100 protein-coding genes (1 of these 100 only partly in view) are annotated in these 115,343 nt (G+C 66.4%); 42 read left to right on the forward strand and 58 right to left on the reverse strand.

Going from position 1 to position 115,343, the window contains the following annotated elements; all coding sequences use genetic code 11:
* The first annotated feature begins 45 nt into the window (after positions 1-45).
* Genes ACIBW7_RS20235 through ACIBW7_RS20250 form a run of 4 tightly spaced genes read left to right on the forward strand, consistent with a single transcriptional unit; the run spans position 46 to position 4,844 of the window.
* Positions 46-810 (forward strand): crotonase/enoyl-CoA hydratase family protein, encoded by a 765-nt coding sequence (locus ACIBW7_RS20235; protein WP_357465951.1) that lies wholly within the window; start codon positions 46-48, stop codon positions 808-810.
* Entirely contained in the window at positions 810-2,006 is a 1,197-nt protein-coding gene (locus ACIBW7_RS20240; protein WP_397048371.1) for a CaiB/BaiF CoA transferase family protein, read from the forward strand. Before ACIBW7_RS20235 ends, ACIBW7_RS20240 begins: the two co-directional genes overlap by 1 nt.
* Positions 2,007-2,016: 10 nt before the next feature.
* Positions 2,017-3,162: a thiolase family protein gene (locus ACIBW7_RS20245; protein WP_397048373.1), complete on the forward strand. Its 1,146-nt coding sequence runs from the start codon at positions 2,017-2,019 to the stop codon at positions 3,160-3,162.
* Positions 3,163-3,185: 23 nt separating this feature from the next.
* The gene (locus ACIBW7_RS20250) at positions 3,186-4,844 is read left to right on the forward strand and encodes a thiolase C-terminal domain-containing protein (RefSeq protein WP_397049051.1); all 1,659 of its coding nucleotides are present in this window, start codon (positions 3,186-3,188) and stop codon (positions 4,842-4,844) included.
* Positions 4,845-4,996: 152 nt separating this feature from the next.
* Here ACIBW7_RS20250 and ACIBW7_RS20255 read toward each other — a convergent pair whose 3' ends face one another.
* From ACIBW7_RS20255 to ACIBW7_RS20275, 5 genes are all read right to left on the reverse strand, one after another.
* Positions 4,997-6,520 carry an acyl-CoA synthetase gene (locus tag ACIBW7_RS20255; protein ID WP_397048375.1) on the reverse strand — a complete coding sequence of 508 codons (1,524 nt, stop codon included), beginning with the start codon at positions 6,518-6,520 and terminating at the stop codon, positions 4,997-4,999.
* A 36-nt stretch (positions 6,521-6,556) separates the two neighbouring features.
* On the reverse strand, positions 6,557-9,256 hold the full coding sequence (locus ACIBW7_RS20260; protein WP_397048377.1) for an ATP-binding cassette domain-containing protein: 2,700 nt from the start codon (positions 9,254-9,256) through the stop codon (positions 6,557-6,559).
* The gene (locus ACIBW7_RS20265) at positions 9,253-9,918 is read right to left on the reverse strand and encodes an ABC transporter ATP-binding protein (protein WP_397048379.1); all 666 of its coding nucleotides are present in this window, start codon (positions 9,916-9,918) and stop codon (positions 9,253-9,255) included. Before ACIBW7_RS20265 ends, ACIBW7_RS20260 begins: the two co-directional genes overlap by 4 nt.
* A 29-nt stretch (positions 9,919-9,947) precedes the next feature.
* Complete coding sequence (locus tag ACIBW7_RS20270; protein WP_397048381.1) at positions 9,948-11,129, reverse strand: ABC transporter substrate-binding protein; 1,182 nt, start codon at positions 11,127-11,129, stop codon at positions 9,948-9,950.
* A gap of 215 nt (positions 11,130-11,344) precedes the next feature.
* Positions 11,345-11,980 carry a TetR/AcrR family transcriptional regulator gene (locus tag ACIBW7_RS20275; RefSeq protein WP_397048383.1) on the reverse strand — a complete coding sequence of 212 codons (636 nt, stop codon included), beginning with the start codon at positions 11,978-11,980 and terminating at the stop codon, positions 11,345-11,347.
* Positions 11,981-12,089: 109 nt separating this feature from the next.
* Here ACIBW7_RS20275 and ACIBW7_RS20280 point away from each other — a divergent pair, with 109 nt between their 5' ends.
* Positions 12,090-12,461, forward strand: coding sequence for a DoxX family protein (locus ACIBW7_RS20280; protein ID WP_397048385.1), 372 nt, complete (start codon positions 12,090-12,092; stop codon positions 12,459-12,461).
* A 31-nt stretch (positions 12,462-12,492) separates the two neighbouring features.
* Here ACIBW7_RS20280 and ACIBW7_RS20285 read toward each other — a convergent pair whose 3' ends face one another.
* Together ACIBW7_RS20285 and ACIBW7_RS20290 are read right to left on the reverse strand one after the other, a co-directional pair.
* Positions 12,493-14,022 (reverse strand): AMP-binding protein, encoded by a 1,530-nt coding sequence (locus ACIBW7_RS20285; protein WP_397048387.1) that lies wholly within the window; start codon positions 14,020-14,022, stop codon positions 12,493-12,495.
* Positions 14,019-15,218 (reverse strand): acyl-CoA dehydrogenase family protein, encoded by a 1,200-nt coding sequence (locus ACIBW7_RS20290; RefSeq protein WP_397048389.1) that lies wholly within the window; start codon positions 15,216-15,218, stop codon positions 14,019-14,021. The genes ACIBW7_RS20285 and ACIBW7_RS20290 overlap by 4 nt, the downstream gene beginning before the upstream one ends.
* 149 nt (positions 15,219-15,367) lie before the next feature.
* Here ACIBW7_RS20290 and ACIBW7_RS20295 point away from each other — a divergent pair, with 149 nt between their 5' ends.
* Positions 15,368-16,156 carry an SDR family NAD(P)-dependent oxidoreductase gene (locus tag ACIBW7_RS20295; RefSeq protein ID WP_397048391.1) on the forward strand — a complete coding sequence of 263 codons (789 nt, stop codon included), beginning with the start codon at positions 15,368-15,370 and terminating at the stop codon, positions 16,154-16,156.
* A 231-nt stretch (positions 16,157-16,387) separates the two neighbouring features.
* The gene (locus tag ACIBW7_RS20300; protein WP_397049053.1) at positions 16,388-17,788 is read left to right on the forward strand and encodes a FadR/GntR family transcriptional regulator; all 1,401 of its coding nucleotides are present in this window, start codon (positions 16,388-16,390) and stop codon (positions 17,786-17,788) included.
* A gap of 96 nt (positions 17,789-17,884) precedes the next feature.
* On the opposite strand, the gene ACIBW7_RS20305 is transcribed toward ACIBW7_RS20300, so the two are convergent.
* From ACIBW7_RS20305 to ACIBW7_RS20335, 7 genes are all read right to left on the reverse strand, one after another.
* Positions 17,885-19,138, reverse strand: coding sequence for a MaoC family dehydratase N-terminal domain-containing protein (locus ACIBW7_RS20305; RefSeq protein ID WP_397048393.1), 1,254 nt, complete (start codon positions 19,136-19,138; stop codon positions 17,885-17,887).
* A gap of 22 nt (positions 19,139-19,160) precedes the next feature.
* Positions 19,161-20,657 carry a class I adenylate-forming enzyme family protein gene (locus ACIBW7_RS20310; protein WP_397048395.1) on the reverse strand — a complete coding sequence of 499 codons (1,497 nt, stop codon included), beginning with the start codon at positions 20,655-20,657 and terminating at the stop codon, positions 19,161-19,163.
* 465 nt (positions 20,658-21,122) lie between these two features.
* On the reverse strand, positions 21,123-22,238 hold the full coding sequence (locus ACIBW7_RS20315) for an acyl-CoA dehydrogenase family protein (protein WP_397048397.1): 1,116 nt from the start codon (positions 22,236-22,238) through the stop codon (positions 21,123-21,125).
* Positions 22,238-22,720: a VOC family protein gene (locus tag ACIBW7_RS20320; protein WP_397048399.1), complete on the reverse strand. Its 483-nt coding sequence runs from the start codon at positions 22,718-22,720 to the stop codon at positions 22,238-22,240. The genes ACIBW7_RS20315 and ACIBW7_RS20320 overlap by 1 nt, the downstream gene beginning before the upstream one ends.
* A 5-nt stretch (positions 22,721-22,725) precedes the next feature.
* Entirely contained in the window at positions 22,726-23,925 is a 1,200-nt protein-coding gene (locus tag ACIBW7_RS20325) for a cytochrome P450 (RefSeq protein WP_397048401.1), read from the reverse strand.
* 419 nt (positions 23,926-24,344) lie between these two features.
* Positions 24,345-25,577 (reverse strand): CaiB/BaiF CoA transferase family protein, encoded by a 1,233-nt coding sequence (locus ACIBW7_RS20330; protein ID WP_397048403.1) that lies wholly within the window; start codon positions 25,575-25,577, stop codon positions 24,345-24,347.
* 77 nt (positions 25,578-25,654) lie between these two features.
* Positions 25,655-26,314 (reverse strand): TetR/AcrR family transcriptional regulator, encoded by a 660-nt coding sequence (locus ACIBW7_RS20335; RefSeq protein WP_397048405.1) that lies wholly within the window; start codon positions 26,312-26,314, stop codon positions 25,655-25,657.
* Positions 26,315-26,398: 84 nt separating this feature from the next.
* Here ACIBW7_RS20335 and ACIBW7_RS20340 point away from each other — a divergent pair, with 84 nt between their 5' ends.
* The 5 genes from ACIBW7_RS20340 to pgi all read left to right on the forward strand — a co-directional run bounded on the left by ACIBW7_RS20340 (position 26,399) and on the right by pgi (position 31,767).
* Positions 26,399-27,418, forward strand: coding sequence for a phosphotransferase family protein (locus ACIBW7_RS20340; protein WP_397048407.1), 1,020 nt, complete (start codon positions 26,399-26,401; stop codon positions 27,416-27,418).
* Between the two features lie 18 nt (positions 27,419-27,436).
* Positions 27,437-28,756, forward strand: coding sequence for an acyl-CoA dehydrogenase family protein (locus ACIBW7_RS20345; protein WP_397048409.1), 1,320 nt, complete (start codon positions 27,437-27,439; stop codon positions 28,754-28,756).
* Positions 28,753-29,499 (forward strand): SDR family NAD(P)-dependent oxidoreductase, encoded by a 747-nt coding sequence (locus ACIBW7_RS20350; protein ID WP_063039187.1) that lies wholly within the window; start codon positions 28,753-28,755, stop codon positions 29,497-29,499. Before ACIBW7_RS20345 ends, ACIBW7_RS20350 begins: the two co-directional genes overlap by 4 nt.
* Before the next feature lie 79 nt (positions 29,500-29,578).
* The gene (locus ACIBW7_RS20355) at positions 29,579-30,178 is read left to right on the forward strand and encodes an isochorismatase family protein (protein ID WP_397048412.1); all 600 of its coding nucleotides are present in this window, start codon (positions 29,579-29,581) and stop codon (positions 30,176-30,178) included.
* On the forward strand, positions 30,175-31,767 hold the full coding sequence (gene pgi / locus ACIBW7_RS20360; protein ID WP_397048414.1) for a glucose-6-phosphate isomerase: 1,593 nt from the start codon (positions 30,175-30,177) through the stop codon (positions 31,765-31,767). The genes ACIBW7_RS20355 and pgi overlap by 4 nt, the downstream gene beginning before the upstream one ends.
* A 9-nt stretch (positions 31,768-31,776) precedes the next feature.
* On the opposite strand, the gene ACIBW7_RS20365 is transcribed toward pgi, so the two are convergent.
* The 4 genes from ACIBW7_RS20365 to ACIBW7_RS20380 form a co-directional block, all read right to left on the reverse strand.
* Positions 31,777-32,802: a phosphotransferase family protein gene (locus ACIBW7_RS20365; RefSeq protein ID WP_397048416.1), complete on the reverse strand. Its 1,026-nt coding sequence runs from the start codon at positions 32,800-32,802 to the stop codon at positions 31,777-31,779.
* 235 nt (positions 32,803-33,037) lie between these two features.
* Positions 33,038-33,835 carry an enoyl-CoA hydratase/isomerase family protein gene (locus tag ACIBW7_RS20370; RefSeq protein WP_397048418.1) on the reverse strand — a complete coding sequence of 266 codons (798 nt, stop codon included), beginning with the start codon at positions 33,833-33,835 and terminating at the stop codon, positions 33,038-33,040.
* Positions 33,832-35,343: a class I adenylate-forming enzyme family protein gene (locus ACIBW7_RS20375; RefSeq protein ID WP_397048420.1), complete on the reverse strand. Its 1,512-nt coding sequence runs from the start codon at positions 35,341-35,343 to the stop codon at positions 33,832-33,834. Before ACIBW7_RS20375 ends, ACIBW7_RS20370 begins: the two co-directional genes overlap by 4 nt.
* A gap of 10 nt (positions 35,344-35,353) precedes the next feature.
* Complete coding sequence (locus ACIBW7_RS20380) at positions 35,354-35,665, reverse strand: hypothetical protein (RefSeq protein ID WP_397048422.1); 312 nt, start codon at positions 35,663-35,665, stop codon at positions 35,354-35,356.
* Between the two features lie 290 nt (positions 35,666-35,955).
* On the opposite strand from ACIBW7_RS20380, the gene ACIBW7_RS20385 reads away from it, so the two are divergent.
* Positions 35,956-36,729: an enoyl-CoA hydratase/isomerase family protein gene (locus ACIBW7_RS20385; RefSeq protein WP_397048424.1), complete on the forward strand. Its 774-nt coding sequence runs from the start codon at positions 35,956-35,958 to the stop codon at positions 36,727-36,729.
* 42 nt (positions 36,730-36,771) lie between these two features.
* Positions 36,772-37,764, forward strand: a complete 993-nt coding sequence (locus tag ACIBW7_RS20390; protein WP_397048425.1) for an LLM class flavin-dependent oxidoreductase — start codon at positions 36,772-36,774, stop codon at positions 37,762-37,764.
* Positions 37,765-37,805: 41 nt separating this feature from the next.
* Here the strand turns inward: ACIBW7_RS20390 and ACIBW7_RS20395 are convergent, their stop codons facing one another.
* Positions 37,806-39,320, reverse strand: a complete 1,515-nt coding sequence (locus ACIBW7_RS20395) for an MFS transporter (protein WP_397048427.1) — start codon at positions 39,318-39,320, stop codon at positions 37,806-37,808.
* A gap of 298 nt (positions 39,321-39,618) precedes the next feature.
* On the opposite strand from ACIBW7_RS20395, the gene ACIBW7_RS20400 reads away from it, so the two are divergent.
* The gene (locus tag ACIBW7_RS20400; RefSeq protein WP_397048429.1) at positions 39,619-41,097 is read left to right on the forward strand and encodes an aldehyde dehydrogenase family protein; all 1,479 of its coding nucleotides are present in this window, start codon (positions 39,619-39,621) and stop codon (positions 41,095-41,097) included.
* A gap of 86 nt (positions 41,098-41,183) precedes the next feature.
* On the forward strand, positions 41,184-42,344 hold the full coding sequence (gene hsaA / locus ACIBW7_RS20405) for a 3-hydroxy-9,10-secoandrosta-1,3,5(10)-triene-9,17-dione monooxygenase oxygenase subunit (RefSeq protein ID WP_397048431.1): 1,161 nt from the start codon (positions 41,184-41,186) through the stop codon (positions 42,342-42,344).
* 19 nt (positions 42,345-42,363) lie between these two features.
* Here the strand turns inward: hsaA (ACIBW7_RS20405) and ACIBW7_RS20410 are convergent, their stop codons facing one another.
* The 6 genes from ACIBW7_RS20410 to ACIBW7_RS20435 form a co-directional block, all read right to left on the reverse strand.
* Positions 42,364-42,903 carry a flavin reductase family protein gene (locus tag ACIBW7_RS20410; RefSeq protein WP_397048433.1) on the reverse strand — a complete coding sequence of 180 codons (540 nt, stop codon included), beginning with the start codon at positions 42,901-42,903 and terminating at the stop codon, positions 42,364-42,366.
* A gap of 129 nt (positions 42,904-43,032) precedes the next feature.
* The gene (locus ACIBW7_RS20415; protein ID WP_397048435.1) at positions 43,033-43,935 is read right to left on the reverse strand and encodes an IclR family transcriptional regulator; all 903 of its coding nucleotides are present in this window, start codon (positions 43,933-43,935) and stop codon (positions 43,033-43,035) included.
* Between the two features lie 79 nt (positions 43,936-44,014).
* Positions 44,015-44,842 (reverse strand): NAD(P)-dependent oxidoreductase, encoded by an 828-nt coding sequence (locus tag ACIBW7_RS20420; protein WP_397048437.1) that lies wholly within the window; start codon positions 44,840-44,842, stop codon positions 44,015-44,017.
* Positions 44,839-46,326, reverse strand: coding sequence for a class I adenylate-forming enzyme family protein (locus ACIBW7_RS20425; RefSeq protein ID WP_397048439.1), 1,488 nt, complete (start codon positions 46,324-46,326; stop codon positions 44,839-44,841). Before ACIBW7_RS20425 ends, ACIBW7_RS20420 begins: the two co-directional genes overlap by 4 nt.
* A 23-nt stretch (positions 46,327-46,349) precedes the next feature.
* Entirely contained in the window at positions 46,350-47,543 is a 1,194-nt protein-coding gene (locus ACIBW7_RS20430; protein WP_397048441.1) for a cytochrome P450, read from the reverse strand.
* Between the two features lie 18 nt (positions 47,544-47,561).
* Complete coding sequence (locus ACIBW7_RS20435) at positions 47,562-48,557, reverse strand: VOC family protein (RefSeq protein WP_397048443.1); 996 nt, start codon at positions 48,555-48,557, stop codon at positions 47,562-47,564.
* Positions 48,558-48,819: 262 nt separating this feature from the next.
* Between ACIBW7_RS20435 and ACIBW7_RS20440 the strand changes: the two genes are divergently transcribed.
* The 3 genes from ACIBW7_RS20440 (at position 48,820) to ACIBW7_RS20450 (ending at position 51,583) form a co-directional block, all read left to right on the forward strand.
* A complete protein-coding gene (locus tag ACIBW7_RS20440; protein ID WP_397048445.1) occupies positions 48,820-50,424 on the forward strand; it encodes an FAD-dependent oxidoreductase in 1,605 nt (534 codons plus the stop codon).
* 9 nt (positions 50,425-50,433) lie between these two features.
* Positions 50,434-50,802 carry a hypothetical protein gene (locus ACIBW7_RS20445; RefSeq protein WP_397048447.1) on the forward strand — a complete coding sequence of 123 codons (369 nt, stop codon included), beginning with the start codon at positions 50,434-50,436 and terminating at the stop codon, positions 50,800-50,802.
* Between the two features lie 61 nt (positions 50,803-50,863).
* Positions 50,864-51,583, forward strand: a complete 720-nt coding sequence (locus ACIBW7_RS20450; protein WP_397048449.1) for an alpha/beta fold hydrolase — start codon at positions 50,864-50,866, stop codon at positions 51,581-51,583.
* Here ACIBW7_RS20450 and ACIBW7_RS20455 read toward each other — a convergent pair.
* From ACIBW7_RS20455 to ACIBW7_RS20515, 13 genes are all read right to left on the reverse strand, one after another.
* The gene (locus ACIBW7_RS20455) at positions 51,560-52,234 is read right to left on the reverse strand and encodes a PhzF family phenazine biosynthesis protein (protein ID WP_397048451.1); all 675 of its coding nucleotides are present in this window, start codon (positions 52,232-52,234) and stop codon (positions 51,560-51,562) included. The two genes, ACIBW7_RS20450 and ACIBW7_RS20455, sit on opposite strands and share 24 nt — an antisense overlap.
* A 110-nt stretch (positions 52,235-52,344) precedes the next feature.
* Positions 52,345-52,653: a hypothetical protein gene (locus ACIBW7_RS20460; RefSeq protein WP_397048453.1), complete on the reverse strand. Its 309-nt coding sequence runs from the start codon at positions 52,651-52,653 to the stop codon at positions 52,345-52,347.
* A 13-nt stretch (positions 52,654-52,666) separates the two neighbouring features.
* On the reverse strand, positions 52,667-54,139 hold the full coding sequence (locus ACIBW7_RS20465) for a class I adenylate-forming enzyme family protein (RefSeq protein ID WP_397048455.1): 1,473 nt from the start codon (positions 54,137-54,139) through the stop codon (positions 52,667-52,669).
* Between the two features lie 216 nt (positions 54,140-54,355).
* The gene (locus ACIBW7_RS20470) at positions 54,356-56,029 is read right to left on the reverse strand and encodes an FAD-binding protein (protein WP_397048457.1); all 1,674 of its coding nucleotides are present in this window, start codon (positions 56,027-56,029) and stop codon (positions 54,356-54,358) included.
* Positions 56,029-58,422, reverse strand: coding sequence for a CaiB/BaiF CoA transferase family protein (locus tag ACIBW7_RS20475; RefSeq protein ID WP_397048458.1), 2,394 nt, complete (start codon positions 58,420-58,422; stop codon positions 56,029-56,031). The genes ACIBW7_RS20470 and ACIBW7_RS20475 overlap by 1 nt, the downstream gene beginning before the upstream one ends.
* A 3-nt stretch (positions 58,423-58,425) precedes the next feature.
* Positions 58,426-59,382 carry an enoyl-CoA hydratase/isomerase family protein gene (locus ACIBW7_RS20480; RefSeq protein ID WP_397048459.1) on the reverse strand — a complete coding sequence of 319 codons (957 nt, stop codon included), beginning with the start codon at positions 59,380-59,382 and terminating at the stop codon, positions 58,426-58,428.
* Positions 59,375-60,529, reverse strand: a complete 1,155-nt coding sequence (locus tag ACIBW7_RS20485) for a M24 family metallopeptidase (RefSeq protein WP_397048461.1) — start codon at positions 60,527-60,529, stop codon at positions 59,375-59,377. Before ACIBW7_RS20485 ends, ACIBW7_RS20480 begins: the two co-directional genes overlap by 8 nt.
* Positions 60,519-61,754: a M24 family metallopeptidase gene (locus ACIBW7_RS20490; protein WP_397048463.1), complete on the reverse strand. Its 1,236-nt coding sequence runs from the start codon at positions 61,752-61,754 to the stop codon at positions 60,519-60,521. The genes ACIBW7_RS20485 and ACIBW7_RS20490 overlap by 11 nt, the downstream gene beginning before the upstream one ends.
* Positions 61,751-62,923 carry an amidohydrolase family protein gene (locus tag ACIBW7_RS20495; protein WP_397048465.1) on the reverse strand — a complete coding sequence of 391 codons (1,173 nt, stop codon included), beginning with the start codon at positions 62,921-62,923 and terminating at the stop codon, positions 61,751-61,753. The genes ACIBW7_RS20490 and ACIBW7_RS20495 overlap by 4 nt, the downstream gene beginning before the upstream one ends.
* A 33-nt stretch (positions 62,924-62,956) precedes the next feature.
* A complete protein-coding gene (locus ACIBW7_RS20500) occupies positions 62,957-64,195 on the reverse strand; it encodes a cytochrome P450 (RefSeq protein WP_397048467.1) in 1,239 nt (412 codons plus the stop codon).
* 9 nt (positions 64,196-64,204) lie between these two features.
* Entirely contained in the window at positions 64,205-64,399 is a 195-nt protein-coding gene (locus ACIBW7_RS20505) for a ferredoxin (RefSeq protein WP_397048468.1), read from the reverse strand.
* The gene (locus tag ACIBW7_RS20510; protein ID WP_397048469.1) at positions 64,396-65,205 is read right to left on the reverse strand and encodes an SDR family NAD(P)-dependent oxidoreductase; all 810 of its coding nucleotides are present in this window, start codon (positions 65,203-65,205) and stop codon (positions 64,396-64,398) included. Before ACIBW7_RS20510 ends, ACIBW7_RS20505 begins: the two co-directional genes overlap by 4 nt.
* A gap of 222 nt (positions 65,206-65,427) precedes the next feature.
* A complete protein-coding gene (locus ACIBW7_RS20515) occupies positions 65,428-65,940 on the reverse strand; it encodes a hypothetical protein (RefSeq protein ID WP_397048471.1) in 513 nt (170 codons plus the stop codon).
* A gap of 321 nt (positions 65,941-66,261) precedes the next feature.
* Here ACIBW7_RS20515 and ACIBW7_RS20520 point away from each other — a divergent pair, with 321 nt between their 5' ends.
* Together ACIBW7_RS20520 and ACIBW7_RS20525 are read left to right on the forward strand one after the other, a co-directional pair.
* Entirely contained in the window at positions 66,262-67,881 is a 1,620-nt protein-coding gene (locus ACIBW7_RS20520) for an MFS transporter (protein WP_397048473.1), read from the forward strand.
* Positions 67,882-68,271: 390 nt separating this feature from the next.
* Positions 68,272-69,867, forward strand: a complete 1,596-nt coding sequence (locus ACIBW7_RS20525; protein ID WP_397048475.1) for a GMC oxidoreductase — start codon at positions 68,272-68,274, stop codon at positions 69,865-69,867.
* A 47-nt stretch (positions 69,868-69,914) separates the two neighbouring features.
* Here ACIBW7_RS20525 and ACIBW7_RS20530 read toward each other — a convergent pair whose 3' ends face one another.
* Complete coding sequence (locus ACIBW7_RS20530; RefSeq protein WP_397048477.1) at positions 69,915-70,520, reverse strand: TetR family transcriptional regulator; 606 nt, start codon at positions 70,518-70,520, stop codon at positions 69,915-69,917.
* A gap of 134 nt (positions 70,521-70,654) precedes the next feature.
* Here ACIBW7_RS20530 and ACIBW7_RS20535 point away from each other — a divergent pair, with 134 nt between their 5' ends.
* Positions 70,655-71,926: an amidohydrolase family protein gene (locus ACIBW7_RS20535; RefSeq protein ID WP_397048479.1), complete on the forward strand. Its 1,272-nt coding sequence runs from the start codon at positions 70,655-70,657 to the stop codon at positions 71,924-71,926.
* A gap of 4 nt (positions 71,927-71,930) precedes the next feature.
* On the opposite strand, the gene ACIBW7_RS20540 is transcribed toward ACIBW7_RS20535, so the two are convergent.
* Positions 71,931-72,680, reverse strand: coding sequence for an enoyl-CoA hydratase-related protein (locus ACIBW7_RS20540; RefSeq protein WP_397048481.1), 750 nt, complete (start codon positions 72,678-72,680; stop codon positions 71,931-71,933).
* Between the two features lie 255 nt (positions 72,681-72,935).
* Between ACIBW7_RS20540 and ACIBW7_RS20545 the strand changes: the two genes are divergently transcribed.
* From ACIBW7_RS20545 to ACIBW7_RS20555, 3 genes are read left to right on the forward strand one after another with little or no spacing between them, the layout of a single operon-like run.
* On the forward strand, positions 72,936-73,358 hold the full coding sequence (locus ACIBW7_RS20545) for a MaoC family dehydratase N-terminal domain-containing protein (RefSeq protein ID WP_397049055.1): 423 nt from the start codon (positions 72,936-72,938) through the stop codon (positions 73,356-73,358).
* The gene (locus tag ACIBW7_RS20550; protein WP_397049057.1) at positions 73,358-73,762 is read left to right on the forward strand and encodes a MaoC/PaaZ C-terminal domain-containing protein; all 405 of its coding nucleotides are present in this window, start codon (positions 73,358-73,360) and stop codon (positions 73,760-73,762) included. Before ACIBW7_RS20545 ends, ACIBW7_RS20550 begins: the two co-directional genes overlap by 1 nt.
* A 48-nt stretch (positions 73,763-73,810) precedes the next feature.
* On the forward strand, positions 73,811-76,258 hold the full coding sequence (locus tag ACIBW7_RS20555; protein ID WP_397048483.1) for a CaiB/BaiF CoA transferase family protein: 2,448 nt from the start codon (positions 73,811-73,813) through the stop codon (positions 76,256-76,258).
* Positions 76,259-76,348: 90 nt separating this feature from the next.
* Here ACIBW7_RS20555 and ACIBW7_RS20560 read toward each other — a convergent pair whose 3' ends face one another.
* The gene (locus tag ACIBW7_RS20560; RefSeq protein ID WP_397048485.1) at positions 76,349-77,035 is read right to left on the reverse strand and encodes a TetR/AcrR family transcriptional regulator; all 687 of its coding nucleotides are present in this window, start codon (positions 77,033-77,035) and stop codon (positions 76,349-76,351) included.
* A gap of 162 nt (positions 77,036-77,197) precedes the next feature.
* On the opposite strand from ACIBW7_RS20560, the gene ACIBW7_RS20565 reads away from it, so the two are divergent.
* Genes ACIBW7_RS20565 through ACIBW7_RS20590 form a run of 6 tightly spaced genes read left to right on the forward strand, consistent with a single transcriptional unit; the run spans position 77,198 to position 82,542 of the window.
* Positions 77,198-78,322, forward strand: coding sequence for an amidohydrolase family protein (locus ACIBW7_RS20565; RefSeq protein ID WP_397048487.1), 1,125 nt, complete (start codon positions 77,198-77,200; stop codon positions 78,320-78,322).
* A 3-nt stretch (positions 78,323-78,325) separates the two neighbouring features.
* On the forward strand, positions 78,326-79,537 hold the full coding sequence (locus ACIBW7_RS20570; protein ID WP_397048489.1) for a thiolase C-terminal domain-containing protein: 1,212 nt from the start codon (positions 78,326-78,328) through the stop codon (positions 79,535-79,537).
* Positions 79,534-79,968, forward strand: a complete 435-nt coding sequence (locus tag ACIBW7_RS20575) for a Zn-ribbon domain-containing OB-fold protein (RefSeq protein WP_397048491.1) — start codon at positions 79,534-79,536, stop codon at positions 79,966-79,968. Before ACIBW7_RS20570 ends, ACIBW7_RS20575 begins: the two co-directional genes overlap by 4 nt.
* Before the next feature lie 3 nt (positions 79,969-79,971).
* Complete coding sequence (locus tag ACIBW7_RS20580; RefSeq protein WP_397048493.1) at positions 79,972-80,187, forward strand: hypothetical protein; 216 nt, start codon at positions 79,972-79,974, stop codon at positions 80,185-80,187.
* 39 nt (positions 80,188-80,226) lie between these two features.
* On the forward strand, positions 80,227-81,051 hold the full coding sequence (locus ACIBW7_RS20585; protein ID WP_397048495.1) for a mycofactocin-coupled SDR family oxidoreductase: 825 nt from the start codon (positions 80,227-80,229) through the stop codon (positions 81,049-81,051).
* A gap of 27 nt (positions 81,052-81,078) precedes the next feature.
* Positions 81,079-82,542 (forward strand): aldehyde dehydrogenase family protein, encoded by a 1,464-nt coding sequence (locus ACIBW7_RS20590; protein WP_397048497.1) that lies wholly within the window; start codon positions 81,079-81,081, stop codon positions 82,540-82,542.
* A 56-nt stretch (positions 82,543-82,598) separates the two neighbouring features.
* On the opposite strand, the gene ACIBW7_RS20595 is transcribed toward ACIBW7_RS20590, so the two are convergent.
* The 3 genes from ACIBW7_RS20595 to ACIBW7_RS20605 are packed head-to-tail and all read right to left on the reverse strand — an operon-like array spanning position 82,599 to position 86,157.
* Positions 82,599-83,321, reverse strand: a complete 723-nt coding sequence (locus ACIBW7_RS20595; RefSeq protein WP_397048499.1) for an ABC transporter ATP-binding protein — start codon at positions 83,319-83,321, stop codon at positions 82,599-82,601.
* Positions 83,318-84,124 carry an ABC transporter ATP-binding protein gene (locus ACIBW7_RS20600; protein ID WP_397048501.1) on the reverse strand — a complete coding sequence of 269 codons (807 nt, stop codon included), beginning with the start codon at positions 84,122-84,124 and terminating at the stop codon, positions 83,318-83,320. Before ACIBW7_RS20600 ends, ACIBW7_RS20595 begins: the two co-directional genes overlap by 4 nt.
* Positions 84,121-86,157, reverse strand: coding sequence for an ABC transporter permease (locus ACIBW7_RS20605; protein ID WP_397048503.1), 2,037 nt, complete (start codon positions 86,155-86,157; stop codon positions 84,121-84,123). The genes ACIBW7_RS20600 and ACIBW7_RS20605 overlap by 4 nt, the downstream gene beginning before the upstream one ends.
* A 190-nt stretch (positions 86,158-86,347) precedes the next feature.
* Between ACIBW7_RS20605 and ACIBW7_RS20610 the strand changes: the two genes are divergently transcribed.
* On the forward strand, positions 86,348-87,601 hold the full coding sequence (locus ACIBW7_RS20610) for an ABC transporter substrate-binding protein (RefSeq protein ID WP_397048505.1): 1,254 nt from the start codon (positions 86,348-86,350) through the stop codon (positions 87,599-87,601).
* Positions 87,602-87,651: 50 nt separating this feature from the next.
* A complete protein-coding gene (locus ACIBW7_RS20615; RefSeq protein WP_397048507.1) occupies positions 87,652-88,350 on the forward strand; it encodes a hypothetical protein in 699 nt (232 codons plus the stop codon).
* Positions 88,351-88,647: 297 nt separating this feature from the next.
* Here the strand turns inward: ACIBW7_RS20615 and ACIBW7_RS20620 are convergent, their stop codons facing one another.
* Entirely contained in the window at positions 88,648-89,604 is a 957-nt protein-coding gene (locus ACIBW7_RS20620) for an enoyl-CoA hydratase-related protein (protein ID WP_397048510.1), read from the reverse strand.
* A 6-nt stretch (positions 89,605-89,610) separates the two neighbouring features.
* Positions 89,611-90,783 (reverse strand): thiolase family protein, encoded by a 1,173-nt coding sequence (locus ACIBW7_RS20625; protein ID WP_397048512.1) that lies wholly within the window; start codon positions 90,781-90,783, stop codon positions 89,611-89,613.
* A gap of 131 nt (positions 90,784-90,914) precedes the next feature.
* Between ACIBW7_RS20625 and ACIBW7_RS20630 the strand changes: the two genes are divergently transcribed.
* From ACIBW7_RS20630 to ACIBW7_RS20640, 3 genes are all read left to right on the forward strand, one after another.
* The gene (locus ACIBW7_RS20630; protein WP_397048514.1) at positions 90,915-92,033 is read left to right on the forward strand and encodes an acyl-CoA dehydrogenase family protein; all 1,119 of its coding nucleotides are present in this window, start codon (positions 90,915-90,917) and stop codon (positions 92,031-92,033) included.
* Between the two features lie 15 nt (positions 92,034-92,048).
* Positions 92,049-92,819 (forward strand): SDR family NAD(P)-dependent oxidoreductase, encoded by a 771-nt coding sequence (locus ACIBW7_RS20635; protein ID WP_397048516.1) that lies wholly within the window; start codon positions 92,049-92,051, stop codon positions 92,817-92,819.
* Positions 92,820-92,888: 69 nt separating this feature from the next.
* Entirely contained in the window at positions 92,889-93,638 is a 750-nt protein-coding gene (locus ACIBW7_RS20640; protein WP_397048518.1) for an SDR family NAD(P)-dependent oxidoreductase, read from the forward strand.
* An 82-nt stretch (positions 93,639-93,720) separates the two neighbouring features.
* On the opposite strand, the gene ACIBW7_RS20645 is transcribed toward ACIBW7_RS20640, so the two are convergent.
* Both ACIBW7_RS20645 and ACIBW7_RS20650 read right to left on the reverse strand, forming a co-directional pair.
* Complete coding sequence (locus ACIBW7_RS20645) at positions 93,721-94,716, reverse strand: alpha/beta hydrolase (RefSeq protein ID WP_397048520.1); 996 nt, start codon at positions 94,714-94,716, stop codon at positions 93,721-93,723.
* 103 nt (positions 94,717-94,819) lie between these two features.
* On the reverse strand, positions 94,820-95,563 hold the full coding sequence (locus ACIBW7_RS20650) for a hypothetical protein (RefSeq protein ID WP_397048522.1): 744 nt from the start codon (positions 95,561-95,563) through the stop codon (positions 94,820-94,822).
* Positions 95,564-95,790: 227 nt separating this feature from the next.
* Here ACIBW7_RS20650 and hsaA (ACIBW7_RS20655) point away from each other — a divergent pair, with 227 nt between their 5' ends.
* Positions 95,791-96,957: a 3-hydroxy-9,10-secoandrosta-1,3,5(10)-triene-9,17-dione monooxygenase oxygenase subunit gene (gene hsaA, locus ACIBW7_RS20655; RefSeq protein ID WP_397048524.1), complete on the forward strand. Its 1,167-nt coding sequence runs from the start codon at positions 95,791-95,793 to the stop codon at positions 96,955-96,957.
* 75 nt (positions 96,958-97,032) lie between these two features.
* Here the strand turns inward: hsaA (ACIBW7_RS20655) and ACIBW7_RS20660 are convergent, their stop codons facing one another.
* The 4 genes from ACIBW7_RS20660 to ACIBW7_RS20675 all read right to left on the reverse strand — a co-directional run bounded on the left by ACIBW7_RS20660 (position 97,033) and on the right by ACIBW7_RS20675 (position 100,880).
* Positions 97,033-97,581 (reverse strand): flavin reductase family protein, encoded by a 549-nt coding sequence (locus tag ACIBW7_RS20660; protein ID WP_397048526.1) that lies wholly within the window; start codon positions 97,579-97,581, stop codon positions 97,033-97,035.
* A 104-nt stretch (positions 97,582-97,685) separates the two neighbouring features.
* Entirely contained in the window at positions 97,686-98,867 is a 1,182-nt protein-coding gene (locus tag ACIBW7_RS20665) for a hydroxylase (RefSeq protein WP_397048528.1), read from the reverse strand.
* Between the two features lie 166 nt (positions 98,868-99,033).
* Complete coding sequence (locus ACIBW7_RS20670) at positions 99,034-99,885, reverse strand: alpha/beta fold hydrolase (protein ID WP_397048530.1); 852 nt, start codon at positions 99,883-99,885, stop codon at positions 99,034-99,036.
* The gene (locus ACIBW7_RS20675) at positions 99,882-100,880 is read right to left on the reverse strand and encodes a VOC family protein (RefSeq protein WP_397048532.1); all 999 of its coding nucleotides are present in this window, start codon (positions 100,878-100,880) and stop codon (positions 99,882-99,884) included. Before ACIBW7_RS20675 ends, ACIBW7_RS20670 begins: the two co-directional genes overlap by 4 nt.
* A 249-nt stretch (positions 100,881-101,129) precedes the next feature.
* Here ACIBW7_RS20675 and ACIBW7_RS20680 point away from each other — a divergent pair, with 249 nt between their 5' ends.
* Together ACIBW7_RS20680 and ACIBW7_RS20685 are read left to right on the forward strand one after the other, a co-directional pair.
* Positions 101,130-102,731, forward strand: a complete 1,602-nt coding sequence (locus ACIBW7_RS20680; protein ID WP_397048534.1) for an FAD-dependent oxidoreductase — start codon at positions 101,130-101,132, stop codon at positions 102,729-102,731.
* Between the two features lie 258 nt (positions 102,732-102,989).
* On the forward strand, positions 102,990-103,883 hold the full coding sequence (locus ACIBW7_RS20685; protein WP_397048536.1) for an IclR family transcriptional regulator: 894 nt from the start codon (positions 102,990-102,992) through the stop codon (positions 103,881-103,883).
* Positions 103,884-103,948: 65 nt separating this feature from the next.
* Here the strand turns inward: ACIBW7_RS20685 and ACIBW7_RS20690 are convergent, their stop codons facing one another.
* The 3 genes from ACIBW7_RS20690 to ACIBW7_RS20700 form a co-directional block, all read right to left on the reverse strand.
* On the reverse strand, positions 103,949-104,455 hold the full coding sequence (locus ACIBW7_RS20690) for a DoxX family protein (protein ID WP_397048538.1): 507 nt from the start codon (positions 104,453-104,455) through the stop codon (positions 103,949-103,951).
* Between the two features lie 32 nt (positions 104,456-104,487).
* Positions 104,488-104,751: a hypothetical protein gene (locus ACIBW7_RS20695; protein WP_397048540.1), complete on the reverse strand. Its 264-nt coding sequence runs from the start codon at positions 104,749-104,751 to the stop codon at positions 104,488-104,490.
* Between the two features lie 146 nt (positions 104,752-104,897).
* On the reverse strand, positions 104,898-108,341 hold the full coding sequence (locus ACIBW7_RS20700; protein ID WP_397048542.1) for a protein kinase: 3,444 nt from the start codon (positions 108,339-108,341) through the stop codon (positions 104,898-104,900).
* A 302-nt stretch (positions 108,342-108,643) separates the two neighbouring features.
* On the opposite strand from ACIBW7_RS20700, the gene mftA reads away from it, so the two are divergent.
* Complete coding sequence (mftA, locus tag ACIBW7_RS20705; RefSeq protein ID WP_397048545.1) at positions 108,644-108,742, forward strand: mycofactocin precursor MftA; 99 nt, start codon at positions 108,644-108,646, stop codon at positions 108,740-108,742.
* Here the strand turns inward: mftA and ACIBW7_RS20710 are convergent.
* From ACIBW7_RS20710 to ACIBW7_RS20720, 3 genes are read right to left on the reverse strand one after another with little or no spacing between them, the layout of a single operon-like run.
* Complete coding sequence (locus ACIBW7_RS20710; RefSeq protein WP_397048547.1) at positions 108,736-110,121, reverse strand: amidohydrolase family protein; 1,386 nt, start codon at positions 110,119-110,121, stop codon at positions 108,736-108,738. The genes mftA and ACIBW7_RS20710 overlap by 7 nt on opposite strands.
* A 15-nt stretch (positions 110,122-110,136) precedes the next feature.
* On the reverse strand, positions 110,137-111,663 hold the full coding sequence (locus ACIBW7_RS20715) for a CoA transferase (RefSeq protein WP_397048549.1): 1,527 nt from the start codon (positions 111,661-111,663) through the stop codon (positions 110,137-110,139).
* 30 nt (positions 111,664-111,693) lie between these two features.
* The gene (locus tag ACIBW7_RS20720; protein WP_397048551.1) at positions 111,694-112,749 is read right to left on the reverse strand and encodes an enoyl-CoA hydratase/isomerase family protein; all 1,056 of its coding nucleotides are present in this window, start codon (positions 112,747-112,749) and stop codon (positions 111,694-111,696) included.
* 138 nt (positions 112,750-112,887) lie between these two features.
* Here ACIBW7_RS20720 and ACIBW7_RS20725 point away from each other — a divergent pair, with 138 nt between their 5' ends.
* Positions 112,888-113,664 (forward strand): enoyl-CoA hydratase, encoded by a 777-nt coding sequence (locus ACIBW7_RS20725; RefSeq protein ID WP_397048553.1) that lies wholly within the window; start codon positions 112,888-112,890, stop codon positions 113,662-113,664.
* 237 nt (positions 113,665-113,901) lie between these two features.
* Positions 113,902-115,343, forward strand: the 5' portion of a protein-coding gene (locus tag ACIBW7_RS20730) for a hypothetical protein (RefSeq protein ID WP_397048555.1). Its footprint extends 250 nt past the window's final position; 1,442 of the gene's 1,692 nt are visible here — the first part of the coding sequence; its start codon is at positions 113,902-113,904; the stop codon falls past the right edge of the window.

Consider the following 115,343-nt stretch of genomic DNA (forward strand, 5'->3'; position numbering starts at 1 on the left):
GGCCCGAGACCGGCGCCGATCGACGGCCAGTGCGAAGGAGAAGATGTGTCGGACGAAGTGCTTGTGGAGCGCCGTGGCGCGGTCCAGGTCATAACGATCAATCGCCCGACGGCGAAGAACGCGCTCAATGCCGGGGTCGCAGCCGGAGTGGCCGCCGCGGTCGACGAGCTCGACCAGTCGGACGAGTTATGGGCAGGCGTGCTCACCGGCGCAGGCGGGACGTTCTCGTCCGGAATGGATTTGAAGGCGTGGCTCCGCGGTGAGAGTCCCGCGATCGAAGGCCGTGGCCTGTGCGGAATCACGATGACGCCGCCACGCAAACCGCTGATCGCCGCGGTCGAAGGTTGGGCCGTCGCCGGTGGCTTCGAACTACTGCTGGCCTGCGATCTCGTGGTCGCGGCCCGCACCGCACGCGTCGGCGTTCCCGAGGTGAAGCGGTCGCTGGTCGCGCGTGGTGGCGCCGCGCTGCTGCTGCCGCGGCGGGTGCCGTACGCGATCGCGTTGGAGTTGCTGTTGACCGGTGATCCGATCGGCGCCGAGCGGGCGGCCGAGGTCGGCCTGGTCAACCGGCTCACCGAGGAGGGCGGCGCGCTCGAGGGCGCCTTGGCGCTCGCCGAAACGATTACGGCGAACGGACCTTTGGCCATCGCGGCGACCAAAGAGATCGCCCGTTCCAGCTCCGACTGGACCCTGGCGGAGGGCTGGGCCAAGCAGGTCGACATCGCGCAGCCGGTGTTCTCCTCCGCCGACGCCGTTGAAGGTGCCACCGCCTTTGCGGAAAAGAGGGCACCGATCTGGAAAGGTCGCTGATGTCCGGCGGTCCGCTGGCGGGCTGCCGGGTGGTCGAGCTCGGCGGTATCGGCCCCGGTCCCTTCGCCGGGATGTTCCTCGCCGATCTCGGGGCCGAGGTGGTCCGGGTGGATCGACCGGAGCGCGCCGATGAGCCGGACGTGAGCGGCCCGACCAATGTGACCGATCGCGGGAAGCGGTCGGTGGTGCTCGATCTCAAGCACCCGTCGGGTCCGGCCGCGCTGCTCGACCTGATCGAACGTGCCGACGTATTGATCGAAGGATTTCGTCCCGGCGTCACCGAGCGTCTCGGTATCGGGCCGCACGAATGCCTGGCTCGCAACCCACGGCTGGTGTACGGCCGGATGACCGGATGGGGCCAGGACGGCCCGCTGGCCGCCGCGGCCGGGCACGATATCGGTTATGTCGCCCTCACGGGGGCGCTGGGTGCGATCGGGTCCGCGGGCGGACCACCGCAGATCCCACTCAATCTGGTCGGCGATTTCGGAGGCGGCGGTTGCTATCTGGTGATCGGGGTGCTGGCCGCCCTGTATGCCGTCGAGCGGACCGGCCGCGGTCAGGTCGTCGACGCGGCCATCGTGGACGGCACCGCGCATCTGCTCGCGAGCACCTTCGCCAAACTCGCGCGTGGCGCGTGGACCGACGAGCGCGGGGTAAATCAACTCGACGGCGGCTGGCCGTTCTATTCCGTCTACGAGACCAAAGACGGTCGGCACATGGCGGTCGGTGCGCTGGAGGCGAAGTTCTATCGGCAGCTGATCGAACTGCTAGACCTCGACATCGACCCGGAACAACAGCACGATCGGTCGACCTGGCCGAAGCTGCGCAATGTGTTGGCCGAACGATTCGCGGAGCGCACGCGCGAGGAATGGGCTCAGTTATTCGAGGGAACCGACGCCTGCGTCGCGCCCGTCCTCGGCCTCACCGAGGCAGCGACCCATCCGCATCTGGCCGCACGCGCAAGTGTGATCACCCGAGACGGTGTGGTCCAACCCGCTGCCGCACCGCGATTCTCGGCCACCCCGGCGCAACCCGGCGCGGCCGCACCGGCCATCGGCGCCGACACCCGCGCGGTGTTCCAGGATTGGGGTATCGGCAGCGGCGACGAACTCGTCCACAGCGGTGCCGCCATGCAGGCGAGCCAAGAGGCAACCAACACCAGACCGGGTCGCCACCGTGCCGACCCGCAGGACTGAGGAGGTCCATATGAGAGACGCCGTCATCGTCGATGCGGTCCGCACCCCGATCGGTAAGCGCAACGGCACGCTCGGGCCGGTGCACGCGGCCGATCTGTCCGCGAAGGTGCTCAATGCGCTGGTGGAGCGCAACGGGATCGATCCCGCCACCGTGGACGATGTGGTCTGGGGCTGTGTCACCCAGATCGGCGACCAATCGAGCAATATCGGCCGGTTCGCGGTACTCGCCGCCGGATGGCCGGAACATGTGCCCGGCGTGACGATCAACCGGGCCTGCGGCTCCAGTCAGCAGGCAATCGACTCCGCGGCGCACGCCGTCATGGCCGGGCAATACGACCTCGTGGTCGCCGGTGGTGTGGAAACGATGACCCGCGTTCCACTCGGGTCGCACCGGACCACGGGGCAGCCGTACGGACCCGCCGTGCTGGCCCGCTACGACAACTTCGACTTCAACCAGGGCATCAGCGCCGAGTTGATGGTCGAACGGTGGGGCTTCACCCGCACCCAGCTCGACGAGTTCGCGGCGAGCTCGCACGCCAAGGCGGCCGCGGCGATCGACGAAGGCGTCTTCGACGACCACATCGTGCCGATCGAGGTCGACGGGACCAAGTTCACCGTGGACGAAGGCCTGCGCCGAGGCACCACAGCAGAGAAGCTGGCCGGGCTGAAGCCGTCGTTCAAGCCCGACGGCGCGATCCACGCGGGCAATTCGTCCCAGATCGCCGATGGTGCGGCCGCGCTGCTCATCACGACCACCGAACGGGCCCGCGAACTCGGACTGACGCCGATCGCGCGCTACCATTCCGGCGCGGTGAGCGGAGCCGACCCGATCCTGATGCTTACCGGGCCGATCCCGGCGACGGAGAAGGTGCTGCACAAGGCCGGACTGTCCATCGACGATATCGGTGCGTTCGAGGTCAACGAGGCGTTCGCGCCGGTACCGCTGGCATGGCTGGCCGAAACCGGTGCCGATGCCGAAAAGCTCAATCCGCTCGGCGGTGCGATCGGTGTCGGCCACCCGCTCGGCGGTTCGGGTGCCATTCTGATGACGCGGCTGCTGGCGCAGCTGCGGCGCGAGAACCTGCAGTACGGACTGCAGACCATGTGCGAGGGCGGCGGCACCGCCAACGCGACCATTATCGAACTGCTGCGCTGAAATTCGAGGAATCCCACATCATGATGCCGTCCGCCCCGGATCGCCCACTCCCGCAACCGACACTCGCGAGCGCCGAGTTCTGGCGATCCGGTGCCGACGGCGTACTCAGGATTTCGCACTGCGCCGACTGCGGGCGGTTCTTCCATCCGCCGATGCCGGTGTGCCCGTCCTGTCGCGGGCGTGCGGTGTCGCTCGCGCCGACTTCGGGTAAGGCCGTGGTCGTCGGGTTCAGTGTGAACCATCAGGCGTGGTTGCCGAAGTTCCCGCCGCCGTACGTAGTAGCGGTGGTCGCGCTCGCAGAGGACGATCGGGCGCGGCTGACCACCAATATCGTCGGGTGCGAGCCGGACGACGTGCACATCGGAATGCGAGTGCGGGTGCGTTTCGAACAGCTCGATGATCTGTACCTTCCCCTGTTCGAGCCGGACCCGGAAACCGAAGCCGCCGAAGGGCCCGGGCCGTTGCCCGAGCCGCGCGAGGTGCGAAATGCGCTGCGCCCCATGGCTTCCCCACGCAAGTACGAGGACAAGGTCGCACTCACCGGGGTCGGACAGTCGCAAGTCGGCCGACGGCTCATGGTCGACCCGATCTCGCTGACCGTCGACGCCTGCTCGGCCGCGGTAGCGGACGCCGGGCTCGACCTGAGCGAGATCGACGGGCTGTCCACCTATCCGGGAGCGGCCGCGGGCGGCATGAGCGAGGGCGGCATCACGGCACTGACCGAGGCGCTGCAGCTGACTCCGACCTGGGTCAACGGTGCGCGCGAGGTGCCGGGGCAGATCGGCTCCATCACCGCCGCCATGCTCGCGGTCGCGGCCGGGCTGTGTCGGCATGTGCTGTGCTTCCGCACGGTCTGGGAGGCGTCGCACAGCGCGCTGCTGCGGTCGGGCGAATGGCATCCGGAAGGTGGCCGCGCGAGCGGAATGATGGAGTTCCGGGCCCCTTTCGGCGCCATGTCGGCCGCGCAGTGGATCGGCTGCAATGCCTCGCACTACATGCACCGGTATGGTGTCGGGCGCGAAGCGCTCGGTGCCATCGCGGTCACCGCACGCGCGGGCGCGGTCCGCAACCCGGAGGCCCTCTACCGCGACCCGCTCACCGTCGACGACTACTTCAACGCCCGCATGGTGACCACCCCCTTCGGGCTCTACGACTGCGATGTGCCGTGCGACGGCGCGATCGCGGTCGTCGTCTCGGCCATCGAGACCGCCGATGACCGCCCACACCCACCGGTGCTGGTCGAGGCCGTCGGCACCGCGATCCTGGAACGGCTCAGCTGGGACCAGGACACCCTGACCCACACCCCGCAGTCCCGCGGCCCGTCGGCCCACCTCTGGACCCGCACCGACCTCACCCCCGCCGACGTAGACCTCGCCCTCCTCTACGACGGTTTCACCTTCAACGCCCTGTCCTGGATCGAGGGTCTCGGCTTCTGCGGCCCCGGCGAGGCAACAGATTTCATCGCAGGCGGCAAAACCATCGCCCTGGACGGCCCCCTCCCCCTCAACCCCCACGGCGGACAACTCTCAGCCGGCCGTCTGCACGGCTACGGCTTCGTCCGCGAGGCCATGCTGCAACTTCGCGGGGACGCCCACGGCCGTCAGGTCGATGATGCGCGAGTTGCGGTGGTAACCGCGGGCGGCGGTGTCCCTTCTGGGGCGATGCTGCTGAAACGGGCATAGTCGACGAATTGGCGGCCGTCAGCACCGTCGTTGGTCACCTCCGCTCGAGCGTCGTTGGTGTCAGAGGTTCACATGCCATCGACCGGCAATGACGGTGCCCGGATCGCCCAACGCGCGTAAGGGTTTCGGGCGATGTACGACCAGCGGCGAGGCTAGGACTTCGCCCCGTTCTCATACGCCTTCATCAGTTCGCGGCGCAGGATTTTGCCGCTGGGCAGGCGGGGGACGGGTTCGAAAGAGACCGATTTCGGGCATTTGTAGTGGCCGAGATGCTCGCGGCAGTAGGCGATCAGGGCTGCGGCGAGGTCCGGGCCCGGGGTGGCTGGGGCGGCGGGTTGGACGACGGCGTGGACACGTTGGCCGAATTCGGGGTCGGGGATGCCGATTACGGCTACGTCGTCGACTGCGGGGTGCAGGGTCAGGGTGTCCTCGATTTCTCGGGGGTAGATGTTGACGCCGCCGGAGAGGATCAGGTCTGTGCGGCGGCCGGATAGGTAGAGGTAGCCCTGCTCGTCTACGTATCCGAGGTCGCCGAGGGTGTTCCAGCCTTTGTCGTTGTATGCGCTCGCCGTCTTGTCCGGGTCGCGGTGGTAGGAGAATTGCCCGGCGTCGCCGAACCAGATCGTTCCGATCTCACCGGGCTTCAGTTCGTTGCCGTCGTCATCGCAGATGTGCGGGATGCCGCGCAGTGGTTTGCCGACCGAACCCTTGTGGGTCAGCCAGGTCGGGGTGTCGATCATGCAGAATCCGGTGCCCTCGGTGCCGCCGTAGAACTCCACCAGCTTCGGACCGAACCAGTCGATCATCTGCTCTTTCACCTCGACCGGGCATTGGGCGGCGGAGTGCACGACGGCGCGCAGACCGGATACGTCGTAGCGCGCACGCACCGCTTCGGGGAGTTTGAGCATGCGCACGAACATGGTCGGTACGAACTGGCCTTGGGTCACGCGATGCCGTTCGATCAACCGCAATGCTTGCTCGGCATCGAATTTCTCCATCACCACGGCTGTTCCGCCATTGCGAATGGTGCCGATGGTCCAGGCGAGCGGCGCGGCGTGATAGAGCGGACCGGGACTGAGATAGACGGTGTCGCGGTCGAAGCCGAAGGCGGCGGCCATCCGGTGATCGATCGGCAGTCCGGCACCGAACGGCAGTCCGGAGATCTCGGGCAGGATCCCCTTGGGGCGACCGGTCGTGCCGGACGAGTAGAACATGTAGTAGCCCTCGGTCTCGTCCTCGATCGGATCGGCGGGACAGCCCGCGATCGCGTCGCCGAGGCTCTGGACCCCGGAAACGTCGCCGGTGACGATCCGCTCGAGGCCGGGCAGGGCACCGCCGATTGCCGCGGCCGAATCCTCCACGGCGGGCGCGGACAGCAGTATGCGGGCTTCGCAGTTCTCGACGATGTAGATCGCCTCGGATTCGGACAGATGCCAATTCACCGGCGTGTAGAACAGGCCCGACCGCTGGGCGGCGAACACGATCGGGAACATGTCGATCGTGTTGTCGAACAGCAACGCGATGTGGTCGCCCGTGCGCAACCCCCGCGCCCGCAGCATCCGCGCCATCTGGTTCGACCTGGCTTCGAGCTCGCGGAAGGTCAATGTGGCACCCGAACCTCCCATGATGATCGCGGGCTTATCCGCCAGATCCGCGGCCAGTGTTGTGAGCTGCATCGCTCGCTCCTGATAGTTCGATTCCGTTGTCCCGGTTCAGCTTTGCGTCACATAATCGTCGCGGTCATCGCCCAGGTAGGCGGCGATCACCGCGCGGTCACCGCGGACCTGCGCCGGGGTTCCGGCCGCGATCACCTCGCCGAAGTTCAGCGCGTAGACCCGGTCGCACAGGCCGAGCACCAGTTCCACATTGTGCTCGACGAGCAGGATCGCCACGCCCCACCGATCGGCGAGGCCGCGCAGCAGTTCGGCCAGCTCGCGCGACTCCGCCTGGTCGAGTCCGGCAGCCGGCTCATCGAGCGCGATGACCGAGGCACCGGTGGCGACCGACCGGGCTATCCCGACGAGTCGCCGGATGCCGTAGGGCAGTTCTGTCGGAGTTTTGTGCAGGTAGGGCTCCAGCCCGAATTCCTCGATCGCCGCGGTGGTGACGGCGGTCAGCGGTGGCGTCCGCGGCCACAGCGCGTCCAGGAGGTAGGCCAGCCCGTCGCGTGGTTCCGCGGCGGCGCGCAGGTTGTCCAATACGGTCAGATCGTCGAAGAGTTCCAGCGACTGGAACGATCGGGTCAGTCCCGCGCGGGCTCGTGCACTCGGTGACGCGCCGGTGATGTCCTTGCCGCCGAGGCGAACCTGTCCGGCACCGGCGCGCACGAATCCGGTTGCGGTGTCGATCAGGGTTGTCTTGCCCGCGCCGTTGGGGCCGATCAGACCGACGATCTCGCCCGGCCCGATCCGCAGGTTCGCACCGGAGAGCGCACGCACACCGCCGAAGGAAACACTCAGGTCGACCAGCTCCAATTCCTGCGGGCGGACCCGCTGAGCCGTGTCATCCTTCGGCACGGCCGGTACTCCATTTGCCGGTGCGGCCCGTTCCCCCGCTGGTCGCACCAGCGCGACAAGATGCCGCGCATGATCCAGGCCCTGACTGGCCAGCCCATCCGGCGCACGAAGCAGCATGACGATGAGCAGTACGCCACCGGCCAGCGGCAGATACGAACCGACGTCCGGGCCCAGCTGATCGAGAAGTTTCGCACCCAGCGCACCGACCTCGAGCAACCCGCCGTAGACCGCACCGGCGATCCAGCCGATCCCGCCGACCACGGCATAGCCGACCATCTTGATCGACTGCAGCGGACCATAATTCGCGAAGACGATGCTGGGATTGCGGAAGGCGAGCAGGCACCCGCCCAGACCTGCGATGACACTCGAGAATGCGAAGGCGGCGAGCTTGGCCTGCACCACATTGATGCCCAGCGACGCGGCGGCGCGTTCATTGGACCGCACCGCAACCAGACGTCGTCCGCCGCGGCCCCGCCGCAGGTTCGCGATCGCCAGCCCGCATGCCACGAAGACCACGAGCACGACAAGGGCGTAGCGGTCGGGATACACGATGGCGCCGAGTTCCAACCCGCCGATTGCCGGTGTGGGAACGACGAATGCGCCGTACGCCGTGCGTGCGGGATTGCTGAACACCAGATTGTCCAGCGCGACTGCCATACCGAGAGTCGCGATGGCGAGGTTCACCCCTCTTGTGCGCAGGCAGACCGCGCCGACCAGCAGGCCCAGCGGCAAGGTCGCCAGTGCTCCGATCACTATGGCGGGCAGGAACGGCACGTCGAAGGACCTGGCCAGCCCGCCGGCGATCCAGGCGCCCCAACCGGCAAAGGCGAACTGTGCCAACGACAATTGGCCGCTGTAGCCGGTCACCACAACCAGCGAAAGCACGATCAACCCGGTGCCGATCGTGGTCGTGACCGCATCGTTCCACTCCGGCGGTACGGATTCGATGAGCGCGACGCCGACCACCAGCCAAATAAGGACGAAATACCAGCGCACCCGCCCGGTGCCCAGCCGCGGCAGCCGTTGCGCGACCTGCGTCCGGATCGTGCGATCGTGGCCGCGTGCCATCAGCACCACGATCATGGCCAGGAACGGTACGGCCTCGGCCCAGCCCGGCGCGTCGACGAAGCGGCCTACCTCGGCCTGGATGATGCCGATCGCCAGACCGCCGACCATGGTCAGTGGGAACGATGCCAGCCGACCGACCACCGCGGCCGCGAGGGCGGGAACCACCAGCAGTGTGAAGCCGGTGACCGACAGATTCGTAATGGGCGCCAACAGGATTCCGGCGAGCCCGGCCAGCGCCGAACCGAGAAACCAGTTGCCCGCCGCTACCAGATTCGGCGACCGGCCCAGCGCCGCCAACGCGCGCGGATTCTCGGTCGCCGCCGCGGTGGCCCGGCCGAACTGGGTGTAGGAGTAGAGCGCGGCCAGCCCAGCGGTGAGCACCAGCACCAGCACCAGAATGAGCAGCCGGTCCCGCCCGACGGTCGCGCCGAGCATCGTGACCGGTCCGTTCGGCAGACCGGGGGCGACCACGATGGAGGGACCGCTGTAGAGCTTGACCATCCCTTCCTGCAGGATCGTCAAGACGGCCAGTGTCGCGATAACTCGGGTCAGTACAGCGCTGCCGCGCATCGGTCGCATGATCAGCAGGTGGATCAGCAGTCCGAGCGCTCCGGAGACCAACACTCCCGCGACCAGTGCGACGAGATATGGAAAACCGTTGCCCTCGTGCAGTTTCCACGCCGCGAAGGTGCCGACCATGCCCACCGCACCATGGGCGAAGTTCACCACTCCGGAACCGCGATGGATGATCACCAGCCCGAGGCCGAAGAGCACATACAGCGCGCCGGCCGCCAGGCCGAGGATCGCGAAGGTGAATACCGTGCTCATGATGCCTCCGCCGCCAGATAGGACGCTTCGATTTCGCCGATTCGCCCGCGCAGCTCGGCGGCCGGGCCTTGCAGCACAACGCGTCCGCGCCGCAGAACGTAGGCGCGGTCGGCGACCGCCAAGGCATTGCGAATCTGCTGCTCCACCAGCAGAACTCCCATGCCGCGGTCCGCCGCGGCGCGCACGGCCCGCAGCAGCCGCCCCACGACGATCGGAGCCAGTCCCAGGGACAGCTCATCCGCCAGCAGCAGTCGGGTGTCCCCGGCCAGTGCCCGAGCCAGCGTGAGCATCTGCTGCTCGCCGCCGGAGAGCAGCCCTACCTTGCGCCGCAGCAGCGGTTCCAATTCGGGAAACAGTGCCAACGGCTCGTCCAGTGACTTGTGCGCCAACCGGAGATTGTCCGCGACCGAGAGCGACATGAAGACCGCGCGGTCTTCGGTGATCAGCCGCAGACCGCCGCGCGCCCGCTGCTCCAGTGAGCCGGCCCAGGGTTTCCCATCGAACCGCACCTGCCCCGCAGTTACCGGGACCTCACCGGCCAGCGCGAGCAGTGTAGTCGTCTTGCCCGCGCCGTTCGCCCCGACCAGCGCCACCACCTCACCGGCGTCGACCCGCAGGTTCATATCGGTGAGCACCGGGAGCTGACCGTAGCCGGCGGACATCCCGCGACATTCCAATAGTTCGGACATGGTCACAGACCCGACATCGTGGTGAATGTCGGCCGGTCGAGCACGGCATTGCCGCCGCGCACGGTCCAGGTCAGATAGTCCCAGTTCACGATCCGCGGATATTGGGCGACCAGGACGGTGCCACCGTAGGCGTGCGTGGCATAGAGCTTGGTGTCCGGCGCGTGCTTCGCCAGGGCGTCGAGCACGGTGGCGCTGGTGATCGCTCCCTGGAGACTCTCCAGAAGCTGTTGCAGGGCGGTCACCGCGGCCCAGCCGGAGATCGCGAACTTGGTCGTGACCGGCACATCGGGCTGATACCTGTGCATTCCGTCGAGGACTTCCTGGACCGCGGGCACCGAGGTGTCGGTGGGCCGGTACTCCTGTCCGACGATGATCATCCCCTCGGCCGCGGCACCCATTGCCGTCAGTGCGGTGGAACCGAATTCTGAGCTGACCGCACCCAATTGGACGTGCCGACCCGACTGATTCAGTGCGCCAACGACTTTCGGGCCTTGATCCGGCGCAGTCACCGGAACGAGACAGTCGATGTCCTGCGACAGCAGTTTCGCCACCGGTGCGGCGAAGTCCGGCTGGGTCTGCCCGACCGAAACCTGCACCATTGCGGCTCCCTTGGTGGCAAGCCCGCGTTCGAGCCATTGGGCGCCCAGAATGGTGTTCGACGTCGCATTGACCACGGCGCCGACCCTCTTGCACCCGGCCTTGCCCAGTTCGATTCCGAGCGTGCCGTAGACGCCCATGATGCCGGAGTCACGGGGGAACGAAACGGCACTCTGTCCGTCGACATCGGCGGTGACAGCGTTGTAGATATAGGGAATCTTCGCCGCTTCGAGCACCGGAATCACCTGCGGCGCAAAGGGTTCGTAATGCGTGAGCACCGCGACGACGCGCTTCGAAGCAGCCTGCCTGGCGCAGTCCGCGGCGGTGTTGGGGTCGAACTTGTCGTTGCAGACCGTGAGATTGATCTTGCGACCCTTGATTCCGCCCGCGTCGTTGATCTGTGCGACATGCGCCTTCATGGCCGCTGCCGCGTCCGGAAGCGACAGCGCCGCCGACTCGACGGTGCCGATGGCCATCACCTGGATGTCGCCGCTGTCCGACCCGCCGGATGTGCATCCCGTCATCGCCAGCGTCAACGCCGCTATCGAAGTCGCGACAGCGATCCAGCTACGTCTTATCTGCGCCATTGCAGTCTCCTCATATTGTTCGATGAGGTACGGAGAGCGCGCACTACCTCGGCATTGCTGCACCACCTGCCGCCACCTAGAACATTAGAGTATCCTGAATTAGCGTATTGCATCGGGGATTGCCGGGATTGGTCAGTTCATCGGACGGCAAGCTCCCAGCATGCGAGAACAGGCCGCTAACGGCGGGTCGCCCATCCGACCGCATGCCGGGTCGGCTATCGAATCCCCCTGGCGTCCACCGGGTTCGACGTGGCAATTCGTTCGACCAGGCGCTGCCAGCCATCAGCTAATTGCTGTCGCGCGTAAGCGGTATCCGCTGCGGTCGTGGTCTGCAGATAGAGCAGGACGGGGGCTTCCAAGGCTGCGGTCAGCTGGATGGCGAGGACGTCGGCATCCGGAGTGTCGACGTGCGCCTGGTTCAGCAGCATGCGGATGTGGAATTGGGAGATGGTGGCCGCGCCGACGGGGATCGGCTGGTTGGCGTCCAGGGAGGCGCGGGCGATCGCGATGTGATCGAACAGGAAGTCCAGGCGAGCTCGGCCGTAGGCGATCAATCGCTGGATCGGGTCGGCGCCGGGGCCCAGTGGCGGCTGGCCCGAAAGTACCGATTGCTGGAAGGCTTTTTCGTCCTCGTCCATCAGGGCGTGGAAAATGCCCGCCCTGGTCCGGAATCGGCGGAACACCGTGCCCTTGCCGAGTCCGGCTCGTTCGGCCAGTCCATCCATCGTGACTTTTTCGACGCCGAGTTCGTCGACCAACTGGCGCGCCACATCCAGCAGATGTCGTCGATTACGTGCGGCATCGCCGCGTTCGTTACGCGGCGGGCCAAGGTGTAGCGCGGTCGGTTCCACGAGTTCCAAGTTACCGCCGGGAATGAAAGCGGGGTAAAGTCCGCTTTTGATTCTATTCGTGTTTGCCCGCTCACCGCCCTCCGGTCGAGCGATTGACTAGGAGTTCTCGATGAACGTCTTCCTCTGGATCCTGCAGGGCCTGTTGGCCGTGGTCTTGGTAGCCGCAGGCGCCGGGAAACTCGCCCAGCCCCGCGAGAAACTCGCCGCCAAAATGTCCTGGGTCGAAAGCTTCACCGATCAGCAGGTGAAGGCGATCGGCGCGGTCGAAGTGGTGGGCGGACTCGGCCTCGTGCTGCCCGCGCTCACCGGAATCGTCCCGGTACTCACCCCGATCGCCGCGGTCGGTGTCGCGATCATCATGATCGGCGCCGCCCTGACGCACGCGCGCCGCAGCGAATGGGCCGAGATCGCGCCCAGCGTGGTGCTGTTCGTACTTGCCGCCGTGATCGCGTGGGGCCGGTTCGGCCCCTACTCGTTGTGACGCCACCAGCTGATCGCCAGCGGATGCGCGGCTAGCGCATCCGCTCGCGCAGTACGAACTTCTGTACCTTGCCCGCGGCCGTTCGGGGCAGTTCGTCGACGATGACGAGCCGCTCGGGTGTCTTCTGCCGGGCCAAACCGGTTCGGGCGAAATGCCTTCCGATTTCGTCGAGATCCAGCGCGCAGTCCGCGCGCAGCACGACGACGGCGCAGACCCGCTCGCCGTAGCGCTCATCCGGTAAGCCCACCGCGGCCGCCTCGGCAACCGCCGGGTGCTGCGCGAGGACGTCCTCGACCTCCTTCGCCGAGATGTTCTCCCCGCCGCGAACGATGATGTCCTTCTTGCGGTCGGTGATAGTCAGATAGCCGTCGGCGTCGAGGCGGCCGATATCGCCGGTGCGGAACCAACCGCCCGAGAGGTACGCTCCGGCATCCTGTCCCGGATCGGTGTAGCCGAGGAACAGCTCGCCGCCACGGGTGACGATCTCACCCTCCGGCACATCCATGCCGTCCTCGTCTACCAGGCGCACCTGGTTGCCATGGGTCACGCGCCCGTCGGTATTGGCCCGCTTGATCAGCGGATCCGACGGTCGCCCCGAACTGATGGTCGGATGCTCACTGGAGCCGTAGGAACGGAATGCGGCGATGCCGGCGCGATCGGCACGAGTGATGAGCGCGGGCGCTACCCCGGCGGCGCCGACGAGGAACTCGCGCAATGTCGCGAGAGATGCGGCGCCGCGGTCACGTTCGTCGAGTAATCCGGCGAGGTATATCGGCGCACCGACACCGGACGTCAGGCCGTATTCGTCGACCAGCGCGGCCGCCCGAGCGGCCTGCCAGGCATCGAGCACAACGGTCTGGTCGCCGTGGATCAGGATGCGCAGTAGCCCGAGCAGTCCGGCGACGTGTCCGGCGGGGAACAACGCCAGATGCCTGGCCGCGTGCCCGCTTTCGCGTAGTGTCAGTTGCGAATCCAGCTCGGCCAGTAGTGACGAATGCGAGTGCTGCACGCCCTTCGGATCGGCCGTCGTCCCCGAGGTGTAGACGAGCAACGCACGATCGGATGGGCGAACCTCGGGGCGCAGGTAGGGGTGGGCGGTGAGATCGCCGAACGGGATCATCCCCTCCGCCGCCTGCTCATCCACCACGACAACACGTAGCCCAGGCAGTTCGCCGAGGCTCGCGATCATTGCCGCATGGTCGCGACCGCGACGGACACCGGGCGCCAGCAGCACGCGCGCGCCGGAACGCCGCAGCATGAAGCCGAGTTCCCTTGGGCCATAACTCAATACGATCGGCAGCAGCACCGCACCGCACAGTGTGACGGCGGTCTGTGCAACCGCGCCCTCGTACCAGTTCGGCAGCTGCACGGCGACGATATCGCCCGGCCCCACCCCGAGCCCCTGCAACGCACCCGCCACCCGCGTCGCGTCGGACACCAACTCACCTAGTGTCGTCGAAACCGTCCGCTCAGCTCCGGCGAAAACCACCGGCACTCCCCCGCGCTCGGCGGCGCCGCGCTCGATCTCCGAAATCAGCGTCCGGATCTCGCCGGTTGTCACCGGGATTCCCGAGGTAGCCCCAGTCCCCGCTCCGCGACCTGCGTCCGCAGGATCTCGTTCGCACCACCGGCGATCGTGTAGGCACGCGAATACAGGTGCGCGTCCTGCCACCAGCCCGCCGCCACCGCATCCGGATCGGCCTCGGTCAGCAGCCCGTCCGTGCCCTGCAGCCGCATCCCGAATTCGACCAGGTCGTAATTGAGTTCGCTGAAGAAGATCTTCCCGATCGGTGCGTCGGCGGGCTGTTCGGTGTGGTGCAGCATCCGGGACTGGGCGAGGCCGACCATTGCCGCGTTGACATAGACCCGCGTCGCGAGCTCGCCGATCGCCTGCCGCGTGGCGGAATCCTCCAGTGCGGGCCTGCCGCCGACCGATGTCGCACCGGCCAGCCGCAGCAGATCGTCGAGCGCGGCGAACAACTCCACCCCGCGCGCGGCCACGCCGGAGCGCTCGTGTCCGAGGCTGCTCATCGCCACCCGCCAGCCGTCGTCCACCCGACCGATCACATTCGCCACCGGAATCCGGACACCGTCGAGGAATACCTCATTGAAGTCGGTGGTTCCGGTGATCTCGCGCAGCGGCCGGATATCGACGCCCGGACTGCGCATATCGAGCGCAAATGCCGTGATGCCCTTGTGTTTCGGCGCATCGCGGTCGGTGCGCGCGAGCAGATATCCCATATCGGCGTGCTGCCCGTTGGTGGTCCATACCTTCTGACCGTCGATGACGAATACCGCGTCATCACCTTCACCCTCGAGCCGCGCCCGCGTCTGCAATGCCGCCAGATCACTGCCCGCGCCCGGCTCACTGAACAGCTGGCACCACACGTCTTCGCAGGTGCGGATGCGGGGCAGGAAGCGCGCCTGCTGCTCGTCGGTGCCGAATTCGATCACCGCGGCCGAGGCGAGCGCGGCCGCACCGATGGGCTGCCAGGTGCGGGCGCGGGTGATCTCTTCGACGACGATGAACGGTTCGAGCGGATGCGCGTCGGGCCGACCACCGTATTCGGCCGGCCAGTTGATGCCGAGGAAGCCCGCGTCGAACAGCTTCGCGGTCCACTCGCGGATCGCGGGCATGAGTTCGGACTCGGGCGCGCGCACACCGGTGTGGGTCTTGATTCCCGGCGCGTGCTCGGCGACGAATGCCCGCACCTTCTTGCGGAACGCTTCGAGTTCCGGCGTGGACTCCAGCTGCATCGCTATCTACTCCTCATCGTCGGGCACCACAACCTCGCGATGGGGCCACTCTAACCCGCTGCTCAACCAAAGAATCACACCATTCTCCGCGACATATCTTGATCGAGCATCAAAAAGAGTATACTCCTTATCAAGTGAAAGGATCCGTGATGAGCACGCCCCCAGAGGACCAGGTCGCGGCGGGCCGCCCGCTCACCGGCCGCCGCGCCGTGGTGACCGGTGCGGCCACCGGAGTAGGCGCTGCGGCCGTTGCCGCCTTCCTGGACGCCGGCGCCAGTGTCGTCGGCCTCTTCCACCACACGCCGCCGCCGGACGAGTTGAAGGGGCGCTGCGACTGGTTGTCCTGCGACGCGCGCGACCGCGCTGCCGTCGCGGCCGCCTTCGAATCGGCGACGGCGATCCTCGGCGGACTCGATATCCTGCTGAGCGCGGCGGGCGTCTGGCAGGCCAGTACCCCGGAGACGCTGACCGACGACGAGTTCGATCACGTCCTCGACGCCAATCTCCGGACCACGATCGTCTCCAACCAGGCGGCGTTCGAGCACATGCGCGACACCGGCGGGCGAATCATCAATCTCGGTTCGGGCGAGGCGATTCGCGGAAATCCGCTCGCGCCGCACTACGCGGCGGCGAAGGCCGGTGTGCAGGCGTGGACCAGGTCCGCGGCCGCGGCGTGGGGAAAGTTCGACGTCACCGTGAACGCACTCGCACCAGCGGTCGAGACCCCCGGCACCGAGCGGTTCCGGGAGCATCTCGGCCCCGCGGGTTCGGCCGCGCTCGCCGAACGCCTTCGGGAGACCATCCCACTGCGCGGCGAACTCGGTGATCCGTACGCCGACCTCGGGCCCGTCATGGTATTCCTGGCCGGACCAGGATCGCGCTATATGACCGGCCAGTTGATCGCGGTCAGCGGTGGATTGCAGATGCTGGGCGCTTGACGCCCGGTGAGCGAGTGACAAACAGTGGCCCTAATCGCGTCACTCACTACTTTCCCCCGCACGTCGCACGCACTTTTGGCCAACCGGCCAGTAGACTGAGGATCCGCAAAGTCCGCATTGAGGAGTTGGCCCATAGTGACTGCCGTCGACGTCGAGCCCGCCGACAGCGAGCAGGACTCCGACCTCACCACCGTCGAGACCGGCGCACCGGTCGGCAAACTCGCGGCCCAGATCGCCCATCGTATCGAGGCGGATGTGATACGCCGCGGTTGGCCGGTCGGTGAGTCCCTCGGATCCGAGGTGGACCTACGCGAACGCTTCGGGGTCAGCCGCGCGGTGCTGCGCGAGGCGGTGCGGCTGGTCGAACATCACCAGGTCGCCAAGATGCGGCGCGGTCCCAACGGCGGCCTGTTCATCTGCGCTCCCGATGCGGGGCCCGCGACGCGAGCCATGGTGATCTACCTCGAGTACGTCGGCACCAGTGTGTCGGATCTGCTCCAGGCCCGGTTACTGCTCGAGCCGATTGCCGCGGGTCTGGCCGCGGAGCGGATCAGCGAGGAGGGTATCGAAACCCTGCGCACGGCCCTCGAATTCGAACTCCGGCATGCCGACGAACCGGGGGTTCAGTCGCAGGATCCGCTGCATCCGATGCTGGGTGAATTATCCGGAAATCCGGTGCTGCACTTGTTCATCGACGTGCTGACCCGCCTCACCGCACGATACGCGAACACCTCGCGCCGACTCTCGAAGACCGAGATTCTCAGCTCCAAGGAGACCTCGCGCATCGCGCATCGGGCCATCATCGATGCCGTCATCGATGGCGACGGCGCGCGGGCGCAGACCGATCTGACCGCACACCTGGAGTCGGTGGCGGCCTGGATCGAAAAGCACCGGGTGCGTCGCGGGCCGCGGGTCGCGGGCAATGTGATCGAGCCCGAAATGGTCGAGGGGCCGCGGGCCAAGCTGGCCGAGGTGGTCGCCGCCAGGATCCACGACGATATCGCCGCGCGCGGCTGGCAGGTCGGCATGGTGCTCGGCTCGGAAACCGATATGCTCGCCCGCTACGGGATCAGCCGAGCGGTGCTGCGCGAGGCCGTCCGCCTGCTCGAATACCATGCGGTCGCCCAGATGCGCCGCGGACCGGGCGGTGGACTGGTCGTCACCGAACCCGAACCGCAGGCCAGTATCGACACGATGGCGCTGTTCCTCGAATACGAAGGCGTCACCGCCGACGATCTGCGGATCGTCCGCAATGCCATCGAACTCGGCATCGTCGCCCGGGTGACCGCCCGCTACGCCGACGGCGACAACGAAGTGGCGCAACGTCTCGCGGCGGCGGTCCGGTGGCCGACCGAGGGTCCGGCCGACGACCCGCGCAAGGCCGACCTCTTCCACACCGAGTTGGCCGATTTGGCAGGCAATCCGGTGCTTTCGCTGTTCCTGTCGATCATCACCGAACTGTTCCGCCGCCACGCGGCCGGACATGATCAGCCGCTGCCCGGCGACACCGCCGCCGAGGAGGTCGAGCACGTGCACCAGCTCATCCTCGACGCGATCGTCCAGGGCGATGCCGGAATCGCCCGGCACCGCATGCGCCGCCACCTCGACGCACTCGCTCCCTGGTGGCACTGAACCTCCAGCCGGACCGAACTCCGCAGCGCCACTGACGTTTCGACGGCCGGGACGCCGACCACCGGCGTTGTCCGCGTCCCGGCCGCCGGGTCCGGCTCAACCGCTGACGCTGAACCGGGCCAGTTCGTGGGCCACCATGCCGTCCAGATCCGGAGCGGGTGGTGCCGGCAGTTCGACGGCGCGATCCCGCGTCGGCAACAGCACGACGGCGGTACCGGGTGTGGTGATCTCACCCCGCTGGTTCTCGCAGCGCACCTCGAGGTGAATCTCGTTGCGCCCGTCCACCTGTCGCTTGTCGACGACCGTGCCGCGCACCCAGGTGGTGTCGCCGATGTAATTGAATTTGCGGTGCTCGCAACGCAGTTTCCACAGCCAGCCGTCGTCGCCGACCCAGTCGGTGAGCAGATGGCACAGCCAGGTCTCACGCATGCCGCCGTAGTCGTAGGAGTTCGGCAGCCCGAGTTCCTGTGCCCGCGCGGGTTCCCAATGCAGACGCTGCACGGTATCCGGGATGTTCAACCCGTTGGCCGGGTACAGGCCGGGAGCCTTACGCCGGATATTCGCGGCGATCTTGAATGCGCCCGGCGGGGTGAGCTGCATACCCCAGCCCAGATGCCAGACGACCACATCGGTGGTGGTCAGCGGCCCCTTCACCTTGGGCTGCACCACCTCGCCGACCGCGACGTCCTCCCAGTAGCGCGGTTCGGCGCCGCGCCTGGTCTCGGCCGCGTACGCCGCGTCGATTTCGGCGAGTTGTGCTGGCGTATAAGGGGTTTGCTCCAGTTTCTCTTTGGCCCGCTTACTCGAGGTGTGCCGCTCGGCATTGATCCAGGTGCCGCGCCGCACAGCGTGCATCTCACCGGATCCGTTGGTGTACAGGTAATCCTGGGTGACGTGCGCGGTGCGGCCGCCGAAGCTGCTGCGCTTGGGCTGGACGCCGACCTGGGTCTGTAGCACCCGGCTGCGGTCCCCGAGGCGCAGTGGCTGCCACCACTCGAATTCCATTACCGCCTGATACGAGCCGAGCCCGGCGAAGGGGTCGCCTTTCAGCAGTGCCTTGGTTTCGGCGTCGGGCTTCGGTGCGGCATCCTCGCCCATCGTGTAGAGGAAGGTCGGCGGCGCGATCAAGGAACCCCAGCGGGTCTGCGCCGCGTAGTCCGGATCGCAGTACAGCGGGTTGTCGTCACCGTAGCCGAATGCAAAGTGGCGCACGCCATCCCAGGTCACCTGGAAGTTGTGCGGCGGATTGCGCTGCGGATTCGGTATGCCGAGACGGCGGCGGGACCGCTCGATCGCCTGGTCGGTCAGCACGCCGAACTGTTCGGCGGGCTTGTCCTCGGTGCTCGTCACAGATCCTCCTCGATCGTTGCGGTCAGGCCGTCGTGCGTTCGGCGAGCCGGGCTCGCACGATGTCCAGTAGCTCCACGCGGCTCACCTTGCTCGACGGTGTGCGCGGCAATGCGTCGAGCACGAGGATGTGCGCGGGCACTTCGTAGGGCATCAGCTGAGTACGGCAGAGGGCGACCAGTTCGGCAACCGCGGGCGGCGTGCGTCCGGGTTCGACTTCGACCGCCGCCACCGGCACCGCACCGAGCCGCGGATCGGGCAGACCGGCGACCGCTGCCTCCCGCACCCCATCGTGCGCTTCGAGCACGCGCTGAACCGTCTCCGGCTGCACCTTGAAGCCGCCGCGGATGATGGCGTCATCGGCACGACCCTCGATCCACAGGAAACCGTCCGCATCGATCCTCGCCAGATCACTGGTGCGCACCCACACGGTGCCGCCCTGCGCGGTCTGCTCGGTGCGGACCTCGAGCCGCCCGGTCTTCCCGGTCGGCAGTTCGGCGCCGTTCTCGTCGGTCACCCGGAGCTCGACGCCGTCCAAGGCGCGCCCGGTACTGCCGATCTTGCGATCCCACCACTGCTCGTGCATCGGCAGCGTCCACCCGGCGACCGCACCGGCGAATTCGGTTGCGCCATAGGTCATCAGGACACGCAGACCATATTTCTGAAAGAACGCGTCGGCGAGTTCGGGCGGGCAGGGCGCGGTGCCGGAGGTGACCACCTGCAGGCTCGCCAACCGCTGCTTGGGCACATCGGCCTCCAGCACGGTGCGCAGGGCTGCGGGCACCAAGCTCACCGCCCGCAGTTCGTGGCGTTCCACCGCGCGCAGCCACGGCTCCAGGGCGAATTTGGGCATCAGGATCATGCGCCGCCCGGTGGCCAGGCAGGCAAGCGCCCGCCACAGTCCGCCGATATGCACCAGCGGCGCTGATACGAGTGCCGCCGACCGCGTCAGCAACCGTCCCGGCTTCGGCGTCTGCCCACCCGAGACAAGGGCGTGGTCGAGCTGTCCGACCCGCAGGTGCACCCGCTTCGGCGGACCGGTCGTGCCGGAGGTGAGCATTTCGACGGCCACGCCCGGATTGGTCGGCGCGTCGGGTGCGGCACTACCACCCGCCGGACGCAGTGCACCGTCGGTACCGAGTTCCACGGCGAGACCGTGCGCGGTCACCGCGGCGAGTACACCCGCACGGGCCAGCGCCTCCGCCCCGGCGATGACGACGGGGAGTTCGCAGCGGGCGATATCGGCCGCGAGTCGGGCTGCGGGCTGCAGCGGACTGAGCATCACCACACAGCGCCCGGACGCGATCACGGCGGCGACCACCGCGACGTGTTCGGGCCGGTTCTCCAACACAACGCCCACGCGGGCGTCGGCGTGCAGACCCGCGGCATCGAGCGCACCGTTCACCACCCGCGCCGTCTCCTGGACCATGCCCCAGGTCCACCAGCGCTCCTCGTGCTCGATGGCCTCGGCATCGGCGGGCGCCTCGGCGAGCAACAGGGACAGTCGGTCGCGAATTCCCATGTGATCAGCCTTTCGGAAGGCCGAGCACCTGCTCGGCGAGAACGTTGGTCATGGTGTTCGACTCCGTGCGATAACGCCGCATCGGGTGCGTTGCTCGGACCACTCCGTGTGCGCGGAGATCGAGTCCACGAGCTCACCGTCGAGATAAGAGTACACTGATTTATTGGATCGAACAGACAACCAGGGAGCCTGATAGATCACATCCGTGATTGTGAACGTGCCGAGGTTCGTTACAGAATTCCCCTGTGCCACATGATTCGGGCACGAATCAGTCAATCGAGACGCCAGATGGGATAGATGGCAAACCAACGCGACACCATCGACGGCTATCGCTCAGCGATCCATTTCAGGGCACCGATATTGATGGGCGGTAGATGACCGTACCGATGCCCACTACGAGAAGACTTGGCGGAGTACGGATTCCGGGCCGGGCGACCACCATTCGAGGTCCCCGGCCCGGTCCGCTCAGATTCCGACGAGGTCGGCGAGCCGCGCCCGATGCGAAGCCGGGCCGCCGAACAGCTGCTCGGACGACTTCGCCCGCTTCAGATACAGGTGCGCGTCATGCTCCCAGGTGTATCCGATGCCGCCGTGAATCTGGATGTTCTCCTTGGCCGCATGGGTGCCGACCTGCGAGCAGTACGCCGCCGCCAATGCCGCCGCCGACGACAGCTCGGTCGAACCGGCGGCTGCCACGGTCGCGGCATGGTAGGCGGCCGAGCGTGCGGCCTCGACCTCGAGCAGCATGTCCGCGCACTTGTGTTTGACGGCCTGGAACGAGCCGATCGGCCGGTCGAACTGAACCCGGATCTTGGCGTATTCGACCGCGGCGTCCAGACATGCCTGTGCCACCCCGACCTGTTCGGCGGCCAGCGCGACGACCGCGAGATCGAGCACGCCCTGTAGGTACCCCGGCGCATCGGCGGGCGGGCTGATCCGTTGCGCCACAGCGTCGTTCAGGTCGATCCTGGCCAGCCGGCGGGTCGGATCGAGTGTCTCCAACCGGGTTCTGGTCACCCCGGCCGCGGTTCCGTCCACGGCGAACAGTGCGAGTCCGGCCTCGCCGCCTGCCACGACGAGCAGCAGATCGGCGAGGTCGCCGTCCACGACGAACATTTTGGCGCCGGACAGGGTCCAGGCCTCACCCGCCCGCGCCGCCACGGTGGTGACGTCCGCGAGCCGCCACGAGCCGCTCTCCTCGGCCAGCGCCAGTGTCGCGGTCAGCGAGCCGTCGGCGAGCGCGGGTAGCCAGCGCGCCTTGGCCGCGTCGTCACCGCAACTGGCGAGCGCCTGACCGGCGAGTGCGACAGTCGCGAAATACGGCGACGGCAGCAGCGCTCGCCCCATCTCCTCGAGCACGATGCCCAGCTCGACCGGCCCCCCGCCGGAACCGCCGTACTCCTCCGGCAGTGCCAGGCCGTGCAGGCCGAGTTGCTCGGCCATCTGCTGCCACACCGCGCGATCGTGGCCCGGTTCGGTTTCCATCCAGTGCCGCACCGCCGCACTCGGCGATTTGTCCGCCAGGAATCGGCGCACGGTAGCGCGGAGTTCTTCCTGCTCCGCCGTGAACGAGAAAGCCATCACTGCAGCTTCGAGCGCAGGTAGACGTCGAAATCCGGCATCCGTGACCGGTCCACGATCTCGAGCCGCACACCCGACGGCGACAGGTGATAGGCGAAGATCGACGGCTCGCCGTCGATCACCGCGCATGCCTCCAGGGCGAAACCCGCCGCGTCCAACCGCTTGGATGTGGTCGCGACGTCATCGCAGAAGTAGCCGAGATGGTGCGTCGCGACGTGCGGCGGCGCCGCCGTCCACGGTGTCCCGGGAATCTCCTGCACCAGTTCGATGTGTGGGGCGTCGAGCGAATACGTGAAGCTCAGCTGCATCACCCGCTCGCCGTCGGCCAGCCGGACCGGCACTTCGGCGGTTTGGGTCGCGGTCCACCGGTAGCCCGCGAGCTCGGTCATCCGCACTTTCCATTCCTCGATGTCGGGCACCACGATCCCGGTGTGATAGAGATCCGCGGCGCGGAGTATTTGTGTCACAGGGGAATTCGTCATGGCGGTCACCACTCCAATCGCAGCGACTGGATGCCGTACATGTTGCCGTGCTGCGACAGCTCCTGTCCGGCCACGATCCGATACTCCGGAATCCGCTTGTGCCACTCCTCGACCGCGACATTCAGCTCCAAGCGCGCCAGATGCGAGCCGAGGCAACGGTGCGGGCCCGAGCCGAAGGCGATGTGGTTGATCGCGGTGCGGTGCAGATCCACTTCCAGCGGATTCTCGAACCGCTCGGGATCGCGATTGGTAACCGCCAGCGGCAGCATCACCATCTCGCCCGCCTTGACCGGGCAGCCGCCGATCTCGGTGTCCTGCATAGCTTTGCGCGCGGGCACCACGAACGAGTAGACCCGCAGGATCTCCTCGACGCTCGTCGCGATCAGCGACGGGTCGGCGATGATCGCTTCGCGCTGTTCCGGATGGGTGGCGAAGTGATAGAGGGCCCAGCCGATGGAGATCGGGACCGTATCGAAACCCGCCTGGAACAGCAGAATGCAGAAGGCGTGCATATCCGCATCGCTGATCGGCTCGCCATCGATCTCGTAATTCATTGCCCGCGAGAGCAGATCGTCGCGCGGGGCCTCGCGCCGCAGTGCGATCTGCTCGTCGAAGTAGTCCGAAACGGCCCGCATCGCGGCGAGTTGTCGGGTCCCCTCCGGATCCTCGTCGTAGGTCAGGTGCAGCATGTCGTGCACCCAGTCCAGGAAGATGGGCAGATCGGCCTCGGGCAGGCCGACCAGCCGCATGAAGATGATGGTCGGGAACCGGCGGGCGAATTCGTCCAGGACATCGGCACTGCCGCTGTCCTTCAGCTGATCGATCAGTTCGATCGCGACCTGACGGATCTCCTCCTCACGGGCAGCGATGGTCTTCGGGGAAAAGTCGTTGCCGAGCAGTCGCCGCCATTTCGTGTGCACGGGCGGATCGAGCATCTCCGGAATCCACAGGAACCGGGGATTCGGCTCGAGCGCGGTCACCGAGGTGTTCGAGAAGGTTCGCCAGTCCTGCAGCGCCTCCTGCACCGCCCGGCCGTCCGTGACGACCCAGTACCCGCGCGCGATGGTGCTGCGGAATCCGGTATGGGTGCGGGCGATTTCATCCCATCGCTGCTGATGACTCAGGACCGGACCGCCGAGCCGATTGTCGAAGTGATACGCGGGAACACCTTCATAGGTGCCCTCGGACTCGAGTGCAGTGCTCATGACTGCGCCTCGCTGTCGCGCAGCTCCGTCATGACCACTGACGTGGCTGTGCCTATTGCTCGCTCGCTCATCGCTGATCCTCTCTGGAAGGCCGCCGCGCCGGGCGCTGTATTCGCGTCTCCGCGGGCCGGTGGGCGTTAGGGCCGCACCCGTGCCGCGTCGCAGCCTCGTAGTACGTCATGCGCATGCCATGACCTGGCATGCCTCGACTCGTCGTGCTGGTCCAATATACCGACCAGCCCTTATTTCGTAACCTCTTTTGCCCTCGCGTTGACGAATTCTTGCTCGTCACCCTCTGGAATAACTCGCAGTTAGCAGCCTATTTGATGGCAGAGACAAGTCGGGGCGCTATCCCATGGGATGGACGTTCGGCTTGAAAGAGGACACTTTCCTTCTTCCTGCCTGCGATGCGGAGGCGATCAGGTGACCGCGCCGTCGATCTTCAGCGCGATCAGTTCCTCTTCGGTGAGACCGATCTCGAGCAGGACCTCGTCGGTGTGTTCGGCGAATTGCGGTGCCCGCGTGAGGGTTACCGGCGTTTCGTCGAACTGGACCGGGTTGGCAACCAGTTCGCGGTCGACGCCGTCGGCATCGACGACCGAGGCGATCAGATCGTTGGCACGTAGCGATGGATCCTGACCGACCTCCCACGCGTTCTGCACCGCCGCCCACTGCCCTTCGCCGCTGCCGAGGATCTCGACCCACTCGGCGAAGGGACGCGCCGCGATGATCTCGGCGACGAGTTCGGCGGCCTGCGCCGCATTGGCCATCAGCTTCTCCGTGTTGTCGAAGCGTTCGTCGGCGGCCAATTCCTCGCGACCGGCCAGCCTGCAGAACTCGGGCCAGTAGCGGCCGGGCTGCAGCATCGACAATTCGAGCCACCGCTGGTCCGAGGTGCGATACGCCCCGATGAGCGGATTCGTGGCCGACCCGTGCCGCGGCGGCGGATTCACCGGCAGCGGACCACCGTTCATCAATGCGAGATTGACCGTGAACTGCGTCGCCCAGGCGCCGACGCCGAGCAGCGAGACGTCCACGACCGACGGCTCACCCGTCATCTTGCGCGAATAGAGCGCGGCCGCGATACCACCGGCAATGGTCATGCCACCGATCGAATCGCCGTAGGCGCCGGCGGGCATCCGGGTCATCCGGTCGGCGCCGGGCGGGGTCACCCCGGCCGCACTGCCGCCGCGCGCCCAGAACGCCGTGCTGTCGTAGCCACCCTTGGTCGCCTCCGCGCCGCGCACACCGAAGCCGCTGCCCCGCACGTAGATGATGTCCGGATTGATCGCGCGCACGTCCTCGAGATCGATCCGCAGTTTCGCTCGCGCCTCCGGCAGGAAGTTCGTGAGGAATACGTCGCTGCTGCGGATCAACTCCTCCAGCACCCGGCGCGCCGACGGTTTCTCCAGTGCGAGACCGACACTGCGTTTGCCTCGGTTCGGCCCCTCCATGATCGGGAAGAACGACGACCCGGCACTGTTCGCCTCGTAACCGAGCACCCGGACCAGTCCGCGCTGGGCATCACCGCGTTCCGCGTGCTCGATCTTGATCACGTCGGCGCCCCAGTCCGCGAGCACAGCACCCGCCGCCGGGACGAAGGTGAACTGCGCGACCTCGAGTACGCGCACGCCCTGCATCGGTTTGTGCATCGAACCAGCTCCTCTAAGCGTCGGTATTTTGAAGAAGAGTATCCGCTATTCAACGGACACCACAAGGTTGTGCCGGGTCAGAGCGCATCGGTCACCCCTGGCTCCGGTGGCACTATCCAGGCCACGAGATGCTCGACATCCGCGGCCGTCGGCACCCGTTCGGTCCACAGGAACTGCTCCATCACGGCGAAGATCGCACACGCGGCGACCATGGCGTCACGGTCCGGATCCAGGCTCCCTCCCGCGCCGAGCGGCACCGCGAGCAGCTCGGCGATCCGACGGCGCAGCTCGACACCACCGAAGGCCGACCGACCGTCGCGGGAGGTATTCCGCAGCACCGCACGGGTCGTCGCGGCCACCTCCGGATCGGCCGCCTGCTTGAAAACCACCTGAATACAGGCCCTGACCTGGTCGACCGGGTCGGTGTGCCGAGCGCACCGGCGACGGATATGGCCGAGCAACCGCCGAGCCCCGTCGTCGGCGATCGCGGCCATGAGATCGTCCTTGCTCCGGAATGCCCGATAGAAGGCGTCATTGGAAACCTTTGCCCGGCGGACGATCTCGACGATTCGCGGATTCCCGTTCGGATCGGAACGCATCAGCTCCATGCCGGCGTCGAGCAGTCGGCGCACTTCATCCCGCGCGATCGCGTACCGATCTCCCGTGCGCCGCCGCACCGCTCGGGCCACCAGAGATTCACCACCGACCGGGTCGTCCTCGACGTGTGGACTCGTCATACAAAAGAGTGTACTGTTCGGATACCGATTCACCAGAATCAATTTCTTGCACGGCGGTATGGCGTTCTGTCGAACGGAGTGGGCATGGCCGAGGGGTCACAGGTGGTAGGACCGAAGGTCGGTATTGCCGATCCCGCCGATATCGCGCGTCGCGCGGCCGCGGCGATCGGCCGTCCACTGCACGACCTGACGCAGCTGACCGGCGGCACCTCCAGCCTCACCTATTCGGCGGTGACCGACGAGCGGGTTCGCGTCGTAGTCAAGGTCGCCCCGCCGGGTCTCGAACCCGTCCGGAACCGGGATGTGCTGCGCCAAGCCCGCGCACTCACCGCAATCGCCGAGGTACCCGATGTGGCCGTGCCGAAGGTGCTCGGTTCCGACGTCGGCGCACCGCCGCAGATCCCGCCGCTGTTCGTCATGTCCTTCGCGGACGGCGAAGGTTACGAACCGCGCCATATCGCGCTCGAACGTCGCCCCGCTCCGAACGAGGTGCGCGCGCGGGCCGCGGCGGCCGCCCGCATGCTGGCGGCCCTGCACACCGTCGGCCCCGCCGAATTGGGCATCGACGAACCAGCGGTCACCCTCGACGCCGAGGTCGAGCGGTGGCAGCGGGCCTTCGCCACCTGTGCACTCGAACCGGACGCGGAGCTCGACGAACTCGAGTGCCGGACACTGCTCACCGCGGCGATTCCGAAGCCGCTGCCGCCCGCGCTCCTGCACGGCGACTGGCGGCTGGGCAATATGCAGTGCGTCGGGACCGAGATCCGGGCGGTGATCGACTGGGAGATCTGGTCGGTCGGTGATCCGCGCCTGGACCTGGCGTGGCTGCGCCTGATGTCCGATCCCGCGCATCCGACGGCCGTCGCGCCCGCGGCCCCGACGCTCGAACCCGGCGAACTGCTCGCCGTATACGAGACGGCGAGCGGCGCACCGGTCGCGGACCTCGGCTGGTTCGACGCCCTGGTCCGCTACAAACAGGCCGCCGCATCCGCGCTGCTGGTCAAGAACGCCGAGCGCCGCGGCCAGGTCACCGAGCGGGTGGAACGGATGCGCCACGGCATCCCGCCGTTGCTCATGGCCGCCCGCACCTACTTCACCCACTGATTCCCTTTCGGAGGACCGATGCTGGATTTCACGATCGAACCCGAGTTCCAGGCCAAGCTGGACTGGGCCGCGGAGTTCGTGCGCAAGGAGGTCGAACCGCTCGACCTGCTGTTCCCGCACGGCGGCGACCCGTACGACACCGGTAACGAAAAGGCCCGCGCGATCCTGCGGCCATTGCAGGAGCAGGTTCGGGCGCAGGGCCTGTGGGCCTGCCACCTCGGCCCCGAACTGGGTGGGCCGGGCTACGGTCAGGTCAAGCTCGCCTACCTCAACGAGATCCTGGGCCGGTCCTATTGGGCGCCAACGGTTTTCGGCACGGCCGCACCGGACACCGGGAATGCGGAGATCCTCGCCATGTTCGGCACCGAGGAGCAGAAGGCCCGCTATCTGCAGCCGCTGCTCGACGGCGAGATCGTCTCCACCTTCTCGATGACCGAACCGCAGGCGGGCGCCGACCCCAAGGAGTTCGTCTGTCGCGCCTGGCGCGACGGGGACGAATGGGTGATCGACGGGGAGAAGTGGTTCTCCTCCAACGCCCGGTACGCGTCATTCCTGATCGTCATGGCCGTCACCGATCCGGACGCGGCGCCGCACGCTCGCATGTCGATGCTGATCGTGCCGGCCGAGACGCCCGGGATCGAGATCAAGCGCAATATCGGCACCATGGATGAACGCGACGCCCTGGACGAGGGTATCCACGGCTACATCCGCTACCACGAAGTCCGCGTTCCGCTCGACGCCATGCTCGGCGCACCCGGCGAGGGTTTCAAGGTCGCGCAGGCCCGCCTCGGCGGTGGCCGCGTCCACCACGCCATGCGCACCGTGGGCAAATGCACCCGCGCCTTCGACATGATGTGCGAGCGCGTGATCTCCCGCCGCACCCAGGGCACCCTGCTCGCCGACAAGCAGGCCGTACAGCAGTTCATCGCCGACTCCTGGATCGAACTGCAGCAATATCGATTGCTGGTGCTGAACACCGCTTGGATCATCGACACCCAGCCGCACGGCGCCGCCCGCACGCAGATCGCGATGTGCAAGGTCGCCATGGCCAAGGTGCTGCACGACATCATCCAGCGCGCGCTGCACCTGCACGGCTCGCTCGGCACCACCAATGAACTGCCGCTGGCGAAGTGGTGGATGGCGGCCCCGAACCTCGCCCTCGCCGATGGCCCGACCGAGGTGCACCGCACCACCGTCGCCAAGCAGATGCTGAAGAAGTACCGGCCCGCCGAGGGACTGTTCCCCAGCGAGCACATTCCGCCGAAGCTCGACGAGGCGCGAAAGCGCTATGCGCACATCATCAATGACGACAGCCTCAGCGGCGGGGTGAACGCATGACGGCGCAGCTTTTCGATCTGACCGGCAAGGTCGCGCTTGTCACCGGCGGCAGCCGGGGCCTCGGCCTGGAAATGGTGCGCGCCTTCGCCGCCGCGGGCGCGGACGTGGTGATCACCAGCCGCAAGCTCGACGCCTGCGAAGTGGCCGCCAAGGAGGTCCGCGAGCTGGGTCGGCGCGCCCTGCCGTTCGCCGCGCATGTCGGCCATTGGGACGACCTCGGCCGGCTGACCGACGCGGCGTACGAAGAGTTCGGCAAGGTCGATATCCTGGTCAACAATGCGGGTATGTCGCCGCTGGCGCCGTCCTCGGAGGAGACCAGTGAAGAGCTGTTCGACAAGGTGATCGGGGTCAATTTCAAGGGCCCGTTCCGGCTCGCGTCGCTGATCGGGCGACGCATGGCCGACGGCGACGGCGGCTCGATCATCAATATCTCCTCCTCGGGAGCACTGCTGCCGCAACCACGATTCGGCCCGTATGCCGGAGCCAAGGCCGCGTTGAATGTGCTGACCACCGTCTTCGCCCAGGAGTACGGCCCGAAGGTGCGGGTCAACACCATCTCGGCGGGGCCGTTCCTCACCGATATCTCCAAGGCCTGGGCGGAGGAGAAGCGACACATCACCCGCAGTGCGCTCGGCAGGCCGGGTAAGCCGGAGGAGATCATCAGTACCGCGCTGTACCTCGCCAGCGACGCCTCCAGCTACACCACCGACGCACTGATCCGGGTGGACGGCGGGTTGTACTGAGGACCGGCCCGATTGCCAGACAGCGCAATTGGGATTCTCAGTGGAGAATAATGTCGATCTCGGACCGAAAGGTGCTCTCATGCCATTGACCGAAATAGATGCGCACACCGCGCTGGTCGTCGTCGACCTGCAGGATGCGGTGGTAGCGCTGCCGACCGCGCAGTCCGCGAAGTCGATTGTCGAGCAGTCGATCCGGCTGGCCGACGCGTTCCGGGAGCGCAACCTCCCGGTCGTGATCGTGACGGCGGCCGGTGTCGCACCCGGCCGCACCGAGGCGAGCCGTGCTCGCGCGGCGGGCGGACAGACCAGCTCGGCGGCCGCGAGTTCGGCGGCCGAGGCTGTCGCGCTGCTGGCCGAGTTGGGGCCGCGGCCGGGCGACCACACCGTGGTCAAACGAGTCTGGGGCGCGTTCCACGATCCCGCGCTCGCGGCGTGGCTGCGCGAGCGCGAGGTCACCCAGGTCGTCGTGACCGGGATCGCCACCAGTATGGGCGTCGAATCGACCGCGCGTGGCGCGCACGAATACGGTTTCAACGTCACCATTGCCACCGATGCCGTGACCGATCTGGATCAGGAAGATCACGACTACGTACTGCGCAAGGTGTTTCCCAAGATCGCGGAAACCGGTACCACCGACGAGATACTCGCCCTACTCGACAGGTCGACGATCAACGCATGAACCTCGCCGAGACCGCGGCCTGGACCAAACTCCGGACCCATCAGCACGACCTGCGCGACACCCGGCTGCGCGATTTGTTCGAGAAGCAACCGGGTCGCGGACCGGCGATGACCTTCGAACACGGCGGCCTGGTACTGGACTACTCCAAGAACCTGCTCACCGCCGAAACCCTCGACCTGCTCGTCGAATTGGCCGATGAGCGCGAACTCGGGACCGGTATCCGCGCCATGTTCACCGGCGAACCGATCAACACCACCGAACTGCGTCCCGCACTGCACACCGCGCTGCGCGCACCCGCGGCGCGCAGCATCGAAGTCGGCGGGCGGAATGTGGTCACCGACGTGCGGACCGTGCTGGACCGGATGAGCGAATTCGCCGAACGGGTGCGTTCCGGACAGTGGCGCGGCGCGACCGGTGCGCCGATCCGGGCGGTGGTCAATATCGGCATCGGCGGGTCCGACCTCGGGCCCGCCATGGCATATCAGGCGCTACGCGAATTCGCCTCGGAGACATTGGATGTCCGGTTCGTCGCCAATATCGACGGCCACGACATCACCCGTACCCTGCACCACCTCGACCCGGCAACCACGCTGTTCGTGGTGTCGTCGAAGACCTTCACCACGATCGAAACCCTGACCAACGCCCGCACCGCCCGCGAATGGCTACTGGCCGGGCTCGACGACCCGGCCGCCATCGCCCGGCATTTCGTCGCGGTATCGACCAATGCCCGCGAGGTTGCCGCGTTCGGTATCGACCCGGCCAATATGTTCGAGTTCTGGGACTGGGTCGGCGGCCGGTATTCGCTGCATTCGGCGATCGGTCTATCGCTCATGCTCGCCATCGGTCCCGACCATTTCCGCGCCATGCTCGCCGGAGCGCATTCGATCGACGAGCACTTCCGTACCGCCCCACCGCGACAGAACATTCCGATACTGCTGGGGCTCATCGGGATCTGGTACCGCAACTTCTGGCAGGCGCATACCCACGCCGTTCTCCCCTACGACCAGCGGCTGTCCCGACTACCGGCCTACCTGCAACAGCTCGATATGGAAAGCAACGGCAAATCCGTCGACCGCCAGGGCCATCCGATCGGCTACGACACCGCACCTATTGTGTGGGGCGAACCGGGCACCAACGGCCAACACGCCTTCTATCAACTCCTGCACCAGGGCACGACGACCGTGCCCGCGGACTTCATCGGAGTGCTGCGCCCGCGGCATGATCTGATCGAGCATCACGACCTGCTCATGGCCAACCTGTTCGCCCAAACCGAGGCCCTGGCCTTCGGCAGCGCCGATGACACCGATCCACTGCGGGGCCATCGCGACTTTCCGGGAAACCGGCCGAGCAACACACTGTTGCTCCGCCACCTCACCCCGTACACGCTCGGCCAACTCATCGCCGTCTACGAGCACAAGATCTTCACCCAGGGCTGGATCTGGGGCATAAATTCCTTCGACCAATGGGGCGTCGAACTCGGAAAGGTTCTCGCCACAAAGATTTACGCCGAAGTCACCACCGATCAGCCGAGTGCACACGACAGTTCGACAACGGCTCTGGTCAATCGGTACCGGCAAGCCCGCGGCTGAGCCTCGGTATCAGCCCAGCAGCTCCATCGCCTCGTCGAGCAGCACCGGCAGTGCGGGCAGCATGCGTTGATGCATGTCGTTCCACTGGCCGGACTTGCGCCCGCGTTTGATCAGCAAGGCGGTCGCGGCGGATTCCTTGTATTTGGTCAGCGCCTCGAACCACGGCAGGTCCCGCAGTGCGGCGCCGCGCGCCTCCTGGTAGGCGTCGACCAGTTCCGCTTTGCCCGGCATGCCGGTCGGCTCATCGGATACCGACGCCGGATGCGCGGCCTCGTCGGTGAAGAAGGTCAGCCAGCTCACGTCGATCCGGGGGTCACCGAGAGACCAGATTTCCCAGTCGATGATCGAGGTGATGTGGTCCGCCTCGCACAATGTGTTGCCGAGTCGGTAGTCACCGTGGGTGAAGACCGGTGTCATGGCGGCGGGCACGGTGGCGTGCAGACGGTCCGCGACCGCTTCGTAGCCGGTGCGCAGATCGTCCGATACGGTGGCGAAAGCCCTTGTCCAGCGGTCGATCTCGTCGCCGAGGGAAACCACCGGCTCGGTCGCGAGCGCGGTGTGCAATGGGTTCACCCGATGCAGATCGGCGAGCATGCCGGCCGCGTCGAAGGCGCGGGTCCGCACCTGGTCGGCCGGCACCGTGCCGCGCGGCACGAGCACCGGTTCGACGCAGGTGCCGGGTATCAGGTCCATGGCGACGAACGGCGGGACCGTCGGCGGTGCGCCCGCGTCGTGGAACAGGACCTTCGGCACCCGCACCCCGGGTCGATCTGCCAGTGCTTCCATGATTCGGGCCTGGCGCAGCACATCTCGGTTGCGGACCGGCGCCAGACCGGGCGGTGCGACCTTCAGCACGACGCGCTCGTATCCGGTTGGGGCATCCGACAATTCGGCCACGTAGGTCAGGCTCGACGTCCCGCCGGTGAGTGGCTCGACACCCACAACCGTGGCGCCGGGCGTCCAGTTGCGCACCGCGACCGCGGTGCGCGCGGTCAGCTCCCGCACCAACTCCGAACTATTCGCGGCAATGCTCATGCTCACTCACCCTTGTCATTTCGTCGGTACGATCGGCGGACCATAGGTGCCGGTTCGTGTTTCAGCACCACTGTTCGCGATGTCGATGCGCCTCCATGCAACGCTCTGGGCGAGAAAGCGTTTCGCGCACGCTACCGCGATCGGATTGCCGGACCCTCGGAACGGATGCGTGCAGCGACACGATCGGCCGATCGTTTCCGCACTGCTCACTCCGGAACCGGAGCAAGCGATGTCCTCACGACTCACGCACCCGATCGTTCTGTACGCGCAACGCCTCGGCGGTCTGCGCGCGCTGCTCTCCGGTGAAGAATCCATGGTGCCGTTCGCTTTCCACCGCGACGTAGTCCGCCAGCTCGGTGCGTTCGGCCAATAGGAAATTCGCCTTGAGGGTCCGCAGCGCGGCGGGCCTACGCGCGGCGAGTTCACGCACCAAATCGGCAACCTGGTGGTCGAATTCGTCGTCGGGAAACACCCGGGAGACAAATCCCATGGCACGGACCTCGTCCCCGGTCAGTTTGCGCGGCAGGAAGCACAGGTCCCGCGCCAACGCCGCACCGAGTGCTCGCGTCAATGTCCACGGCAGCCCGAGTTCACCGGATACACCGGCCTGCAGGAACGCCGTCGAGAACCGGGCACCGGCCGCGGCGACGCGCAGGTCGCAGGCCGCGGCCCAGGCGAATCCCGGGCCGGCGCACGCTCCGTTCACTGCGGCGAGGGTCAACTGCGGCATCTCGTGCAGCAGGGTCGCCGACTGATACACCTCGAGCGGCGGCAGCACTGCGGACGCGCCCGCCCCGGCGCGGTTCAGATCCGCACCAGGGCAGAACGTCGAGCCGTTTCCGGTCAGCACCACCACGGCGAGCGCTTCGTCGTGACTCAATTCGGTCAGCACGGAATGCATCTCGACCAGAAGCTCCGGAATCACCGTGTTGCGCGCGTCCGGCCGATCGAAGCGTACCCATGCGACGGGCCCTTCGATCGTGACGTCGAGGGTGCTCAGGCCCGACACCGGTCCCGGTTGGTTGGTGCTCACCCTGCGGTCGGCTGACGATCGGCCGTCAACGCCGCGACGATATCCCGGCGCACCAGCTTGCCGGTCGCGGTGCGCGGCAGTTCCGGCCAGTACGTGATGCGATCGGGAGTCTTGGAGCCGCGCAACGTTTTTCGCACCGCCGCGCGCAGCTGCTCGGCATCGACATCGATACCGCTGCGGGGCACGACGACGGCCTCGATCCGCTGGCCCCACTCCTCGTCGACCACACCGACCACGACCGCGTCGAGCACATCCGGATGCCGCAGCAGGACGTCCTCGATCTCGGCGGGCGCGATGTTCTCCGCGCCGCGGATGATGGTGTCGTCGACCCGGCCCTCGATGTAGAGGTAGCCGTCGGCATCCAGGCGGCCGTGGTCACGGGTGTGGAAGAAGCCCTGTTCGTCGACCGAGGCACCGTGACCGGCGTATTCGCCGGAGACCTGCTCGCCACGCACCCAGATCTGGCCCGGCTCCCCCGCCGCGGCGAGCGCGCCGGATTCGGCGCGAACCTCGAGCTCGATACCTGGTACCGGCCGACCGGCCGAGCCGATGCGAGCACGCACTGCCGGATCATCGCTGGCAACGGCCGCGCGATGCTCCTCGGGCCCCAGCACCGAGATCGTGGACGAGGTCTCCGTCAGCCCGTAGGCATTGACGAAATCGACATGCGGCCACTCGCGTAGCGCGGTCTCGATCACCCGCACCGGCATCTTGGCGCCGCCGTAGGCGAGCCCGCGCAACGAGGGCACCGAACGGTCGAGCCCGTCGCCGTCCATGATCCGGGCGAGCATGGTCGGAACGACCATCGCATTGGTTATCCGCTGCTCACGCACGAGTTCGAGCCACTGCTGTGGCGTGAACTGTTCGAGAGTGAGCACCCGACGCCCGGCATACAGGTTCGTCAAAACGTTGGACACAGCCGCGATGTGGTACGGCGGCACGCTCATCAGCGCGGCCTCGTCGGCATCCGCACCCGCGAATTCCACCGTGCCGAGCACATACGACACCAAGTTGTGGTGCCGCAGGACCACACCCTTCGGCGCGGATGTCGTGCCGCTGGTGTAGATCAACACCGCGGGTGTCTCGGGCGCGGCTGGAACCTCGTCACCATCGTCGGCACCGGCATCCGCCGCGGTAGCCAACCACTCTTGCGGACTCCGCACCGACAGCCCCGCCCGGCGCAATGCCTCGGCCTGTTCGGGATCGGCGATACCGAGTGCGCGTGGATGATTCGCCAATAGCGCGTCCAGTTGTTCCGCGCCGAGGCGGTAGTTCACCGGCACCAACGGCACACCCGCCTGGGCCGCCGCGAACAGCGCGACCGGGAAGGCCGGACCGTTGACGGCGAGGTACACGATCGCGTCGGCACCGGCCGCACGGACCACCCGCGCACCGCCGGCGGCCAGTTCGCGCAACCGCACCGGCGTCAGACCATCGGCCGTCCGCCCGACCACGATTCGGTCGCCGAAACCGTCGGCGGCCATATCCAACAGCATCGCTACGTTCATCGATGCGCTCTCAGTCCGAGGCCGGCAGCGGCTTGGCGTTCTTGAGCGGCAGCGCCACACCGTTCACCGCCAGCGTGCCCTGACCCGCCTTGGTGCAGAGCAGTTCCACACCGAGTTCCTCGTCGGCGTAGCGCTTGCCGAGCTGCGAACCACCGAGCAGTTCGGGATCAGCGGTGCCGGCGGGAACGCCGCCGGGGCCCTTCGGATCGACCATCGCCGCCCCGCCACAGGTGATCTCCAGATCGGCCTGCGGAGCGCGCACGACAATGACCGTCGTCGTGTCGACCGTGCTGGCGAGCGTCTGCCCCACGCGTGGCTTCATCGCAACTTCCTCCGTGGATCTCGTCGTGCCATCTCGCCCCGACCGCCGTCGTCACGAAAACATCCGGACGACCGAGACCAGAGAAGAGTATACGACTTATCTAGAATCTGCAGCAGCCAAAGGGTCGAGCCGCGCGGCACTATTGCTTGTCTACCACATATTAAGCGGTTCGAATCAGACCACGACCAGCACGGAGTCGAATGTCGCCGGTAGAACAATTTGTTACACTCTAATCCGGCCGCTCTTCGGAGGGCCGCATTCAGCCGACCCACGAACATCGGAGTTTCCGGATGGAGCTGAAAACCGTCCTGTTCGACGTGACCGACCACGTCGCGACGATCACCCTGAACCGACCGGAAGCCATGAACAGCTTCAACCAGGAGATGCTCGAGGACTTCGATCGCATCTGGCAGCGAGTGAAGTTCGATGACGATATCCGTGTCGTGGTGCTGCGCGGTGCGGGCGACCGCGCATTCTGCACCGGCATGGACGTCAAACAGGGCATCGACCGCCATGCCAATGTCTGGTCGCAGACCGATCCCGGTGAGAAGTTGTCGCCGAAGCTCAACCAGGTGTGGAAACCGCTGGTCTGCGCGGTGCACGGAATGGCGGCCGGGGGCGCGTTCTACTGGCTCAACGAGGCCGACATCATCATCTGCGCAGAGGACGCGAGCTTCTTCGACCCGCATGTCAGCTATGGGCTGACGGCGGCGCTGGAACCGATCGGGCTCGCGCGCCGCATTCCGCTGGGTGAGACATTGCGCATCGCGCTGCTCGGCCTGGACGAGCGCCTGTCCCCCGAGCGCGCCATGCAGATCGGCCTGGTCAGCGAGATACTGCCGCGCGATCAGCTCTGGGATCGCGCCGACGAGATCGCCCGCATCATCGCCGCCAAACCACCGGCCGCGATCCAGGGCACCGTCCGGGCGATCTGGGAGTCGCTCGATTCCACCCGCACCCAGGCACTGCGCACCGGTCTGTCCTACACCCAGATCGGCAACCCCATCGGCAAGGCCGAAATCGACCGCGCCGCGGTGCCCCGCAGCAAATGGACGCTGCGCTGACGCGCATCCACCACCGATCAGACTGTCCAAGAGGAGAATTCGATGAAGTTCGGTATGCCGTGGCCTGGCCGCGACGTCGGGCGGGAAGCCGAGCAGGCCGGTGTGGAAGCCTTCTGCACCGGTGACTTCGTCGACCACGACGCCTACCTCACCGTGGCCGAGATCGTCGCCGATACCGAACGCGCGCTGGTCGGTCCGGCCATCGCCTACGCCTTCGCCCGCACTCCGTACGCGCACGCCACCGCCATGCGGCAGCTGCACGCGCAAGCACCGGGCCGACTGTTCCTCGGCCTCGGCACCGCCGCCTTCCGGATCAACCGCGACTGGTTCGGCGTCCCCGCCGATCGCCCGGTCGACCGGATCGCCGAGACCATCGATGTGGTGCGCGCGTGGCTGCATGCGGAAAACGGCGAGAAGATCCAGTACTCCGGTGAGTTCTATTCGATAGACGCCGATGTCCGGGCCCCGGTGCTCGGCCGCCTCGATATCCCGGTACTGCTCGCGGGATTCAACAGCCGGATGGCCGCCACCGCGGGCCGGGTCGGCGACGGTGTGATCGGTCACGGCCTGTTCACCCGCACCTGGTGGAACGACATCGTGCGCCCGGCGGTCGAACGCGGGGCGGCCGGTAGCGGTCGGCGCCCACTCGAACACGGCTGGATCATCACCGCCATCGATGACAACGCACCCGAACGCGCCATCGCCGACGCCCGCCGCATGATCGCCTTCTACCTGACCGTCAAGACCTACGACCCCTACGTGGCCCATCACGGTTGGGAAAGCCCTGTCGCACAACTGCGCTCGGCATTCCGGGCGGGCGATACCGACGGTATGGCCAAGGCGGTCACCGACGAGATGCTCGCCGAGATCGCGCTCTGCGGGACCACCGCCGATGCCCGTGCGGCCCTCACGCGCCGCGCCGACGCCCTGCCCCGCGATGTCGGCTACTTCGCCCCGCCCTCGTATCTGGTGAGTCCCAAACGTCGTGCCGCGTATGCCCATTCCAGCCTCGCCCTGATCGGCACCACGCCCTGAGAAAAGGCGGCCGCGTTTGCACGCGGCCGCCCTCGACTCGATCAGTGCGTCAATACCGGAGCCTCGACATCCTGCGCGACAGGTGCCGGCAGCTGCTCGATCCTGCGGGGCAGCAGCACGGCGAACAGCGCGCCGATGGCGCAGGCCACCGCGCCGATCAGGAACGCGACCTGGAATCCCTTATCGGTGTAGAGCACCGCGCCATGAGTCATTTCGAGCGGGATCGGTGCGACATAGGAGTTGTTCAGCACGGTGAACGCGAGCACCGGCAAGACCGCCGCGACGACACTCTGCAAGGCATTCGCGATACTCGCCGTGCTGGCTTGCAACTGCGGCGGAACCGCCTCGATCAACAGATTCGGAACCGATGCGTAACCCAGCCCCATACCGGTGCCCGCCATACCCGCGAACACGAGCAGCAGCGCCTTGTCGTCATGCTTTGCCGCGATGAGCACGAAGGCGAGCGCGAAGAGCAGCAGGCCGACGATCATCAGCAACCGCGGCCGGACACTGCGGCTGACCAGAATGCCGACGACCACACCGCCGACGACGACCATGCCGCCGATCGGCGCCTGGAAGATCGCGAATCCCTTTGCGCTGACACCGAATCCGTAGCCCAGTCCGACGGCGGCGGGCGTCATCACCATCATCGGCAGCAGAATGGTGATGAGCGCACTGCAGCCGTAGCACATGCTGGAGCCGACGGAGATCAGCAGTACCGGCCGTCGGCGCAGCACATCCAGATCGAGCAGTGGGTCGCGCACGATTCCGGCCGTTACCAACCAGGCCACCACCAACACAGCGCCGCCGACGAGGTAGGCGAGCGTCGAACCGGTCGTCCAGCCCCAGGTGGGACCGAAGCTGACCGCGACGAGTATGCCCGCGATGCCGAAACCGAGCAGCAGCGCACCGGCGAAGTCGATCCGCGACCGCACCCGCACGGTGGATTCGCCGGTAGTAAGCGCGATCATGGTGCCGAACACCGCGAGCCCGATCACGAACAACCAGAAGATGCTGCGGAAACCGTAGTCGTCCAGCAGCCAGCCGGTGATGAACGGCGCCGGTATCGCGATGAGGCCCAGACCACTGGTGGTAACGCTGACCGCGAGCGCGACCGTCTTCTTCGGGAACACGTCCCGGATCAGCGAGTAGGCCAGGAAGACACACGGCGTGAGCACCCCCATCAACGCCCGGCCGGTGATCAGCACCGCGTAGCTGGTCGCGACCGCGGAGACGAGCGCGCCGAGCACCGAGACAGCGACACAGGCCAGCAATATCTTCCGCTTGCCGTACATATCGGCCAGCTTGCCGAGCAGCGGACCCGTCACGGCCCCGACCAACAGGAATGCCGTCAGCAGCCAAGCACCCTGAGTCGTCTGGAAATGCACGGAGATTTCCGGCGCCGCCATCGCGACCATCATGTAGCTGAGGGTGAGTATCTCGAGCGTCAGCACGATCGAGGCGAGGGAGAGCACCAGCCGCGGCGTCCATGTCTGTGCGGCATCCGGTGTCCGTACGACATCGGGCGATTCGTCGAATTGCATTGCAGGGCTCATCGAACGAGTCCTTTCGGGGGCTGCCACGGAGCTCTCGTTTCCGACTCGCACCGAGCAATCGAGCCGTGGCTTTGGTTTGGTGATCGCATTCGCCCTGCTCGGAGTGGGGCGAAGACGTAAGCGACAGCACACCCCTGTGTGGCGGGTCACACAATCGCACTTTCCACTCAGCGGCAATTGGACAAACGACTCAGCCAGTTCGGCTATTCAGTACACTTTTAAGGCGTGGTGTGCGGGCAGCGCCGCAGGTGAGCCAGCCCGGCAGACCCACGCAGATCCGGCAATCAGGAGACCGAACATGACCACGGCGTACTCGTTCTCGACGCAGCTCTATATCGACGGGCACCGCACCGACGGCGAATCGGACGAGCTCATCAGTGTGCGCAATCCCGCGACGGAGGAGACGATCGCCTACGTCCCGCAGGCCTCGATCCCGGACGTGCGGCGCGCGATCACGGCCGCGCGCAAGGCATTCGACGAGGGCCCCTGGCCGCGGATGAAGCTCGCCGAGCGGGCCGCGGTGCTGCTGCGCATGGCCGAGGAAATGGAGCGCCGTCTGCCCGAGCTCGTCGCCGTCAATATGGCCGAGGCGGGTTCGGTCCGCTCGTTGGCCGAGACCCTGCAGACCCGGGTACCGGTGGCCCATCTACGCGATATGGCCGAGCGCGTTATGCCGGCCTTCGTGTGGGAACGCCCGATGGAACCCACGATCGCCGCGGGAATCGGCATCTCCCAGGGACAGATCCGGCGCGAGGGCTTCGGGGTCTGCGCGCTGATCGCGGCCTATAACTTCCCGTTCTTCCTCAGCATGATGAAGGTGATCCCCGCACTGGCCGCGGGGTGCACCGCCGTGCTGAAGCCCGCGCCGACCACCCCGCTGGAATCCTTGTTGATCGGTGACTTCGCCGACGCCGCCGGTCTGCCGCCGGGCGTGCTGAATATCGTGACCGGCGATATCGACGCGGGCCAGGAGCTGACCACCAATCCCATGGTGGACCTGGTCAGCTTCACCGGATCGGACACCGTCGGACGAATGGTCTACGCCCAGGCCGCGAGCTCGATCAAGAAGGTCGTGCTCGAACTCGGCGGCAAGTCCGCGAATATCGTCCGCGCCGATGCCGACCTCGACGGGGCGGTCCGGTCCGCACTCATGGGCATCACGGCACACGCCGGCCAGGGCTGCTCGATCCTGACCCGCACGATCGTGCACGAATCCGTCCACGACGAACTGGTCGCGCGGCTGCGCGTCGCCCTCGCCGGTGTCCGGGTCGGCGATCCGGCACATGAATCCACCACGATGGGTCCGTTGATCACCGCGGCGCAGCGGGAGAAGGTCGAGAAGCTGATCCGCGTCGGCGAGGAGGAGGGCGCGCGCATCGTCAGCGGTGGCGGGCGCCCGGCCGGCCTGGACAAGGGCTACTTCGTGGAGCCGACCCTCTTCGTGGATGTCGACAATTCGATGACGATCGCGCAGACGGAGTTCTTCGGACCGGTCGGCGTCGTCATCCCGTTCCGCACCGACGACGAGGCGGTCCGCATCGCAAACGACAGCCCCTACGGGTTGGCCGGCGCCGTCTGGAGTGCCGACACCAAGGCCGCCTACGAGATCGCGACCCGGGTGCGCGCGGGCGGCATAGCGATCAACGGCGGCAGTGCGGGTGTCAACCCACGCACGCCGTTCGGCGGATACAAGCAGAGCGGAATCGGCCGGGAGTGGGGCGAATTCGGCCTCGACGAATTCCTGCAGACCAAGGCCATCAGCTGGGCCGCCCGCTGATCGACCGGGCCTCGATTGTCTGCGTGCCTGTTACGCTCCGCCGTGAAGTCACTGGTGTAGGGGGCGAGGACACGAAAGAACCCGGCATGAAAGCAGACGTAGCCGCAGCGGTCAGCGAATTGTTGCCGACGCTGGCCGAACGGGCGGCCCTGGTCGACGAGACCGGTGAGATACCGGTGGAGACGATGACCGATTTGATCGGTGCGGGCATCTTCCGGCTGCTGCGACCGAAATCCCAGGGCGGGCTGGAGGCCGATCCGCTGGACTTCTACGATGCGGTCCGCGCGGTCGCCACCGCCTGCGGCTCGACCGGATGGGTGACGTCGGTCCTCGGCCTAGCCCCTTGGCATGTGGCACTTTTCGACGAGCGCGCGCAACGTGATGTGTGGTCGGCGGATCCGGACGCATTGATCTGTTCGTCCTACGCACCGGTCGGGAGATTCGTTCCGGTCGCCGGAGGTTACGAAGTCTCGGGCCATTGGCGATTCGCCAGCGGATGCGCGCATTCGTCGTGGGCGCTGCTCGGCGGCACCATCGTGGCCGAGAACGGCCAGCCGGTGGATATGGTCAGCGGGCTGGTGCCCTGCGCCGACTATCGGATATCGAAGGTGTGGGATGCGGCCGGACTGCGCGGCGCGGGCAGTGATGATCTCTACGCCGAGCGGATTTTCGTCCCGGAGCACCGCGTAACGCGGTTCTACGACATCGCACTGCTACAGAGCCCCGGGCATAAGGCGAATCCCGGCCCGCTCTACCGGATGCCGTACGGCACCATGTACACCTACGCGAACAGCTCGCCCATGGTCGGCATGGCACAGGGCTGCCTCGACGTCTTTCTTTCACGGATGCGAGACAGTAACCGGCTCAGTTTCGGTGGCGGCAGTATCACCGCGGACCAGCCGACCGCGGCGGCGCGCGCCAGCGCGGAAATCGACGCGGCCACCCTGCAGATGAGCCGGAGCCTTCGCGATTTGTACGAGTGCGTTTGTGGGCAACAGGAGATCCCGCTCGAACTGCGGTTGCGAGCCCGTCGTGATCAAGCGTTGGGTGCCGAGCGCGCGTTGACGTCGATCGATCTGGTGTTCGCGGCCACCGGCGGGATGCTGCTGCGCCGTCGCAATCCGATCGAGCGGGCCTGGCGCGACGCACATATCGCGGGCATTCACGCATCCAACGATGTCGGCACGGCGCTGACGCTGTACGGGCGCGGCACGTTCGGATTGCCGGTCGACGACATGTTGGTCTGAGCCCGGATCCGGACCAGGGTCACCACCAGCCGACGAGACGATCCATCAGCAGCGTCGCACTCGCGAGATAGTCCCCGTATCCGCCGCGGAAGAAGAGCAGCGGTGTCCGCACCGACTCGATGTTCAGATCGCTGACCCGGCCGACGACCAAATAGTGGTCACCGATCTCGACGACCTGTACGAGCGCGCAGTCGACCCATGCCACGATGCCGTCCAGCACCGGATTACCGAGCGGTGAGGGTGCCCAGGCCACCCCCTCGAACCGGTCCGCGCCCCGAGCCGACAACCGGCGTGAGGTCGGTTCCTGGTTGCCGGCGAGCGCGTTGGCGCAGAATCGGCCCGTCTTCTGGATCATCGACAGCGTCGACGAGGTCCGGTTCACCAGGAAGGACACCAATGGTGGCTCGAGCGAAACCGAGGTGAAGGTGCCGACGATCAACCCGTGTGGACGCCCATCGGATGCCGTGGTGGTAATCGCGACAACACTCGTCGGAAAATGACCGAGCACATCGCGGAAACGCCTGGCGCCCATCGACACCGGATCCGGAAGCGGACTCATATGGGTCCTCACCTCTCTTGCGGAAGAGATCGAGCCGACGGCCGACTGAACGCAAGTTTGGTCAGGAAACCGGGTGGACCTGTGGTTCTTTCCGCTCAGCGGAAAGCCGCCCGGATGCGTGCGAGTAGCTCAGAACCACTCGCCGCGCTCGCCCAGAGCGACGATTCGTCCTACGGTCTCGGTGAGTGCCGGAGTCTGCGGTTCATCCGGCACGACGACGGTTTCGAATCGCGCCGAATGTTTGCGCGCGGTGTCACCCATCAGCTTTTCCGATATCGCATGCGCGGTATTGGCGACCAGGGGCGCCAGCCGCTCGAGCGGTGCTCGCACGTCGCCGACGAGTGAGATCCCGCCGACCGGTCCCTTGGGACCGCGGACCGCCGCACCGACGCAGGCGATGTGCTGGAAGCATTCGCCGCGTTCGAACGCCAGACCGCGGCGCGCACGAATGCGAATCAACTCCTGATGCAGAACCTCGAGATCGCCGATACTGTGCGCGGTCCGCTTGCCCAGTACATCGCGGTACAGATCGTCGATCTGCTCCGGCGACAGCCACGCCAGCATGCTCTTTCCGACGGCCGTGCAGTGCGCCGGGACCCGGCCACCGACGACCGAGGGCACCTGGACCGCGGCCTTTCCGCCGAACTTGTCCAGGTAGTACGCCTCGGCGCCGTCCAGCACGGCCAGGTGCACCACCATCTCCGTGCGCACCGACAGATTGTGCAAGAGCGGGAACGCCGCTGTCCGCAACGCACCGTGCCCTTCTTCCCGGCCGCCGAATCCGAGCGCCCGTTGACCGAGGCCGTAGTCACGACCGTTGCGCTCGAGCCAACGCAGCCGAACCAGCTGTTCCAGGATGCGATGGGTCGTCGAGCGCGGCAGATTGGTGCGTCCGGCGACATCCTCGAGCGAGAGCCGGATCTGCGGGCCACCGAACGAATCCATGATCAGTGTCATCCGCTCCACCATCGACGGTGGCGCCTCGTGCCGATCGGAGGTGGCGACCGCATTGTCATTCACCACTGAGGCCATTGGCCAGCCTCCTTCTTGGAGCTTGAACCTCAGCGCGAGTGTAGCGAAAGAGGGCCCCTCTAAGGTGGCGATATCGGAATTAAGTTTCCTCTTTAGGGGCAGTATCGCCGATATCGATCGGACCACCGCAGGCCGCGCCGAGCAGGCCCGAGAAATCGATACCTGAATCGGTCAATGCGGCTCGGCAGGCGGCGACGTCCTTGTGCAAAAAGGGTGCGACCGCGGCGGCGAAGGATTCGGATCCGCCGCGGTCGGCGATATAACGCCCGGCCGTCGTACCGCCGCTGCTGATCGCGAGCGCCTCGAGCATTACACCTTCGTCTATGCCCACCCCACGGCCCAATGTCAGCCCTTGCAGGGTGAGCTGTGAGACCGCGGCGAACAACAGGTTGTTGATCAACTTCACCCGCAGCGCCGAACCCCGGCCACCGGTTTCGATGACGGTTCCGGCATAGCAACCGACGACCTGACGCGCGATCGCGACGTGATCGGGCGCGCCACCGAGAAAGACCACCAACTCCCCGGCGCGCACCGCCTCCGGTGTCCCGCTGAATGTCGCGTCCACAACCGCAGCCCGTCCGGTCGGCGCGAACCGGTCCAGACTGCACAGCACCTCCGGCGTCCCGGTGGTGTGCGACAGCAGGACCGTGCCCTCGGCCATCGCTGCGACGACTTCGGGCAGCAGGTTGGATATCTGGTCGTCGCCGAACAGGCAGCTGACGACGACATCCGCGGCCGCGATATCTCGGATTCGATCGACGGGCTCCGCGCCGAAGGCCGCCAGCCGGTCCCGTACTTCCGGCCGCCGCGCGTACAGCCGGACCCGATGCCCCGCCGCCAGTAATCGCTCCACCATCGCCGCACCGATGCGTCCTGCGCCGATGAATCCGATCGTCGGTGCCATCATGATCGGTTCCGTCGCTCCCGCACGATATCGAGCAGTTCCATCCGGCTCACCTTGCTCGATGGCGTGCGCGGCAGCTGGTCCAGGACCACGACGTGCACCGGTACCTCGTACGGCAGCAGATGTGCACGACAGAGCGCGACGAGTTCGTCGCTGTCGGGAGGTATCAGTCCCGGTTCGATTTCGATCGCGGCCACCGGCACATGCCCGAGCCGAGTGTCGGGCAGTCCGGCCACCGCGGCCTCGCGCACCGCCACATGCGACTCCAGCACCCGTTTGACGGTCTCCGGCTGGACCTTGAAACCACCGCGGATGATTGCGTCGTCGGCACGTCCGTCGATCCAGAGGAAGCCGTCGACATCGATCCGCGCCAGATCGCTGGTCTGGACCCACTCCCCGGCGCCTTCCGCGGTCTGCGCGGTGCGGACCTCGAGCCGCCCGGTCGTCCAGCCGCCGAGCTCGACGCCGTCCTCGCCGGTCACCCGCAACTCGACGCCGGGGAAGGCGCGACCGGCGCTGCCTGCCTTCAGGTCCCACCACTGTTCGTGTAGCGCCAGCGTCCAGCCGGCCACCGCGCCCGCGAATTCGGTCGCCCCATAGGTCATGAGCACCGGGATGCCATATGTGCGAAAGAAGGAGTCCGCCAATTCTTTCGGGCAAGGTGCCGTCCCGGAGGTGACGACCTGCAGGCTCGCCAGTCGCTCCCGCGACACTCCGGAATCGAGTACAGCCCGCAGCGCCGCGGGCACCAGGCTCACGGCCCGCAACCGATGCCGCTCCACGGCGCTTACCCATGGTTCCAGGACGAACTTGGGCATGAGAATCATCCGCCGACCCATAGCGAGGCAGGCCAGTGCCCGCCACAGGCCGCCGATATGCACGAGCGGCGCGTTCACCAGCACCGCGGACCGGGACAGCAACCGGTCTCCCCGCGCCGTCTGCCCACCGGAAGTCAGTGCCTGATCCAACTGTTCGGTGCGCAGATGCACCCGCTTGGGCACACCGGTCGTCCCCGAGGTCAGCATTTCCACGACGGTTCCCGGATTGGTCACGGCGCAGGCACGGACCTGGCCGCCCACTCGCCGCACCGGGCCGTCGTCCCGCAGTTCCAGGGCGATACCGGCCGCGGTGGCGGCATCGAGCACGCCGTCACGGGCGAGCAGTTCGGATCCGCACACGACCGCGGGCAGATCACAGGCGATGATGTCGGCGGCCAGCCGCGGTGCCGGCTGCAGCGGAGCGAGCAGCACGACGCATCGACCGGACGCGATCAGCGCGGCGACCACCGCGACATGTTCGGGCCGGTTTTCCAGGACCACACCGACTCGCGATCCCACACCTAGACCGGCCGATTCCAGCGCATCCACGACCGAGCGCGCGGTCGCCTGGATCCGCCCCCAGGTCCACCAGATCTCCTCGTGCTCGATCGCTTCGGCGTCAGCCGGAGCCTCGGCGAGCAGCCGCGTCAGCTGGTCGCGAATTCCCACGTGGTAATGCCTTTCGATTGTGTTCACCAGTCGAGGCGCAGCGACATCAGGCCGTACATGTTTCCGGTCTGCTCGAGTTGCTGTCCGGGCGCGAGCCGATAGTCCGGAATCCGCTTGTGCCACTCCTGCATCGCGACATTCAGCTCCAGTCGCGCCAGGTGCGAACCCAAGCACCGGTGCGGACCCGAACCGAAGGCGATGTGGTTGTTCGTGGCGCGCTGCAGATCCACCTCGAGCGGATTGTCGAACCGCTCGGCGTCCCGGTTGCTCACCGCGAGCGGCAGCATCACCATCTCGCCGGATTTCACCGGACAGCCGCCGATCTCGGTGTCCCGCATCGCCTTTCGCGCCGGGATGACGAACGAATAGACGCGCAGCACTTCCTCGACGCCATTGGCGATCAGCGACGGGTCGGCGACGATGGCCGCGCGATCTTCATGGTGCGCGGCGAAGTGGTACATGGCCCAGCCGATGGCGATGGGGACGGTGTCGAAGCCGGCCTGGAACATCAGGATGCAGAACGCGTGCATATCGGCGTCGCTGATGGGCTCGCCATCGATTTGCCAGCTCATCAGACGGGAAAGCAGATCGTCGCGCGGGGCGTCACGGCGCAGCGCGATCTGCTCTTCGAAATAGGCCGATGCGGCGGCCATCGCGGCCATCTGCCGACGGTGGTCGGGGTCCTCGGCATGCGGCAGATGCAGCAGTTCGTGCACCCATTCCAGGAATTGCTCCAGATCCTGCTCGGGCAGGCCCATCAGCCGCATGAAGATCAGGGTCGGGAACCGGCGCGCGAATTCGTCGAGGACGTCGGCACCGCCCTTGGGCTGCAGTCGGTCGATCATGTCCGCCGCGATCTTCCGGATCTCCGGCTCACGGGCACCGACCGACTTGGGCCCGAATTCGGTGCCCAACAGCCGACGCCACTTGGTGTGCAGCGGCGGATCCAGCATCTCCGGAATCCACAGGAACTTCGGATTCGGCTCGAGGACCGTCACCGAGGTGCTGGAGAACGTCCGCCAGTCCTGCAGCGCCTCCTGGATCGCCCGGCCATCGGTGATGACCCAATGTCCCTGTGCGACGGTGCTTCTGAAGGCGGAGTGGGTGCCGGCGAGCTGGTCCCACTGCTCATGATGGCTCAGCAGCGGGCCGGATAGTCGATTGTCGTAGTAGTAGGCGGGCACACCCTCATGGGTGCCGCGGGGCTCGAGTGTCATGGGAGTTCCTCTCGCTGGTCACAACCTGGCCGACGGTGTGGTCGACAGGAACGCGCCGCCCGGACCGACATCGAGGGCCTCGCCGTACCACGTCTGCCCCCACTGCAATTCGGGGATCTTCCACTCGAGCGCCTGCCAGTCGGGATCGAAGATGAGGTATCCGCCGGAATACAGCTCGACCCGGTGACCGGAGCCGGGATCGTGGATGTACAGGTACATCGCCTGACCGATACCGTGCTTGCCCGGACCGTGCCCGAAGTCGATCTCGAGATCACGAATCTCGTCGACCGCCCGCAGAATGTCGTGGAAGTTCTCGATATTGAACGCCACGTGGTGGAACGCCCCGTTTTTCTCCTCCCCGTTGACACCGATCGCGATATCGTGCACCTGGGGCGTCACCGACAGCCACGAGGCGAGGATGGTTTCCGGGAACTGCGGGATCATCGCGAACTCCCGGCGCTTGAACCCCAACGCATTCCGCAACCAGCCCTCGGCCTGGTTCACCGTAGTCGGACTGCACTGCACGTTCAGATGGTCCAGCCGCCGGACGCCGAAGCCGCGGCGGCGTGAAGAGTTGCTGAGCAGTTTGGAGCGCAATTCCGGTGGCGCGAGCGGCTTTTCGATGTCGTAGTACAGCTCGAAGGGATGTTCGCTGCCCGGCACGAGGAAGCGGATCGCGGTGCCGCGCCCGAGTTCGTGATCGACGGGCAGCTCGACCGCCTCGATCTCGGCCTCGGTCAGCTGCTTGTGGAACAGTTCGACATCCTGCGGCCGTTTCACCCGGAAGCTGTAGCTGTTCACCCGCGCCTCGTCCTGCTGGGTGAGCACCAGCGAGTGGTGCACCAGCTCCTGATACCCGCGCAGATAGGCCACGCCATCGGATTCGGCGACCACCTCCATGCCCAGCAGGTCCTGGAAGAACCAGATCGAACGCCGCAGATCCGGCGTCCCCAGGTTCAGGCCACCGGCGTGGGCAATCTGCGGGCCGGGATCGTAGTCGTGCGAACCAGCCATGCGAGCTCTCCTTCGAGTCGGAATGTCCTGCTGGCTCGCAAGTTTGAGCAGGAACCGGGCAGCCGATGCCGGACTTTCCGGACACTGAGATGCGCCGGCTTCCGACGAGCCGCCACGGACGGCTCCTCCACCGCGACCGGTGCGATCCCGCTCAGCGGAAACCCGCACCCGGCCCGGCATCGTCGGTCGCACACTCGACGGACATCGGACCCCCCGTGACCCAGATCACTCCGCTGCCGCACGGCGAAATAAGGAGACAGCAATGCCCGCTGACGAGGAAACTTACGACGTCGTGGTAGTCGGTTCCGGCGGCGGTGGCCTGATCGGCGCCTATGCGGCCGCTGCCCGAGGGCTGCGCACGCTGGTACTGGAGAAGACCGCGCTGATCGGTGGCACGACGTCGTATTCCGGTGCGGGACTGTGGTTTCCGGGCAGCGCCCCGATCGCGCGCGCGGGCATCGAGGATGATCCCGAGGCCGCCCGCACCTACCTGCGCGACGTTGTCGCCGACAACTCGCGCGAGCCGCTGCAGGATGCCTACCTGCGGACCGCGCCCAAGCTGATCGACGACCTCGAGCAGAACCCGCTGTTCGGGTCCTTCGCCTACCAGCCAGTGCCCGAATACTTCTACGGGCGTCCCGGATCTACCGCCACCGGGCGGACCGTGTTCCCGCAGGAGATCTCGGTCGCCGAACTCGGGGAACTCGCCCCGCTCATCCGCCGCTCGGTCCCCGAAGAACGCTGGGGCATCGACGAAGGACCGGTGCTCGTCGGCGGCCGCGCGCTGATCGGCCGGGCGCTGAAGGCATTCCTGGCAACGGGCAACGGCTTCTACCTGCTCGAGACCGCCCTCACCGACCTGCTGGTCGAGGACGGCCGGGTCACCGGTGTGCTGGCGGTCAGCGGCGGCGAGCGCCGCACATTCCGCGCGACCCGCGGCGTGATCCTGGCCGCGGGCGGATTCGAACACAACCGGGAGATGCGCGAGCAGTATTCACCCGTGCCGCTCACCGGCGAATGGTCCCACGGTGCGCCGGAGAACACCGGTGACGCGATTCTGGCCGGCCGCGCGATCGGCGCGGCCACCGACCTGCTCGACGAGGCCTGGTACGTCCCGGGGGTAGTTCAGCCCGATGGCCGGCCCGTCTTCCATACCGGCACCCGCGGCGGGATCTGGGTCAATGCCGAGGGCGAGCGCTTCATGAACGAGACGCAGCCCTACGACCGCGCCGGGCACGAAATGGCCCGGCTGCAACGCGATTCCGGCATTACGCACAGCACCGCGTATTGGGTATTCGACCACCGGCAACTCGAACGCGACGGCTTCGGCGGCGACCCTGCGCAGCCGGTGCGTCCGGAGTGGTTCGCGTCCGGCGCCCTGCGCCGCGCCGACACCCTCGAAGAATTGGCCGAATTGATCGGCGTGCCGCCGGAGAAACTGCGCAAGTCGATCGAGGAGTACAACGGCTATTCGAAGTCCGGTGTCGACGAGCGTTTCCACCGCGGCGAGGCGCCGTGGGACCAGATGTTCCAGTACATCGTCGGTTACCCCGCCGATCCCGGGCAGAACTATCTCGTGCCGCTGGCGACCGACCTCCCCAACCCGCTGCTCATCCCCGTCGACACCCCGCCCTACTACGCGGCCACCGTCGTACTGTCCGATATCGGAACCAAGGGCGGTCTGGTGACCGACGAGCACGCCCGCGTACTCCGCTCGGACGCAACGCCGATCGAAGGTCTCTACGCGACCGGCAACACCATGGCGGCTATGTCCGGCGGCGCGTACCCCGGCGCCGGAACACCGATCGGTTCGAGCCTCGTCTTCGCCTATCTCGCCGCACTCGACCTCGCCGGACCAACCGCTTAGGAGTCGGCCATGACCCGAGTAACCGAATCGACCCTGTCGGGAAGGTCGTTCCTGCCTGCCGCACTCGAGATCGCACTGCGTTGCCCAGCCCGATCCGACTACATCGAACTGCGCTTCACGACCTCGGCAGGCCCCTGGCAGTGGTGCTTCCCCGAGCCGCAGCACCGATACGCCGACCCGAGCGCCGCCAGCTCGATCGCGCTGGCATTCGGGCGGTACGGCGCACAGGCTCATCTGATTCGAGCAGGTGGACTCGGCCCCGCCCTGCCGAGCTCGGCGGCCCTGCCACTGATCCTCGCCGACGCCCGAATCCTGGTCGAGCGCAGACTGATCACCCCCGGCTTATCCCCGGCCTCCGCCAAAGGCCCTGCCGCATAATGAAATACCGTCGTTGCCCGTGTTCTCGTCACGGGCAACGCACCGGGTCTCTGGAGAGAAAATGGCTACATTCGTCCTGGTCCACGGTGGCGGGCACGGAGGCTGGTGTTATCAACGGGTGGCACGGCTGCTCTCGCATGCGGGGCACAACGTGTACGCACCGACACTGTCCGGCCTGGCCGAGCGATCACACCTACCGCTGGGCGATATCGGGCTGAACACCCACGTGCAGGACGTAGCGTCGCTATTGCACTACGAAGACCTCCATGACGTGATCCTGGTCGGGCACAGCTACGGCGGCATGGTGATCACCGGCACCGCAGATCGCGCCACCGACCGCATCCGCTCCCTGGTCTATCTGGACGCGGCCAACCCGGCCAACGGTCAGTCACTGGTCGACGTGGCCGGTCCGATCATCGAGGCGACCCGTCCACTCGGCACCGTCCTCGACGGCGTCGAGTTGGTGCTCTTACCGACCAAGGACGCCCCGCTGTTCTACGGAGTCACCGATCCCGCGGACATGGAGTGGATGCAGACCCGGTTGACCGCCCACCCGTGGCGGTGTTTCGAAGAGAAACTCGACCTGCACAACGAGGAGGCCCTATGGGCACTCCCGCAGTACCACATCATCTGCACCTCGACCCTGGCCACACGCGACCCGGGACTCATCCAGCAGGCACGCGCCGCAGGTTGTCTGTGGGACATCGACACCGGGCACGATCTGATGATCACCGAACCGCAAGCGGTGACCGACGCACTACTCGAGATCGCCGCCACCTGAGCCGCTGTGAGCCGCAATCCGCCGCACGCGTCCACCGATCTCGATCGAGCCGTCGGGCTTCGGACACGTCAGAATCTGCGAACCCCGACCTTGTGTGATGGTGAGACCGCGGCTGAGAGTTGACGTCAGGAGCAGCGCCGCGGCACCCGTCGCCTCGTCCTCGTCGATGCCGTCGCCGCGGCCGGGGAAGGCTCGAGCCCGGACCTGGCCGGTGGGCTCGTCCTGCCAGGCCCACGCGTAGATCCATTCACCGGGTGGGGGTACCTCGAGCTCGTTTACCTCCTCGGCCGAGCCGTACTGCTTCAAGGTACGAGGCGGCACCCACTCTGCACGGGCTGTGATCCAGGTGAACTCGCCGTCGCGGCGCACGGTGACAATCCCTGCGGTAGTTTCGAGTTCCGATGTATCCAGCAGCCACGCCGCACCGACGCAGGGATGCCCGGCGAATGGCAGCCGCACCGATGGTGTCCAAATATCGATTGCGGCGCGAACCGGATCGTCGACAAACACTGTCTCGCTGAACCCGAGGTCGCGTGCGATGGCGAGTCGCTCGGCGTCGGAGGCGACATTCAGACCGTGCACGACGCCGAGTTCGTTGCCGAAATCGCCTGCTGGTCCACAGAACACACTGAGTACATCATGATCGATCACAGACACAGTCAACCGTAATCACAGCAACGGCAATCTCGCTCCCGTGGGTGATCGTCGAGAACCTGGACGCGGATTGATCCGGCTCGTTCAGTACTACGCGGTGCTGACGGTCAGTCGGATGCGGGAAGCGGCCTGGCTTCCTTGAGCACCAACACCTCGCCATCGATGGCGGGGACACCGGGACCGGGCTTGGTGCACAGCAATTCGACTGTTGCATCGGCGTTGGTGTATCGCTTGCCAATGGCGGTGCCTCCGTTGGGGGTGGCCGAGGCGGTGCCGGTCTTTTCCGCGGCGGACAGGACTGCGGGGACGCCGCCGATGGTGAGTTCGATTGGGCCACCGGGGACCTTGACGACGATCAGTTCTGTCGAGTCGACTGCGCTGAAGACGCGGGTGCCGGGTTTCAAGGTCAGGGGCATGGGGTCTACCTCTCTAAAGGGCGCTCAGGTCTTCGAGGACGAGTCTGCGGAGGAGTTTTCCGGTGTCGGTGTGCGGCAAGGAGTTTCGGAAGACGATTGTTTCCGGGGTTTTGGAGCCGCGTAGGCGGGATCGGACGAGCGTGCGTAGTTCTTCGTCGGTTGCGACGGCGCCTGCTCGGAGGACTACTGCGGCGGCGAGGGTTTGCCCCCATTCGTCGCTCGGGGGGCCGACTACGCAGGCCTGGGCGACTGCTGGGTGGGACAGGAGGACTTCTTCGATCTCTGCGGGGGCTATGTTTTCGCCGCCTCGGATGATTGTGTCGTCGGCTCTGCCCTCGATGTATAGGTAGCCGTCGGGGTCCACGTGGCCTTTGTCGCGCGTGCAGAACCAGCCTTCGGCGTCCAGCAGGCTGCCGGTGGCGTATTCGCCGGAGATTTGTTCGCCGCGTAGGAAGATGACGCCCGTTTTGCCCGGTGGGAGTGCGCGGCCGTCGTCGTCGCGGATCTCGATCTCGATCGTGGGCAGCACTTGTCCGGCTGAGGATAAGCGGGATCGGATCAGCGGGTCCTCGGAAAGTAGTGCGGCTCGGTGGTCTTCGGGGCCGAGGATGGCGATTGTCGATGCGGTTTCGGTCAGACCGTAGGCGTTGACGAATCCGACGCCGGGGAATCGCGTAAGTGCCTCGCGCAGTATGCGTTCGGATACTTTGGCGCCGCCGTACGACAGGAAGCGCAGCGTCGGGAGGTTCGCGCCGTCGGGTGCTACCGCGTCCACGATGCGCGCCAGCATTGTCGGGACCACCATCGCATTGGTTACGGCTTCGGTGCGGACCGTTTCGAGCCATACCGATGGTTCGAAGGCGCGCAGGTACACCAGGCGACGGCCCGCGAACATGTTCGACAGCATGTTGGCGATGCCGGCGACGTGGTAGGGCGGCACCGAAACCAGTACCGCCTCTTCAGGACCGGCGCTGCCGAATTCGACGGTGCTCAGCAAGTAGGCCATGAGGTGGCGGTGCCGCAGTAGCGCCGACTTCGGGGCGGCCGTCGTGCCGCTGGTGTACAGCACGACCGCCACCGCGTCGTCGTCGAACCGCGGATCCAGGGGCGGCACGTCGGTGGGCAGACCGGCCAGCCAGTCGTCGAAGACGAGTGCACCTGCTGTCACTCGGGGCGCGGTCGCCGCGTCCGCCAGCACGAGTGCCTCGGGCTGGCGTTCGATCAAACTGTTCAGTCGAGTGTCGTCCAACCGGTAGTTCACCGGCACGAACGGAACCCCCGCGCACGCCGCGGCCAATAGAGCCACCGGCAGCAGCGGATGGTTCTCCCCCGCGTACACAAGTGCGGGAGAATCGCGCAGCGTCGCTGCTCCGCCCTTCGCCAGGGCACCGAGTTCGGCCCCGGTCACTCGCCGGTCGGCGTCGCCCAACAGATTACGGTCGGTGAAGCCCGACTCGATCATCTCGAGCATCGCTGAGAGATGCATGTCTTCACCAACTTCCGGAAGGCATGGCGGTGCTGGATCGGGACGGGACGAGCCGGATGCCTCGTTCAGCGAAGCCGAGTACGAAACCCGTCCTTCCGGCATGTTTTCGGCCCGCATCCACAGTCCTGCGATGCCCCGACGGCTTCGACGGATTTCCGCTGAGAGCCTGCCGGAATGACGAGGTTCGGTGCCGCACAGGCATTTCCGGACCAGGCACTAGGCCACCCCGGGGTCCGACGAAGCGTGATTCGCTGCGACATAACCGAATACCGCCGAGGCAGCGATACTCGCCCCCGCTCCGAGGTACTTGCGTCCCATCACGGAGGCAGTGCAATTGCCCGTCGCATACAGACCGCTGATCGGCTCCCCATCGGCGTTCAACACCCGGGAGAACTCGTCACAGAGCAATCCGCCACTGGTACCGATGTCTCCGGGGTACAGCGCGGCCGCGTAGAACGGCCCCTTTTCGATCGGCCCCAGGCTGGGGTTCGGCTGGTGGGTGCGGTCACCATAGAACCGCTCGTGGTCGCCCTCGCCGCGATGGAAGTCCTCATCGACGCCGGTTTCGGCGAATCCGTTGAACCGAGCCACCGTATCCCGCAACACGTCGGCGGGGATATCGCATTGGCGCGCAAGGTCTTCCAGAGTGTCAGCGCGCTTCAGCGTACCGCCGGTGATCAACTGCCGAGGTGTCAAGCCCGCGGGTGCCATACCGAAGGGATAGCGCGACCGGTGAAGCGAATCGAGGATGAGCCAGGACGGAATCGCCGCGCCGTTCTCGCGGTGCCGCGCGTACATCTGCTGTCCGGCTTCCTGATACGAGCACGCCTCGTTGAAGTAGCGGAGGCCCTTGGCATCGACGATGAGCGAGCCTGGCTTGCAGCGCTCGGACAGGCACATGCCGGGGGTGCCGTCGGGCATGATCCACGAGGGCATCCACCACGCCTCGTCCAGCATGTCGGTCGCGGCACCGAGGCCCGCCGCGATCCGGATGGCCTCCCCGGTGTCCCCCGGGTTGGACGAGGTCCAGTCGGCACCCACAGGCAGCCCGTCCGAATGCTCCTTGCGCATCGCCTCGTTGCGAGCGAAACCGCCTGCGGCGAGCAGGATTCCGTCCCGCACCCGCACACGCACGGCGCGGCCGTCACGATGGATGACGGCACCGACGACCCGGCCGTCCTCGACGACGAGATCGGTAAGCGCGGACTCGGTCCAGATCGGGACCTCGCGGCGCAGGAGCGCGTCGACCAACCGGGCGATCAATGCCGCGCCATTGGCCGCCAGCTTCTGTCCGCGAATGCGCCCGCCGACGGTGCGCCGCCCGACCCTGGCCATGGTGGCCATGCCGATTCGCGTGCGCATCAACGACATCGGCGCCGCCTCCACGGTGTAGATCACCATGCCGCCCGCGAAGCCGGGCCGGATCCGGTCGCACCAGGCACCGAGTTTCTTCTTGTCGAAGATCTCCGGTTCGATGGATCGCCCCCGCGCAGATCCGCCTTCAGTGCCCCGGACGCCGGCGTAGTAGTCGCTGTATCCCTCGCACCGCCGAAACTTCAGGCCCTCGGATTCGAGGAAACCGACCATATCGATTCCGGAATTGATGTAGGTCAGTCGACGGGCCGGAGACGATGCCGGGCCGGCATCACCGACGACGGAGTCGAAATAGGCCAGGGCGGTGTCGAGCGAATCGGGCACATCCTCGCGCTGCATGAGCGGATTGTTGGGCAGCCACATCACGCCACCCGACATACAGGTCGATCCGCCGAGCAGGTCGGACTTCTCCACGACGAGAACATCTTTGCCGAGCGCACGGGCACGCAGTGCGCCCACCACCCCGGCACCGCTGCCGACGACCAGGAAGTCGGTCGTATGGTCCCAGTCGTTCATCACTTTCCCTTGCCCATTGCGGGCGCCTGCCCGATGACACCGTCGTTTTCCAGTACGGCGATCTCGGATGCACTGAGACCGAGTCCCGCCAACACTTCCTGGTTGTGCTCCCCCAATAACGGCGCGTGACGCGTATGCCACCGTTCGGGGCCGTCCGACAGCGTGAACGGCACCGTGCTGTGCCGGACCGTCGGGTTCACCGGATGTTCGACGTACTCGTAGAAGCCGCGCGACTCGAGCTGCGGCAGTTCGGCGACGCGATGCGGCTGCATGACTTTGCCCACCGGAACTCCGGCGTCCCAAAGGATTTGGACGATCTCCCCCGCGCTGCGCTGCCCACACCACGCGGCGAGATTCTTGTCGATGAGGTCGTGCTGCTCGCGCCGCCCGCTGGCGGTGGACAGTTCCGGCTCCATCGCCCAGTCCGGCCGACCGATCGCATCACGTAGACCCGACCATTGCTCATCGGTGGCCACCGCGACCGCGACCCAGGAGTCGTTGCCGCCGTATTCGTCGATATCGGCGGTCCGGTAGAGGTTTTGCGGCGCCGCCTCCGGTCCCCGATTACCGTCGCGCACAAGAAGTTGCCCGTATGCGGAGTGCTCGATCACCTGTTCGGCGGCCACGTTCATTGCGGCGTCCACCATCGCCGCCTCGACGAGCATGCCCGCGCCGGTCCGCCGCCGGTGTTCGAGCGCGAGCAGCAGCGCGTTGAGAGCGTGCAGACCAGCATTCGGATCGCCGATCGAGAACGGCTCGACCGGGTTCTGATCGGGATGGCCGGTCAACCAGGTGAGTCCGGACGCATCCTCGATGATGTAGGCGAAGGCCGGGTTGTCCCGCCACGGTCCGTCGAGGCCGAATCCCGGCATCCGGACCATGATCGCGTCGGGGCGCAGGCTGCGCACCTTCTCGTAGTCGAGCCCGATCTGCTCGAGCACCCGTGGGGTGTAGTTCTCGACGATCACGTCGCAGCTCTGGATCAGCCGGTGCAGCACCTCGAGCCCGCGCTCGCTTCGGAAGTCCAGCGTCACGCTCTTCTTATTGGTGTTCAGGCTCGAGAATATGGGCGAGCGTTCCCACCATTGTTCCTCGCTGAGCGGGACACCGGCGATGAGCCGGGTTCCGTCGGGCCGGGTGGTCGACTCGACGTGGATCACTTCGGCACCGAGCATGGCGAGCAAGTGTGTGCAGGACGGCCCGGCCCAGAACGCGGTCATATCCAGCACGCGAAGTCCGTTGAAGGACAACCCTTTCGCGGTGTCCCGTCGAGCGGCCGGGGGTGTGGCGCGATATCGTTGCCCGTGCTCGTCCAGGCGCGGGGCGGGCCGAGGCGCCGGCGGTGGCTCGGATCCCAAGCGGAACGGCGGGGCGGGTTGGGTGTAGCCGTCGCGGGGGTTGGCCACGAATGATCCGCACGCCCGGTAATGCTCCATCTCGGCGATGTTCTCGCCATTGGCGACCAGGGAATTGGGAATTCTGAAAGCCGTTGCCAGCTCCCGGATTTCCGCCACCGTGTGCTCGGCGAACCACGGGGCGATCTCACTCGCCAGATCGCCCGCCCGCCCGCTGATCGAGAACGGCGCGCTCTCATCGATCCACTCCGGATGCCCGACCATCGCGCACAGGTCGAACCACTGCTGCGCGGTCCCGCACCCGACGGCCACCATTCCGTCCTCGGCGCTGGCCACCCCGGGCACCATGAGCCCTCGACCCGGCCGCATCAGCCGACCGAGCGCCTCGAAGAAGGTGACGGAATAGTAAGTGAGACTGAGAATTTGACTCTCGAGTACGGACAGATCGACCAGCTCGCCCGCGCCGGTGTCGAGGGTCCGCAGCCGCGATGCCAGGGTGCCGGCCGCGGCATATGCCCCGGCAACCCACTCGCCTATCCGGCCGCCGACATAGACCGGAGCGCGGTCTGGCGCACCGCGACCGAGCCCGATGATCCCGCCCGACCACGCCTGCAGCGTGAACTCGGTCGCCGGTCGGTCCCGCCAGGGACCGTGCAGACCGAATGGGGTGATCGAGGTGACCGTCAGATGGGGATGCCGGTCATGTATGGCTTCCGGAGTGTACGACGGATGCTCCGCGACACTCGATCCGCGACTCCAGACCACCGCGTCCGCCCCCGCCAACAGTCGGTCCACGAAGTCGATCTCATCCGGATCGGCGACGACACTGTGCTTCGAGCACGCGAGGAAACCGAACAGCGCACCGTCGGCGCCGGCCGGGATTTCGGTGTGCGACGCCGACCAGCTGCGCAGCCGATCACCTTCCGGCGCTTCGACTTTGACGACCTCAGCACCGGCATCGGCCAGCAGCTTCGTACAGTAGGCTCCCGCGATCCCACTGGAGAAATCGACGACCACATAACCATCGAGCGGTTCCACGAGCTAGTCCTTCCGCTCCCGAGCGCGCTTGCTCAGCCGCCATTCCGGCGGGAATTTGCTGTCGTTGTCCTTGACCGCGTTATTGATTCCGCGATTCATGGCCTGGTCGAACATCATGTCGTCGGTGTCGGGCGCCGCGAAGCCGCCGACCGTTTCGAAAAGTCCGCTGATCATGCTGCCCAGGTATTCGCCCTGGTACTGCTTCATGAACTCGAAGAAGGACTTCTGCATGAACACGGTGTCCGTCGGGCGGTTGCTGGCACAGGCCTGTGCGTATTTGTCCACTTCCGCTTCCAGCTGGTCCCTCGGGACGACGCTGTTGAGGAAGTTGCACTGGTACATTTCGGCGGCGGTGAACGCCCGCCCGGTGAAAACCATCTCCTGGAATTTGCGCAGGCCCATGGTCTGCGCCCACCACCACATGCGCGGCGCCCACCCGACGTAGCGGAAGGCCGGATGCCCGAACAGCGCGTCGTCGGAGGAGATCACCAGATCGGCGTCGGCGGCCTGATAGAAGTGCCACCCGTAGCAGTAGCCCTTCACCTCCAGGATGCTGATCTTCTTGAAATCCTGGAGGCTGCGAATTCCGGAGTGGGAGTTGGCATACCACGAACTGAGTGTCGCGCCGTGCCGGAACGAGCCCTGGGGCGGATAGGTGACTTCGTCGGCGCCGATGCGGAATTCGGCGAGCTTCGGCCCCTGATCGGGGCTGGTGTGCGCCGCCATGAATTCCGGCAGGTCGGCACCGGTGCCGAGATCATCACCCTCGCCACGGATTACGAGCACCTTGACGTCGTCGTCGACACTGGCGCGGTGCAGCAGGTCGGCATAGCGTACCCGGGCGGCGATGGTCGGCGCGTTGAGGTGGTCGGGCCGGTTGAACGTGATCGTGGCGATCTTGGTCTTGGGATCCTTCTCGTAGAGGATGATTTCCTCGGCCGAAGGCGCGGACTCACTCATTCGATGCTCCGATCACGATGCCCGCGTTGCTGTTCCACGACGGGGCGGACGTCAGCACCTCGGGTGCGTCGGCGGTGATGAGCACCATCTCCCGTCCGAAGACAGCGCCGATGCCCTGCTCCCACACGTAGCCGGTGACGGCCAGCACCATCCCGGGCTCCAGGTGCTCCGCGGCGGCGGTCGCTGGAAGTTGTTGCGACACAACGGGCGCATCGAACCCCAGCCCCAGCGCATGGGCCACCGGCAGCGGCGGCAACGGTTCACCGGCAGCCTCGTAAGCGCTGAGGAACTCCGAGGCGAGCCGACCCGGTCGACAGGCGGCGAGCAGGCGAGACCACAGCTGATCCCACCGCTCGTAGAGGGCACTTGTGCCGTCCTTCGGCGCCCAGGTCGGCCAGGTCCGCCCGATCTGGGCGATGTAGCCGTTGCCGATGACTCCCGCGGAGAAGGCCACCAGGTCACCGGCCTGCGCGCGCCGGTCACCGGACGCGCGCCGCCATGGGTGGTCCGGTGCGGTCACCCACGCGGCGTCCTGGGTGGCCGGGGTGCTCATGCCCCCGGCCGCCATTGCCTGCAACATCACTCCCGTCAGGGTCTTCTCGGTGGCCCCCGGCCGCAGTTCGGCCACCGCCGCCGCCAGGCCCGCTTCCGCGATGCGGATCGAATCCCGAAGCACCACAATTTCTTCGGGAGTCTTGATCCGCCGGGCGGCACGCATGGCCTGTTCGCCGTCGACCAGGTCCGCCTGTGGAAATGCCATCGGCAGGAACTGAGAGAACAGCGGAGACAGGGCATCGGTACCCACCCGCCTGGCGGTGGCGGCACCGCCGATCTGGCGCAGCACCCCCACGAGGTTGAGCGGATTCCACATGATCCCGTACAGGTTTTCGTGCGGAATGTCCTCGGGAACGCCTTCGTCCCAGGTGCTCAACAGATGAATGTCGCCGGTTTCACGGACGAGGACGCATCCGGGACCGAACGGCCTGGTCCCCGCGGTCCACAGCTGCGGTGTACCCGTGACATAGCGAATATTGGCCTGTCTGCCCAGTACGAGCAGGTCGAGGTCGTGGGCTTCCATCTGGGCCAGTACGCGCTCCCGTCGCCCGAGACGGAGTGCGCGTTCGTCGGCCAGGATTTCAGTTGCCATAGGGCGCGTAGGTGTAGTCGGTCAACGGAATGAAGCCTTCCTCGGTGATCACGATGATCTCCTCGCTGCGGTAGCCCCCGGTGCCGTCCTCCCACACCACCGGTTCCAGCACCAGTACCGTGCCCGGTGCGAGGACGAAGTTCTTGTCGAAGTCGTCGCCCAGATCCGTGCCGATCATGGGCATCTCGGCGGGGCCGACGCCGATGCCGTGCCCCAGATAGAAGTGGGGCAGCCAGGGCTTTTCGCCGCCGTTGGCGTCGATGGCCGCCCTGGCCAGTTCATTCAGCGAGGCTCCGGCGCGGGTCACCGCGAGCACCGCGTCCAGGATCTCCCGCCATCTGGTGAATTGCGCCTGCTGCCTCGGGGTGGGGTCCTGGCCGACCACCCAGGTCCGGCCGAAGTCGGAGCAGTACCCGCCGTAGCTGATGCTCACGTCGGTCCACAGGACATCGCCGCGCGCCAGCTCCCGTTCGGTCGTCAGCAAGGGCAGCGCAAGATCGTCGTGTACCGTCCAGACGCCTTCTGCCTTGCTTTCCGGCATGACCTGCCAGATGGGGTCGAGAATATTGGCGGTGGCGCCGAGTTCGAACGCCCGCCGCACGAAGGCCGCCGACAGATCGATCTGCCGGATTCCGGGTGCCAGCGCCGCGTGGACATCGACCATGGCGGTGTCGGTTATCCGGCACGCCGTGCGGATGCAGGCCAGCTCGTCCTGGGTCTTGACCAATTTGGCCGCGCTGAGCACCAGGGCGGCGTCGGTGGGCGACCCGGACGGGAACAATTTCTGCTCCGCGCGTCGCATCGCACCCGTGGACTGGTCCACGGCCACCCTCGCCCCGCTCGGGATGAGATCGGCCAGGATCCGCGCGAAATCCGTTACGCCTTCGTCGAATTCGAGATAGACGGGTCCGTGGACGTAGTCCGCAGGCAACTCCGTTTCGGTGGCCGCGCCCTCACGGAAGGGCATGAACAAATGCGGCCACTGGTCCGCTGCCAGGACCACCGCGACCGGGCACTCGATATGCGACAGACCAGCGTCGCCGAGCGGCCAGCTCGCTCCGGTCGCATACATGACGGATTGATCTTCGAGCAGTACCAGCGCATCCACGCCCTGCTCCGCCATCGCCGCCCGCAACCGGGCTCCGGTTTCGCGCCGCATCCTGGCGCGATCCGGTTCGTCCGGAATTCGGATCGACGTCCCTACCACTGTCGGAGAATTAGTCATTCGATACCCAGGAATTTCTTGATATTGCCGCTGACGATTTGGGCTGCCTTTTCCGGTCCGACGGCGTCGACGACCAGCTGCAGCGACTTCTCCGAATAGCCGAAAGTGCTTTCGTTGTGCGGGTAGTCGGTGGACCACATCACGTTGTCCACGCCGATCTGGTCGATCAGCTGCAAGCCGAGCTGATCCACCATGAACGCGGCACTCATATGCTTTTTCCAGTAGTAGCGCACGTCGTGCTGCAGTTTCGGCTCGCACATGTGCTGGTAGGACGCGTACAGATGCTCGCCGTCCTGCAGTGCCGACGGAACCCAGGCGATCCCGCCCTCGAACCAGCCGATCTTGAGTTTCGGATGCCGGTCGAGAATGCCGGAGAAGATGTACCTGCCGAACATTTCCCGGAACGAGTCGACATTGACCATCATCCCGACCACGATGGTGTTGAACTCGCAGGGGGCCTTGAGCCCGGTCTCCCCGATGTGATGGGAAATGGGCACGCCCGAGGCTTCGATCTCGTCCCACACCGGGTCCATCGCCGTACTCGCGTAGTCGATCTGGTTGCCGTCGGCGTCCGTACCCGGGTTGAGTGGCAGCAGGAAAGTCTTGAGCCCCAACGACTTCAGCTCTTCCAGGGTCCGGCGCGTACCCTCCGGATCCCACCAGTTGATCAAACCCGCGGCGTAGAAACGACCCTTGGAACGCTCCTGCAGGCCCGCCATGTACTGGTTGTAGATCCGGAACAGGCGCTCGCGCATTTCCTTGTCGGAATGGAAGAACAGCGCCAGGACGGCGTTGGGAAACGCCAACTCCTTGTAGACGCCGTCTTCGGCCAGCTGCTCGATACGCGCCTCGAGGTTGCCGCTTGCCGCGCCGACGAGGTCGTCGTACTGCATCAGGACGGCACTGAATTCGGGCGGCAGGAACGAATGTCCGACTGCGCCGACCTGATAGGCACCTTCCTCATACCAGATCCGCGGCGCCTGAGCCTTCAGCTCCTCGGGAAGATACTGGAAGAAAATATCGTCCGAGAGCGAGATGTGATTATCGGCCGAGAACACCTCCGTCCCCGGGGGCAGACCCACCTCACCGGTGGCGTTACCGTGCCTGTTCTTCGGCGCGCCGTAGCCCTCGGGTGGGTATAACGAGACGTTCTTCGTCGGGCTTGACATCACTTGCCTCCATGCATTTCTTGTCGGAATTCGTCACCACTCGACCGGCAGCTCGTAGACCCCAAAGGCCAGCCGGTCGTGTTTGAAGTCGATCTGGTCGATGGTCGTCGCCAGCCGCAGCGTCGGAATACGCCGGAACAGTGTCTGGAAGACGATCTGCAGCTCCGCACGGGCGAGCTGCTGGCCGACGCATTGATGCCGCCCGTGTCCGAATGCCATGTTCTGGTTGGCATTCGGACGGTCGGCATCCAGCCGGTCCGGCTCGGGAAAGGTATTCGGATCCCAGTTCGCCGGGGCCAGGTCGATGATGATGCCCTCGTCGGCGCGGATCACCTCGCCACCGATCTCGATGTCCTCCATGGCAACTCGCCGCTGCCCGGTATGGATGATGCTGAGATACCGCAGCAGCTCCTCGATGGCGTTGGCCAGCACCTTCGGATCGTCGGTGTCGCGGACGACCGCCAGCTGTTCCGGATGCTCCAGCAGGGCGAGCACACCGAGACCGATCATGTTCGAGGTGGTCTCGTGCCCCGCGACCAGCAGGCCGACGCCCTGCATCGCGGCCTCCCATTTATCGATCTCCCCGGCCTTGACCCGTTCCGCCAGATCCGATACCGCGTCCTCGGCGGGATTCTCGGCCTTGGCCTCCGTCAGCTCCGCCAGATAGTTGAGCAAGCCGAGGACGTTATGCTGCGACTCCTCCGCGGTGGTGTATCGACCCAGTCCGACATCGCTGTGGCGCTGGAAGAATTCGTGGTCGGCGTAGGGGACGCCCAACAGCTCACTGATGACCAGCGACGGCATCGGCAGGGCCAGCGCCGCGACGATATCGGCCGGCTGCGGACCCGCGAGAATGGCGTCGATGTGCTCGTCGGTGATCTTCTGGATCACCGGCCGCAATGCCTCGACGCGCTTGAGCGCGAACGGTTTCGTCAGCATTCGCCGGTAGCGGGCGTGCTCCTCCAGGTCCCGGTTGAATACCGACGCCGGGCGCGAGTCCGACATCGCCTTCATGCCCTCGTTCCAGTGCGGAAATCCGGGGCGGCGGTCGTCGACGCTGACCCGCGGGTCGTAGAACAGCGACCGCGCTTCGGTGTATCCGGTGACTACCCACGGCTCGCTGCCATCCCAAATCCGCACTCGGCTGAGCGGTTTCGCGGCGGCCATGTCGAGCAGCCGGGGCGGCGGCGCGAACGGACAGCGCATCGAGCGCTCCATCGGATACTGGGGCACGGCGGCGTCGGTCGCGGTTCCGATCGATGTTTCGGACATGGGTCTCCGTCATTCCTCGATATGGATGGCGAGTGCGGGGCAGGCCGCAGCGGCCTGATGGACGGCGTCGGCCTGGTCTGGCGCTGGATGTTCGTTCAGCAGTACGACGACGCCGTCCTCGTCGCGTTGGTCGAATACGTCGCCGGCGTACAGCGCGCACTGACCGTTTGCGAGGCATTTGTCTTGTTCGACAATCACTTTCATCGGAGCTCCTTGACCTGGCTCTTCATGCCCGCGACGGTGCCACCGTCGACCGGCAGGATCGTGCCCGTCACATACGCCGACCGATCGCTGCCGAAGTACAGCGCGGCCTCGGCGACATCGCGAGCTTCGCCGTCTCGCCGCAGCGGTTTGCTGTTCCGCATGATCTCGCGGGCCGCGCCGACAAACCGTTCGGCGTCCTCCGCACCCATATTCGCGACGGCCGAGGCGAGCAGGGAGGTCGGAATGTTTCCGGGTGCGATGCAGTTGATCCGGATATCGAAGGCGGCGAATTCCATCGCGGCCGATTTGGTGAAATGTATTACCGCCGCTTTGGATGCGCGGTACGACATCACGCTCGCACCGGCCTGAATCCCGCCGATCGAGGAGAGATTGATGATCGAGCCGCCGCCGTTGGCAACCATATGGCGTGCCGCTTCCCGCGTTCCCGCCATCACACCGAGCAGGTTGACACCGAGCACCTGATGGAAATCGGCGAGGTCGTCGTCGAGGAATCCGGCATGCATCGCACCGGAAATGCCCGCGTTGTTGACCATGATGTCGAGTCCGCCGAATCGCTCGACGGCGGTGGCCACCAGCTGGGTTACCTGCTCGGGATCCGCGACATCGGTCTTACTGAAGATGACCTCCGCGCCGAGGCGTTCGGCCAGCTGTTCACCCCGATCGGGGTCCCGGTCGGCGATGACGACTCGGGCGCCTTCGGCCGCGAACAGCTCGACAATGGCCTCACCGATTCCAGCCGCGCCGCCGGTAACGATGGCGACTTTGCCGGCTAATTCATTCACCACAGCGTGTATGCCTTTCATCGACGGCCGAATGAGCATCGGCGACCCGCTGTCGCCCGACACTCGGCGTGTGATACGAAAAATCTTGGACAACAACGGATCCCATGCAGACTGGCCGATTTTCACCAGGCGCTGCGCTCAGGGCCGATGCTATTGACCGCACGAATTTCGCGGGTCGCTGTCTCACTCAGTAGAAAGCCGAGTTACCGACCCGTAGCGCGGCGATCAGCAGCTGGCCGGAGCGCCGCCCTGCAACTTCAGCAGACCGCAGTAGGTCGCCGCGGCGACCTTCCACTTCCCGTCGACGCTGATGGCCTTGCCCGCCTGATTCGGCAGGGCCGGGTTGCCGTTGATCAGGACGGTGTAGGTGACCGAGGCATGCGTGCTGTCGTCGAGCTTCACATCGGACACCGTCCCAGTGGAACCGGCCGCCATCGGACTGTTCGCCTGCGCCGCGAGCGTCGGGGCGAACGTCGAACCGTTCTCCACGAGACCGGCTTTCGTGTCGGCGGGAGTCTTGCCGTCGAAGAATGCGACGAAGGCAGCGGTGATTTCCTTGACCGCCGGGTCGTTCGAATCGGCCTGCGCGGAAGTGACCGCCGCGGCGGAGGCGTGGGTCGCCGTCGTGGTGCTGTTGGACGAGTCATCGCTCGAACTGGAACAGCCGATGACGGTTGCCGACAGCATTGCCATGGCCCCGGCGGCGGCGAGTACTCGGCGAACGATCAGATGATTCATTGTGGGTGTCCTTGTAGGGGATGTGTTGGGAGACACATGAAAGCCCCCGTCCGCCCATCGCATATCCGTTGTTCCGCTCAGCGGGCAAACGGTGCTCGTAGCTGATCGACGCGGCACCGCAGACCGCGACGACCACTACCACCGAGCGCAGCGGCATGCCCCGGACTCGACCGCATCACCGAAGGTCGCTGCACGGATACGCACGAATTTCCGGTGAGTAGGACGAACGCGCGCACGACGGATGCGACCTCATATCGTCCGCCGCCAAGAGTCACCGCTGTACGACTCCCACTCATCGTTTTTCTCCCCCTGGAGCGCATTATGTCCGCTACCACCACTCCTCCACCGGATGAAGTCGACCTCGCCGTCGACACCGGTCGGCTCGAGAACGCCTCGCGACTTCGCATCTACGCGGTACTCGCGCTCATCGTGCTGATGACCGAGGTCGTCCCCGTGCAGTACACGATGATCACCCCGGCACTGCACGATATGAGCGCCACCTTCCCCGACGTCGGCGCCAACATCAACTGGATTGTCATCCTGATCGGCCTCGTCGGCGCCTCCGCGACACCGCTGCTCGGCAAGATGAGCGACATCTGGGGCAAGAAGCTGCTGTTCGTGGCATGCGGCGTGCTGTTCGTGGTCGGCTCGTTGATCGACGCGGTCACCAGCAACTGGACGTTGTTCCTGATCGGACGCGGTCTGCAGGCGTTCGCCGTCGCCAGTCAGTTCATTGCCTTCGGCCTGATCCGGGATCTGATGCCGCGGCGGTTCGTGGCGACCGCGCTCGGCTTCGTCGGCGCCGGGATCGGTATCGCCGCTGCGATAGCGCCGGTGCTCGGCGGTGTGCTCCTCGACCATTTCTCCTGGCGGTCGTTGTTCTGGAGTCTGGGCGGTTTCACCGCCCTGATGACGCTGCTCGTCGTACTCATGGTTCCGGAATCGAAGCTGCGGGTTCGCGATCGGATCGATCCCTTCGGCGCGGTGCTGCTGTCGGTCGGTACGCTGCTGGTTCTGCTCTACCTGGACAACGGCCAGAGCTGGGGCTGGGGCCGCGCGACCAGCATCGCCTGGCTGATCGGCGGACTGGTGCTGCTGGCCCTGTTCTTCGTGGTGGAAACACGCGTGAGCCGGCCGATGGTCGACCTCCGGCTGCTGTTGAACCCCAAGGTCAGCATGGTGCTGCTGATGTCGTTCTTCGGTGTCGGCATTATCGCGATACAGCCATTGACGCTGGCGTACATGACCCAGACCCCGAATGCCGACGGGCTGCGCGACCAGGTCGCTCAGGGTGTCGTGGCCAAAGCCCATGAGATGACCGGAGCCACGCTGCCGGTCGACATGGTGAAGGTGGTCCTCGATCCCAGCTACAGCTACGGCAACGGTTTCACCATGTTGCAGTACGCGCTGCATGTCGGACTCTGGGCCGGGCTCGTCGCCGTCATCGCCGGCCCCCTCGGCGGTTGGCTGGCGCATCGATACGGCGCCCGCATACCGGCGATCGCCGGCTTCGCCGTCAACGCGGTCGCCGGTATGGGCTACATCCTGGTCGACTACAGCTGGGCCACCTACTCGGTGTTCTACGCGCTGTCCGGGATCGGGTTCGGCTTCTTCTACGCCGCCGTGGCCAATCTCGTCGTCGACGCGGTACCGCAGGAACAGCAAGGAATCAGTACCGGCATGCTCGGTGTCACCATCAACCTCGGCACGGCGATCTCCCTCGCCGTGGTCACTGCCTTGCTCAACAACAACCCGATCAAGGCGAACATCGACGTCATGGGCAACCACGCCGTCCAGCCGATACCGCAGGTATTCGCCGACAGCGGCTACACCCAGACTTTCTGGTTCGCACTGGGCACCGCTGTGATCGCACTGGTCCTGGCGGTGATCCTGCGGCACGGTCGCGCAGCGGCGCGCGGCGGCGCCGACCACGCGGAGTAACCCACTCCCGCAACACAATCCCCCGCCGACGGCCGTCACCCATCGTGCCCACGTCTTGTCGGCGGGCCTGACCTCCCGCGGATGTCGTCAACCCCCTGCACCCACCGACATCCGCGGGAGGTCTCCCGAAACCCCCGCGCGAGAAATCCACTGCCGCCGGGCCGGTATTCCTCCTCTCAACGTCCCGCAGGATTCGCCGCGGGAGCTCCCCCGACACCCGCGCGCGAAATCCCCTGCCGCGGGCCGGTATTCCTCCTCTCGACATCCCGCGGGATTCGCCGCGGGAGCTCCCCCGACACCCGCGCGCGAAATCCCCTGCCGCGGGCCGGTATTCCTTGCTCTCAACATCCCCGCGGGATTTGATCCCCGCGGTCAGGAGGTCGACCAAACATGTCCGCATTCACGCGCCGGTCGTTTCTCGGTGGCGCCGCCGGTGCCGCAGTCGCATTGGCGGGTACGGGAATCGCCGCCGGTAGCAGCGGTATCGCGACAAATATGAGGAGTGTCCCGCTCATCCGCGAAGACCATCGGGTCATCGTGATCGGGACGGGATTCGGCGGCGGCGTCACCGCGCTGCGCCTAGCCCAGGCCGGAGTCCCGGTCTTGATGCTGGAGCGCGGATTACGCTGGCCGACAGGTCCGAACGCGGAGACGTTCCCGCATGCCACCTCTCCGGACAAGCGCATTCTCTGGTACGAGTCCGCGCCGGAGCTGTTCGGTAAGCCGGTGGCGTTCGAGCCATACGCCGGGCTACTCGAGACGGTGTCGGGCGAGAATATGACCGCGCTGTGCGCGGCCGGTGTCGGCGGCGGATCGCTTGTGTACCAAGGCATGTCGCTGCAGCCGTCGCAGGCCGCATTCGCAACGCAGTTCCCGGACGGCCTGGATTGGCCGACGATGAACCGGATCCACTATCCGCGCGTCGCGCAGATGTTGCAGCTCGCGGTCGCCCCGGACGAGCTGATCGCCAGTCCGAACTATCAGGCCGTCCGCGTCTTCGAACAGCATGTACGCAAGGCCGGTTTGCCGGTGTCGAAGATTCCGATGCCGATCGACTGGAATTACGCGCTCGCCGAACTCCGTGGCGAGATGAAGCCCTCCTATACCAACGGCGACGGTGCGCTCGGCGTGAACAACGGCGGAAAACACTCCGTCGACGTCACCTATATCGCCGCGGCGGAGGCGACCGGCAAGGTGCAGGTCGAAATACTCCACCACGTCACTGAGGTCGAACGGGCCAAGGACGGACGGTGGACCGTCTACGTCGACCGGACCGACTCCTCCGGCACGGTGCTGGAGAACAAGATCCTCACCGCGGGCACGCTGGTCATGGCCGCCGGAAGCCTCAACACCACCAAACTGCTGGTGCGAGCCAAGGCGAAGGGAAGTATCCCGGATCTGCCGGACGGACTCGGCAGCGGTTGGGGCACAAATGCCGACCGCATCTACACCTGGACCTGCCTGGACAGCGATCTCGGCTACCCACAGGGCGGACCTGTCGTCTACGGCAGCCTGAACTGGGACGATCCATCGAAAGCGGCCACGGTCATCCAGGCATCGATCCCGCCGGCGGGCATAGATGCACGAACCACCATGCTGGTCGGCTACGGCGTCAGCAACGCCCGCGGACGCTTCGTTTACGACTCGGGCAAGGACGAGGCCGTGCTGCGCTGGCCCAAGGACGGGGACGCGGTGATCCAGAACGGCGCGATCGGTCCGCTGGTGCAGAAGATCGCCGGTGCGGCAAGCGTTCTCGTCGATACGAACCTTGCGGTCCCGTCCACCTGGCACCCGCTCGGTGGTGCGAATATGGGCCCGGTCTGCGATCTGGAAGGCCGCGTGCACGGGCAGCGCGGGCTCTATGTTCTCGACGGTGCGCTGATCCCGGGCAACAGCGCGGCCTGCAACCCATCGATGACCATCGCCGCCGTCGCCGAGCGCGCCCTCGACCATCTAGTGGCACAAGACGTCGGTTCGATCATCTGAGCACCCGTCGGCGGGGTCGCCGCATAGCGGGCGACCCCGCCGATCTGTTAGTGGGCGCGCCCGTTCCGAGCCGACGAGAGCGCGTCGAATCCTTCATCGAGCAACTCCGCCAGATCGAGTTCGCCATTGGATGCCGACCAGCGCTCGACGGCGATATTCAGGCAACTCGTCGCGGCGGCGACCTTGATCTCCACTGAGATGGGAACCGGTTCCGACACACCTGCCCGCTCGGCCAGCGCCGCGGTCAGGGCCGGTCGCCAACTGTGCTGTTTCTCCAGTTGCCGCCCGGACAACTCCGGGGTGTCGAAGATGAGTCGCGTCATGGCGAGCGCGGCGACCGGGTCCTGCAGATAGAACTCGATGACCCCGCCCAATGCCCGGCGCAGCGCCGTCCAGTCGTCCTCTTCGGCGGGCCGGGCACGTAGCGCGTCCGCGAACTGGTCGGCGTGGGCGTCGAACGCGCTCAGCACCGCTTCCTCCTTGCTGCCGAAGTAGCGCAGGAGCGTGCTGCGGGAAACCCCGGCAGCCGCGGCCATGTCGTCCACGGTGACGTTGTGGAACCCCCGCTCTCGGGTCAGCTCGTAGGCGACCTGTGCGAGGTCGGCTCGCACTGCGGCGCGGGCGATCATTCTCGTGCGCTTGGTTCCGCTCATGGGCATGACGCTACCCTTTGCGATTTCGTGACATATCTGAACTTTGCGAGCTAGTCTGACACTCAGTCTCACTAATGAGGCCAAGTCTCTACTCGCGCCGGTGCGCGGAACTGTCAAGAAAGCAAGGTGTCAACGTGTCGGATTTCTTCGTCGTATCGGGCGATACGCACATCATCGAGCCGGTCGACCTGTACAAAACCCGGCTGCCCAAACATCTTCGGGACCGCGCCCTCTGGGAGGAGGAGTTCACCCTCGACGAGCCGATCGTGGCGGGCGGGCACACCGAGTTCAAGAAGCTGCACACGGTCGGGTTCGACGGTTGGACCATCTCCAAGTACCGGCAGCTCGGCGGACGGACACCGGACGGCGAGCCGGAGAACATCATCCGGGATATGGATCTCGATGGCGTCGACGCCTCGGTGATGTTCCCGAACCTGTCGCTGTTCGTCCTGTTCACCGACGACCACGAGCTGTCGATGGCGCACGCACGCGCGTGGAACGACTATGTCGTCGAACGGTATCTCCCGTACAAGGATCGGATGCGCCCCACGGCGGCGATCCCGCTCACCGACATCCCGGACGCGGTCGCCGAGATCGAGCGATGTGCGCGCATGGGGTTGGGCGCACTCCTGCTGCCGGAGATCCCGCCGCTGCCCTACTGGTCGCGGGAGTACGACCCCGTGTGGGCGGCCGCTCAGGCGCACGGGTTGCCGGTGTTCTTCCACGTCGCCACCGGCGGGGTGATGGTCAAGGAGTCGGTGTCCGAAACGGCGACGACCGTCAAGGGTCTGATGACGGCCATGAATATGGGCAAGGGACAGCTGACCGACGATATGGTCGCGGGCCGGACCATGGGCGGCGGGAACACCGCATCGGCCAGCCCGCAGGCGATCATCGCCTCCCTCATCGGTGGCGGTGTCTGTGAACGATTCCCCGACCTGCACTTCAACCTCACCGAGTTCGGCGCGGGCTGGCTGGTCTCGTTCATGGGCATGATGGACAAATCCTGGCGGACCGGCATCGGCCAGGACGCCGATTGGTGGCTCGGATTCTGGGACGACACTCGCCCGCCGACCGACCAGCCGACCATGGGAAGGCTGTTCGCCATCAACGGGAAATGGCCCTACCCCCTCTCGCCCAGCGAATACCTCCAGCGTCAGATCCATGTGCAGTTCGCCGACGACCCGGTGGCGGTCAAGGCCCGCCACATCACCGGAATGTCGACCGTCATCTGGGGCAACGACTACCCACACGCGGAAGGCACCTTCCGCAGCAGCAAGGAGTGCATCGACTTCAACTTCGACGGGGTTCCCGATGACGAGCGGGCGGTCATCCTGGGCGGCACCCTGGCCGATGTCGTGGGCTTCGACAAGAGCGTGAAGAAGGCCCCGGTCAACGTCGCCTGACTGGTCAGCGCCCCCGCCACTGCGGTGGGCGCTTTTCCAGGAATGCGGCGACACCTTCTTTCATATCTTCGCTGCGCATTACCCGTACTACGGCTTCGGCGGTGGCGTCCCAACCGTCGGCATCGGACGCGTCGTGCTGAGACGCGATCGCCGCCAGTGTCGCCCCGACCGCCACGGGTGACGAGGCGCAAATGTCATCGGCGAGTTCCAGTGCCGCATCGAGTGCGTGGCCCGCCTCTGTAACGCGGTTCACCAGTCCGAGCCGGTGAGCGCGTTCGGCGTCGAATACAGCGCCGGTGATCAATAGCTCCTTGGCGATGTGCAGCGGCAGGGCGCGCAGTGTGCGGAAGAGCGCGCCCGAGGAGGCCACCACACCGCGCCGGGTCTCCGGAAGTGCGAAACGGGCTGTGCGCGAAGCGACTACGAGATCGCAGGCGAGGACGATCTCGAGACCACCGCCGTAGGCCGGTCCCTCGACCGCCGCGATCAGCGGCTTCCCCCGGCGACGGCGAATGATGCCGTACTCCCCGCCCCGCTCGGTGCCGCCGCCCGCACCGTCCCTGAGATCGGTGCCCGCCGAGAACACCGATGTGGTTCCGGTCAGTACGGCGACCCAGAGCGTCGGATCGTCCTCGAGCAGGTTCAGCGCGGCGTCGATGCCCTCGGCGACCGCTCGATCGATGGCATTGCGTTTCTCCTCGCGGTCGATCCGAACCACGAGGACCCGGTCCCGTCGCTCCTGATGGACAGTCATCGCATCGACCCGACCGCCGGGATCGCTGCGGCCGATCCAGTCGCGCCTTTCATACCGAGATCCTCTCGCCAGACCGATAATAAGGACACTTTTAGCTCCATATTGCCAGTATTTCTCACGAATTTGGTTGACACTGCTTGTAATTAGTACACGCTATTCGCTATCTTTGCCGAAGTCGGTGGCATGACCGGGCGCGCTCGATCACCCGGGTGCCGCGATGACCGAGTGACCGACCGAGGAGCAGCCGTGGCGATCATGCCGATCGAGTGGGGCAAGGTGCGCGAGTACGCCACCGCGACCGCGGCTACCCGCCCGGCATATCTGGACAACGCCACGGCCCCGATACCGCCGACGTTCCTGGCGACGGTCGTGTATTGGGACCACATCGGGACGAGCTTGCAGGCGCCCGAGGTCGCTGCCGCGTGCACCACCGTCGGCGTCGCCGCCGAGCGGCGAAATCTGTTGTCGCTGGAGCAGGAGTACATCTTCCACGGACCGGTGCCGCGGGCGGGCGAGACCCTGGACACCTCCGAGCGGTTACACGATGTCCGGGTCGAACAGACACGCAATGGGCCGATGGTCGTGGTCCGTTTCGTGGTGTCCTTTCGCGACGACGGCGGCACGCTGAGAGCCGAATGCCGGTATACCTCGGCATATTTGCGCAAGGAGCGGTCGTGATGGACCTGATTCCCGGCACGCGGCTGCCGGAGCGCACCTTCGGCCCGGTGACGATGACCGACATCGTCCGCTATCAAGGCGCGAGTGGCGATATGAATCCCATGCACCACGACGACGAACTGGCGCGCTCGGTGGGGTATCCGGCCGCCTTCAGCGTAGGAATGCTCGGCGCCGGGTGGCTTGCCACGTACTGCACCGAGCACTTCGGCGAGGAGACGGTCCGCCGGTTCCGCACCCGCTTCACCAAGGTGGTCTACCGGGGTGATCGTCTGGTCGCCTCGGGCGAAATCGTCCGAGTGTTCGGGCACGACAACGAGACGCGCGTGGAGTTGTCGATCCAGTTGCGGAAATCCGATGGAGCGCTGGTGGTGCACGGATCCGCCGAGTTCGCCGTCGACCGCTGAATGTCGCCCATGGCGAAAATCCCTGTGTCTCTTGGATTGTGAGGACCAATGACAAGCGCTATCCCTGCCGAAGGCCCACTCGCCGGACTCGTCGTCGTCGACCTCTCGACGACGCTGCCGGGTGCGCAGGCCACGCAGTTTCTCGCCGATGCGGGAGCCGACGTCATTCTGGTGGAGCCGGTCGGCGGCAGTCCGCTGCGCCGGGATCCGGGCTGGCCGGGCCTGCTGCGCGGAAAGCGCGGTGTCACACTCGATCTCGGTAGTGAGGCGGGCCGCAGCACACTCAGCGGGCTGTTGTGCAAGGCCGATGTGCTGGTCAGCACCATGCGACCGGCGGCGGCAGAACGGTTGGGTTTGACGCCCGAGCATTTGGCCGAGCGGTATCCGCGGCTGGTCGCGGCGATGATCACCGGCTGGGGTTCGCGCGGACCGTGGTCGCACTACAAGGGCTATGAGGGCCTGATCATGGCCAAGACCGGTGTCTTCCACTCCAAACGCCAGCTCACCATGGGCCCGGATCCGGCGTTCGTCTCGGCGCCGTACGCCTCGTTCGGTGCGGCCCAGGCGGCGGTCCACGGCATTCTCGCGGCCCTGATCGAGCGCGATCAGAGCGGACTCGGCCAGGTCGTGGAGTCGAATCTGGTGACGGGCGTGGGGGCGCACGATCCGTACAACTGGTTCTTCGAAATGATCCTGCACCGCTACCCGGATGCCTTCGAACCGCTCGTCGCCGCGTTCGACGAGCAGGGACGTCCGCAATCCCGGCTGATGTATGCGCTGCTTGTTGCGGCAACGAAGGACGGCACCTGGCTGCAGTTCGCGCAGACATCGCCGCGGCTCACGCAGGCGTTCCTGGAAGAGCTCGGCCTGTGGGCCGAGCTGGCCGACCCCAAATGGGAAGGTTTTCCGACCATGCCCGATCCGGACCTGCGGTTCGAGTGGTGGAACAAAATGCTGTCGAAGGTCGAGGAACGCACCCTGGACGAGTGGCGGCAGGTATTCGAGACGACCTTGGATGTCTTCGGGGAGCAGTTCCGCACACCCGACGAAGCACTCGACCATGACCAGCTGGTGCACGAGGGCCGCGTGGTCACTGTCGCGGATCCGCATCTCGGCCCGGTCCGGCAGCCGTCCTCGCTGGTCCATGCGAACGGTCGCGCGCTCACCGATATCCGACGCGCCCCCCAACTCGGTGAGTACGACCAGGAGATCCAGCAGTTCGCCCAAGAGGGTGCGCAAGCGAGGATCGCGCTTGGCGCGCACGTGGCCCGACGGTATCCGCTCGAGGGCGTGACCGTGCTGGAGCTGGGCTCGATGTACGCCGGACCGTACGGCGCGACGCTGCTCACCGACCTCGGCGCGCGCGTGATCAAAATCGAGCCGCTCGACGGCGATCTGATCCGCTGGCTGATGGCCTTTCCCGAGGCCGGAGGCGCGAAGGTCTTGCAGGGGAAGGAAAGCATCGCCATCGATCTCGGTACCGAAGCGGGGCGGGAGGTGGTGCGGGATTTGGTCCGCGGATGCGATGCGGTACTGCAGACCTACCGCGCCGGGGTCGCCACCCGGATGGGCGTCGACGAGGCGTCGCTGAAGTCGATCAACCCGGATCTGGTCTATGTGCACGCTCCCGGCTACGGGATCGACGGCCCATACGCTCCCCGACCGGCCTACGCGCCGTCGATCGGTGCGGCGTCCGGAATTTCGAGAACCGACGCACCACTGGCGGGCCAATGTCCCGAGGATCGCGTGGACTTGCTCCGCAGTGCCCGTGAGTTGTACTCGGCCGGTTCGGTTCCCGCGGTCCAATGCGATGGAATCGCCGCCCTCGGGGTGGCGTCGGCCCTGCTGCTCGGCCTCTGCGCGAAGCGGCGCGGGATCGCGATGACCGAGCTGGTCACTACCATGCTCGCCACCAGCACACACGCGCTGATCGCCCGCAATACGAGCTACGCCGGACGGCCCGCCATATCGACCGTCGACGCGGAGTTCCGCGGCCTCGGCCCGCTCTATCGGATGTACGCCGCAGCCGACGGCTGGGTATTCCTCGCCGCTCCGGCGGAGCACGAGTGGGAGCCACTGGTCGAGGCGCTCGGCCACGGCAAACTCGCCGACGAACGGTTCGCGACGCCGCAGGCGCGTAGCGCCAACAGTGAGACGCTGGCGGCGGCACTCACCGAAATATTCGGGGAGCGAACCAAAAACGAGTGGGAAACCCATCTCACGGCGCGCGACGTCGGCTGCGTCGCAGTCGCCCAAGAGTCGGCCGAGTGGCAGATGCAGACCGACGAGTTCTACGAAGCGGGCTACGCCGTGGACGCGGTCAGCCCGATATTCGACGAACATCGACGGCTGGCACCGCTCAACCGGTTCTCGCGGTCGTCGGTCAAGGCCGACGCGGGCTGCACCGTCGGCGAGCACACCGATGCGCTACTGCGCGAGATCGGGTACGACGACGTGCGCATCGCTGACCTGCGCGACAGACAGATCGTGGGCTGAAAACGCTCCGACCGCGCCTCGACAGCGCTCGGCTCCGCCGTGCGCGCAGCCCGCTGTCCTGATGGTGCACTCGCCGATGCCCGCTCACGACTATCCGCTCGACACCCGTGCCTCCGACTCCATGAGTGCACGGGTCGACGGTGAGAGCGGCGCGGTCAGCATCCCGACCCAGCCGTCGACGTAATTGTTGAGCTGCGCCTCACTGATCCGTTGTCGGCTGCGCGCGTGCTCGCCGAGCAGGTTGAGCACGCTGTTGTAGAGCTGCACTCGTCGACCGCGCTGTGCTCGAGCGGGCATGCCGCCGAGTGCGGCGGGTACCAATTCCGCGAGCACGTCGACCGTGGTGTCCTTGATGTGCCCCGGCCAGTATTCGGCGTGCGCGCGGGGATTCTCGCTCAGCCTGGCCAGGAACGGCACGAACATCTCACCGGCTCGGATGCTCTCGACCAGCGGGCGGACGATCACCCAAACCGCTGCCCGGGGATCGTCGGATGATCCGTCGGCACGTGCCTGCTCCACCAATGCGGCCCGGCGCGCGTCGATGGTCTGGTATCGGAAAGTGATCAGCGCCTGGACCAGTCCGGCCTTCGAGCCGAAGTGGTACGTGATGACCGACGAATTCGACTGACCGGCTTCGAGCTGGATCTCGCGCAGGGTCACCCCCTCCACCCCACGCACGGCGAAGAGCCGCTCGGCCGTCGTCATCAGCAATTCGCGAGTCGCCTCGCCTGTGGTGTGCCGTCGCCTGCGGCCAGCGGTCTCAGCGCCTGTGGACATGGGTCCCCATTCTCGTCGGGTTGCCGGCCGATGCCCATGTTCGCCGATGCCCCGCTCACCCCGCAAACCAATATCTAATGACAAACCATTAGAAATTGACGTAGCATCCGATTCGAGACCTACCTGCCGCGGTGCTCGCGGCCCGAGCTTCAGAGGATCCTCATGCCGAAGATCTGGACCAATTCCGGCGACTCCCACTTCCTCGAACCGACCGATCTCTGGGAATCGCGACTGCCCGAACGGCTCGCGGAACTGACGCCGAAGTCCGAGAAGGACCCCGACGGCGAGTACGAGACGGTGCACGTGGACGGTCAGTCGTTCCGACGCAAACTGCCGAGCTCGGTGGCCGTGGAATTCCTCGAGGCGAGTCGCAAGGCGCAGGGCATCCGCGATGCGCGAGCACGTCTGCGGGATCTGGACCAGGAGGGCGTCTGGGGTGAGGTGATCTTTCCTTCGCTGGGGATGTGGGCCTCGACCTTCCGGACTCCCGAACTGCTCCGCGCTTGCATGCGGGCCAGCAACGAATGGGCGCTCGAGGAAATCGCCGCGGTATCGGACCGCTACGTGGTGACCGCCCAGGTGTCGACGCTGGTGGTCGAGGACGCGATCGCCGAACTGGAATGGGCGGCCGAGCAAGGCTTTCGAGCGGTATTCCTGCCCACCACCCCGCATGCCAGCGCACCCGACTGGCACCGATCGGATTGGGAACCGTTCTGGGATGCGGCCGAACGCGCGCGCATGGTGCTGGCCTTCCACGTCGGTACAGATCCGGTGGATATGACCAGCAGCGGTGCCGGTGTGGTCTACCGCGGTCCCGGCGGGGCGGTTTTGAACTACGCCGAATCGACCTTCTCCGGTCAGCGGGCCGCCATGAAAATGGTCGCGTCCGGCGCGCTGGATCGGCATCCTGATCTGAAGGTGCTGATCTCCGAGGGCGGCGCCACCTGGATCCCGTTCCTGGGCGATCGCATGGTCGAGGGCTACCGGCAGCATCACATGGCGGTGCGTCCGAAGCTCGCACGCGATCCGAAGCAGACCTTGATGACGCAGGTCTACGCCTCGTTCCAGCACGATGAGACCGCGGTCGCCACATACGAGGCGATGGGCTACCGGAACGTGATGTTCGGTTCGGACTACCCGCATATGGAAGGCACCTTCGGCCACACCCAGGACACGCTGAAGTCCCTGTTCGACGGTGTCTCGGACGAGGTCCGGCTGCGGATAACGCAGGGCGCGTTCTTCGAGCTGTTCCCACATGTTCCGCCGATCCCCGCCGACGAGGTCTGAACCATGGCCGGCGATACAGGATTGCGTGACGTCGCGATCGTCGGTGTGGGCGCCACGCCCTACTACCGGCGGGGTGAATCCGCGGGCAAGAGCATCGTTCAGCTCGCCGGGCAAGCCATTCTCGCCGCTTGTGCGGATGCCGGGCTGTCGGTGCGGGATATCGATGGTTTCGCGTACTACTCGGGCGCGGGCGCCGGATACGGCGACAAGATGGAGTCCGTCGACTTCATGGAGACCCTCGGCATTCCCGAGATCCGTTTCTCGGCGTCGCTGACATCCGGTGGCGGCGGGTCTGCCGGGGCGATCGGCCTGGCCAGGGCGGCCATCGTGGCCGGTGACGCTTCGGTCGTCGTCACCGTCATGGCGTTGCAGCAGCAGAAACAACGCCTCGGCACCGTGATGGCGGCCAAGCCGGTCAGCCCGGTCGGGTCGTTTCTGCAGCCTGCCGGGCTGGCGGGGCCGGGCCACCTGATATCGGTGCTGGCGCGGCGTCATATGCATCAATACGGCACCACCAGGGACGCGTTCGCCGAAATCGCGATGTCGACCAGGCAGAACGCGCTGAATCGCCCCAAGGCGATGAAGCGAACGCCGCTGACCAAGGAGCAATACTTCAGCGGTCGCATGATCGCCGAACCGCTGTGCGTATACGACTTCTGCCTGGAGACCGAGGGCGCGGTCGCGGTGATCACGACCTCGATCGATCGCGCTCGCGATCTGCGGCAGCCGCCGGTGCCCGTGGTAGCCGTCGCGCACGGCGGCACCCGGGATTGGGGCCGCGCGTTCTCGTGGTTCGGCATGCCGGAGGAAAGCTTCGCCTCGTCCGGACATAAACCGATCGCCGGGCGGCTCTACAAGCAGGCGGGGATCACAGCGCAGGACATCGATGTGGCACTCATCTACGACCACTTCACCCCGATGGTGCTGATGCAGTTGGAGGACTACGGCTTCTGCGAGAAGGGCCAGGGCGGCCCCTTCATCGAGAGCGGCGCGATTCGGTACACCCCACGCAGGAAACCGGGAACCATCCCGGTGAACCCGCACGGCGGACAGCTCTCCGAGGCGTACATCATCGGCATGACCCAGATCGTCGAGGGCGTCGAGCAACTGCGCGGCACCGCGATCAACCAGGTGACCGACGCCGAATTCGCGCTCTGCACCGGCGGACCCGCCAGCCTGCCGGTCAGCGGTCTGATCTTGGGGCAGGACCGATGAGCGCGGCGCGCCTGGCCACGGCGCTGCCGTCCGACCTCGTCAAGATCACGACCGACGCCGTGACCGAGCCGTTCTGGCAGGCGGCGAAGCGACGGCGGCTGGTCGCACCGCAATGCGCCGACTGCGCGACATTTCGGCTACCACCGACGCCGTTCTGCCCGGAATGCCGATCCACCGCCATGGATTGGCCCGAATTATCCGGCCGCGCAATCGTTTACAGCTTCGCCGTGGTGCACGGCTTTCCCGGGTTGCCGGAAGTGACGCTGGTCCCGGCCGTCGTTGAGTTGCCCGATGCCCCCGGTGCCCGCCTGGTCACGAATGTCATCGATATCGAACCCGACCAGGTGCGCATAGGCATGGAGCTCATCGTCGACTTCCATCCGATCACCGATGGCTGGCTCCTGCCGGTGTTCCGGAAAGCCGAGGAGTGAGTGATGGACCACGAATACGAAAGCGCGCTCGAGGAGAAACCCCTCGAATTCCTGACCAGCATCGCGAACAGCGGCGGGTCCTGCGACGGCCAGGCGATCGTCCCCGACGGCGAGCACTACCGATGCTGGTGTTCCTGCGGCGAATGGACGATCCAGGCGCCGACCCAGCGGGAAGGCCTGCGTCTCGCCCGGGCGCACACCGGCAGCACGCCGATCTGATCGGCGGCACTCATGGACAGCCAGAAATATGGAGGTGCAATGGCATCGGACAACAAGGTCGCATTCATCACCGGTGTCGCCCGCGGGCAGGGACGCGCGCACGCGTTGAAGCTCGCGTCCAAAGGCATGAACATCATCGGTCTCGATATCTGCGATGACATCGCGTCGATGGACTACCCGAACGCCACGGCGGATGATCTGCGGGCGACCGTCAAGGCCGTAGAGGAGCTGGGCGGCACGATCGTCGCCGAACCAGGTGATGTGCGCAGTTCCGCCGACTTGCGGCGGGTCCTCGATCTGGGCCTGGAGCGTTTCGGTCGCGTCGATGTGCTGCTCGCGAACGCCGGTATCGTCCGCCTGTCCGATGGCGCCGACCGCGAACGCATCTGGACCGACATCATCGATGTGAACCTGACGGGCGTGTGGCGCACCATCGAGGTGGTGCTACCGGCGATCCGGGCCGGCGGTCGCGGCGGATCCATCGTGATCACGAGTTCTTCGGCCGGGATCAAAGGGGTCGCGAGCGATAAGGCCGGGGCCCAGGCCTATACCGCGGCCAAGCGAGGCCTGGTCGGTCTCATGCAGGTACTCGCCAACCAGTACGCCGCCGAAATGATCCGGGTCAACACCATCCACCCGACCGGGGTGGTATCGGGCATGACGCAGAACCCGGTCATGGCCGCGATGCACGCGCAGGCGGCCAACGGCGACAAGAACACGATCAGCCAGATGCAGAACGCGCTGCCGATCGACATCCTGCAGGCCGAGGACATCGCCAATGCCGTCGCATGGCTGGTGTCCGACGAGGCGGCCTACCTGACCGGAGTCCAGCTACCGCTCGACGCCGGATTCACCATTCGCTGAATTTCACCACCCATCACGGAGGTATGAATGCCCACGATCGCTCCCCGAGTTCAACTTCGCTACGGGGATACGGTCCTCGACGCCGGGTCCGGCGGCGTTTTCGAACATCGCAATCCCTATACCGGCGAGGTGCAGGCGCGAATTCCCTTGGCCGGTGCCGCCGAAATCGACGCGGCTGTCGAATTGGCTGCCGCACAGGCGGATTCGTGGCGGCGCTGGACGCCCGAAGCACGGCGTGATGTGCTGACGCGTTTCGCCGAGCTGTTGATCGAACACCGTCAGGATTTCGTCGATCTGCAAGCGCTCGACGGCGGCACGCCACTGCACTTCGGGCGGCGGATCATCGACAACTCGGTCAGTTGGGCGCGCTATTACGCCGGATGGTGTGACAAGTTGTCCGGCGAACTGATCTCGACACTCGACACTCGCGAGTACTTCTCCTATACGGCGCCCGAGCCATACGGCGTCGTCGGCATCATCGTCACCTGGAACGGACCGGTCATCTCCCTCGGCATGAAGGTCGTACCGGCGCTGGCAGCCGGAAACTGCGTCGTGGTGAAACCCTCGGAGTTCACCCCCTTCTCCCCTGATCTGTTCGCGCAACTGCTACGGGAAGCCGGTGTGCCGCAAGGAGTTTGCACCATCCTCACCGGTGGTCCGGAGGCCGGAGCCGCCCTGGTTCGGCATCCGAAGGTGGCGAAGGTGAGTTTCACCGGCGGGCCCGTCGCGGCGCGCCAGATCATGCACACGTGTGCCGACCAGCTCAAACCCGCCGTGCTGGAGTTGGGCGGTAAGACCGCGAGCCTCGTCTTCCCGGACGCCGGAGACCTGGAAGCCGTAGCCAATCGCGCTGTGCGCGACTGCATCGGGGTGCTGGCCGGGCAAGGCTGTGCCGTGCCGAGTCGTCTGATCGTGCACGAGGACATCTATGACGAGATGGTCGAACGGGTAACCGCCATCGCGGCCACCTACAAGATGGGCGACCCGTTCGATCCGGAGGTCAAGGTCGGACCGCTCATCAATGCCGCCGCCGTCGAGCGGGTCTGCGGCATGCTGGACCGCGTCCGGCGGGATGACGCGGGCCGAATCGTGCTGGGTGGCAACAAGGCAGGCGGCGATCTCGCGGATAGGAACTTCGTGGAGCCGACGATCATCGTCGATGTCGATCCCGACCACGAGATCGCGCAGACGGAGATCTTCGGGCCGGTGCTGCTGATCTTCGAATTCTCGACCGATGACGAGGCGGTCGCGTTGGCCAACAGCACGCCCTACGGGCTCGGCGCGAATATCCAGTCGACGAATCTCACCCGGGTGCATCGACTCGCCGAGCGACTGAACGCGGGCGGCGTCTACGTCAACGGCGCTCGCCAGAATCTCCCGCATACGCCGTTCGGCGGCGTCGGGATCAGTGGTTACGGCAGGGAAGGCGGGCGGGCCGGGATCGACGAATTCCTGCGCTACAAGACGGTTTCCATCATCGAGCCGGAGTGATCCGAAAAGGGGCCGGGCACTGTGAACTGCGCCTCGGCCCCTTTTCTGAACACACCTCAAGCCGCAGTGGCGTCACCCAGATAGCCGCGCAGCAGTTCGTCACCGGCCTGGTCGGCGGCACCCGACCAGGCGATCCGCCCGCGCTGCAGGATGAGGCAGTGGTCGGCGAAAGCCAGTGCGCGACTGGCGAACTGCTCGATCATGATCACTGCGACACCGGCCGCCCTGGCCCGCTGCAGGCTCTCGAAGACCACATCGACCATCTTCGGCGCCAGGCCGAGCGACATCTCGTCGGCGATCACCAACCGCGGTTCGACCATCAGCGCCCTGGCCAGCGACAGCATCTGCTGTTCGCCACCGGACAGAGTGCCCGCGGCCTGGCGCTGCCGTTGCTGTAGCACGGGAAAGATCTCGAAGGCATGGTCGATGGCCGCGGCCCTGCGCTGCCGGTCGGCCGCGGTGGCCATGCGCAGATTCTCCAGCACGGTCAGGGTCGGGAATACGCCCCGGCCTTCGGGTAGATGCACGAGGCCCGCGCGCCGGATCCGGTCCGGCGTGGCGCCGGTGATGTCACGGCCGTCGAGTTCGACGGTTCCATCCACCGGTGTGACGAGCCCGGACAGAGTCCTGGCCAGGGTGCTTTTTCCGGAACCGTTCGGCCCGAGGACGGCGAGCGCGCTGTTCGGGTGCACGTCGAAGGTCACGCCCTGTAGTGCCTGCGCGGCGCCGTAGCGGACGTTCAGGTCGCGGACGGCGAGCAGGGAAGACGTGGTGGTCATGCCGAGGTCCTTTCCTCGTCGGGGCCCGCGCCCAGGTACGCGGCGCGCACGGCCGGATCCGCGCGGACCTCGGCCGGGGTTCCTTCGCTGATCTTGACGCCGAAGTCGAGCACATGGACGACATCGCTGAGCCCGAGCACCAGATCGACATCGTGCTCGACCAGCAGCAGCGATACGCCGTGGTCGGCCACGACACGGGTGAATGTGCCCGCGAGCTCATCGGTTTCGCGTGCGTCCAGCCCCGACGACGGCTCGTCGAGCAGTAGCACATTCGGATCGACGGCCAGTGCCCTGGCGATCTCGACGAGCCGGCTGGTGCCCAGCGGCAGCCCGGCCACCGGCAGATCGGCGTGCCCGGTCAGTTGCAGTGCGGCGAGGATCTCGTCGACCCGCCGGTCCTCGTCGGCGGAGGCGCGGCGGAAGCCGCCCGCCGTCACGAGGTCGGTCCACATCCGGCTGCGGGCGTGCCGGAGCCGGTAGCCGAGCACCACGTGTTCGCGGACGGTGAGTCCGGGGAACAGCTCCGGATGCTGGAAGGTGCGGGCGAGGCCGCGCCGGGCCCGCGACTGCGCACTCGCCTTGGTGACATCGTGACCGTCCATCAGGACGGCGCCGGAGCTCGGTTTCAGCAGTCCGGACAGCACCGCGAACAAGGTGCTCTTACCCGCGCCGTTGGGACCGACGAGACCGACGATGGAAGCGGGTGGGACCTGGAGGTCGACGTCGTTGAGGGCGACGAGCCCGCCGAAGCGGACGGTCACGCCCTTGGCCTCGATCCGCGGTGGGGTTGGGTCGGTGCTCATGCCAGGTCTCCCGGGGTCAGCTGTGGTTCCTCGACGCGCTCACGGGATTGCTCCGCAGCCGGTGTTGTCTCGGAACCCGTTGTTGCCTTTGATATTTCGGGTCTTTCGACGGCGGGCCGTCGGCGCTGCCACCAACGAATGACATCGTCGAGTTGCCGCGCGTGCATGGCGACGATCCCGTCCGGATTGCGGGCGAGCATGATCGCGCCGAAACCGAACATGATGACCGGGATCTCGGCCCAGCTGGTCGGCAGGTAGGTCTGGAACACGCTGGGCAGCACGGCGAAAGCGACACCCGCGACCAGCGCGCCCATGATCGATCGTGAGCCCAGGGTGACCAGAACGGCCAGCCAGACCAGACCGGTGAACGCATTGAACGAATCGGGCAGCGCCGATTGGTAATTCAGCGCGAGGAATCCACCGCCGACCGCCGCGACGAATGTGGCGAGAGCGGATACCAGCACTTTGATCGGAAGAATGCTCAGGCCGAGCGTGCGCGAGCCGGGTTCACTCCACCGGACCGCGGTCACCGCGAGTCCCGCGGTCGAACGCCGCAGATTGACCACGAGCAGACCGAGCCCGACGAACACCACCAGGGCGAGCAGAGCGAATGTCGCGTTGTCCGTGGCCCATTCGGGGCGCGGCATATAAATGCCCTGACCGGAGTTGTAGAACCGGTCTCGCATGAAGATCAGGTTCTGGGCGAGCAGGCCGAAGGTCAGGGTGACCAGGGCGACGTACAGGTTGCCGAGACGGATCGTGAGCAAGCCGAGGATCACACCGATCGGCACGATGCACAGCGCGCTGACCAGGACCGCCACCAGTGGAGACCACCCGGAGTTCGTGGTCAGATCGGCCGCGAAGATCGCGCCCAACCCCGCGAAGGTGATCTGACACAGCCAGATCATGCCGCCCTCACCGGTGACCAGTGTGAAGGACAGCAGCGCGATCGCGAGCGCGATACCCGCACCGACGAGACCGGCCCAGAAGTCCTCGAGGACCAGGGGCAGTACCGCGACGATGACCAACGTGACCACGGCTGCGACCAGTGCGGCTGTCGGTCGGGTCCGCCCGGTGCGTGATCCGCCCGAGCTACCAGGCGCTCCGGCATTGGCCGTGCGGATCGCGCGATCGAGCGCGCCGCCCGCCGTGGTATCGCCCGCCTGGCCACGCACCGCGTAGTACAGCAGGAAGACCAGCATGAACATGAACGGGATGCTGGGCACGATCTGCGCCGAGAACGGGCTCTGCGGGTCGAGGTAACGCTGGATGACATTGGTGACCACACCCATGGCGAGCGCGACCGAGACGGCCATCGGCAGGCTGCGCAGCCGCGCCGCGACCACCGCCGCGAAGGCGGCCGACATCAAGGAGGTCATGCCCTCGACCGTCAGTCCCGAGGTCGGGGCGACGAGCACACCCGCGAGTCCGGCCAACAGTGCACTGAATGCCCACACGCCGAGCGACACCCGGGTCGGGCTGACGCCGGACATGGCGGTCAGCGCTTCGGAGTCGACCAAAGCCCGAACCCGCAGGCCGATATCGGTATACCGGAGCAGCCCGGTGCCGACTAGCAGAACCACCGCCAGGCCCGTATAGGTGATCACCTGGTTCATATCGACGACCGCCCCGAATACGTGGAATATCCGCAGCGGTTGGGGAGCGAGGCCGGGTGCCGTGGTGTTCACCAGGTGTCCCAGCACCAGGTTGACCAGCGGTGGCAATGCGACCGACAGGCCGATCGTCGCGACGATCTTGACCAGCGGCGAGCGCAGTCGCAGGTAGCGGAAAAGCAGCACGTACAGCGCGATGCCGAGAGCCGGGCCGAACAGCCCGATCGCGACGACGGCCGCGAGCGGCATCGACCACCCGTGTTCGACGTGCAGGAAGAAGTAGAAGCGGGCGACGGCGAAGGCCATGGCACCGAAGGCGAAGTTGAAAACGCCCGAGGAAACGTAGGTGACGACCAGCGATGCCGCGGCGATTGCGTAAATCGCTCCGAGGGCTAGGCCGGCGAGAACGTAGGAGAGCAACGGTGGGGCCCCTAAACAGTTCGACGCTCTGGAGGTATGGGTAAGAGTGCGCTAATAGAGGGTCAGCGTCAAGGATTTTGTCCGGATTCTTCGTGAAAACCGGATACAAAGGGTACTGAATATGCTCCACTGTAGCCCTCAGAGCCGTTCCGGCACCGTAGCTGGATCGGCGATAGCCAGAGGAGTGCAGATGCGCAGAGTCGGTGCGATCGCAGCATGGGTGTGCGCCGCAATGTTTCTTGTTCCTGCGTGCGGCAGCGGCGGCTCCGGCGGCCCGGGCAATACGAGTGGGCCGGTCAAGGTGGGCGTGCTGACCTCGCTCAGCGGTGCCGCGACCGCCAACTACGCAGGTACCGAACCCGGAGTGAAGGCCCGCTTCGCCGCATACCAGGCGGCGAACGGGAAGTGCGCGGCGCGCGGCTTCGACGTCGTCGTGGGCGATGACCAGTCCACACCGCAGGGCGCGTTGACCGCGGCGCAGAAGTTGGTGCAGCAGGATCACGTCTACGCGGTGCTGCCGGTGAGCACCTACTTCTACGGCGCGGGGCAGTACGCGGGCACCCAGGCGAGCAAGACGCCGTTCCTCGGCGCCGGCTTCGACGGCGGCGAGCAGTGGTTCAACCCGAAGTACGACAACCTCTTCGCCGCGACGGGCGGTACCGACTACAACAAGACCGCGACGACCCTGGGTGACTACTGGAAGAAGATCGGCGGAACCAAGGCCGCCGTGCTCTCCTACAACACCCCGAGTGCCACGAAGTCGGCGGAAGGCGCGGCACTGTCGGCCGAACACGCCGGGCTGGCGCGCGGGTATGTCAACATCCGCATTCCGTTCGGGACCACCGATGTCGGTCCCTATGTCCTCGGTATCAAGGAATCCGGTGCCGATGTGCTGTACGCGCCGGTCATTCCGGATACCGGATTCGCGCTCATGACCGGACTGCGACAGGCCGGGGTCGAGATGAAGTCCGTGCTGCTGGCCACCGGCTACGGGGCGGATCTGCTGAAGTCGCCGCCGGCGATCGCGGCGGGCCAGGGCGTCGGCTTCATGACGTCCTTCGCACCGACGGAGATGAATACCGAAGCGACTCGGGCATTTTCGGCGGCGCTCGAGCAGTACGCGGGCTCGGAGACCGGTATCCCATCCTTCTCGATGGCGGTGGGCTGGGTCAGCGCCGACCTGCTGATCGAGGGGCTGGAGAAGGCCGGCTGCAACGCCAGCCAGGAGCAGTTGATGTCCGCGCTGCGTACCGATAAGACCTGGACCGCCGGTGGATTGTTCCCGAAGCCTGCCGATTTCGAGAACCGGGGCTCCTACTCGGTCGGCTCCCCCGGCAACTGCACCTTCATCTCGATCCTGCGCGGCGACAAGTTCGTGCCGGACACGAATGGCGCTCCGGCCTGCGGCCAGCAGATTCCGGATCTGAAGGTCGTGCCGAAGTAGACGTCCCTCCACATCGAAGTCCGAGGGATCCGAAAGAAAGAGAACACAGGATGAGGAAGATCGCAGCCGCCGGTGTGTTACTGGCATCCGCGCTCGCTGTAACCGCACAGGCCGGGGTCGCCGCACCACAGGCCGGCGACGGTGGCGTCAACTACACGACGAACGTCACCGATAAATCGACGATCATCAGCACCGATGCCGGTTCGATGGCCGTGGAAGACGGGGTGTTCAAGATCAAGGCAGCCAATGGGGTCACCCTCGCCGGTGCCGAATTGGCTTTCCGGGTGGACGATTTCGTCTTCCCGATCGCTGCGGAGATCACCGATCGCACCGCCACACTGACCCCGCAGTTCGATCGTGAACACGCGGTGTACAAGCCGGTCGCCCTACCCTTCGAGGACCAGGCCCCCTGGAAGACCCCCTACGACCGGGAACAGGCCGCGTTCGGCCGGATGATCAGCACCATCACGGCGGGTTCGACGGTCGGCACCATGGTCGGCGGCATCGCCGGCGGGGCCATCGGCTGTGTGCTCGGCGGCATCGCCGGCGCCACCGTCGCCTCGGCGACGATCGTCGGTTTGTTCGGCGCGTTCATTCCCGCCGCGGCCATCGGCTGTATCGGCGGGATCGTGGCCATCGGTGCGCTGGGCACCCTGGCCGGACAGCTCCTGGTGACCGCGCCGGTCGCGATCATGGCGGCAATCCAGTACTTCACCACGATCAACTCGCCGATGCCCGCACCGAAGTAACCGAACCGCCGAAGACCTGACAGGGACGCCCGCATCGCTACGGCGAGCACTCTGGCCGCCACAACCAGAGTGCTCGCCTGATCGATGACGCCGATCAGTGCGATCGGCGTAGCCAAAAGCCCCGTACCGCGCCACCAAGCGAGGTACGGGGCTCTTGAAGCGAATCGGCCTGTGTCAGCGGCGCTCGGTCACTCGAGAGGGTTTCGACAACCAGCTGTTGTTCGTCCCAGGAGTACCACCACCCCCGAACGATGCACTGGCGGGGCGCGAACCTTCACAGGGTCGGTTGTCGCACAGTTACTTTCGGTTGGTCCGAGCCGCGAATCGGCGCGCCACGTCCACCACATCCGAGCGCCAGCGCAACTTCGCCCGCGCCTCGAGCGCTAGGGCGTGGGCCAGGCTGGTGCCTTCACCGTCGGCAAGCAGTTCGAGTGTCCCCGCGACGGCATCCGGGTGGGCGAGGCAGATCAGATCCGCGAGCTCCCGGGCTCGGTCGAGCAGCCGATCGTGTGGGACGACCTCGTTCACCAGCCCCGCCGCCAGCGCCCGTGCCGCATCGACCCGCTCCCCCGTCAGCATCATCTGACGCGCCAGCCGCACACCCACCGCGCGGGGCAACAGTGCGCTCATTCCCCACCCCGGCGGCAATCCGATCGCGGCGTGCGTGTCGGCGAAACTCGCATGTTCCGAGGCGATGAGGAACGAACACGACAGCGCCAATTCCAGTGCGCCGGTGTAGCACAACCCGTTGATCACCCCGAGTACCGGCGTGCGGGCCGCCCGCACGACCGCCGCCGGATCGGTGCGCGCCCCGCGCGGTGATCCGGCACCGTTGCCCAGCGCCTCTTTCAGGTCTATGCCCGCCGAGAATGCCGGATCGGTACCCGTGAGCACGACCAACCGGGTCGCCACATCGGCATCGGCGGCGCGCATCGCCGCAATCAACCCCCGGCGCATCGTGATCGTCATGGCGTTGCGCACCCGCGGCCGGTCCAGGGTCAGCCACAGCACGCCGTCCACCCAGCGGCAGTCCAGCCCCTCTGTACTCAACGCCTCGGCATCCAACCCACCGGCATCCAACCCGCCAGCATCCAACCCACCGGCATCCAACCCACCGGCATCCAACCCACCGGCATCCAACCCACCGGCATCCGACCGACCAGCATCCAGCGCATCGACGCCCGGCCCTGCGGCATTCAGCCCCTGAGCGCCCGGCCCCGCAGCGCCCAGTCCTTCGTCCGGCCTCTCGATCACGACCGCTCAGACCGTCAGGACCAGTGCTGACCCCATGCCGCCGCCCGCACACATAGCCGCGACCGCCGTACCGCCGCCGCGACGGCGCAATTCATGGGCCAGGGTCACCACCATTCGAGTGCCGGTGGTCGCGATCGGATGGCCGAGGCTGCAACCGCTGCCGAACGGATTGACCCGCTCGGGATCCAAACCCAACCCCCTGACGGCGGCCACGGTAACCGATGCGAAGGCCTCGTTGATCTCGAACAGATCCACATCGCCGATGCCGATCCCCGCCCGGTCCAGCGCCTTTTGGATCGCCTCGATCGGCGCGAGGCCGGTGCGCACCGGATCGACGCCGACGCTCGCCCACGACCGCACCGTGGCCAGCGGTGCGAGCCCGTGTTCGGCGGCCAGTTCGGAACTGGCGACGACCACCGCGGCCGCACCGTCGTTCAATCCGCTGGAGTTACCGGCGGTGATCGAGAAACCCTCGATCTCCGGATGCAGCGGCTTCAGCGCAGCGAGTTTCGCCATGCTGGAGCCGCGGCGCGGATGTTCGTCGACGTCGAAAACCGAGACCCCGCCGTCCCGATCGGTGACTTTGACCGGGACGATCTCCTCGAGGAACCGGCCGGCGTCGATCGCCGCGATGGCCCGCTCGTGCGAACCGAGGGCCCAGGCGTCCATCTCCGCCCGGGACACCCCGGCCAGCCGTGCCGTATTCCAACCGACGAGCATCGCCATATCGTTGCTCGGCGCCTCGAGGGTCGACACGTGTGACGGCGAGCTCCATGGGTCTTGCCAGTCGTCGGTACCGGGAATCCGCCGCCGCGAAACGGGAGCGGTCGAGAACGACTGGGTCCCACCGGCGATCACCGCACGATCCATCCCGGCCAGCACGCTCCCGGCCGCGGTCGCGATACTGGCCAATCCGGAGGCGCAGTGCCGGTTGTGCGCCAAGCCGGGAACGTGCGTGAGCCCGGCCTCGATCGCGGCATACCTGGCGATATCGCCGCCACCGGCCACCGATTCGCCGAGCACGACGTCATCGATCAGCTCCGGCGGCACGCCGCTGCGCTGCGCCGCCTCCCGGACAACGACGGTGGCCAGATCGAAGGCGCTGGTGTCGCGCAGGGTGCCCTTGCGGGCGGTGCCGATGGCGGTACGGCAGGCGGAGAGCAAAACGGCGTCAGTCATATAATTCGTTGTACTCTATTACCGCGCTGCCTGAAAGATGCGAGGCGAAAAGCGTGGTGAATCTCGACTCGAGATGTAAAAAAGGATACCTTCGCAATGACGTTTATGTCTTCGGCATCGGGTGGTGACTGATGAACTTCGAGCTCAGCGACGAGCAGACGATGTTGTGCGCTGCCTCGCGCGACCTACTGTCGGACCGGGCGCCGATCGAGGCGTTACGGACCTGGATGGAGCGCGACGAGGACGTCGACCCGCAGCTGTGGCGGCTCACCGCCGAGCTCGGCTGGCCCGGCCTGGCGATACCCGAGGAGTACGGCGGTGCGGGCCAGGGCCTGGTCGAGCTGACACTGGTCGCGGAGGAGATCGGGCGCGGGCTCGGGCGCGGCCCGTTCATCTCGACCGCGGTCGTCGGGGCCGCGATCGCTGCCGCTGGTTCGCCCGCACTGCGGGCCGAGGTGCTGCCCGCGCTCGCCGAGGGATCCGGTTGGGCCACTTGGGCTTTCGCGGAACCGCGGGCACCGTGGACCCTGGACGGGGTGCACGCCGAGGCCCGGGGCGACGGGGACGGGTTCATCCTCGATGGGGTCAAGACCGCGGTACAGGATGCGGGCGGCGCCCGCTGGCTGCTGGTCACCGCGCGGCACGAAGGCGTTCCGACATCATTTCTCGTCGACCGGGACAGCGCCGGGGTCACCGTGCGGCGTCAGCAGGTCCTGGATCTGACACGCGCGTTCTACGAGGTCCGGCTCGAGCAAGTGCGCGTCCCGGCCGATCGCCGCCTCGAGGTCGGGCCCGCCGAGGTGCAATGGCTGCTCGACTACGCCTCGGTACTGCGATGTGCCGATGCCCTCGGGGTCATGGCGCGAATGCTGGAACTCACCGTCGAATACACCGGGGCCCGCGTGCAGTTCGGGCGGCCGATCGGCACCTTCCAAGCCGTCAAGCACGCGTGCGCCGATATGGCGATGTTCGTGCACGGCGCCCGCGCGGCGACCTACTACGCGGCGATGGCCGCCGATGCCGACGACGCCACGCGCGCCGCATGCGTGGCCGCCTCCCATACCTCTTCCGCCGCCGGGGAGGTCACGGCCCGCGCCCTGCAATTACACGGTGGCATCGGCTTCACCTGGGAGCACGACCTGCATCTCTACCTGCGCCGAGCCGAGACCGATGCCGTCCTCTACGGCGGCGTCGCCGTCCATCGGGATCGGCTGTGCACGCTGCTGCAACAGTCCCCCGCATCCGTCTGAACGAGAAGGAATTCCATGGAAATCAAGGGTAAGAAGGCCGTCGTATTCGGCGGCGCCTCCGGCATGGGCCGGGCCAGCGCCGAACTGCTGGCGGCGCGCGGCGCCGATGTGGCGGTGCTCGACCGTCCCGGTTCGGCGGGCGCCGAGGTCGCCGCCGCACTCGGCGCCAGCTTCCATCCCGTCGACATCACCGACTTCGCGGCGACCGAGCAGGCACTCGCCGACGCCGTGGATTCCCTTGGCGGACTGCATGTCTCGATCACCACCGCGGGCGGCGGCAAGGCCAAGCGCACGCTCGGCAAGGACGGTCCGCACGACCTCGAGACCTTCCGTCAGGTGCTCGACCTCAATGCCGTCGCGACCTTCAATATCAGCAGGCTCGCCGCGGCGCATATGAGCCGCAACGAACCCGAGGATCCCGAGGACACCGGCGAACGCGGCGTCATCATCAACACCTCCTCGATCGCGGCCTTCGAAGGCCAGATCGGTCAGGTCGCCTACACCGCCGCCAAGGCCGCCATCGCGGGTATGTGCCTGACCATGGCTCGTGATCTCGGCTCCCTCGGCATTCGCGTGCTCGCCATCGCCCCCAGCCTGTTCGACACCGGCATAACGGTCAAAATCCCGGACGAGACGCGGGCGCAACTGGTCAAGGACGCCGCCTTCCCCAAACGGCTCGGCCGTCCGGAGGAGTACGCCAAACTCGCCCTCGCCATCATCGACAACCCCATGCTGAACGGCCAATGCCTGCGCTTGGACGCGGGCCAGCGCTTCGCCCCGAGGTGATCGCGGTTCCGAACGCGAAAGTTCAAGTCGGGCATCGCATTACGGTGCCCTGTTCGAAGGAGGGACGCGATGTCCGAACATGAGGGCAAGATCGCGGTCATCACCGGAGGTGGCCGCGGCTTCGGTAAGGCATTCGGCACCGCATTGTCGGAGCTGGGCGTGCACGTCGTGCTCGCCGACATCGACGGTGAGGTCGCCGCATCGGCCGCCGCCGAACTGACCGCGCGTGGCCGCGATGCGACGGGCGTGGCCTGCGATGTCGCCGACGAAGACGGCGTCGCCGCGATGATCGACGCGGTCACCGAACGCCACGGCGGTATCGACATCCTGGTCAACAATGCTGGTCTGCATGCCGCCTACAACCGACCGTTCACCGAACTCGGCCTGGCCAAGGTCCGGCGGGTATTCGACGTCAACGTCATGGGCGTGGTCAACTGCACGCTCGCGGCGCACAAGGCCATGACCGGACGCGAGGGCGCATCGATCGTCAATATCTCGTCGTCGGCGGCCTACGCCAACCGAACCGTCTACGGTGTCTCCAAACTCGCCGTGCGCGGCCTGACCATGTCCTTCGCCCGCGAATTCGCCCCCGACGGCATCCGCGTCAACGCGATCGCACCGGGCCTGATCTTCACCGAGACCATTCGCGCCGAACTCGCACGCGAGGAGGCCGAGCGCGTCATGGGTCAGCAGATTCTCCAGCGCGAGGGCGAGGAGCGCGACATCGTCGAGGCACTGCTCTACCTGGTCTCGTCGAAGGCATCCTTCGTCACCGGCGAAACACTCCGTGTGACAGGCGGTTTCGCACTCTCGGTCTAACATTGCGGCGAATTACGCTGCGCAACAACAACTCAGGCCGGGTATCGCAATGGAAATTGCGATACCCGGCCTCAGTCTCGGATCAGCGCCCGGCGCCCGCCCAATGCTCGTCGACGAATCGGCGGATTTCCCCGGCCCTTTCCCGGTCCTCCGGTGCGGTCCCGAGGAACATGCCGTGACCCGCGGCTTCGAAGATATGCAGATCCGCTGTGACACCGGCCGCACGCAGCTTCCGGTGCAGGCGCACGGTGTCCGACAGCAATACATCCCGGGTGCCGCTCAGCAGCAGGGTCGGCGGAAAGCCCTTCGTGAAATCCCCGAACAGTGGCGACAGATACGGGTCGCGCAGATCGTGCCCCGCCGCGTACAGCAGGATGGCGGGCATCGCGCTCCCGGTCTGCACATTGTCGAGACCCCGATTGGTCTGCCAGGTGTCACCCGCCTCGGTGAGATCGACGGCGGGCGTACCCGATACCGCCGCCGCGGGCAATGGGAGACCTTCGTCGCGGGCCCGCAGGATCAGCGCGACAGCCAGATTCGCCCCGGCCGAGGTGCCACCGACGACGATCTCCTGCGGACGATATTCCTTCAGCAGGGCGCGGTAGGCGGCCAGACAGTCGTCGAGCGCGGCCGGAAACGGGTGGTCGGGCGGCATCCGATAGTCGACCGACCAGGTGCGAGCGCCTACCGAGGCGGCCGCGCCGATACCCATCGCGCGGCAGATCTCGCCGCCGCACAGGATCCATGACCCGCCATGGAGATCCAGATACACACGGCGGTCTTCGTCGGAGACACCCTCGGGGGTGATTACATAGACCTTGGCGCCCTCAGCGTCGAACTCCGCTACCGAGGGACGGGGCGCATCTGTGGCTCCGGCCCGCATCGCCATCATCTCGAGCACTTCGGCGTCGGTCGATGCGATCATGTCCCGCCAGCCCTGGAGGTCATCGGGTGCCGGATATTCCGGCACCGGCCCGAGCATGCCTCGCGCCAATATCGCCTGCGCCTGCTCACTCACCGACGTCGGCACCGGAATATCCCGTGCCGGTATGTGCAGGGACGGCCGCGATTCACTCACCTGTATTCCTTCGAGTCGTCATCGGTCCAGATGAACTGTGCATACCCGTTGAAGGACTGCCGGTTTCGTGCAACCCGCACGAAACCGGCAGCCTCCCACACAGCTATGCGGTCGCGGGCTCAGCCTCGACGACGTCCTTTTCGGCGAGTTCGGCTTCCTCGCCCTTGATCGCCTTCAGCAGTACCAGCGGCGTGGCGACCTTCCAGACGAGGTAGGCGATCGACGGAATGCCCTGGGCCAGAATCCCATTCCACGCGAACGGGCCGGTCTTGGTCAGGAAGACGAAGGCACCCGAAATGAGCAGCACACCCAGGACCATGCTGAGGTGCGCGTACCAGCGCGGGAAGATCGGCTTGGCGCGCTGGTCGAGATAGGAAGCGAACCCGATCGACCACACCTGCAGGACGAAAATACAGGCGTTGCCCACATACATCAGCCAGAAGATGTCGGTCATCGCGGACAGCACATCGGGGGAATGGCTTTCCGGCCGATATGCGGCGGCGGCCAGAATCGCCAGGGGGTAGAAGAACCCGGTCGGCGCGACGATGCCCGTGGTCATCTGGACCATCGACAGCCAGCCCCAGCCGCCTTCGACCCGCTTCATCTGCATGCTGGTCACGACGACGTACGGATATTCGAATGGCACGGTCAACACCATGATGGCCACACAGAGCAGAATCCCGTGCTGATGATCGATCAGGAATTTGACAACGTCATCGTCGGTCCGCGTCGGACTCATCGGCGAGAGCAAACCGCCGATCCCGAAACCGATCAGCATCAGTACGAGAACCAGGAATCCGCTCCACGCCGACCAGCGCTGTAATCTGAAATAGACTGATTTTTTCAACGGATCTCCTTCGATCTCTGCACTCATCACGATCAATTCCGTCCCGAGGACGAAAGCTCCCCCAGTGTGATGACCCGCACATTCGACTGGCGGCGAACTTCCGCAGAGCGGGACGGCCGATCCGCCGCCCCGGCGCCCACGGCAGGTAATCCCGTTCAGCGGCAGCCGCAGGCGAACCGGTCGGGTTCCGGCTGGAGTACGCGGTGCTCGAGGCGCAGGATTACCGCATGGACAACGATGTAGCCGAGGCGGTGCGCGGGCTGCTGCCGGAACTGGCCGAACGCGCGGCGCAGGTCGACGTGACCGGCGAAATACCGGAACAGACGATGACCGACCTGATCGCCGCCGGCGTCTTTCGGCTGCTGCAACCGAAATGGAGCGGCGGCCTGGAGGCCGAGCCGAATCAGTTCTACGACGTGGTCCGGATGATCGCGGGCACCTGCGGCTCCACCGGTTGGGTGGCCTCGGTGCTCGGGGTAGTTCCATGGCATGTGGCACTTTTCGACGAGCGCGCACAACGCGAGGTGTGGTCCGAAAATCCGAATGCGCTGATCTGTCCGTCCTATGCGCCGGTCGGCCGGTTGACGCCGGTCGAAGGGGGCTACGAGCTCAGCGGACGTTGGCGCTTCGCATCCGGCTGCGCACACGCGTCATGGGCGGTGCTCGGCGGCACCGTTTACGCCGAGAACGGTGATCCGGTGGATATCGTGTCCGCGCTGGTACCACGCGCGGATTACCGCATCGATAAGGTGTGGGACGCCGTGGGCCTGCGCGGCACCGGCAGCCATGACCTGCACGTCGATCGCATCTTCGTCCCGGAATACCGAACGACGCGCAATTACGACGTCACCCACCGGCGCGGTCCGGGCCAGAAACTGAATACCGGCCCGCTGTATCGCATGCCGTTCGGCACGATGTACAGCTATTCGGTCACCGCGCCGATGATCGGTTTGGCGGAGGGCTGCCTGGAGAAATTTCTCACGCGCATGCGCAATCTCAACCGACCGAGTTTCGGCGGTGGCAGCCTCAGCACAGACCGGTCCGTGCAGATCGCCGTCGCGCGCGCCGAATCCGACGTCGACGCCGCCGTCCTGCAGCTGCACCGGAACCTACAAGACCTGTACGAACGTGCGCGCCGCCGCGAGGACATCCCGATGGAGCTGCGGCTGCGCGGCCGCCGGGATCAGGTGTGCGGCACCGAGCGCGCGATCACCGCGATCGATCTGGTTTTCCAGGCCGCGGGCGGCATGTCACGACGCCGTGGCAATCCGATCGAACGAGCCTGGCGGGACGCGCATACGGGCAGTATCCATGCCGGTAACGATGTCGAATCGTCGCTGGCGCTGTGCGGGCGTGGCTCGTTCGGGTTGTACGTCGACGACATGCTGGTCTGAACAGACGACGACCCCAATGGCCTGCCCTGCCATTGGGGTCGTCGAATTGCGCACTGTTACACCGGATTCAGGTGACTACCAGCCGACCAGCTGGTCCAATACCAGCGACGCGCTGGCGAGGTAGTCGCCGTACCCACCGCGGAAGAACAGCAGCGGAGTACGCACCGACTCCACCCGCAGTTCGTGCACCTGCCCGACGACCAGAACGTGGTCACCGATCTCGACGATCTGGGCAACGGTGCAGTCCACCCACGCGACAACACCGTCCAATACCGGATTGCCCAATGCGGACGACTGCCACGTCACACCCTCGAACCGGTCGCCACCCCTGGACGCCATTCGCCGCGACACGTGTTCCTGGTTGCCCGCTAGCGCATTTGCGCAGAACCGCCCGGTCTCGCGGATGCGTTGCAAGGTGGTCGACGATGTGTCCACCAGGAACGACACCAGGGGCGGGTCGAGCGAGACGGAGGTGAACGTCCCCACGATGAACCCGTGCGGGCGCTGATCATCGTCGAGGGTTGTGATCGCGACCACGCTCGTGGGGAAATGGCCGAGCACATTCCGGAAGTGGCGCGTATTGATCGCCACCACCGTCTCCTGCGTTGATCGGATCTCGCTCATGCCTGCGCCTCGCTGACGCTCGGCTCCGGCACGAGCGAGCGCTCGGCTGTATTGATGGTTCGCTCGCTACGCCCGCTCATATCCGTCCTCCCTATCCGCTCGTGTCAGACCATCACGACCATCGACGGCGGCAGCTCGAGCCCCATCTTGACCAGTGCGTTCGCGTGATAGGCGGTACCGGGAACGTGGACCATGTGCTGCAGTGCCATATGCGCGTCACGCCAGTACCGCTGGATCGGGTTACTCCGCCGACCGGCGTTTCCACCGGAGCGGGCGAAGATCTCGTCCAATGCCGAAACCGCCCGCCAGGCACAGCGGACCTGATTGCGCCGGATATCCAACCGGTCCTCCAGCGTGATCGGCTGCCCGGACTCCAGCTGGTCATACAGCCGACTGACGCCGTTGATCAGCTGAATCCGCGAAGCCTCGATCTCCGAAGCCGCCTCACCCGCGGCGTAGAGCGTGTACGGATCGTCGCGTACCTGGACACCGGTCACCGCGACGCGCTCGCGCTGCTGGTCCAGATGCACACGCAGTCCGCCCTCGCAGATCCCGATGACCGCGGAGGTCAACCCGAGCGGGAACATGGTCGTGAAGGGCAGCTTGTACACCGCGTCGGTAAGGCCGCGCTTTTCTGCCGCCGCACCCTGCATGATCTCGTCCTGGACGATGACGCGATAGTCGGGCAGGAACGCCCCCTCGATCACCACGTCCTTACTGCCGGTACCCGACAGGCCGACCACGTCCCAGGAATCGTCGATGATCTTGTAGTCCGCACGCGGGACGACCACATGCAGCACGGTCGGCGGCCCGGCGGGCTTGCCGGTGCCGTCTCCGAGCAGGGCGCCGAGGAAGACCCACTCGCAGTGGTCGGTGCCAGAGGAGAACGGCCATCGCCCACTGAGCCGGTAACCGCCTTCCACCGGATCGGCGACGCCCATCGGCATATAGGGCGAGGCGATCCAGGTGTCCGGGTTTTCGCCCCAAACCTCTTGCGGCAGACGGGGATCCATCTGCGCCATCTCCCACGGATGAACGCCGACGACGCCGCACACCCAGCCCGCGGCGGGGTCGTTCTGCGCGACCGCCATCACCGCTTCGGCGAAATCACGCGGGTGCGCTTCGTAACCACCGAACTCCTTGGGCTGCAGCAGCCGCATCACCCCTGCCGACCGCAGCAGTTCGGCGGTCTTATCGCTCAGCTTGCCGAGCTTCTCGTTCTCCTCGGCGAGTGCGGCCAGTTCCGGCCCCATCTCTTCGACACGTTGAACTACTTCGTGTGCCACGACGCACACCTCCTACTTACTGGGAAACTACAGGTGCCGCCGCGACGGCCACCGAAAGTGCCGATCTGGCGAGGGGATTGGCTCATTGTCATTCCTTGGTCCATTTGGTCACCACGCACTTTCCGCTCACCGGAAAGACGCATGGTGCGCCGGGTGAAGCGGACTATCAGGCGGATGAGGCAGCCGTTTTGCGGGTGAGGAATTCGATCGCCACGCGCTCGAAATCGGACTTCCGCTCGATCTGCACCCAGTGCCCGCAGCGGGCGAAGGTGTGCAGTTCGACATCGGGCAGCCAGCGGTTCGCGAAGTGCGCCTGGTCGTAGGGCAGCATTCGGTCATCGCGGCCCCACAGCATCAGCGTCGGAGTCGTGATGGTGGCGGCCTTGGTCCACAGCGGCGTATACGTCTGACGCAGCTGTGGATTGAACATCGAACCGAAGATCGCCTTCATCCGGTCGATCACACCCTCGGCAGTGGCATTGCGCATGCGTTCGTCGACCAGTTCGTCCGTGATCAGCGCGGGGTTGAACACCATCGCCTTGATCCAGGCGATCATCCGGTCGCGGGTGGGATCGCCGAGGAATTCGAACAGTCGCTGAAACCCCTCGCTGGGGTCGGCCTGGAAGATGCCGACCGAAAGTCCGCCGGAGCCCATGATGGCCATCCGGCGCACCCGTTCGGGATGCAGCGCGGCCAGTTCCGCCACTACCGCTCCGCCCATGGAGTTGCCGATGAACACCGCGGAATCGATGCCGAGGTGATCCATCAGCCGCGCGATCCGCTTCGCGGCGACCACCGGGTAGATCTGGTCGAGTTCGGGAAGCGCGCTACCGCCGAAGCCCGGCAGATCGGGTGCGATCACCCGGAACTGCTCGCCGAAAACCGGCAGATTGTGCTGAAAGTTCGACCAGGCACTGACACCGGGCCCCGAACCGTGCAACAGGATCAGCGGCTCACCCTCGCCCACCTCGTGGTAGTTGAAGGTGAGCCCATCGACGTCAGCGGTCCGCTGCGTCATTTCAGGCCCGCGGACGGCGAGGTCGTGAGGAATCCGGCGCCCGGGCCGACGTCGAGGACGTCGCCGTACCAGGTCTGGCCGTACATCAGCTCGGGCACCTTCCACTCGAGCGCCTGCCAGTCCGGATCCATGATCAGGTACCCGCCGGAGTAGAGCTCGACGCGGTGGCCGGAGCCGGGATCGTGGATGTAGAGGTACATCGCCTGACCGATGCCGTGCTTGCCCGGACCGTGCCCGAAGTCGATCTCGAGATCACGAATCTCGTCCGCGGCCCGCAGAATGTCGTGGTAGTTCTCGATATTGAAGGCGATGTGGTGGAACCGCGCCTTCGCGTCCTCCGCGTTCACACCGATCGCGATGTCGTGCACCTGCGGTGTCACCGACAGCCAGGACGCCATGATGGTCTCCGGGAACTGCGGAATCATCGCGAATTCGCGGCGCTTGAAGCCCAGTGCTTCGCGCAGCCACTGCTCGGACTGGTTCACCGTACTCGCGCTGGTCTGCACGTTCAGATGATCGAGGCGACGCACGCCGAAACCGCGACGGCGCGAGCTGTTGCTCGGCAGCTTCGAGCGCAATTCCTCCGGTGCGAGCGGCTTTTCGATGTCGTAGTAGAGCTCGAACGGATGCTCACTGCCCGGCACCAGGAAGCGGATCGCGGTGCCGCGGCCGAGTTCGTGCCCGGCGGGCAGTTCGATCGACTCGATCTCCTGCTGCTCGAGCTGCTTGTGGAAGAGCTCGACGTCCTGCGGGCGCTGGACCCGGAAACTGTAGGTGTTCACCGTGGCCTCGTCCTGCTGGGTCAGCACGAGCGAGTGGTGGGTGAGCTCCTGGTAGCCGCGCAGATAGGCCACGCCGTCGGTCTGTGCGACGACCTCCATGCCGAGCAGGTCGCGGAAGAACCCCAGCGAACGCTCCAGGTCCGTCGTGCCGAGATTGATGCCACCGGCATGGGCGATCTGCGGGCCGGGATCGTAGTCGTGGGAAAGAGTCATGCGAGCTCTCCTTGAAATCGATTGACGGCCAGGAACGCTAATTCGTGTGGCACCCGCCACTAGGAGAATTTCCGCCCACCGGAAGCGGCGCACTCACGTCGGCCGGACCGGGCGCTGATTCCGCACAGCGGAAACCGATTCCGGCCAGATAGCCGCAGCCACCACACTCGGGAGGTCTACGCCCCGGGTGACCCAGGTCACTGACAGGCGATGACAGGAGATACGCGGTCTGGAAGCAAGGAGACAGTTATGCCCGCTGACGAGGAAACCTACGACGTCGTGGTCGTCGGGTCCGGAGGAGGGCTGGTCGGCGCCTACGCCGCCGCATCTCGCGGCCTGCGCACGCTCGTCATCGAGAAGACCGATCGCTTCGGCGGCACGACCGCCTATTCCGGTGCGGGACTGTGGTTTCCGGGCAGCACCCCGTTGCGGCGCGCGGGCGTCGAGAACGATGTCGAAACGGTGCGCGGATACCTCCGGGAGATCGTCGACGATCCCTCGCGCGAAGCCCGGCAGGACGCCTACCTGCACACCGGGCCGATACTGATCGACGAACTCGAGCAGAACCCGCAGTTCGGGTCCTTCTTCTACCAGCCCGTACCCGACTACTTCGCGGAGAAGCCGGGCGCGACGGCCGCGGGCAATACCATCTTCCCGGCCGAGATCGAGGCCGCCGAACTCGGTGATCTCGCCCCGCTGATCCGCGACCAGCTGCCCATCGAGATCTGGGGCGGAGAGCCGGCACCCGTGCTCACCGGCGGCCGCGCCCTCATAGCGCGAACGCTGAAGGCGTTCCTGGAGACCGGGAACGGCTTCTACAAGCTCGAGACCGCGCTCGAGAGCCTGATCGTCGAGGGCGACCGAGTGGTCGGCGTGGAGGCGGTCAGCAAGGGCGAGCGGGTCCGGATTCGCGCTACCCGCGGCGTCATCCTCGCCGCCGGCGGATTCGAGCGCAATCGCGAGCTGCGCGAGAAGCACAAGGTCGCCCCGTACCACGGTGACTGGTCCGATGGCGCTCCCGGGAACACCGGCGACGCGCTGCAGGCTGCCGTCGCGATCGGAGCGGCCACCGAGTTGCTGGACCAAGCGTGGTACATCCCCGGTCTCGTGCAACCCGGCGGACGACCGGTCTTCCACACCGGTAGCCGCAGCGGCATCTGGGTCAACAGCGCGGGCGAGCGCTTCATGAACGAACTGCTGCCCTACGACCGGGCCGGGCGCGAGATGCTGCGTCTGCACAAGGAGACCGGCGTCGCGCACACTCCGTGCCACTGGATCTTCGATCAGCGCCATATCGACCGGGACAGCTTCGGTGGCGACCCGGCCGTGCCGCCCCGCCCGGAGTGGTTCGAATCGGGTGCGCTGCGCAAGGCCGACACCATCGAGGAGTTGGCCGATCTCATCGCCGTGCCCGCCGAGAACCTGCGTAAGTCGATCGAGGAGTTCAACTCCTATGCCGACAAGGGGGTCGACGAGAAGTTCCACCGTGGTGAGACCGCCTGGGACCAGATGACCCAGTACGTCGTCGGATTCCCCGCCGGACCCGTGATGAATTACGTGAAGCCACTCGACAACGGCTATCCGAACCCCCTGGTCGCACCGATCGACAAGCCGCCCTACTACACCGCCACCATCGCGCTTGCCGACATCGGCACGAAGGGCGGCCTCAAGACCGATGAGCACGCCCGCGTACTGCGCGCGGACGGCGAGCCGATCGCTGGCCTGTACGCCAGCGGTAACACGATGGCCGCCATGTCCGGCCGGGTGTACCCGGGCGCGGGGACACCGGTCGGCTCCTCCCTGGTCTTCTCGTATCTCGCAGCGCTCGACCTCGCGGGCGCCGCCGTGTGACAGGCGGCTCGATGACCGAGATTGCTTGAGCACGAGCAATATTCAGTAGCCTGAGGCTCGGCCGGGAGCGAACGACTTCCGGCCGATCCCAGGAGCACCCGGCGGCAAGCAACAGCCGGGATACAGATCAGTATCCTCTTTCCCCACAAATTCTCTGTACCGATCTGTACAAATTTCGGCGATTTCCGCCAATCGGGGGTATTCGCATGGTTACACTGGCCGCTGAAGTTCGAGTCTCCGAAGTAAGGAGGCGCTGAAATGACCTCAATGTTGAGGATCAGTGAAGCTGCCGACGCCGCAGAACAGTCTGCGTTATCCCCCTCGCTGGTAGAACGCATGACGTTGATCATGGAATCGTTCGGGGGCGCACAGACGCGCCTCACGCTCGAGGAGGTCAGCGGCCGGACCAACATACCCCGGTCCTCGACCCATCGCATTCTGAAACATCTCGTTCAGCTGCGCTGGCTGGAGCGCGACGGCAGGGAGTACGGCCTCGGATCCCTGGCATTGGGTCTAGGCGGGCGAGAAGACGGCCACAACGCATTGCGCGCCGCGGCGTTCCCACTACTGCACGCGCTGGCGGTGCGCACCGAGATGGTCGTACACCTGGCCGTATTGGACGGCACCGAGGTCTACTACCTGGATAAATTCGGCGGCCGGGCCGCGGTGGAAATTCCGTCGCGGGTCGGTGGCCGCGCCCCCGCCCACTGCACGGCCATCGGCAAAAGCATGCTCGCCTGGTTGTCACCCGAGCGGGTCGACAAACAGTTCAAGGGCGCGATCCAGAAGCGAACCACCCGAAGCATCAGCGATATCGGGATACTGCACCAGGAGTTGAGCCGAATCCGGGCGCGCAACGGCCTCGCCTTCGAGCGCGGCGAATGTTATTCGCATATCGCCTGTGTCGGTGCGGCGGTGCGCGGGCCGGACGGGCCGATCGGCGCGATATCCATCGTCTGTGACGCCCAGGCCGCACTCGAACGACTGGCGCCGCTGGTCGCCAATACCGCGCACGCGATATCGGAGAAACTGTTCGGCGTCACGCCGCAACCGGACCGTCCGCGCCACGTACCGGCCGCACCACGGATCGCCCTGCCCAGCGAAGCGCTCGGCGAGTTGGTCGCCATGGGCGAGCGGGGCGCGTGGTTCTGAGATGACGAACGGCCCCGCACCACCATCGGTGCGGGGCCGTCGAATTCCCTTTATTCTGTCTGCGCTTATTCTGTCGGCGCTTGCGGCCGCCAGCTCACGGCAAGCAAAACCGCCGCGCCGCCGACTCCACCGATCACCGCGATGGCCAGTCCGAGACCACCGGCGAGCGTCGCATCGATGCCGAGCGCACGATCCAGCGACGCCTTGCCCGGCCCGATGGCCGCGATACTGGCGGCCACCACGGCCAGCATCAGCACATATTCGTAGCCGTCCTTGAATACGAAGAAGCCGTTCTTCCGATGCGCGATGACGGCGGCCACCGCCATGCTGCCGACGATGAACGCCGCCGCGGGCGCGGTGAGCAGTCCGGCCGCGAAGGCGATTCCGGCCGCCAACTCCCCCGCACCGCTCAATGTCGCATGGACCCGGGGCGGCCGCAGCCCCATCGAGGCGAACCACCCTGCCGTACCGGCCACACCACCCGGGCCGAACAGGTGATTATAGCCGTGCGCGGCCATGGTCAGGCCGACCACCAGCCGGAGCGCCAGGATCGCGGCATCGATCATTGTCATGCGAAAAGAGACTCCTCATTGTCGAGATCCGGCTACGACGTCCACAGCCGCGCACAGGGCAGCGGAAGCAGCCCCTCGTAAAGCTTCGTATCGATGTCGACGTCGACGCCCAACCCCCGCACGGCAGCCGCGAAACACTCGGCGGCCGCCCGGGCCGCGCGATACTGCAGCGTGGGGTGCCCACGGAAACGTACTCGGATACGGCAATCGTCACAGCGCGGGCGGGACCGCCGCAGCGATATCGGCTGCCCGTCGGGCTGGCGCTCGAACACCGTCGATGTGTCGTATCGGGCCATTGTCATTTCCTCGTCGTGCGACTATCGGCGTGCCTCATCCCGCATGTAGGCGGATGGAGGTGCAGACAAATTCAGTGCACTCAATATAGACTCACCGACCGGGCCCGAATAGGCGAGTGTGACCCACGCCACAAATGCTTCGAGGACTATCGCCGGCTGGTACCGGCGGGCAGTAACTGCGTCAGAAATGACAGCGGCGTCCGGCGCAGCGCCGGATCGGTACCGATGAGCGCGACGACGGCGGGCTCGATGGCAGCCCCGGCATCGGCCGCCAACCGCGGCAGGCCGAGTTCGGCGCACTGCGCCAATACCGGGTCCAGCACAGCGATGGCCTCTTCCAAGCGGTCCGCGGTTGCCAGGCAGCACGCCGATAGCAGTCGCGCCTCCAGTAGCGCCCGCGGGCGGCGCTGGCGCTCGAGGCTGCGCACCAGCCGCTCGGCCGATACGGTGGCGGTCTCAGCGGCCCCGGCCGAGCGGTCCGCCAAGAGCAGCCGTATTGCCGAATCCCACTGGATTTCCGAGGTGAGGATGGTGATCCCGTCGCCTTCGGCGCGGTAGGGCTCGAGACGCTCCAGTGCCGCGGCCTCGTCCGCGGCGATAGGCAGGCCGAGGCGTATGCGCTCGTTGACGATGCGGGCCGCCAACCGGGGCAGCGCGAGGTTGCGGGCCATCTTCGCGCCCTCGGCAAGTCGCTCACGCGCCGCCCCGAGATCGCCCCGCAGCGCCGCGATCCGCGCGCCGATTCCATAAGTCGCCGATACGAATTCGACCGCTCCGCCCTCGGGCCCCGCCTTGACGCTCTCGTCGAGCAGCGCCTCCGCTTCGTCGAGTTCGCCCCGCCAATAACACAGCGCACCGAGCAGTGCGCCCGTCAAATGCGTGATGTAGGAATGGCGGCCGGTTTCCAGTGCCAGCGACCGCGCGGTTTCCATATGGGTCTGCGCCGCCGCGATATCGAGTTGCTCGAAGGCCGCCACACCGGTCAAGCCGTAGCTGTGCAGTAAGCCGGTCGGCCCCTTGACCCGGGCCCGATGCGGCGCAACCCACCGCTGCCACCGGTACACCTCGTCGAAGTCGAACCGATAGAGCGCGGCCGCCGATCCGACACCCGCCGCGATGGTCGCGATGAACGGGCTGACCTCCGACTCGATCCGATGCGCGACGTACTCCGGCAATTCCGCGAATCGGTCGGCGGTGAGTCGGCACGCGGCCCGCGCCAGCGCGGCCTCGAGATGCAGCTCCGCGGTGTCGCCCGCATCCGGCTGATCGGCGCCGAGCACCGCGTCGACCCGATCCAGGGCCGCCTCGGCGGCCACCGGCCGCTGCAGCGATATATTGCCCCAAGCCACGAACAGTTGCAGGCGCGCACTCGATACCGCGACCGCGGTCGGCAGTTTGGCGACCAGCCCGAGCAGTGTGGCCGTCCGGGCACTCTCCAGCAGTTCCGTCGCGCGTTCCTCGATCAGGCGCCGCGCACCCGCCGAATCACGGGCGGCCAGTCCGTGATCCACCGCTTCGTTCAACATCGCGTGGTCGGCGAACCAGTCGGCCGCGATGCGGTGCAGCCGGATGCAGCTGTCGGGATCCTGTTCGGCCAGCCTGCGGCGCAGGAAGTCGCCGAACATGCGGTGATAGCGAAACCACTCGAAGTCGTCACCGGCATTGTCCCGCAAGTCGACGTTGCGCAGGAACAGATCTCGGGCCTTGACCTGCTGCAACAGCCGCGGGGCCGCCGGACCGGACAGCGCTTCGGCCAGTCCGGCGCAGATCTTCTCGGTGATCGAGGTCGCCAGCAGAAAGTCCAGCAGGTCCGGATCGAGAGTGTCGAGCACATTTTCGACGAGGTACTCGCCGATCGCCTCGTGTCGGCCCGACAGTTGATCGATGAACTCGGCAGGGTCACTGCTGTCGCGCAGCGACAGTGAAGCGAGTTGCAGTGCCGCGATCCAGCCCTCGGTCGAGTCGAGCAGTTCGGCGACCTGCGATCGGCCCAGCGTCAGGCGATTGACGTCGAGCAGGAACGCCGTCGATTCGGCATCATCGAATCGCAAGTCGTCGGAATCTATTTCGACCAGTTCGTCGCCGACGCGCATCCGGCTGAGCGGCAATCCCGCACGCGTTCGGCCGGTGACGATCACCCGCAGGTGATGACATCCGTTGTCCAGCAGGAATTCCATGGCGGCGCGGGTACCGGCATCGGTGACGAGGTGCCAGTCATCGATGACGACGGCGAGCGGCGAACCGCTGTCGTGTACTTCATCGATGAGCGATGCCAGCACGTAGCGAGTGGCATCGTTGGAGCGCTCCTCCAGCATCGTCACGAGCCCGCCGGCCAGATCCTGGCGAGCCCGGCGAATCGCCTCGACCAGGTGGGCGAGGAACCAGACGACATTGTTGTCGTCGTGGTCGATGGTCAACCACGCCACCGACATCCCCTGTGCGGTAAGCACATCGCGCCACTGCGCGGCCAGTGTGCTCTTGCCGAACCCCGGCGGCGCGTGGATGAGTAGCAGTCGGCGATTGCCGCCCTCCTGCAGTTTGCGCAGCAGACGCGGCCGGTCGACCAGGGGGCGAGCCGAGGTCGGCGGACGATATTTGGTCGACGCGACCGGTGGTGGCACGGTGGTCCGCGCACCGGTCCCGCGCTGTGCGGGCACCATTATCGGCCCGGACCGCGGTTCGTGCGCGTCTGCGGGCACCGCCATGGCGTCCACGTCGAGCCCGCAATTCCGTTGGACATCGCGCAGCAGATATCCGAATTCGACTGCCGTACGCGGTCTTCGGTCCGGATCGGTGGCCATCGCGGCTTCGATCGCGGCGCGGAGTCCGGCGGGGACGTCGACTTCACCCAGGTCGGGGCCGGGTGTCGAGGTGACTCGAACGAAATGCGCGAGCACGGCCTCACCGGTCTGGCGTTCGACGGCCGCGTGCCCGGTCAGCAGGCAGAACATGGTGGCGCCGAGGCCGTAAACGTCCGAAACCGCGGTCGGCGGCGCACCCCGCAGCACCTCGGGCGCGATGAATGCCGGTGTGCCGGTGATGCGTCCGGCGGAGGTCTCGAATCCCCCGCCGATATGCGCGATGCCGAAGTCGGCCAGCTGCGGCTCCCCGTAATCGGTCACCAGGATGTTCGCCGGCTTCACATCCCGGTGCAGTGTGCCCGTCGTATGCGCCGCTGCGAGCGCCCCGGCGATCTTCACCCCGATCGACAGCAACTCCTGCCACGGAAGCGGCCCCGTAGAGCGCAATCGCGCATCCAGCGACCCGCGCGAATGGAAGGGCATGACGATGAACGGACGACCGTCGGCGGTGACATCGGCCTGATGCACCGCAACGATATTGGGGTGACCCGAGAGTCGGCCGAGCGCGTGCTGCTCCCGGACGAAGCGCTCGCGTTCGGCGCCGCTGATCTCCGAGGTCAGCACCTTGACCGCGACGGTGCGATCGAGCGAGGGCTCCAAGCACCGATAGACGACCCCGAAACCCCCGCGGCCGATCTCCTCGGCATCCTCGAATCCGGCGGCGGCCAGTTCCGCGGCGATCCCGAACCGGATATCGCGCTGGGTGCGTTCGTTCTCGTAGTCGGGCATGGCGAATCGGCTAATCGACCGGCGTCGATCCGCGCGAACCCCCGAAGCCGCAATGTCCGAACATACGATCACCTCTCGAGGCAAAACCACCGACCCCGACCTGCCGATCATAGTCGGGAAAGCCGAGCTCCGGCGGGTTGCCGAGGCAGTGCCGGGATTCCGGAAAGCTGTTGCGGACGCGATGACCGGGCGTACTCGAGATCGTTCCGCTCACCGGGATCGAACAGACATCTCTACCGGCCGCTCGCTATCGTCAGACATTCGTCATCAACTGACGAAATTGATCGGCGGAGGAGTACCCGATGAGCCAGGAACAGACCACCGCGCACGAGTCCGACCTGGTAATCGATGAGGTGCTTGTGGAAGAGGTCTCGATCGACGGTATGTGCGGCGTCTACTGACCCGAATACACCAGGTCACCGGCCACGATGGTCGCCGCGACGATCTCGGCATCGAGGTGCTGGGCGGCCTCGTCCGGCGATACCGACAGCAGTGTCAGGTCGGCGACCGTGCCCGGTGTGATCCGGCGCGGCATCGACGGGCTGTCGGGTGCGCCGAAGAACAGTGACAGCGCTTTCGGGACCGACACCGCTTCCGCGGCATGGAATTCCGGCGGCCGATGTACCGCGGCACGCACTACCGACCACGGATCCGGTGCACCGAATGGTGCATCGGACCCGGCTGCGACGCCAACCCCGGCATCGAGGAGTGAACGCAGCCGCCACAGATCGGGCAGATCCTCCGCGGGCACCTCATCGCGGTACTGCTCGGCTCGTTCGACCACGAAATGCGGTTGGGTGACGACCGAAACCCGCTGTCCGCGCAGCCAATCCAGCGATTCGCGTGGGATCACCGCACCGTGTTCGATCCGATCCCCCGCCCGCACACCGGCCAGGTCCAGCGCGGCCATGGTCAAGATGAACTGCACCCGCGTGACGCAGTGCACCGCGACGGCCCGGCCTGCCGCATGAATCGCGCGCAGCCGGTCGGCGAATTCGTCGAAGGGGGGTAGGTCGAAATCGTCGAGCACGATCTTGGTGGGACCCAACGTGAATCGGGTGCCACCGGGCTCCCACACTGCGGGAGGAGCCATGCAGTGCACCCGCTGGACGATCCGTCCGGTTTCGACCGTCTCGGCCAGTTGGTCGATATCGGTCTGTGCGAGTCCCGGGGTCGCGTCGGTGAATCCGGTGATGCCCATTGTCGCCGCGGCGGCGCTCACAGCGGCCAGATCTGTTGTCCGCGAGTCGATTCGCTCCCCCAGCCAGGAGTCGAGTCGGCGCAGCCGCCCGGTCGGCCGCCCGGTCTCGTCGCGTTCCACACCCGGCGTGTCATTGCTGTCCAGGCCGACCAGCTCGCATGCCATCGAGTTGAGCTGCCACAGCACCCCCGTGCGGTGCTGTACGCGGACGGGACGGTGCGGGAGCATCCGGTCCAGCACCGCGCGATCGAGGGGTCCGGCTACCGACTCGTGGTATCCGGTGCCGCGAATCCACTTGCCAGGAAGCAGCTTTCGATCCGCCTCCCGCAGTCGCGCCGCCAACTCGGTTGCGGTGCGCACCTGCGGCGGGCCCAGTGGAACAGATTCGTAGGTCGCCGCGAGTGAACGCAGGTGGATGTGGTGGTCGTGCAGCCCAGGCAGCAACCAGCCACCGCCCGCGTAGATCTCGTCCTCACCCGGCAGTCGAACCAGCCCGGTCGCGCATTCGGTGATGACACCGCCGTGGGCGCGCACGTCCATCCGGCCCGAACCGAATACCTCGGCGTCACGAATCAACATGGTGCACAACCCGTTTCATGCTCTGCCGCCGAGTTGCGGCACCCGCGGGCGCAGCACCCGTTGCGAACGACCGTAGTGCGGGCATTCGACAACCCAATCCGCACCATCGGCACGCACTCGATGCGGTCCATGAGTGAGCGCGGGGGCGGCGGCAAACGCGGCGGCGGCGGCCCGCATGGACAGGTCGATCAGCTGTCCCCCGCCACCCAGGACGGCGCAGCACACCGCAAGGGCGGCACAGATTCCGGTGAGCGGATCGGCGATGGCGTCACCGCAGAACACCGGCTCGCCCGCGTCCCAGCCGACCAGGCCGCCCGCCACCGCCGCATCGTCGCCGAATGCCACGCGCATCGGCTCGGCGCGACCATATCCGGTCAGGCTCAGCCAGACCTGTCCGTCACGATGCACGCGTTCCCCGGGAGCCAGCCCCAGTTGGGCCAGCGCCCGCGGCCGGGATGCCTCGATCACCACGTCCGCGGTGGACACCAACTCGCGCAACGTTTCCTGCCCTGCGGGCGTATGGAAGTCGACGGTGATCTGTTCGTGCCCGCCGTGGAGCCAGTCGAAGAAGCGCGGATCACCGCGGCGTGCGCCATCCGGTCGTCGCGTGCTCTCCACCTTGACCACCCGCGCCCCTGCGCGCCCGAGCAGGTGGGCACACAGCGGTCCCGCCCACATCGAGGACAGGTCGACGACCACCGCCCCGTCCAGCCGTGCTCCGACGACCGGTTCGGCGATCCGACTTGTCTGCCACGGGCATTGGGGATCCGGTGTCGCGGACTCTGCCGCTGATGGTCTGGCCACAGGGCGTGCTGCATTGTTGGGCAACTCAGTGGCAGGGTGCGCCGCGGGAGGCAGCGACGTGGAAGAGTCCGCAGCAGCAGGCACCGCAGCGGCAGGGGGCTCGTCGACATGCAGCGCAGCGGCGGGAGGCGCGGCTGCGGGCGCGGCGGCAGGGGGCGCGGCAGCGGACAGCGCGTCATCGGGGCGCGGGTCGGCAGGCAGCGCGGCGGCAGCGTACGCGGCGGACGGTAGCGCGGCGGCGGGTACGCCGAGTAGCTGTGCTCGGTCGGCAAAGTCGGTCGCGGTCCAATCACGGGCGGCCGCGGTGAGCGTCTCCCACGGATCGTCGGCCACCGAATCCATCCCCAGGATCGCGGGTACCGAGTCGATATCGTCTTGGCGGCTCAAGGTGATCGCGCACCAGCCGTCCGAGGTGCGCAGCAATCGACCGGCTCCACCCGCTGTCTGCCGACCGCCGCGTCGTAGGTTCAGCAATCCGGCTCGACCGGCCAGTAGCAGCCCCGGATCAGCACGGACCTCGGAGCCGATCTGCACGGTGATTTGCGCTAGCGCCTCGATGGTCTCCAGAAGCAGTCCGTATGCCGCGGCGGGCGAGACGGTGGGAGCGCCGTCGGGGCGTCCGGTCAGATCCATGGCGCCGGACGCTGCCCAGGCGAGCGCGGCGCACTCCGGCGGCGTTTCGACCGGGCGCGGCAGGACATCGGGCGGGCACAGTGACCGCACCCAATCCCGCAGCACCGCTGCCGTAGCCGAGGTATTCGTGTGCGATCAGCTCCTCGTCTGTTCCACCGCGTCGACCATGCCCCACTCGAGTGCGGCTGCCGCGGTCAATCGCTGTTCGGTCAGCATCAGCCAGGCGGCGCGCCAGCGGCCGATCCGCCGCGGCACGCTGACGGTACCGCCCGCTCCGGGTACCAGGCCCATCCGCAGTTCCGGGAATGCGAAGTAGGTATCGGGGGCGGCGATCACCGTGCCCGCGAATGCGGCCACCTCCGCGCCCGCACCGATGCATGCTCCGTGGGCGCGGACCGTCACCCGCTCCCGGATCCGGTCGATGATCCGCCATGGCGCCCGGTCCAGCCGGACCAGATACGCGGCCACCAGATCCGTCGCCGTACCGAATTCGTCCAGATCGCCGCCACTGCTGAAAACCGGTCCCGCCCCGTTGATTTCGACGGTGGTGAGCGTGGAATCGAGGTCGGCCAGGCGCACCGCCTCCAGCAGTTCCTCACGCAGCCGCATGCTGAGTGCGTTGCGTCGCTGCGGGTGATTCAGCGTGATCGTCAGGCGATCGTCGTCGCGGTGTGTCCGAACCAATGCACGCTCCGGCGGTGCGACCGGGCGCGGTGCGCCACGCTCGGCCAGCCAACGCTCGAATTCGGTGCCGGCGAGGAGCATCGAGTACACCGCCGCCTCCGCCGCCAGCGCAGGCACGGTCGGCAACTGCACCGTCTGGCGCAGCAACTGTCCACACGCCACGGCCGCGCGGGGCGAATGCTGAACCGCCGCCCCCAACAGATCGAGCGCGGCATCGATATCGTCCACCACGACGGCCTGCGGCAACGAGGTCGCCGCGGCGTCCGTGGTGAGGGTGAGCGTTGCCGCCGCCAGCAGTGGCGTCAGGCCGGGTGTCGTCGGTCCACGCAGCACCCCGATGACGAGCGGTAGCGCCTGATTCATCCGCTCGGCGGTCCGGGCGATTCGGTCCGGTGTTTCGGTGCCGAATGCGTCCAGCGGGACCACCACCATGGGGGTAGCGGGAGTTCCGTCCGCGGTGAGCTCCACCGCGAACTCGTCGAACAAATCGATCCCCGAATCCGGCATAACTAAAAACTAGCCGCGTCGACGAGAGGGACCAACCGCATCGACGCTCCAGTCGTTCATGGTCGGAACCGACCGGAAAGAGTATACCTAATCTGGTTAGAGTAGCTCACGTCCGATTCTCGACCCGGAAGGCCGACAATGACCGATCAGCCCGATGTCCTCGTGGAACGCACCGACACGATCGTGCGGCTGACCCTCAACCGCCCCGACCGGCTCAACGCCCTGACGGCCGACATGATGAACGAGGCCGCGACGGCGGTCGAGAAATTCGGCGACGACCCGACCGTCCGGTTGTTCGTCGTGACCGGCAACGGTCGGGCATTCAGCTCGGGAGCGGATCTTTCCAACTCGGCCGGCAATGGTCCACAGGTCGCGACACTCGACGCGGCGAACCGGTTGATCCGTGCCCTGCGCGCCGCACCCCAACCGGTGCTCGCGGCGATCAACGGTCCCGCGGTCGGCGTCGGATGTTCACTGGCACTGGCCGCGGACATCACCGTCGCCCGCGAATCCACCTACCTCCTGCTCGCCTTCGCCAATGTCGGGCTGATGCCCGATGGCGGTGCCACCGCCATGGTCCCGACGCTGATCGGATATGCCCGCGCCGCCCACATGGCCATGCTGGCCGAGCGCATTCCCGCACCGCTGGCCGCCGAATGGGGTCTGATCGGGCAGGTAGTGCCCGATGCCGAATACGATGCCGAAATCGCAAGGCTGGCAACCAAGCTCGCCAACGGGCCGACGGCGGCATACACCCGCACCAAACGCGCATTCAACGCGATGGCCCTCGCCCAACTCGACCAGGCGCTCGACCTGGAACGCGAAGGTCAGTCCGCCCTCTTCGAGACCGCTGATGTCGCCGAGGGCATCGCGGCGTTCAAAGCCAAGCGCACGCCAGGTTTCATCGGCCGCTGAGCGAGTTCGTCAGATACCACAAAAATCAGCGGAACCTGTTTCAGAGGCTTCACAAAAGCCCTGCTCAGCGTGGATGGTGCGGCGCGACTGCGTGATTGACACCGAGGAGGACGACTCGTAGCTTCGTCGGACCGGAACGAGATCCGGCCCGACGAAGGGAACTCAGCGTTGATACGTCGTGCGTGGTCAGATCTCTGTTCGGCGAAGCAATTATGTTGGCGCGCATCAACTTCGGCGATGGCAGGTGTCGCGGCAGCAGCCGTGCTGGTGCCCGCGCACGCGGAGCCGATCGACGCCGGGCGAACGGAAGTGCCGGTGATCTCGACATCGGCGATCTCTTCGGTCAGCGAATCCGTTGTGACCGTGACGATTCCGCTACCGGAGTCGGCTGGACCGCATCCGGGCGCGTGCGACCAACTATCTTATCTGCGCTACCGCGACGTAGACGGTCCGCGTCACTCGGCCGATGCGGACGCCGTCCTGGTCGCCCAGCCCGGCATCTTCGAAGGCGCGGGAGCCTTCGACAGCGTTGCCCGTAACACCGTCGCCGCGGCCGCGAAAGTCGGTCGGCACGTGGAATTCTGGGCGCTGGATCGCCGTTCCAACTGCCTCGAGGACCACACCGGAATCCACGCCGCTCTCGCCGACGGAGACGTCCATCGCGCTGTCGACTACTACTACCGGCGCGCCGAGATCGACGGTCACCGGTTCGACGGCTATCTGCTCGACGACCGTTCGGCCTGGCTCGGCCACCTCGGCATCGCACAAACCGTGCAGGACGAATTCGACCTGCTCACCGCCGAACTGCCGGATCCCACGGTGCGCAAACAGAAGGTGCTGTGCGGCGGCCACTCGCTCGGCGGCATCGTCACCGGTGTCTTCGCCGAATGGGATTTCGACGGCGCCGCCGGTGGTGATCAATGCGCGGGCTATTTCGCACTGGACTCCGCGATCGACACCTCACTCTCGGCGCTCAACGGCATCCCGGACATGGTCGATCTGTCCATCGGCGGCCGCGCCTACGATGCCGTGACGGCCGGGCTCGACAGCGGCGCCCTCCCGCGAGTGCTGGCGCCACCGGCGGTCATCAACCCGGAGACGATGAACCTGCTCGGCATCGCGGGGCTGGCGGCATATCTGGCGCCGGACACCGAATCCGATCTGGCCCACGACATTCCGAACAGCCTCAACCAGGACGCCACCTATCGGGTGCTGATGTCACGCGATGCCGCGACCGCAGCAACCGGCTCGCCATCGGTCCGCGACTTCCGCGTCACCAACGCCGCCGTGCTCGGCGCCTTCCTCGACGCCAACTCCCAGCCACTCGCACTGCTGCAAACCGGGTTCGGATTCTTCGACGGTGGACCGGTGGCCGAGAAGAACTTCCCGGTTCCCGGCGACATCGCGGCGATACCCGCGCTGCACGGACCGACCGGCACCATGCTCGGTCCCGATCGCAAGGCGATCCCGGCAGCCCCCAACGGACCGCTCTACACCTGGCGCGACTACCACCGACTCGCCGATGTCGCCGTTCCGGCCGACAGCCATGGGGTCCCGTTCACCGATTCCGGACAGGAGGTCACCGACCTGCGGGACCTATCGCGCAGTCTGGCGGCACAGCCCCTGGATTTCACCGAGTGGTACTTCCCCACGAAACTGGCCAGCGATACCTACCAGCT

Origin of the sequence: Nocardia sp. NPDC049526 (genome assembly GCF_044465765.1) — a bacterium.
Classification (GTDB): Bacteria; Actinomycetota; Actinomycetes; order Mycobacteriales; family Mycobacteriaceae; genus Nocardia.

Bases quoted from the DNA above. Each gene is read 5' to 3' on its own strand.
- ACIBW7_RS20240 (WP_397048371.1), top strand. From the start codon at position 810: ATGTCCGGCGGTCCGCTGGCGGGCTGCCGGGTGGTCGAGCTCGGCGGT.
- ACIBW7_RS20245 (WP_397048373.1), top strand. From the start codon at position 2,017: ATGAGAGACGCCGTCATCGTCGATGCGGTCCGCACCCCGATCGGTAAG.
- ACIBW7_RS20250 (WP_397049051.1), top strand. From the start codon at position 3,186: ATGCCGTCCGCCCCGGATCGCCCACTCCCGCAACCGACACTCGCGAGC.
- ACIBW7_RS20255 (WP_397048375.1), bottom strand. From the start codon at position 6,520: ATGCAGCTCACAACACTGGCCGCGGATCTGGCGGATAAGCCCGCGATC.
- ACIBW7_RS20260 (WP_397048377.1), bottom strand. From the start codon at position 9,256: ATGAGCACGGTATTCACCTTCGCGATCCTCGGCCTGGCGGCCGGCGCG.
- ACIBW7_RS20265 (WP_397048379.1), bottom strand. From the start codon at position 9,918: ATGTCCGCCGGCTACGGTCAGCTCCCGGTGCTCACCGATATGAACCTG.
- ACIBW7_RS20270 (WP_397048381.1), bottom strand. From the start codon at position 11,129: ATGGCGCAGATAAGACGTAGCTGGATCGCTGTCGCGACTTCGATAGCG.
- ACIBW7_RS20280 (WP_397048385.1), top strand. From the start codon at position 12,090: ATGAACGTCTTCCTCTGGATCCTGCAGGGCCTGTTGGCCGTGGTCTTG.
- ACIBW7_RS20290 (WP_397048389.1), bottom strand. From the start codon at position 15,218: ATGCAGCTGGAGTCCACGCCGGAACTCGAAGCGTTCCGCAAGAAGGTG.
- ACIBW7_RS20295 (WP_397048391.1), top strand. From the start codon at position 15,368: ATGAGCACGCCCCCAGAGGACCAGGTCGCGGCGGGCCGCCCGCTCACC.
- ACIBW7_RS20310 (WP_397048395.1), bottom strand. From the start codon at position 20,657: ATGGGAATTCGCGACCGACTGTCCCTGTTGCTCGCCGAGGCGCCCGCC.
- ACIBW7_RS20315 (WP_397048397.1), bottom strand. From the start codon at position 22,238: ATGGCTTTCTCGTTCACGGCGGAGCAGGAAGAACTCCGCGCTACCGTG.
- ACIBW7_RS20320 (WP_397048399.1), bottom strand. From the start codon at position 22,720: ATGACGAATTCCCCTGTGACACAAATACTCCGCGCCGCGGATCTCTAT.
- ACIBW7_RS20325 (WP_397048401.1), bottom strand. From the start codon at position 23,925: ATGAGCACTGCACTCGAGTCCGAGGGCACCTATGAAGGTGTTCCCGCG.
- ACIBW7_RS20330 (WP_397048403.1), bottom strand. From the start codon at position 25,577: ATGCACAAACCGATGCAGGGCGTGCGCGTACTCGAGGTCGCGCAGTTC.
- ACIBW7_RS20335 (WP_397048405.1), bottom strand. From the start codon at position 26,314: ATGACGAGTCCACACGTCGAGGACGACCCGGTCGGTGGTGAATCTCTG.
- ACIBW7_RS20340 (WP_397048407.1), top strand. From the start codon at position 26,399: ATGGCCGAGGGGTCACAGGTGGTAGGACCGAAGGTCGGTATTGCCGAT.
- ACIBW7_RS20345 (WP_397048409.1), top strand. From the start codon at position 27,437: ATGCTGGATTTCACGATCGAACCCGAGTTCCAGGCCAAGCTGGACTGG.
- ACIBW7_RS20350 (WP_063039187.1), top strand. From the start codon at position 28,753: ATGACGGCGCAGCTTTTCGATCTGACCGGCAAGGTCGCGCTTGTCACC.
- ACIBW7_RS20355 (WP_397048412.1), top strand. From the start codon at position 29,579: ATGCCATTGACCGAAATAGATGCGCACACCGCGCTGGTCGTCGTCGAC.
- pgi (WP_397048414.1), top strand. From the start codon at position 30,175: ATGAACCTCGCCGAGACCGCGGCCTGGACCAAACTCCGGACCCATCAG.
- ACIBW7_RS20365 (WP_397048416.1), bottom strand. From the start codon at position 32,802: ATGAGCATTGCCGCGAATAGTTCGGAGTTGGTGCGGGAGCTGACCGCG.
- ACIBW7_RS20375 (WP_397048420.1), bottom strand. From the start codon at position 35,343: ATGAACGTAGCGATGCTGTTGGATATGGCCGCCGACGGTTTCGGCGAC.
- ACIBW7_RS20380 (WP_397048422.1), bottom strand. From the start codon at position 35,665: ATGAAGCCACGCGTGGGGCAGACGCTCGCCAGCACGGTCGACACGACG.
- ACIBW7_RS20385 (WP_397048424.1), top strand. From the start codon at position 35,956: ATGGAGCTGAAAACCGTCCTGTTCGACGTGACCGACCACGTCGCGACG.
- ACIBW7_RS20390 (WP_397048425.1), top strand. From the start codon at position 36,772: ATGAAGTTCGGTATGCCGTGGCCTGGCCGCGACGTCGGGCGGGAAGCC.
- ACIBW7_RS20395 (WP_397048427.1), bottom strand. From the start codon at position 39,320: ATGAGCCCTGCAATGCAATTCGACGAATCGCCCGATGTCGTACGGACA.
- ACIBW7_RS20400 (WP_397048429.1), top strand. From the start codon at position 39,619: ATGACCACGGCGTACTCGTTCTCGACGCAGCTCTATATCGACGGGCAC.
- hsaA (WP_397048431.1), top strand. From the start codon at position 41,184: ATGAAAGCAGACGTAGCCGCAGCGGTCAGCGAATTGTTGCCGACGCTG.
- ACIBW7_RS20410 (WP_397048433.1), bottom strand. From the start codon at position 42,903: ATGAGTCCGCTTCCGGATCCGGTGTCGATGGGCGCCAGGCGTTTCCGC.
- ACIBW7_RS20415 (WP_397048435.1), bottom strand. From the start codon at position 43,935: ATGGCCTCAGTGGTGAATGACAATGCGGTCGCCACCTCCGATCGGCAC.
- ACIBW7_RS20420 (WP_397048437.1), bottom strand. From the start codon at position 44,842: ATGATGGCACCGACGATCGGATTCATCGGCGCAGGACGCATCGGTGCG.
- ACIBW7_RS20430 (WP_397048441.1), bottom strand. From the start codon at position 47,543: ATGACACTCGAGCCCCGCGGCACCCATGAGGGTGTGCCCGCCTACTAC.
- ACIBW7_RS20435 (WP_397048443.1), bottom strand. From the start codon at position 48,557: ATGGCTGGTTCGCACGACTACGATCCCGGCCCGCAGATTGCCCACGCC.
- ACIBW7_RS20440 (WP_397048445.1), top strand. From the start codon at position 48,820: ATGCCCGCTGACGAGGAAACTTACGACGTCGTGGTAGTCGGTTCCGGC.
- ACIBW7_RS20445 (WP_397048447.1), top strand. From the start codon at position 50,434: ATGACCCGAGTAACCGAATCGACCCTGTCGGGAAGGTCGTTCCTGCCT.
- ACIBW7_RS20450 (WP_397048449.1), top strand. From the start codon at position 50,864: ATGGCTACATTCGTCCTGGTCCACGGTGGCGGGCACGGAGGCTGGTGT.
- ACIBW7_RS20460 (WP_397048453.1), bottom strand. From the start codon at position 52,653: ATGCCCCTGACCTTGAAACCCGGCACCCGCGTCTTCAGCGCAGTCGAC.
- ACIBW7_RS20465 (WP_397048455.1), bottom strand. From the start codon at position 54,139: ATGCATCTCTCAGCGATGCTCGAGATGATCGAGTCGGGCTTCACCGAC.
- ACIBW7_RS20470 (WP_397048457.1), bottom strand. From the start codon at position 56,029: ATGAACGACTGGGACCATACGACCGACTTCCTGGTCGTCGGCAGCGGT.
- ACIBW7_RS20480 (WP_397048459.1), bottom strand. From the start codon at position 59,382: ATGAGTGAGTCCGCGCCTTCGGCCGAGGAAATCATCCTCTACGAGAAG.
- ACIBW7_RS20485 (WP_397048461.1), bottom strand. From the start codon at position 60,529: ATGGCAACTGAAATCCTGGCCGACGAACGCGCACTCCGTCTCGGGCGA.
- ACIBW7_RS20490 (WP_397048463.1), bottom strand. From the start codon at position 61,754: ATGACTAATTCTCCGACAGTGGTAGGGACGTCGATCCGAATTCCGGAC.
- ACIBW7_RS20495 (WP_397048465.1), bottom strand. From the start codon at position 62,923: ATGTCAAGCCCGACGAAGAACGTCTCGTTATACCCACCCGAGGGCTAC.
- ACIBW7_RS20500 (WP_397048467.1), bottom strand. From the start codon at position 64,195: ATGTCCGAAACATCGATCGGAACCGCGACCGACGCCGCCGTGCCCCAG.
- ACIBW7_RS20505 (WP_397048468.1), bottom strand. From the start codon at position 64,399: ATGAAAGTGATTGTCGAACAAGACAAATGCCTCGCAAACGGTCAGTGC.
- ACIBW7_RS20515 (WP_397048471.1), bottom strand. From the start codon at position 65,940: ATGAATCATCTGATCGTTCGCCGAGTACTCGCCGCCGCCGGGGCCATG.
- ACIBW7_RS20520 (WP_397048473.1), top strand. From the start codon at position 66,262: ATGTCCGCTACCACCACTCCTCCACCGGATGAAGTCGACCTCGCCGTC.
- ACIBW7_RS20525 (WP_397048475.1), top strand. From the start codon at position 68,272: ATGTCCGCATTCACGCGCCGGTCGTTTCTCGGTGGCGCCGCCGGTGCC.
- ACIBW7_RS20530 (WP_397048477.1), bottom strand. From the start codon at position 70,520: ATGAGCGGAACCAAGCGCACGAGAATGATCGCCCGCGCCGCAGTGCGA.
- ACIBW7_RS20540 (WP_397048481.1), bottom strand. From the start codon at position 72,680: ATGACTGTCCATCAGGAGCGACGGGACCGGGTCCTCGTGGTTCGGATC.
- ACIBW7_RS20545 (WP_397049055.1), top strand. From the start codon at position 72,936: ATGCCGATCGAGTGGGGCAAGGTGCGCGAGTACGCCACCGCGACCGCG.
- ACIBW7_RS20550 (WP_397049057.1), top strand. From the start codon at position 73,358: ATGGACCTGATTCCCGGCACGCGGCTGCCGGAGCGCACCTTCGGCCCG.
- ACIBW7_RS20555 (WP_397048483.1), top strand. From the start codon at position 73,811: ATGACAAGCGCTATCCCTGCCGAAGGCCCACTCGCCGGACTCGTCGTC.
- ACIBW7_RS20560 (WP_397048485.1), bottom strand. From the start codon at position 77,035: ATGTCCACAGGCGCTGAGACCGCTGGCCGCAGGCGACGGCACACCACA.
- ACIBW7_RS20565 (WP_397048487.1), top strand. From the start codon at position 77,198: ATGCCGAAGATCTGGACCAATTCCGGCGACTCCCACTTCCTCGAACCG.
- ACIBW7_RS20570 (WP_397048489.1), top strand. From the start codon at position 78,326: ATGGCCGGCGATACAGGATTGCGTGACGTCGCGATCGTCGGTGTGGGC.
- ACIBW7_RS20575 (WP_397048491.1), top strand. From the start codon at position 79,534: ATGAGCGCGGCGCGCCTGGCCACGGCGCTGCCGTCCGACCTCGTCAAG.
- ACIBW7_RS20580 (WP_397048493.1), top strand. From the start codon at position 79,972: ATGGACCACGAATACGAAAGCGCGCTCGAGGAGAAACCCCTCGAATTC.
- ACIBW7_RS20585 (WP_397048495.1), top strand. From the start codon at position 80,227: ATGGCATCGGACAACAAGGTCGCATTCATCACCGGTGTCGCCCGCGGG.
- ACIBW7_RS20590 (WP_397048497.1), top strand. From the start codon at position 81,079: ATGCCCACGATCGCTCCCCGAGTTCAACTTCGCTACGGGGATACGGTC.
- ACIBW7_RS20595 (WP_397048499.1), bottom strand. From the start codon at position 83,321: ATGACCACCACGTCTTCCCTGCTCGCCGTCCGCGACCTGAACGTCCGC.
- ACIBW7_RS20600 (WP_397048501.1), bottom strand. From the start codon at position 84,124: ATGAGCACCGACCCAACCCCACCGCGGATCGAGGCCAAGGGCGTGACC.
- ACIBW7_RS20610 (WP_397048505.1), top strand. From the start codon at position 86,348: ATGCGCAGAGTCGGTGCGATCGCAGCATGGGTGTGCGCCGCAATGTTT.
- ACIBW7_RS20615 (WP_397048507.1), top strand. From the start codon at position 87,652: ATGAGGAAGATCGCAGCCGCCGGTGTGTTACTGGCATCCGCGCTCGCT.
- ACIBW7_RS20625 (WP_397048512.1), bottom strand. From the start codon at position 90,783: ATGACTGACGCCGTTTTGCTCTCCGCCTGCCGTACCGCCATCGGCACC.
- ACIBW7_RS20630 (WP_397048514.1), top strand. From the start codon at position 90,915: ATGAACTTCGAGCTCAGCGACGAGCAGACGATGTTGTGCGCTGCCTCG.
- ACIBW7_RS20635 (WP_397048516.1), top strand. From the start codon at position 92,049: ATGGAAATCAAGGGTAAGAAGGCCGTCGTATTCGGCGGCGCCTCCGGC.
- ACIBW7_RS20640 (WP_397048518.1), top strand. From the start codon at position 92,889: ATGTCCGAACATGAGGGCAAGATCGCGGTCATCACCGGAGGTGGCCGC.
- hsaA (WP_397048524.1), top strand. From the start codon at position 95,791: ATGGACAACGATGTAGCCGAGGCGGTGCGCGGGCTGCTGCCGGAACTG.
- ACIBW7_RS20660 (WP_397048526.1), bottom strand. From the start codon at position 97,581: ATGAGCGAGATCCGATCAACGCAGGAGACGGTGGTGGCGATCAATACG.
- ACIBW7_RS20670 (WP_397048530.1), bottom strand. From the start codon at position 99,885: ATGACGCAGCGGACCGCTGACGTCGATGGGCTCACCTTCAACTACCAC.
- ACIBW7_RS20675 (WP_397048532.1), bottom strand. From the start codon at position 100,880: ATGACTCTTTCCCACGACTACGATCCCGGCCCGCAGATCGCCCATGCC.
- ACIBW7_RS20680 (WP_397048534.1), top strand. From the start codon at position 101,130: ATGCCCGCTGACGAGGAAACCTACGACGTCGTGGTCGTCGGGTCCGGA.
- ACIBW7_RS20685 (WP_397048536.1), top strand. From the start codon at position 102,990: ATGACCTCAATGTTGAGGATCAGTGAAGCTGCCGACGCCGCAGAACAG.
- ACIBW7_RS20690 (WP_397048538.1), bottom strand. From the start codon at position 104,455: ATGACAATGATCGATGCCGCGATCCTGGCGCTCCGGCTGGTGGTCGGC.
- ACIBW7_RS20695 (WP_397048540.1), bottom strand. From the start codon at position 104,751: ATGGCCCGATACGACACATCGACGGTGTTCGAGCGCCAGCCCGACGGG.
- ACIBW7_RS20700 (WP_397048542.1), bottom strand. From the start codon at position 108,341: ATGCCCGACTACGAGAACGAACGCACCCAGCGCGATATCCGGTTCGGG.
- mftA (WP_397048545.1), top strand. From the start codon at position 108,644: ATGAGCCAGGAACAGACCACCGCGCACGAGTCCGACCTGGTAATCGAT.
- ACIBW7_RS20710 (WP_397048547.1), bottom strand. From the start codon at position 110,121: ATGTTGATTCGTGACGCCGAGGTATTCGGTTCGGGCCGGATGGACGTG.
- ACIBW7_RS20720 (WP_397048551.1), bottom strand. From the start codon at position 112,749: ATGCCGGATTCGGGGATCGATTTGTTCGACGAGTTCGCGGTGGAGCTC.
- ACIBW7_RS20725 (WP_397048553.1), top strand. From the start codon at position 112,888: ATGACCGATCAGCCCGATGTCCTCGTGGAACGCACCGACACGATCGTG.